Origin of the sequence: Promicromonospora sp. NPDC059942, from assembly GCF_042731755.1 — a bacterium.
GTDB lineage: Bacteria > Actinomycetota > Actinomycetes > Actinomycetales > Cellulomonadaceae > Promicromonospora.
Genome location: NZ_JBHWLR010000008.1, coordinates 6926 through 120626, shown reverse-complemented (window position 1 = coordinate 120626; position 113701 = coordinate 6926). Strand labels below are relative to the sequence as shown.

General features: G+C 73.6%; 90 protein-coding genes and 1 riboswitch. Of the genes, 52 read left to right on the top strand and 38 right to left on the bottom strand.

The features are described from left to right. Positions 1-136: 136 nt before the first annotated feature. The 9 genes from ACFV9Q_RS14845 to ACFV9Q_RS14805 form a co-directional block, all read right to left on the bottom strand. Complete coding sequence (locus tag ACFV9Q_RS14845; protein WP_377235036.1) at positions 137-691, bottom strand: methylated-DNA--[protein]-cysteine S-methyltransferase; 555 nt, start codon at positions 689-691, stop codon at positions 137-139. A gap of 69 nt (positions 692-760) precedes the next feature. Continuing rightward, positions 761-2473, bottom strand: coding sequence for a DNA-3-methyladenine glycosylase 2 family protein (locus ACFV9Q_RS14840; protein WP_377235035.1), 1713 nt, complete (start codon positions 2471-2473; stop codon positions 761-763). A gap of 34 nt (positions 2474-2507) precedes the next feature. Next, positions 2508-3101: a GNAT family N-acetyltransferase gene (locus ACFV9Q_RS14835; RefSeq protein WP_377235034.1), complete on the bottom strand. Its 594-nt coding sequence runs from the start codon at positions 3099-3101 to the stop codon at positions 2508-2510. A gap of 73 nt (positions 3102-3174) precedes the next feature. Continuing rightward, the gene (locus tag ACFV9Q_RS14830; RefSeq protein WP_377235033.1) at positions 3175-7566 is read right to left on the bottom strand and encodes an SCO7613 C-terminal domain-containing membrane protein; all 4392 of its coding nucleotides are present in this window, start codon (positions 7564-7566) and stop codon (positions 3175-3177) included. A 114-nt stretch (positions 7567-7680) separates the two neighbouring features. Next, on the bottom strand, positions 7681-8628 hold the full coding sequence (locus ACFV9Q_RS14825) for an alpha/beta hydrolase (protein ID WP_377235032.1): 948 nt from the start codon (positions 8626-8628) through the stop codon (positions 7681-7683). Continuing rightward, positions 8625-9914, bottom strand: a complete 1290-nt coding sequence (locus ACFV9Q_RS14820; protein ID WP_377235031.1) for an MFS transporter — start codon at positions 9912-9914, stop codon at positions 8625-8627. Before ACFV9Q_RS14820 ends, ACFV9Q_RS14825 begins: the two co-directional genes overlap by 4 nt. Then, on the bottom strand, positions 9911-10561 hold the full coding sequence (locus ACFV9Q_RS14815) for an ArsR/SmtB family transcription factor (protein ID WP_377235030.1): 651 nt from the start codon (positions 10559-10561) through the stop codon (positions 9911-9913). Before ACFV9Q_RS14815 ends, ACFV9Q_RS14820 begins: the two co-directional genes overlap by 4 nt. A gap of 70 nt (positions 10562-10631) precedes the next feature. Beyond that, positions 10632-11393 carry a sulfite exporter TauE/SafE family protein gene (locus tag ACFV9Q_RS14810; protein ID WP_377229924.1) on the bottom strand — a complete coding sequence of 254 codons (762 nt, stop codon included), beginning with the start codon at positions 11391-11393 and terminating at the stop codon, positions 10632-10634. After that, on the bottom strand, positions 11390-12106 hold the full coding sequence (locus ACFV9Q_RS14805) for a FadR/GntR family transcriptional regulator (RefSeq protein ID WP_377235029.1): 717 nt from the start codon (positions 12104-12106) through the stop codon (positions 11390-11392). Before ACFV9Q_RS14805 ends, ACFV9Q_RS14810 begins: the two co-directional genes overlap by 4 nt. A gap of 105 nt (positions 12107-12211) precedes the next feature. On the opposite strand from ACFV9Q_RS14805, the gene ACFV9Q_RS14800 reads away from it, so the two are divergent. From ACFV9Q_RS14800 to ACFV9Q_RS14790, 3 genes are read left to right on the top strand one after another with little or no spacing between them, the layout of a single operon-like run. Then, positions 12212-13534, top strand: a complete 1323-nt coding sequence (locus tag ACFV9Q_RS14800; protein ID WP_377235028.1) for an SLC13 family permease — start codon at positions 12212-12214, stop codon at positions 13532-13534. Positions 13535-13548: 14 nt separating this feature from the next. Next, on the top strand, positions 13549-14787 hold the full coding sequence (locus ACFV9Q_RS14795; RefSeq protein WP_377235027.1) for a CaiB/BaiF CoA transferase family protein: 1239 nt from the start codon (positions 13549-13551) through the stop codon (positions 14785-14787). Continuing rightward, the gene (locus ACFV9Q_RS14790; protein ID WP_377235026.1) at positions 14784-16211 is read left to right on the top strand and encodes a carboxyl transferase domain-containing protein; all 1428 of its coding nucleotides are present in this window, start codon (positions 14784-14786) and stop codon (positions 16209-16211) included. Before ACFV9Q_RS14795 ends, ACFV9Q_RS14790 begins: the two co-directional genes overlap by 4 nt. Here the strand turns inward: ACFV9Q_RS14790 and ACFV9Q_RS14785 are convergent. Both ACFV9Q_RS14785 and cpt read right to left on the bottom strand, forming a co-directional pair. Further along, positions 16208-17002, bottom strand: coding sequence for a sulfite exporter TauE/SafE family protein (locus ACFV9Q_RS14785; RefSeq protein ID WP_377235025.1), 795 nt, complete (start codon positions 17000-17002; stop codon positions 16208-16210). The two genes, ACFV9Q_RS14790 and ACFV9Q_RS14785, sit on opposite strands and share 4 nt — an antisense overlap. After that, the gene (cpt, locus tag ACFV9Q_RS14780; protein WP_377235024.1) at positions 16986-17543 is read right to left on the bottom strand and encodes a chloramphenicol phosphotransferase CPT; all 558 of its coding nucleotides are present in this window, start codon (positions 17541-17543) and stop codon (positions 16986-16988) included. The genes ACFV9Q_RS14785 and cpt overlap by 17 nt, the downstream gene beginning before the upstream one ends. Positions 17544-17670: 127 nt before the next feature. Between cpt and clpB the strand changes: the two genes are divergently transcribed. Next, positions 17671-20298, top strand: coding sequence for an ATP-dependent chaperone ClpB (gene clpB, locus ACFV9Q_RS14775; protein WP_377235023.1), 2628 nt, complete (start codon positions 17671-17673; stop codon positions 20296-20298). 365 nt (positions 20299-20663) lie between these two features. Continuing rightward, on the top strand, positions 20664-21563 hold the full coding sequence (locus ACFV9Q_RS14770; protein WP_377235022.1) for an ArsR/SmtB family transcription factor: 900 nt from the start codon (positions 20664-20666) through the stop codon (positions 21561-21563). On the opposite strand, the gene ACFV9Q_RS14765 is transcribed toward ACFV9Q_RS14770, so the two are convergent. Next, positions 21541-23382: a septum formation family protein gene (locus ACFV9Q_RS14765; RefSeq protein WP_377235021.1), complete on the bottom strand. Its 1842-nt coding sequence runs from the start codon at positions 23380-23382 to the stop codon at positions 21541-21543. The genes ACFV9Q_RS14770 and ACFV9Q_RS14765 overlap by 23 nt on opposite strands. 144 nt (positions 23383-23526) lie before the next feature. Further along, complete coding sequence (locus ACFV9Q_RS14760) at positions 23527-24351, bottom strand: exodeoxyribonuclease III (RefSeq protein WP_377235020.1); 825 nt, start codon at positions 24349-24351, stop codon at positions 23527-23529. Positions 24352-24511: 160 nt separating this feature from the next. Here ACFV9Q_RS14760 and ACFV9Q_RS14755 point away from each other — a divergent pair, with 160 nt between their 5' ends. From ACFV9Q_RS14755 to ACFV9Q_RS14705, 11 genes are all read left to right on the top strand, one after another. Beyond that, the gene (locus ACFV9Q_RS14755) at positions 24512-25786 is read left to right on the top strand and encodes an ATP-binding protein (RefSeq protein WP_377235019.1); all 1275 of its coding nucleotides are present in this window, start codon (positions 24512-24514) and stop codon (positions 25784-25786) included. A 35-nt stretch (positions 25787-25821) separates the two neighbouring features. Further along, positions 25822-27342: an ABC transporter substrate-binding protein gene (locus ACFV9Q_RS14750; RefSeq protein WP_377235018.1), complete on the top strand. Its 1521-nt coding sequence runs from the start codon at positions 25822-25824 to the stop codon at positions 27340-27342. Between the two features lie 24 nt (positions 27343-27366). After that, entirely contained in the window at positions 27367-28314 is a 948-nt protein-coding gene (locus tag ACFV9Q_RS14745) for an ABC transporter permease (protein WP_377235017.1), read from the top strand. Continuing rightward, entirely contained in the window at positions 28311-30980 is a 2670-nt protein-coding gene (locus tag ACFV9Q_RS14740; RefSeq protein ID WP_377235016.1) for a dipeptide ABC transporter ATP-binding protein, read from the top strand. The genes ACFV9Q_RS14745 and ACFV9Q_RS14740 overlap by 4 nt, the downstream gene beginning before the upstream one ends. An 86-nt stretch (positions 30981-31066) precedes the next feature. Further along, complete coding sequence (locus tag ACFV9Q_RS14735) at positions 31067-34444, top strand: S8 family serine peptidase (protein ID WP_377235015.1); 3378 nt, start codon at positions 31067-31069, stop codon at positions 34442-34444. Positions 34445-34540: 96 nt separating this feature from the next. Continuing rightward, positions 34541-37999: a S8 family serine peptidase gene (locus ACFV9Q_RS14730; RefSeq protein ID WP_377235014.1), complete on the top strand. Its 3459-nt coding sequence runs from the start codon at positions 34541-34543 to the stop codon at positions 37997-37999. A 149-nt stretch (positions 38000-38148) separates the two neighbouring features. After that, positions 38149-38763 carry an RNA polymerase sigma factor gene (locus tag ACFV9Q_RS14725; RefSeq protein WP_377235013.1) on the top strand — a complete coding sequence of 205 codons (615 nt, stop codon included), beginning with the start codon at positions 38149-38151 and terminating at the stop codon, positions 38761-38763. Beyond that, complete coding sequence (locus tag ACFV9Q_RS14720; protein ID WP_377235012.1) at positions 38760-39911, top strand: hypothetical protein; 1152 nt, start codon at positions 38760-38762, stop codon at positions 39909-39911. Before ACFV9Q_RS14725 ends, ACFV9Q_RS14720 begins: the two co-directional genes overlap by 4 nt. Positions 39912-40010: 99 nt before the next feature. After that, on the top strand, positions 40011-40691 hold the full coding sequence (locus ACFV9Q_RS14715; RefSeq protein ID WP_377235011.1) for a hypothetical protein: 681 nt from the start codon (positions 40011-40013) through the stop codon (positions 40689-40691). Between the two features lie 287 nt (positions 40692-40978). Further along, on the top strand, positions 40979-41998 hold the full coding sequence (locus ACFV9Q_RS14710; RefSeq protein ID WP_377235010.1) for an isopenicillin N synthase family dioxygenase: 1020 nt from the start codon (positions 40979-40981) through the stop codon (positions 41996-41998). Positions 41999-42076: 78 nt separating this feature from the next. Continuing rightward, complete coding sequence (locus tag ACFV9Q_RS14705) at positions 42077-42496, top strand: rhodanese-like domain-containing protein (RefSeq protein WP_377235009.1); 420 nt, start codon at positions 42077-42079, stop codon at positions 42494-42496. Positions 42497-42687: 191 nt separating this feature from the next. Here ACFV9Q_RS14705 and ACFV9Q_RS14700 read toward each other — a convergent pair whose 3' ends face one another. Both ACFV9Q_RS14700 and ACFV9Q_RS14695 read right to left on the bottom strand, forming a co-directional pair. Beyond that, on the bottom strand, positions 42688-43419 hold the full coding sequence (locus tag ACFV9Q_RS14700; protein ID WP_377235008.1) for a response regulator: 732 nt from the start codon (positions 43417-43419) through the stop codon (positions 42688-42690). Then, the gene (locus ACFV9Q_RS14695; protein WP_377235007.1) at positions 43416-44816 is read right to left on the bottom strand and encodes an ATP-binding protein; all 1401 of its coding nucleotides are present in this window, start codon (positions 44814-44816) and stop codon (positions 43416-43418) included. Before ACFV9Q_RS14695 ends, ACFV9Q_RS14700 begins: the two co-directional genes overlap by 4 nt. 191 nt (positions 44817-45007) lie before the next feature. Here ACFV9Q_RS14695 and ACFV9Q_RS14690 point away from each other — a divergent pair, with 191 nt between their 5' ends. The 4 genes from ACFV9Q_RS14690 to ACFV9Q_RS14675 are packed head-to-tail and all read left to right on the top strand — an operon-like array spanning position 45008 to position 48845. Further along, a complete protein-coding gene (locus ACFV9Q_RS14690; RefSeq protein ID WP_377235006.1) occupies positions 45008-46009 on the top strand; it encodes a Bug family tripartite tricarboxylate transporter substrate binding protein in 1002 nt (333 codons plus the stop codon). Further along, complete coding sequence (locus ACFV9Q_RS14685; RefSeq protein WP_377235005.1) at positions 46006-46560, top strand: tripartite tricarboxylate transporter TctB family protein; 555 nt, start codon at positions 46006-46008, stop codon at positions 46558-46560. The genes ACFV9Q_RS14690 and ACFV9Q_RS14685 overlap by 4 nt, the downstream gene beginning before the upstream one ends. Then, positions 46553-48055: a tripartite tricarboxylate transporter permease gene (locus tag ACFV9Q_RS14680; RefSeq protein WP_377230830.1), complete on the top strand. Its 1503-nt coding sequence runs from the start codon at positions 46553-46555 to the stop codon at positions 48053-48055. The genes ACFV9Q_RS14685 and ACFV9Q_RS14680 overlap by 8 nt, the downstream gene beginning before the upstream one ends. 10 nt (positions 48056-48065) lie before the next feature. Next, complete coding sequence (locus ACFV9Q_RS14675; protein ID WP_377235004.1) at positions 48066-48845, top strand: SDR family NAD(P)-dependent oxidoreductase; 780 nt, start codon at positions 48066-48068, stop codon at positions 48843-48845. 40 nt (positions 48846-48885) lie between these two features. On the opposite strand, the gene ACFV9Q_RS14670 is transcribed toward ACFV9Q_RS14675, so the two are convergent. Next, positions 48886-49983 carry a magnesium and cobalt transport protein CorA gene (locus ACFV9Q_RS14670; protein ID WP_377235003.1) on the bottom strand — a complete coding sequence of 366 codons (1098 nt, stop codon included), beginning with the start codon at positions 49981-49983 and terminating at the stop codon, positions 48886-48888. 120 nt (positions 49984-50103) lie between these two features. Between ACFV9Q_RS14670 and pyrE the strand changes: the two genes are divergently transcribed. After that, positions 50104-50679, top strand: a complete 576-nt coding sequence (pyrE, locus tag ACFV9Q_RS14665) for an orotate phosphoribosyltransferase (protein ID WP_377235002.1) — start codon at positions 50104-50106, stop codon at positions 50677-50679. A 93-nt stretch (positions 50680-50772) separates the two neighbouring features. Beyond that, the gene (locus ACFV9Q_RS14660; RefSeq protein WP_377235001.1) at positions 50773-51498 is read left to right on the top strand and encodes a hypothetical protein; all 726 of its coding nucleotides are present in this window, start codon (positions 50773-50775) and stop codon (positions 51496-51498) included. A gap of 29 nt (positions 51499-51527) precedes the next feature. On the opposite strand, the gene ACFV9Q_RS14655 is transcribed toward ACFV9Q_RS14660, so the two are convergent. Both ACFV9Q_RS14655 and ACFV9Q_RS14650 read right to left on the bottom strand, forming a co-directional pair. Then, positions 51528-52304: an HAD-IIA family hydrolase gene (locus tag ACFV9Q_RS14655; RefSeq protein WP_377235000.1), complete on the bottom strand. Its 777-nt coding sequence runs from the start codon at positions 52302-52304 to the stop codon at positions 51528-51530. A gap of 123 nt (positions 52305-52427) precedes the next feature. Continuing rightward, complete coding sequence (locus tag ACFV9Q_RS14650; RefSeq protein ID WP_377234999.1) at positions 52428-53201, bottom strand: VTT domain-containing protein; 774 nt, start codon at positions 53199-53201, stop codon at positions 52428-52430. A 98-nt stretch (positions 53202-53299) separates the two neighbouring features. Here ACFV9Q_RS14650 and ACFV9Q_RS14645 point away from each other — a divergent pair, with 98 nt between their 5' ends. The 4 genes from ACFV9Q_RS14645 (at position 53300) to fbaA (ending at position 57247) form a co-directional block, all read left to right on the top strand. Then, a complete protein-coding gene (locus ACFV9Q_RS14645; RefSeq protein ID WP_377234998.1) occupies positions 53300-53932 on the top strand; it encodes a TrmH family RNA methyltransferase in 633 nt (210 codons plus the stop codon). Positions 53933-54011: 79 nt separating this feature from the next. Next, positions 54012-54671 (top strand): hypothetical protein, encoded by a 660-nt coding sequence (locus ACFV9Q_RS14640; RefSeq protein ID WP_377234997.1) that lies wholly within the window; start codon positions 54012-54014, stop codon positions 54669-54671. Positions 54672-54741: 70 nt separating this feature from the next. Continuing rightward, positions 54742-55992, top strand: a complete 1251-nt coding sequence (locus ACFV9Q_RS14635) for an MFS transporter (RefSeq protein WP_377234996.1) — start codon at positions 54742-54744, stop codon at positions 55990-55992. Positions 55993-56227: 235 nt separating this feature from the next. Next, positions 56228-57247, top strand: coding sequence for a class II fructose-bisphosphate aldolase (gene fbaA, locus ACFV9Q_RS14630; protein WP_377230822.1), 1020 nt, complete (start codon positions 56228-56230; stop codon positions 57245-57247). 98 nt (positions 57248-57345) lie between these two features. On the opposite strand, the gene ACFV9Q_RS14625 is transcribed toward fbaA, so the two are convergent. After that, positions 57346-57825 (bottom strand): STAS domain-containing protein, encoded by a 480-nt coding sequence (locus ACFV9Q_RS14625; RefSeq protein ID WP_377234995.1) that lies wholly within the window; start codon positions 57823-57825, stop codon positions 57346-57348. Between the two features lie 384 nt (positions 57826-58209). Between ACFV9Q_RS14625 and ACFV9Q_RS14620 the strand changes: the two genes are divergently transcribed. Beyond that, entirely contained in the window at positions 58210-60519 is a 2310-nt protein-coding gene (locus ACFV9Q_RS14620; protein ID WP_377235171.1) for a SpoIIE family protein phosphatase, read from the top strand. A 94-nt stretch (positions 60520-60613) separates the two neighbouring features. Here ACFV9Q_RS14620 and ACFV9Q_RS14615 read toward each other — a convergent pair whose 3' ends face one another. Continuing rightward, positions 60614-61018, bottom strand: coding sequence for an STAS domain-containing protein (locus ACFV9Q_RS14615; RefSeq protein ID WP_285101873.1), 405 nt, complete (start codon positions 61016-61018; stop codon positions 60614-60616). Between the two features lie 161 nt (positions 61019-61179). Here ACFV9Q_RS14615 and ACFV9Q_RS14610 point away from each other — a divergent pair, with 161 nt between their 5' ends. The 3 genes from ACFV9Q_RS14610 to purD all read left to right on the top strand — a co-directional run bounded on the left by ACFV9Q_RS14610 (position 61180) and on the right by purD (position 64299). Continuing rightward, positions 61180-61623, top strand: coding sequence for a DUF3151 domain-containing protein (locus ACFV9Q_RS14610; RefSeq protein WP_377231943.1), 444 nt, complete (start codon positions 61180-61182; stop codon positions 61621-61623). A 76-nt stretch (positions 61624-61699) separates the two neighbouring features. Then, positions 61700-62992 (top strand): adenylosuccinate synthase, encoded by a 1293-nt coding sequence (locus ACFV9Q_RS14605; protein WP_377234994.1) that lies wholly within the window; start codon positions 61700-61702, stop codon positions 62990-62992. Positions 62993-63009: 17 nt separating this feature from the next. Further along, a complete protein-coding gene (purD, locus tag ACFV9Q_RS14600; RefSeq protein WP_377234993.1) occupies positions 63010-64299 on the top strand; it encodes a phosphoribosylamine--glycine ligase in 1290 nt (429 codons plus the stop codon). A gap of 18 nt (positions 64300-64317) precedes the next feature. Here purD and ACFV9Q_RS14595 read toward each other — a convergent pair whose 3' ends face one another. Next, entirely contained in the window at positions 64318-66648 is a 2331-nt protein-coding gene (locus tag ACFV9Q_RS14595; RefSeq protein ID WP_377234992.1) for a substrate-binding domain-containing protein, read from the bottom strand. Positions 66649-66744: 96 nt separating this feature from the next. Between ACFV9Q_RS14595 and ACFV9Q_RS14590 the strand changes: the two genes are divergently transcribed. The 6 genes from ACFV9Q_RS14590 to ACFV9Q_RS14565 all read left to right on the top strand — a co-directional run bounded on the left by ACFV9Q_RS14590 (position 66745) and on the right by ACFV9Q_RS14565 (position 72681). After that, entirely contained in the window at positions 66745-67836 is a 1092-nt protein-coding gene (locus tag ACFV9Q_RS14590; protein ID WP_377234991.1) for a LacI family DNA-binding transcriptional regulator, read from the top strand. Between the two features lie 196 nt (positions 67837-68032). Next, positions 68033-69385: a glycoside hydrolase family 6 protein gene (locus ACFV9Q_RS14585; protein WP_377234990.1), complete on the top strand. Its 1353-nt coding sequence runs from the start codon at positions 68033-68035 to the stop codon at positions 69383-69385. 197 nt (positions 69386-69582) lie between these two features. After that, positions 69583-70341, top strand: coding sequence for an alpha/beta hydrolase family protein (locus ACFV9Q_RS14580; RefSeq protein ID WP_377234989.1), 759 nt, complete (start codon positions 69583-69585; stop codon positions 70339-70341). Positions 70342-70456: 115 nt separating this feature from the next. Beyond that, positions 70457-70744 carry a phosphoribosylformylglycinamidine synthase subunit PurS gene (gene purS / locus ACFV9Q_RS14575; RefSeq protein ID WP_285101882.1) on the top strand — a complete coding sequence of 96 codons (288 nt, stop codon included), beginning with the start codon at positions 70457-70459 and terminating at the stop codon, positions 70742-70744. After that, positions 70744-71490 (top strand): phosphoribosylformylglycinamidine synthase subunit PurQ, encoded by a 747-nt coding sequence (gene purQ, locus ACFV9Q_RS14570; RefSeq protein WP_377231760.1) that lies wholly within the window; start codon positions 70744-70746, stop codon positions 71488-71490. The genes purS and purQ overlap by 1 nt, the downstream gene beginning before the upstream one ends. Before the next feature lie 27 nt (positions 71491-71517). Then, positions 71518-72681 carry a GNAT family N-acetyltransferase gene (locus ACFV9Q_RS14565; RefSeq protein ID WP_377234988.1) on the top strand — a complete coding sequence of 388 codons (1164 nt, stop codon included), beginning with the start codon at positions 71518-71520 and terminating at the stop codon, positions 72679-72681. A 116-nt stretch (positions 72682-72797) separates the two neighbouring features. On the opposite strand, the gene ACFV9Q_RS14560 is transcribed toward ACFV9Q_RS14565, so the two are convergent. After that, on the bottom strand, positions 72798-73592 hold the full coding sequence (locus ACFV9Q_RS14560) for an MBL fold metallo-hydrolase (RefSeq protein ID WP_377235170.1): 795 nt from the start codon (positions 73590-73592) through the stop codon (positions 72798-72800). A 124-nt stretch (positions 73593-73716) separates the two neighbouring features. Between ACFV9Q_RS14560 and ACFV9Q_RS14555 the strand changes: the two genes are divergently transcribed. Further along, on the top strand, positions 73717-76194 hold the full coding sequence (locus ACFV9Q_RS14555; protein ID WP_377234987.1) for a glycoside hydrolase family 3 N-terminal domain-containing protein: 2478 nt from the start codon (positions 73717-73719) through the stop codon (positions 76192-76194). A 48-nt stretch (positions 76195-76242) separates the two neighbouring features. On the opposite strand, the gene ACFV9Q_RS14550 is transcribed toward ACFV9Q_RS14555, so the two are convergent. Together ACFV9Q_RS14550 and ACFV9Q_RS14545 are read right to left on the bottom strand one after the other, a co-directional pair. Beyond that, positions 76243-77508: an O-succinylhomoserine sulfhydrylase gene (locus ACFV9Q_RS14550; protein ID WP_377234986.1), complete on the bottom strand. Its 1266-nt coding sequence runs from the start codon at positions 77506-77508 to the stop codon at positions 76243-76245. Next, positions 77505-77954, bottom strand: coding sequence for a rhodanese-like domain-containing protein (locus ACFV9Q_RS14545; RefSeq protein WP_377231842.1), 450 nt, complete (start codon positions 77952-77954; stop codon positions 77505-77507). Before ACFV9Q_RS14545 ends, ACFV9Q_RS14550 begins: the two co-directional genes overlap by 4 nt. A 298-nt stretch (positions 77955-78252) precedes the next feature. Next, positions 78253-78367, top strand: a riboswitch (SAM riboswitch). Between the two features lie 31 nt (positions 78368-78398). Here ACFV9Q_RS14545 and ACFV9Q_RS14540 point away from each other — a divergent pair. After that, on the top strand, positions 78399-79817 hold the full coding sequence (locus tag ACFV9Q_RS14540; protein WP_377234985.1) for an aminotransferase class V-fold PLP-dependent enzyme: 1419 nt from the start codon (positions 78399-78401) through the stop codon (positions 79815-79817). Positions 79818-79820: 3 nt separating this feature from the next. On the opposite strand, the gene ACFV9Q_RS14535 is transcribed toward ACFV9Q_RS14540, so the two are convergent. Both ACFV9Q_RS14535 and ACFV9Q_RS14530 read right to left on the bottom strand, forming a co-directional pair. Next, positions 79821-80417, bottom strand: a complete 597-nt coding sequence (locus ACFV9Q_RS14535) for a hypothetical protein (RefSeq protein ID WP_377234984.1) — start codon at positions 80415-80417, stop codon at positions 79821-79823. 113 nt (positions 80418-80530) lie between these two features. After that, positions 80531-82036, bottom strand: a complete 1506-nt coding sequence (locus ACFV9Q_RS14530) for an amidase (protein ID WP_377234983.1) — start codon at positions 82034-82036, stop codon at positions 80531-80533. Between the two features lie 212 nt (positions 82037-82248). Here ACFV9Q_RS14530 and ACFV9Q_RS14525 point away from each other — a divergent pair, with 212 nt between their 5' ends. Further along, entirely contained in the window at positions 82249-83031 is a 783-nt protein-coding gene (locus ACFV9Q_RS14525) for a hypothetical protein (protein WP_377234982.1), read from the top strand. 72 nt (positions 83032-83103) lie between these two features. On the opposite strand, the gene ACFV9Q_RS14520 is transcribed toward ACFV9Q_RS14525, so the two are convergent. The 3 genes from ACFV9Q_RS14520 to ACFV9Q_RS14510 all read right to left on the bottom strand — a co-directional run bounded on the left by ACFV9Q_RS14520 (position 83104) and on the right by ACFV9Q_RS14510 (position 85469). Beyond that, on the bottom strand, positions 83104-83406 hold the full coding sequence (locus ACFV9Q_RS14520) for a hypothetical protein (protein ID WP_377234981.1): 303 nt from the start codon (positions 83404-83406) through the stop codon (positions 83104-83106). Positions 83407-83553: 147 nt separating this feature from the next. Next, entirely contained in the window at positions 83554-84447 is an 894-nt protein-coding gene (locus tag ACFV9Q_RS14515; protein ID WP_377234980.1) for an LLM class flavin-dependent oxidoreductase, read from the bottom strand. 26 nt (positions 84448-84473) lie between these two features. Continuing rightward, positions 84474-85469, bottom strand: a complete 996-nt coding sequence (locus tag ACFV9Q_RS14510) for a helix-turn-helix domain-containing protein (RefSeq protein ID WP_377234979.1) — start codon at positions 85467-85469, stop codon at positions 84474-84476. A 133-nt stretch (positions 85470-85602) separates the two neighbouring features. Here ACFV9Q_RS14510 and ACFV9Q_RS14505 point away from each other — a divergent pair, with 133 nt between their 5' ends. After that, positions 85603-86463 carry a hypothetical protein gene (locus ACFV9Q_RS14505; RefSeq protein WP_377234978.1) on the top strand — a complete coding sequence of 287 codons (861 nt, stop codon included), beginning with the start codon at positions 85603-85605 and terminating at the stop codon, positions 86461-86463. Between the two features lie 208 nt (positions 86464-86671). Here ACFV9Q_RS14505 and ACFV9Q_RS14500 read toward each other — a convergent pair whose 3' ends face one another. The 3 genes from ACFV9Q_RS14500 to ACFV9Q_RS14490 are packed head-to-tail and all read right to left on the bottom strand — an operon-like array spanning position 86672 to position 90391. Beyond that, a complete protein-coding gene (locus ACFV9Q_RS14500; RefSeq protein WP_377234977.1) occupies positions 86672-87670 on the bottom strand; it encodes a MaoC family dehydratase in 999 nt (332 codons plus the stop codon). Then, entirely contained in the window at positions 87667-89010 is a 1344-nt protein-coding gene (locus tag ACFV9Q_RS14495; RefSeq protein ID WP_377234976.1) for a 3-oxoacyl-ACP reductase, read from the bottom strand. Before ACFV9Q_RS14495 ends, ACFV9Q_RS14500 begins: the two co-directional genes overlap by 4 nt. Positions 89011-89068: 58 nt before the next feature. Continuing rightward, positions 89069-90391, bottom strand: coding sequence for an acetyl-CoA C-acetyltransferase (locus ACFV9Q_RS14490; RefSeq protein WP_377234975.1), 1323 nt, complete (start codon positions 90389-90391; stop codon positions 89069-89071). A 183-nt stretch (positions 90392-90574) separates the two neighbouring features. Here ACFV9Q_RS14490 and ACFV9Q_RS14485 point away from each other — a divergent pair, with 183 nt between their 5' ends. Together ACFV9Q_RS14485 and ACFV9Q_RS14480 are read left to right on the top strand one after the other, a co-directional pair. Beyond that, positions 90575-91306 (top strand): TetR/AcrR family transcriptional regulator, encoded by a 732-nt coding sequence (locus ACFV9Q_RS14485; RefSeq protein ID WP_377234974.1) that lies wholly within the window; start codon positions 90575-90577, stop codon positions 91304-91306. Between the two features lie 61 nt (positions 91307-91367). Continuing rightward, positions 91368-93488, top strand: a complete 2121-nt coding sequence (locus ACFV9Q_RS14480; protein WP_377234973.1) for an acyl-CoA dehydrogenase — start codon at positions 91368-91370, stop codon at positions 93486-93488. Positions 93489-93540: 52 nt separating this feature from the next. On the opposite strand, the gene ACFV9Q_RS14475 is transcribed toward ACFV9Q_RS14480, so the two are convergent. Then, the gene (locus tag ACFV9Q_RS14475; protein WP_377234972.1) at positions 93541-93780 is read right to left on the bottom strand and encodes a hypothetical protein; all 240 of its coding nucleotides are present in this window, start codon (positions 93778-93780) and stop codon (positions 93541-93543) included. 331 nt (positions 93781-94111) lie between these two features. Next, on the bottom strand, positions 94112-94981 hold the full coding sequence (locus ACFV9Q_RS14470; RefSeq protein ID WP_377234971.1) for a DUF2599 domain-containing protein: 870 nt from the start codon (positions 94979-94981) through the stop codon (positions 94112-94114). Between the two features lie 93 nt (positions 94982-95074). Here ACFV9Q_RS14470 and ACFV9Q_RS14465 point away from each other — a divergent pair, with 93 nt between their 5' ends. Beyond that, positions 95075-95734 (top strand): hypothetical protein, encoded by a 660-nt coding sequence (locus ACFV9Q_RS14465; protein ID WP_377234970.1) that lies wholly within the window; start codon positions 95075-95077, stop codon positions 95732-95734. Here the strand turns inward: ACFV9Q_RS14465 and ACFV9Q_RS14460 are convergent. The 3 genes from ACFV9Q_RS14460 to ACFV9Q_RS14450 form a co-directional block, all read right to left on the bottom strand. Further along, positions 95700-96947 carry a T6SS immunity protein Tdi1 domain-containing protein gene (locus ACFV9Q_RS14460; protein WP_377234969.1) on the bottom strand — a complete coding sequence of 416 codons (1248 nt, stop codon included), beginning with the start codon at positions 96945-96947 and terminating at the stop codon, positions 95700-95702. The genes ACFV9Q_RS14465 and ACFV9Q_RS14460 overlap by 35 nt on opposite strands. An 86-nt stretch (positions 96948-97033) precedes the next feature. Next, a complete protein-coding gene (locus tag ACFV9Q_RS14455; protein ID WP_377229111.1) occupies positions 97034-97684 on the bottom strand; it encodes a response regulator in 651 nt (216 codons plus the stop codon). Then, complete coding sequence (locus tag ACFV9Q_RS14450) at positions 97681-98778, bottom strand: sensor histidine kinase (protein ID WP_377234968.1); 1098 nt, start codon at positions 98776-98778, stop codon at positions 97681-97683. The genes ACFV9Q_RS14455 and ACFV9Q_RS14450 overlap by 4 nt, the downstream gene beginning before the upstream one ends. Before the next feature lie 255 nt (positions 98779-99033). On the opposite strand from ACFV9Q_RS14450, the gene ACFV9Q_RS14445 reads away from it, so the two are divergent. Next, complete coding sequence (locus ACFV9Q_RS14445) at positions 99034-99597, top strand: hypothetical protein (RefSeq protein ID WP_377234967.1); 564 nt, start codon at positions 99034-99036, stop codon at positions 99595-99597. Beyond that, entirely contained in the window at positions 99594-100097 is a 504-nt protein-coding gene (locus ACFV9Q_RS14440; RefSeq protein WP_377234966.1) for a GNAT family N-acetyltransferase, read from the top strand. The genes ACFV9Q_RS14445 and ACFV9Q_RS14440 overlap by 4 nt, the downstream gene beginning before the upstream one ends. On the opposite strand, the gene ACFV9Q_RS14435 is transcribed toward ACFV9Q_RS14440, so the two are convergent. Beyond that, positions 100098-101015 (bottom strand): EamA family transporter, encoded by a 918-nt coding sequence (locus tag ACFV9Q_RS14435; RefSeq protein WP_377229107.1) that lies wholly within the window; start codon positions 101013-101015, stop codon positions 100098-100100. It lies immediately after the preceding gene. A 177-nt stretch (positions 101016-101192) separates the two neighbouring features. Between ACFV9Q_RS14435 and ACFV9Q_RS14430 the strand changes: the two genes are divergently transcribed. The 7 genes from ACFV9Q_RS14430 to ACFV9Q_RS14400 all read left to right on the top strand — a co-directional run bounded on the left by ACFV9Q_RS14430 (position 101193) and on the right by ACFV9Q_RS14400 (position 113556). Next, on the top strand, positions 101193-102074 hold the full coding sequence (locus tag ACFV9Q_RS14430) for a family 16 glycosylhydrolase (protein WP_377234965.1): 882 nt from the start codon (positions 101193-101195) through the stop codon (positions 102072-102074). A 132-nt stretch (positions 102075-102206) separates the two neighbouring features. Then, positions 102207-104546 carry a phosphoribosylformylglycinamidine synthase subunit PurL gene (gene purL / locus ACFV9Q_RS14425; RefSeq protein ID WP_377234964.1) on the top strand — a complete coding sequence of 780 codons (2340 nt, stop codon included), beginning with the start codon at positions 102207-102209 and terminating at the stop codon, positions 104544-104546. A gap of 75 nt (positions 104547-104621) precedes the next feature. Beyond that, positions 104622-105584, top strand: a complete 963-nt coding sequence (locus tag ACFV9Q_RS14420) for an endonuclease/exonuclease/phosphatase family protein (protein WP_377234963.1) — start codon at positions 104622-104624, stop codon at positions 105582-105584. A 48-nt stretch (positions 105585-105632) separates the two neighbouring features. Next, on the top strand, positions 105633-108011 hold the full coding sequence (locus ACFV9Q_RS14415) for an RNB domain-containing ribonuclease (RefSeq protein ID WP_377234962.1): 2379 nt from the start codon (positions 105633-105635) through the stop codon (positions 108009-108011). A gap of 25 nt (positions 108012-108036) precedes the next feature. Beyond that, on the top strand, positions 108037-108225 hold the full coding sequence (locus ACFV9Q_RS14410) for a hypothetical protein (protein ID WP_377229102.1): 189 nt from the start codon (positions 108037-108039) through the stop codon (positions 108223-108225). Then, positions 108225-108641, top strand: coding sequence for a sterol carrier family protein (locus ACFV9Q_RS14405; RefSeq protein WP_377234961.1), 417 nt, complete (start codon positions 108225-108227; stop codon positions 108639-108641). Before ACFV9Q_RS14410 ends, ACFV9Q_RS14405 begins: the two co-directional genes overlap by 1 nt. Before the next feature lie 358 nt (positions 108642-108999). Next, positions 109000-113556: an ExeM/NucH family extracellular endonuclease gene (locus tag ACFV9Q_RS14400; RefSeq protein ID WP_377235169.1), complete on the top strand. Its 4557-nt coding sequence runs from the start codon at positions 109000-109002 to the stop codon at positions 113554-113556. Positions 113557-113701: the final 145 nt, after the last annotated feature.

Genomic DNA, 113701 nt, shown 5'->3' with positions numbered 1-113701 from the left:
GTTTTGTGGGTGGTTTTGGGAGGGGAGGAACACCGAAGCATACGGAGCATTCTCTTTAGGGCCCTGGTTTCCTCTTTTTCGACTCCCCGAAAAGAGAAAAACCCCGGGCCTCGAACGTCACGCTGTGATCGCAACGTCACGCTGCCGGGGCCTCGCGGGCCAGCAGGCTCTCCTTGATCGGCAGCCCGTAGCGGAAACCGCCGAGCGTGCCGTCGGTGCGCAGGATCCGGTGGCACGGCACGAACAGCGCGGCCGCGTTCATGGCGCACGCCCCGGCCGCCGCCCGGACGGCCGCCGGCCGCCCGGTCCGGACGGCGTACTCGCTGTACGTCAGCCGCTCGCCGGCCTTCACCTCGCGCAGCACGTCCCACGCGTGCGTCCGGTAGGGCCCGCTCGCCTGGAGCACCGGGACACGCCCGGGCGCCCCGTGGTCGCCGTCGTAGTAGGCGCGGACGGCGTCCGCGGCCTCGGCGAGCAGCCCCGTCGGGTTCTCCGTCGGCTTCGTTTCCTGGCCGACGGCGGACGGCCGCAGCGTGGGGTGGACCAGCGCGAGCAGGGAGCCGACGTCGTCGGTCCAGCCGGCGGCGAGCACCTGCTCCCGCGGTTCGCCCGCGGGGAGTGCCCCGTCAGGCACCGCCGCGACGACGACGCTGAAGGGGCCGTCGGGGGTGATGAGGGTCGTGGTCTTCATTGTTCTTCCTTCCGAGAGTTCGGGCTGTCAGGCGCACAGGTCACCCGGGTGACCTATGGGTCCGACACGTCAGGCGGAGCGCCAGAGGTGCATCGCGGCGTACGAGCGCCAGGGCGCCCAGGCCGCGCCGCGCACGGCGAGCTCCTTGAACTGGTGGGGCCGGGACTCCTCGGCGGAGACCAGCCCGAGGTTGCGGGCCCCGGCGAGCAGCGCGACGTCGCCGTCCATGAGGACGTCCGGGTCGCCGAGCACGCGCAGCGCCACGTACCCGGCCGTCCACGGACCGATCCCCGGCCGGGCCACCAGGCGACGGCGCAGGTCGTCGGGGTCGTCGCCGACGCTCAGGGTGAGCGTCCCGTCCGCGAGGTCCCGGGCCGCGCCGAGCACGGTCGCGAGCGTCCGGGCGGGCAGCCGGAGGTAGGCGGCGCCGTCCTGGGCGGACGGGACGTCGGCGCGTGTCGGGACGCCGTTGCTCGCGACGATGTCGGCGACCGCGCCGTCCGCCCGCCCGCGCCCGTCCGCCCGTGGGGCCGGGGGACCGGCGATCTGGCGCGGCGTCGGGAACAGCAGACCGAGTCCCTCGAACGCCGAGACGTACGGGGTGCCCACGCCCTTCGCCAGGCGCGACAGGTGCGTGCGCGCCGCGGCGACGCTGATCTGCTGGCCCACGATCGCGCGCACCAGCAGCTCGGCGGGGTCCAGCGTGCCGGGCACCCGGATCCCGGGCACCGCCCCGACCGACGGCGCGAGCACGGGGTCGGCCGCGAGCGAGGAGTCGACGGCGACCGGGTCGGCGTCGAGGTCCAGCAGCCGCCGCACGCGCGCGACGGCGACCGGCGCGTCGGCGAGGTCGGCGAGCTCGAGGTCCAGGTCGACCCGGCCGCTGCCGGGCCGGGGCACCCGCACCTCGAACGCCGCCGGGCCGTGCGGCAGGAGGACGGTCCGGGCGTACCGGAGCACGCCGACCCCCAGGTCCGCCGACTCCACCCCCTCGACGGCGCGCACGGCCAGGAACTCCAGCACGCCGCGCGCGTCGAACGGCTCCCGAACGGGCAGCGTCAGCGAGATCCGCACGGGCTCGGCCGCCGTCGTCGCGACTTCGGTCGGATGACCTGAGCTCGGTCCGTCGACCGACCGATCTCGCGGCATCCGACCGATCTCACGGGCGGCGCGTGAGCCGGCCGCACCCGACCGCGCCGGGCGCCGGGCGCGGGCGCGCAGCTCCGACGGCGTCGCGCCGAAGACCTCGGCCACGGTGTCGTTGAACTGCCGGATCGAGCCGAACCCGGCGGCGAACGCGACGTCGGCCAGGCGCAGCGAGGTGCCGACCAGGAGGGTGCGCGCCGTCTGCGCGCGCTGCGCCCGCGCGAGGGCCAGCGGCCCGGCGCCCAGCTCGCCGACCAGCAGCCGGTGGAGCTGCCGCTCGGAGTACCCCAGGCGCTGTGCGAGGCCGGACACGCCCTCGCGGTCGACCACGCCGTCGGCGACCAGGCGCATGGCGCGGCCCGTGAGGTCGCGGCGCAGGTCCCACGCGGGCGTGCCCGGCGCGGCCTCGGGGAGGCACCGCTTGCACGCGCGGAAGCCGGCCTCGTGCGCGGCGGCGGACGTCAGGTAGAACGAGACGTTCTCGGTCTTCGGCGTGCGGGCCGGGCACGAGGGCCGGCAGTAGATTCCGGTGGTACGCACCGCGGTGTAGAACTGCCCGTCGAAGCGGGAGTCACGCGCGGCGATGGCGCGGTAGCGCTCGGTGAACGCGGGATCGCGGAGCTCGACGTCGGTCATGCCCACCATCCTGCGCCCCGTCCGGACGCGACGGCTAGCGGGATTCGGACACGGCAGTGAGGGCCGTCAGGCGCGCCTCCAGGCCGTCGCGGACGCCGGGCCACTCGTCCGACAGGATCGAGAAGTACAAGGTGTCGCCCTCGGAACCGTCGGGGGCCACGCGGTGCGCGCGCAGCCGGCCCTCCTCCTGCGCTCCGAGCTTGAGGATCGCCGCGCGCGAGCGCGTGTTGCGCGCGTCGCAGCGCAGCGCCACCCGGCGCAGCCCCAGCTCCTCGAAGGTGTGCCGCAGCAGCATCAGCTTGCACGCCGGGTTGGTGGCGCCCGCCCACCAGTCCCGGCCGTAGAACGTCGAGCCGATCTCGACCCGGCGCTGCCCGGTGTTGAGCTCGTAGAACCGGGTCGAGCCGCGCACCGCGCCGTCGGACCCGAGCACCACGAACGCGAGGTGGTCGGGCGCCGCGACCGCGGCGTCCACGTACGCCTCCATCGCGGGGACGGTGCCGGGAAGGGCGCTGGTCATGCCGGCCCAGAGCTGGGTGTCCACCAGCGCGGCCAGGGCCGGCGCGTGGTCGCGCGTCAGCGGTTCGAGGCGGACGCCGTGGGCGGCGAGGCGGAGATCGTGCTGCATCGCGCCATCCCACCACGCACGCGGCGCCCCGGGCTGCCGTGTCCGGAGCCCGGGACCCGCGGCCGGGACCCGCTCACCGTAGGTCCCGGAGGTACGCCGCCGCACCCCCGTAGCCCTCGGTCCGCCGCTCGTCCAGGGTGGCGATGATGAGCAGCACCCCGCCGGCCGCCGCGAGCGTGAGCATCCACGGCACCGCGGAGATCTCGGTCCCGAGCTGGCTGACGAACACGATCAGCACCTCGACGGGCAGCACCCAGACCCCCAGCAGGAACGGCGCAGCGAGCCCGCGGCGCGACCCCACCAGCACCCCGGTCAGGGCCACGGCGACGACGAGCACGGCCCGCCACGTCTGCGGGTCGGTGAAGGTCGCGAGCACCGAGGGCCCGAGCAGCGCCAGGATCCCGGGCCCCAGCAGGGCCCACGAGCCCGTCCAGCCCACGGGCCAGCCCACCAGGGTGCGCTCCGGGACCCGGGCGGAGTCGGGCCCGCCCACCTTGGTGCGCGCCTCCCACTCGCCGAGCGCGAAGCAGCCGGCCACGACGAGCCCCACGCCGAGCGGCACGGAGAACACCTCGACCCGCAGCTCCCGCGGCACCCAGGCCGCGATGCCCGCGGCCAGGGCAGCCATCCAGACGGCCCAGGACGGGACACCCGTGGTGTGCCCGCGCAGCAACCGCCGCGCGACCACCACGAGGAGCACGAGCAGCGCGACCTCCAGCGCCCAGAGCGTGATGATCGCGCCCCAGTGCGGCTCGGTGTTCGCCACGGCCCCCACGGTGAGGAAGAGCAGCGCAGGGACGCGGCCCGCGGTGTCGATCGCGCGCCGCAGGCGGCCCGACGGCGCGCCCGTCCGGGCACCGCCGACGGCCACGAGGGCGAGCGCACCCGCCGCGAGGGCCCAGCCCAGCCCCGTCGCGAACCGGACTCCCGGATCACCGACCGTGGACCCCGCCACCTGCAAGGACTCGACGGTCAGGCCCGCACCCGCGAGCAGCACGGCGCCCGCCAGCAGGGTCCGGGCCCGTGCGGACCACTCGGCCGACACGACCGACCACCGCCGGAGCGCGAGGACCGCGAGCGTCAGGACCAGGCCGGTCACCAGCAGGACCCAGGCGCGCGAGTCTCCCGGGGTCGCGCCGAGGGCCAGCGTCAGGTCGCTCGGCACCAGCGCGAGCACGAGGCCCGCGGCGACGAGCCGCCACCCGTGCGTCCCGACCCGCCGGGCGAGCAGCGCCCCGACGAGCACCGCGCCGACGGCGGGCGGCAGGGTGTAGGCCTCGACGAGCCGCACGCCGCCGTCGGCCAGCGCGGTCCAGGCCGCCGCCGTCGCGAGGGCGCCGGCGGCCCACCAGACGCGGGTGCGGTCGGGCTCGCGCGCCACGACCCCGGCGCCGACGGCGAGGAGCAGCAGCACGGCCACCGCGACGTCGGGCCCGGCGGCCGGGCGGCCGTAGGCCAGGCCGATCGTGATCGCGCCGGTGACCACCGCGCTCAGCTCGAGCATCCCGCGCACCAGCGCGCCCGCGCCGCCGGCGTCCGGCACCCGGCGGGCGAGGAAGCCGGCCACGCGCGGCGCGCCGCCCGCGACGACGGCGACCGCCGCCGCGATCACCGGCAGCAGCACGGGCGAACCGCTCAGCGGCAGCAGCATGGCGCCCGCGCTCACGATCGCCACCGCGGTGGTGGGCAGCACCAGGCCCGCGGCGAGCACCCGGACGGCGGGCGCGAGCCCGGTCCGCCGGGTGAGCAGCAGCACGAGCTCCAGGAGCAGCATCGCGGCGGCCGCCCCGGCGGACCACCAGGTGCGGTCGAGCACCACGGTGTACACCCCGAGCGCGAACGGCACGGCCGTCACGCCGAGCACCGCGAACCACTGGGTGCGGGCCACGCGCGTGCCGACGGTCACCGCGACCGCCGTCAGCGAGGCCGCCGCTGACACGGTGCACACGGCGGCGACCCAGCCGAACCCGAGCCAGCCCAGCCAGACACCGCCCACGACCAGCGCGTACGCGTAAGCGCCGCCGACCAGGGCGGGGTGCGAGACGCGCGGCAGGGCCGCGCGGGCGGCCAGCGCCAGCGGCACGACGACGGCGGTGGCGACCAGCACCGTCGGGCGGCTCTGCCACGAGCCGACCGTCAGCAGGACGAGGGCGACGCAGGCCCCGGTCAGCGCGGCCGGACGCCAGGTCGGGCCCTCCTGCGGGCTCATCGCGGAGCCGCCGAGCCGCACCGTGAGCCGCGTGGCCCGGCGCAGCCCGTCGGCCCCGGCCCGCGCGCCGGTCACGACGGCACGCAGCCCGCGCCAGGAACGCGCCGGGTCGGCCGTCGCCGCCAGCAGCACGGCGGCGAGGACCGCCAGCAATGCGAGCGACGTCACCGCGGCCAGCCGGGCGTGCAGCGTCGCGGCGACGGCGAGGCCCACCGTCGCCCACGGCGCGAGGCCCCGGGCGGTCCGCACCAGGGCCGACGGCGGCCGCGACGCGGGGCCCGCCACGACGCCCAGCCGGGACGCGGCCAGCACCAGGGCGGCCAGCACGAGCACGCCGAGCACGTTCAGACCGCGCTCGTCCGCCGGCAGGAACGGGCCGCCGAGCGGGGCATCGCCCGGCGTCCGCGCGGGGGCGGCGCCGAGGGGGCCCGTCAGGACCTCCAGCACGCGCAGCGCGGACAGCCACAGGGCCGGGACGGCCGTGAGCACCGCGACGAGCCACGCCGCGAGCAGCAGGTCGGCACGCGTGCGGGCGGCGGGCACGAGCCCGCGCGCACGCGTGGCGACCAGCACGGTCAGCGTCACGGCGAGCACCGCCCACGCGACGCCCGCCGCCGCGGGCAGCACCCACAGGAACTCGATGTCCGCCCACTCCGTGAGGAACAGGGCGGCGACCGCGCCGAGCGCCCCGGCGGCGAAGGTCCACCAGCGGCGATGCGTGCCGCGCCGCAGCACGGCGGTGACGACGGCGGTGACCGCGAGCACGGCCGCCGTCTCGGCGTCCCCGGGGAGCCCGGCGAGGATGTCGGCCGGCGGCACCAGGAACGCGGTGCAGACGGCCAGCCCCACCCCCAGCGCCTGGGCCACCTCCAGCAGCCGGAGCTCCACCCGTAGCGCCGAGCCGACGCGCGGGCCCGAGACGCGGGCGACCGGCGGCCCCGCCAGCGCGGCCAGGGCGACGAGCAGCGCGCCCGCGGTGACGGCCCACGGCAGTGTGCCGTCGTCGTCCGAGAGGGCAAGCGCCGCAGGGAACGCCGCGAACGGCGCCGCGACCAGGCCGGTCGTGACCCAGGCCCGCACCCGCAGGGCGTGCCCGATCGCGACGGCGCCGACCGCGACGGCCGCCCACCAGGCGGCGAAGGGCAGCGGGGCGACGTCGGGCAGCGTGAACGTCGTGACCAGGGCCGCGGGCAGCGCGACGGTGCGGACCACGCCCAGCACCCGCGACTCCCACCGGAGAGTGGTGTCGAGCCGTTCGCCGGCCCGGAGCAGGACGCCGCTCGCGTAGTGCGCCACCAGGCCCGTCGCGACCACGGCGAGGATCCAGACCCACCGGGGCAGGCCGACGTCGGAGAGGCCCGCCGCGAGCAGCACCGGCACCAGCGGTGCGGCGACGGCGCCGGCGGCGACCCACGACCGCACCCGGAGCCGGCTGCCGAGGAGCACGAGCGCCGGGGCGAGCAGCGCCAGCAGCGCCGCGCGCGCGAGGAACGGCGCGACGCCGCCGAGCAGCCCGGCCTCCAGGCCGAGCTCCGCGCACACCCAGCCCAGCGCGACGGCCAGGGTCGCCACGGCCTCCGCCGACGACCGCAGCCCGGCCCGGCGCATCAGCGCCGCCGCCACCACGGAGGCGACCGTGACCGCGAGCGTCGCGACGGTGCGCAGCACGAGCTGGTCGGCGAGCGTGAAGAACACGAAGACCACCGCGGAGACGGCGACCAGCGCCGCGCCGACCCCGGCGAGGATCGGCTGGAGGGCCACGGTGCTGCGCTGCCGCGCGGGACCGGCAACGGTGCCGGCCGACGGGGCGGCGCCGGCCGCGGCACCGGTTCCGGCTGCGGCCACCGCGCCGGCGGACGTCGCTCCGGCAGACGTCGCGCGGTTCGCGCCGGACGAGCCCGCCGTCCCGGCCGCTGCCGGGGCGGCCGGGGCCGCCGTCGTCGGGCGCGCGTCACCTGAACCGACCGCACCGGAGCCGACCGGGCCTGACCCGGCCAGGCCCGACCCGGCGACTGCCCGCCGCGCGTACTCAGCCGCCGCGGGCTGCTCGGCGCGCATCTCGTCGAGGACCCGCTGTCGCTCGCGGATGGCCCGCTCGACGGCGAGCGAGGCCTCGTGCACCTCGATCCCGCGCCGGCCGCCCAGGTCGAGCGCGCAGGTCCCGCAGACCGTCCCGTGGAGGGTCGCGCCGCAGGCCGGGCAGGACACGGTGTCGGGCAGCCGCCGCAGCGCGTGACGTACCCACGTCTCTTCCATGGGCGGAAGCCTGGCGGAGCCGGACCCTACGAGGACAGCCCGGCACGCCAGGGAACGGTCACAGTTTCATGCCGAATGTGCGTTTCGCGCGTCTGGACGTGGTGTGCAGAGGCGTCAGACCGTGGCGTCCAGCCAGTCCAGCACCGTGGTCAGGTACTTCTCCCGGGCCGGCTTGGGGGACAGCGCCAGGTCGTGCGCGCCGCCCTCGATGACGGCGATCTCCACGGTCTGCCCCAGCCGCGGCGCGCGGGCGTGCATGTGCGCCACGTCGAGCACCACGTCCGTGCCGAGCTGCTCCGCGACGTCCCCGGCGTCGGACCCCGTGCGGCCGCTGGTGCACACGAGCACCGGGCACTGCACGGCCAGCCCGCGCCCGACCGCGCGGTGCCCGCGGCGGATCGCCGCCAGCCACCCGGCCCGCACCGGGAACCCCGCGTACGGCTTCCACCGCAGGTCGTACTCCCACTCGCCGCCGTTGGTGGCGTGCAGGGACCGGCCGTAGCCCTCGCCGAGCCGGGACACGACCAGCCGTGGTGAGACCCGGCCCAGCACGTAGACGGCCTGGGTGACCAGGGTGCGGTCGGACCAGCTCCCCTTGAGGTCGAACCAGGGGCTGTTCAGCACCAGGGCGGTGACCCGGCCGGGCCGCGCGTTCGCGTACATCGAGGTGATGAGACCGCCCGTCGAGTGCCCCAGGAGCACCAGCCCGGTGTGGCCGTCCGCGGCGATCACGCCGGCGGCCGCGTCGAGGTCCTGCGCGTAGAGCTCCAGGCGGTTGATCATGTTGGCGTCGCCGCCCGCCGTCGTCCACGCGTCCATGGACCGGCCGTGGCCACGCAGGTCGACGGCGTAGAACGGGTAGCCCCGCCCGGCGACCGCCTCGGCCAGGTGCCGCTGGAAGAAGTAGTCGGTGAACCCGTGGACGTACAGCACGGGCGGGCGCCCGACCACCGGCCCGCCCTCGGGCGTGTAGCGGATCAGGGTGGCCTCGGCGCCGCCCGGGAGCTGGAGCGTGCGGGCCTCGAAGCCCGCACCCAGCACGTCCTCGGTCCAGTCGTTCACCCGGCCAGTGTGCCCGACATGCGCGGCGCGCGGCCAGACAACAGGCGCTCCCGGCGCAGCGCGGGCAGGAAGCAGAGGGCGCCCAGCGTGCTGAACACCCCGCCGATGACCATGGCCGCCTGGGTGGAGAGCAGACCCGCCGTCCAGCCGAGGGCCGGCGCGCCCAGCGAGTAGGCGGCGAACGAGAGCATCGACGCCATCGACAGCACTGTGGTGCGGTTCCGGGACTCGGCCTCGCGGTGCAGCAGTGCCTGATAGGCGGGCCCGCACGCGCCGTGCAGCCCGTAGGTCACGAGGTACGCGGCGATCAGGCCGACCGGACCGAGCGCGAGCCCCATCCACACCGTGCCCAGCCCGTTGAGCACGCGCGCGATGATGGCCGTCCGGGCCACGCCGAGCCGGGGCGTGGCCAGGCCCGTCAGGGCCGCGCCGCCCGCGAAGACCGCCCAGCCGGCGGCCGCGGCCGGCCCCGAGACGGCGGCCCCGGCCTGCGTGCCGCCCAGGAGCTCGGAGAGCCGGATCGGCTGGAAGGTCTCGAAGATCACCATCCCCACGCTCCAGAACACCTCGACGATCAGCAGCCAGCGCAGCACCCGGTTGTCCCGCGCCAGGCGCAGCCCGTCGCGGACCACCCCGGGCGCCTGGCGTGCCGAGTCGAGCAGCCGGCTCCCCACCCCCGTGCCGCCCGTCGTGCGCGGCACCTCCCGGACCAGCACGACGACGGCCACCAGGTGCACCACGGCGAGCACGGCGTACACCGCGTACGGCAGCACGAGCGCCGACCACGCGGCCACGGGGTGCCACCAGACGAGGGCGCCGGAGACCAGGGCGCCCGCGGCGATGACCACCCCCATCACCGTGCCCTGCGCGGCGAGCGGACGGTCGACGTCGGCCCCCGGCTCGGTGGCGTGCACGGTGTCGACGAACCAGGCCTCCAGCGGGCCGGAGTCGAGCGCCCGGAAGATGCCGGTGACCGCCGCGGCGAGGGCGAAGGCCCAGAAGGACTGCGCGGTGAGGAACACCGCGGCCGCCGCCACCTGCAGCACGGCCGCCGCGACGAGCATCGGCCGCCGGCCGAGCGAGTCGGCCAGGCCCGCGGTGGGCAGCTCCAGCGCGAACACGACGAAGCCGCCGACGGAGAGCGCCGTGAGGGCCTGCGGCACCGACAGCCCGCGCTCGATCGGCAGCAGCGTGGTGACCGTGACGACCAGCCCGACGGGGAACCAGCGGGTCAGGGTGAGCAGCAGGAACACCTGCCGGGCGCGGTGCGGGGTCAGGGGGGTCATGACCGGTCCGTCCCGTCCTCGGCATCGCCGGAGGTGCCGGCGGAGGTGCCGCCCGAGGTGCCGGCGTCGTCCGTGCCCGGCACGTCGTCCGCCTCCAGCGGGAAGGCGGCCTGCCAGATCGTGATGCGGCGGGAGCCGGGGCCACCCCCGGCCTCCCGGTACCGCTCGAACAGCAGTTCCATGTCCGCGCGGAGCGCGGTGAGCTGCTCGGCGTTCAGGTCGAGCCCGGTGTCGCCCTGGCCCGCGGCGTCCTGCCACTCGCTGGGCCAGGCCTCGGCGACGTCGAGCCAGTGGCCGAACTCGGTGCTGAAGAGCCGCAGGTAGTCGCGCTGCAGCCAGCTCAGTGCGGTGGCGGCGTCCTCGTCGACGGAGAGCTCCGAGGGCGTCCAGCTGTGGGAGCTCGTGGTGGCGCGCCACAGGCGCTGCTTGCCGGCGCCGTCGCCGGTGTCCCCGACCAGGCCCACGGACTCCAGCTTGCGCAGGTGGTAGCTGGTAGCGCCGGTGTTGGTGCTGAGCGCGGTCGCGAGCGTGGTGGCCGTCGCGGGCCCGCCGCGCCGCAGGGCGCCGAGCAGGCGCGACCGCAGCGGGTGGGCGAGCACCTTGACGGCCTCGGGGGTGAGGCGGAAGTCGTCCTGGGGATCGGTCATGTGTGCACAGTACGCGTGCACAATCTCTGTGCACAAGAGTCGTGCATAAAAATTATGCACGCGAGCCTGGTCAGAAGAGCATGACGACGGCGGTCACCACGCCGGCGACCACCACCAGCACCCGGAACACGCTCGGCGGCATCTTGCGGCCGATGCGCGCGCCCACGTACCCGCCCACCACGGAGCCCGCGGCGAGCAGCCCGATCGCCAGCCAGTCCAGGTCGGCGACGAACACGAAGATGACCGTGGCGATCACGTTGGCGGCGAGCAGCGCGACGGTGCGCAGCGCGTTGATGTTCCGCACCGCCAGGTCGGTCCCGAGCCCCAGCACGGCGGCCATCATGACGCCGGCGCCCGCGCCGAAGTAGCCGCCGTACACGCCGGTCAGCACCGAGAAGACGACGGTCGCGGGCGACATGCCGTGCCGCAGCCGGGTGGGCTCGTCGCGGGTGCGCCGCAGCCACCGGCTGATCCAGGGCTGCACGCCCACCAGCAGGCAGGAGGTCAGGATCAGCCACGGCACGATCGCCTCGAACACCCCGGGCGGAAGCGCGAGCAGCAGCACCGCCCCGCCCACGGACCCGACGGCGCAGGTGATGAGCACGATCAGCGCGACGCGCGGGTGCTCGCGCAGCTCCTGGCGGTAGCCGAACGACCCGCTCAGCCCGGCGGGCACCAGGCCCACGGTGTTCGACGCGTTCGCGACCACGGGCGGCAGGCCCACGGCCAGCAGCACGGGGAAGCTGAGGAGCGAGGCGACGCCGACGGTCGTGGACAGCACGCCCGCGCCGAAGCCGGCGCCGAGCACGGCGAGGTGCTCCCAGCCGGTCACCGCTCGTCCTCCCGCAGCAGGGCGACGTCGCTGACCATCTCGACGTGCGCGTGCATGGCCGCGGCGGCGGCCTGCGGGTCCTGGGCGCGGATGGCGTCCGCGATGGCGCGGTGCCCGGTCAGGGAGTTGCGCGGCCGGCCGGGCTGGGAGAGCGACTCGATGCGGCTCTCGCGGATCAGGCTGGCGATCTCCCGCATCGTCCGGGCCAGCAGGTCGGAGTGCGCGGCGGCGGTCACCGCCGCGTGGAACTGCTCGTCGGCGTCCACACCTCGGTCCCCGTGCTCGATGGACGCCGCCATCGCGTCCAGGGAGGCGTCGATCGCGACGAGGTCGTCCTCGGTGCGGCGCTGCGCGGCCAGGGCGGCGATCTTGGTCTCCAGCGCGTCCCGGATGTCGATGATCTCGGGCATGCGGTCGGCGTGTGCGCGGATGGCCTCGACGATGCGGCTCTCGCCGAGCTTGCCGGTGAGCACGGTGCCGTCACCGTGCCGCACCACCACGACGCCTACCACCTCGAGCGCGACCAGCGCCTGGCTGAGCGTCGCGCGGCTGACGCCGAGCCGTGCGGCGAGCTCCCGCTCCGGGGGCAGCCGGTCGCCGGCTTTCAGCCCGTTCTGGGTGATCCACGTGGTGATCTGCTCCGCGACCTGCTCGTAGAGGCGGGTGCGGGCCAGCGGGGTCGGCAGTTCGGCGGAAGCCTTCGGGGTCACCACCTGAGGATACTTGACAGAACGGACACTGGCCTATTGGCTAGGCCACTGATCCATCGTGCCTCGTCGGTCAACGGTGACCGCCGCGATGGAGACAGAGGAGTTCTCATGGGTCCTGAGTGGATCGCGATCATCGCGCTCGTCGCGTTGTTCGTCGCCGGGACAGTCCTGCCGATCAACATGGGCGCGCTCGCCTATGTCGCGGCGTGGTTTGTCGGCGTCTTCGCCCTGCACATGGACGAGAAGGAGGTGCTGGGCGGGATCAGCGCCGATCTCGTCCTGACGCTCATCGGCGTCACGTACCTGTTCTCGATCGCCAAGAACAACGGGACCGTCGATCTCATCGTCTCCCAGGCCGTCCGCGCCGTCGGCGGCCGGGTGGCGCTCATCCCCTGGGTCATGTTCGCCGTGACCGCGCTGCTCACCGCCATCGGCGCCGCCAGCCCCGCGGCCTGCGCCATCATCGGCCCGGTCGCCCTCGGGTTCGCCCGCCGCTACAAGATCAACCCGCTCATGATGGGCATGTTCGTGGTGCACGGCGCCCAGGGCGGCGGGTTCTCGCCGATCAGCATCTACGGCACCATCACCAACTCGGTCATGGCCGACGTCGGCTACGAGGGCACCGAGATGGGTGTCTTCATCGCCTCGCTCGCGATCAACACCGCGATGGCCGTGGTCCTGTTCCTCGCGCTCGGCGGCCGCCAGCTCATGCACGAGCGGGTCGACCCCGCCGACGCGTCCGGGCACCTCGTCGACGACCTGCACGCGGGCGGCGCCTCCGTCACCGTCAGCGGCCAGGGCGCGGGCATCTCGACCACCACGCGCGGGCTCGGCGTGCGCCGCGACCACGTGCTGACCCTCGTCGCCTTCGCCGCCGTCGCCACGACGGCGCTCGCGTTCGACCAGAACATCGGCTTCGTCTCCATCACCGCCGCCGTCGCGCTGGCCATGCTGTCCCCGCACCAGCACAAGGACGCCGTCAAGCAGATCGCCTGGCCCACCGTGCTGCTGGTCGCGGGCGTGAGCACCTATGCCGCGATCCTCACCGCGTCCGGCGCGCCCGAGTACATCGGCACCTGGGCCGCGGGCCTCGGTGTCGCGGCCGTCGGCGCGCTCGTCCTCTGCTACGTGGGCGGGATCGTCTCGGCCTTCGCGTCGTCGACGGCGCTGCTGCCGGTCATCATCCCCATCGCCGTGCCGCTCATCGCCGCCGGCGGCGTGAGCCCCTGGGCGATGGCCGCCGCCCTGGCCGTCTCGTCGACCATCGTCGACGTCAGCCCCTTCTCCACGAACGGAGCCCTGATGCTCGCCAACCGCCCGGACACGATCTCCGAGCAGGCCTACTACAAGCAGATCCTCGGTTACGCCGTCATCGTCACCCTCGTGGGGCCGCTGCTGGTCTGGGCCATCCTCGTCCTGCCGGGCTGGTGAGCACGGTGAGCACCATGACCGGACCCCTGACCGACGTCGTCGTCGTCGACCTGTCCCGCGCCCTCGCCGGGCCGCACGCCACCATGATGCTGGGCGACCTGGGCGCGCGCGTCGTCAAGGTGGAGGTGCCCGGGCGGGGCGACGACACGCGCGGCTGGGGCCCACCGTTCGTCGGCGAGGAGGACGCCCGCGAGTCGACGTACTTCCTCTCCGCGAACCGCAACAAGGAGTCCATCGCGCTCGACCTCAAGGCCGACGCAGACCGGACGACCCTGCTCGACCTCGTCGACCGCGCCGACGTGCTCGTGGAGAACTTCCGTCCCGGCGTCCTGGACCGCCTCGGCCTGGGCGTCGAGACGCTGCTGGAGCGCAACCCGCGCCTGGTGGTGCTCTCGATCACCGGGTTCGGGCACGACGGGCCGGAGGGCGGGCGCGCCGGGTACGACCAGATCGCCCAGGGCGAGGCCGGCCTGATGTCCCTGACGGGCTCCGGCCCCGACGACCCGCAGCGCGTGGGCGTGCCGATCGGCGACCTGCTCGCCGGGATCTACGGCGCGTACGGCGTGCTGGCGGCGCTGCACGAGCGGCACCGGACCGGCGTCGGGCAGGTCGTCCGAACGTCGCTGCTGGCCGCCGTCACCGGGGTGCACGCGTTCCAGGGCACCCGGTGGACGGTCGCCGGGGAGGTGGGGCGTGCGCAGGGCAACCACCACCCTTCCATCGCGCCGTACGGCCTGTTCCGCTGCCGTGACGGCGCCGTCCAGATCGCCGTCGGGTCGGAGGCGCTGTGGCAGAAGTTCTGCCTCGCCTTCGGGCTCGACGCCGACGCGGAGGGCCTGCGGGACAACTCCGGGCGGGTGGCCCGCCGCGACCAGGTGATCAAGCTGGTCGAGGACGCGTTCGAGCCCTACGCCGCCGACGCGCTGCTGACGAAGCTGTCCGACGCCGGGATCCCGGCGGGCCGGGTGCGTACGCTCGACGAGGTGTACGCATGGGAGCAGACCGCGAGCCAGGGGCTGCTCGTGGACGTGGAGCACACGAGCCTCGGCAGACTGACCCTGCCGGGCCCGCCGCTGCGGTTCTTCGACGCCGACGGCGCCGAGGTCACGCGGCGCGAGCACCGCGCGCCGCCGGTGCTGGACGAGCACGCGGCCCGGATCCGGGCCTGGCTCGACGCGGCCGGCGGGGCGAGCGGGCTGGGGCTGGGTGGGCCCGGTGGGCTGGGCGGACGTCGGCCGGAGGCCGGTCCGTGACCCGCCGCTGGACGGCGCGCGAGCTGCTCGACCTGGTGCTCGACGCCGGCAGCTTCGAGTCCTGGGACGAGCCGGTCGACACCTCCGGGCACCCGCCGGAGTACCGCGCCGTGCTGGCGGCCGCCGCGGAGAAGGCCGGCACCGACGAGTCCGTGCTCACGGGCCGCGGTCGCGTGCGCGGGCGGCCCGTGGTGGTCGTCGTCAACGAGTTCCGGTTCCTCGGGGGTTCCATCGGCCGGGCCGCCGCCCGGCGGATCACCGCCGCCGTCCGCCGTGCGACGGCGGAGCGCCTGCCCGTCCTGGCCACGACGGCGTCGGGCGGGACCCGGATGCAGGAGGGCACGCCCGCCTTCCTGCGGATGGTCGAGATCTCGCGCGCCGTCATGGCGCACCGCGACGCCGGCCTGCCCTACCTCGTCTACCTGCGGCACCCCACGACGGGCGGCGTCTACGCGTCCTGGGGCTCGCTCGCGCACCTCACCGTCGCCGAGCCGGGCGCCCTCATCGGGTTCCTCGGCCCGCGCGTCGTCGAGGCCCTGACCGGCAGGGCACTGCCCGACGGCGTGCAGTCCGCCGAGAACCTCGCCGCCAAGGGCGTGCTCGACGGCGTCGTCACGCCCGAGAGCCTGCCCGCGCTGGTCGAACGGGCGCTCGCGGTGCTGGTCGACCCGCCGTCGTCGTCCGCGCTGCCACGTCGGACGGGCGAGCCCTCCGGGACGACGTCCGCCTGGGACTCCGTGCTGCGGACCCGCGCCGCGGGCCGGGTGGGCGTGCGCGACCTGTTGCGCCACGGGGCCTCGGGGACCGTGCGGCTGTCCGGCACGGACGAGGGTGAGCGGGACGAGTCGATGCTGGTCGCGCTGACGCGGCTGGACGGCCGGCCGTGCCTGGTCGTCGGGCAGGACCGGAGCCGGCAGACCGAGAGCACCCCGATGGGTCCTGCCGCGCTGCGCGTGGCCCGGCGCGCGATGGGTCTGGCGGAGGAGCTGCGGCTGCCCCTGGTCGCGGTGATCGACACCCCCGGGGCCGAGCTCTCGCAGGCCGCCGAGGAGGGCGCGCTCGCCGGCGAGATCGCGCGCTGCATGGCCGCGCTCACCCGCATGACCGTGCCGACGCTGTCGGTGATCCTCGGCCAGGGCTGCGGCGGCGGGGCGCTCGCGCTGCTGCCCGCGCAGGCGGTGATCGCGGCGGAGCACGCCTGGCTGTCGCCGCTGCCGCCCGAGGGGGCGAGCGTCATCGTGCACGGGGACACCACGCACGCGGCCGAGCTGGCGGAGGCGCAGCACGTGCGCGCCGTCGACCTGCTCGCCGAGGGCGCGGTGCAGCAGGTGGTCCCGGAGCACGACGACGACACCGTGCCGGACATCGCCCGGGCCGTCGCCGCGGAGTGCGCGGCGGTGCTGGCGCGGCTGGCCGGGGCCTAGCGCTTCTCGACCGCCTTGCGGACCTGCTGGACCAGCGCGAACACCAGCAGCGCCGCGAACGCGATCGAGGCGACGTTGTCGGGCAGCACGACCGACAGGCTCGCGCCGCCGAACGAGAAGACCGACGCCACGAGGCCGATGATGGCCGCGGTCTTGAGGTGCACCAGGCCGTTGCGGGCGTTGACCCACGTGCCGGAGATCGCGGTGGGGATCATCGCGACCAGCGACGTGCCCTTGGCGAGCGCGGGCGCGAAGTCGAACAGGGCGGACAGCCCCGGCACGGCGATCTGGCCGCCGCCGATGCCGAGCAGGCCCGACGCGATGCCCATGACCAGGCCGAGCCCCACCATGCCCGCGCCGTCGAGCAGGCTGGGGACGCCCTGCGCGGTGTCGACCAGCGGCGGGTCGGCGAACGCGTCGAGCAGGGAGCGCACGATGCCCGCCACGAGCACGCCGACGAACAGCCAGCGCAGGAGGGTCTCCGGCACGCGCGCGAGCAGCCGGGCCCCGTACGCGGCGCCGACCACGGAACCCACCACGAGCAGCCCGGCCGAGATCAGGTCGACCGCCTGGTGGGTCAGGTACGGGATGGAGCCGACGATCGCCGCCGGCAGGATCGCCGCGAGCGAGTAGGCGCTGGCCCGGCGCTGCGTGAGGCCACCGAGCGAGGTCAGGAGCGGCACCATCACGATGCCGCCGCCCAGGCCGAACAGCCCCGAGAAGGACCCGCCGACGATTCCCACGAGGGCGGCGCGGGGTGGGGTCAGGGAGTCGTCAGTCTGCTCGGTCACCCCGTGATGATCTCAGGTGAGCGGCGATGGTCCGCGCACAGTCCAGGGACCCGGTGCTCGTGGTGTCGATCTCCAGGTCGTACCGGACGCCCCGGTGGACCATGTCGGCCTGCTGCGCGGCCATGCCCGTGACCCGGTCGCCGCGGGCGGCCTCGCGCCGCGCGGCGACCGCCGGGTCGCACCGCACGCCCACCCAGAGCGCCGGCACGTCGCCCAGCGCGTCGAGCCAGCGGCGCTGGGACCCGGCGCCGCCGAGGAAGACGTCGTCGACCACGAGGTGCGCGCCGGCCCGTGCCATGGCGACCAGCCCGGTGATCCAGGCGTCCTGCAGCGTCATGAAGTCCTGCCCGACGGCGACGCCGCCGTCGTCGGCGAACCCGATCCCGTCGCCGCCGGTCGTCAGCCGGGCGGGCATCGCGTCGACGAGGGTGTCGACGCTGAGCGAGAGCCAGGGCTCGGGCAGCACGACCTGGAGGTCGCGGGCGATCGCCGACTTGCCGGAGCTCGATCCGCCGTTGAGGACGATGACCTGGGTGCTCATGCGGTCACCGTACGAGTGTCGGTGAGGCGCGCTACAGTGATTATCAAGTTGAGCGGAATAGACTCAACTTTGAGACGGTTTCATCGAGGTAGAACTCCGCCCACGTTCACCAGCCCCGGGAGGCTTCATGGACACCAAGTTCACGACCATGTCGCAGCAGGCGATCGGCGACGCCATCCAGTCGGCGTCGGCCGCCGGCAACCCGCAGCTCGAGCCGGTCCACCTGCTCGCCTCGCTGCTCCAGCAGGAGCGCGGCGTGGCCGTCGGCCTGCTCGACGCCGTCGGGGCGAACGCGCAGGCCATCGGCCAGCAGGTGCGCGCCGCCCTCGTCGCGCTGCCCCAGGCCAGCGGGTCCAGCACGGCCCAGCCGAGCGCGAGCCGCGCCCTGGCGACGGTGCTCGACCTGGCGGGCAAGGAGGCCCAGGGGCTGGGTGACGAGTACGTCTCCACCGAGCACCTGCTCATCGCGCTCGCCGCCGGGCAGTCGTCCGCGGCGCAGATCCTGTCCGACGCCGGGGCGACCGCCGACGCGCTGCGCGCGGCCCTGCCGGCCGTCCGCGGTTCCGGCCGTGTCACGAGCCCCAACCCGGAGGGCACCTACAAGGCGCTGGAGCAGTACGGCACCGACCTCACGCAGCAGGCTCGCGACGGCAAGCTCGACCCGGTGATCGGCCGCGACTCGGAGATCCGCCGCGTGATCCAGGTGCTGAGCCGCCGCACCAAGAACAACCCGGTGCTCATCGGCGAGCCCGGCGTCGGCAAGACCGCCGTCGTCGAGGGGCTGGCGCAGCGAGTCGTCGCGGGCGACGTGCCCGAGTCCCTCAAGGGCAAGCGGCTGATCTCCCTCGACCTGGCCTCGATGGTGGCCGGCGCCAAGTACCGCGGCGAGTTCGAGGAGCGCCTCAAGGCGGTCCTGGAGGAGATCACGGCGTCGGACGGCGAGGTGGTCACCTTCATCGACGAGCTGCACACCGTGGTCGGCGCGGGCGCCGGCGGCGACGGCGCGATGGACGCCGGCAACATGCTCAAGCCCATGCTCGCGCGCGGCGAGCTCCGCATGGTCGGCGCCACCACGCTCGACGAGTACCGCGAGCACATCGAGAAGGACCCCGCGCTGGAGCGCCGGTTCCAGCAGGTCTTCGTCGGTGAGCCCTCCGTCGAGGACACCGTGGCGATCCTGCGCGGCCTCAAGGAGCGCTACGAGGCGCACCACAAGGTGACGATCGCCGACTCGGCGCTCGTGGCCGCCGCGTCGCTGTCCGACCGGTACATCTCCGGGCGGCAGCTCCCCGACAAGGCGATCGACCTGGTCGACGAGGCCGCGTCCCGCCTGCGCATGGAGCTCGACTCCTCGCCGATCGAGATCGACGAGCTGCAGCGCGCCGTCACGCGCCTCGAGATGGAGGAGGTCGTGCTGTCCGAGTCGGCCGACGCCGCGTCCAAGGACCGGCTCGAACGGCTCCGCGCCGACCTGGCCGACCGCCGGGAGGCGCTGGCCGCGCTCACCGCGCGCTGGGAGTCCGAGAAGGCCGGGCACAACCGCGTCGGTGACCTGCGCGCCCGCCTCGACGAGCTGCGCACGGACGCCGAGCGCAAGCTCCGCGAGGGCGACCTGGAGGGTGCGGCGCGCATCCAGTACGGCGAGATCCCCGTCGTCGAGAAGGAGCTCGCGGCCGCCGAGGAGGAGGAAGCCGGCGCGGAGGACCTGCCGGACGGCCTCGGCCCGGAGACCACCGAGCCGCCGATGATCGCCGACAAGGTGGGCGCCGACGAGATCGCCGAGGTGGTCGCGGCGTGGACCGGCATCCCCGCCGGACGGCTGCTCCAGGGCGAGTCCGAGAAGCTCCTGCACATGGAGGACGTGCTCGGCGAGCGCCTGATCGGTCAGCGGGCCGCGGTCGCCGCGGTGTCCGACGCCGTGCGGCGCACCCGGGCGGGCGTCTCCGACCCGGACCGGCCCACCGGCTCGTTCCTGTTCCTCGGGCCAACGGGCGTGGGCAAGACCGAGCTCGCCAAGGCGCTCGCGGACTTCCTGTTCGACGACGAGCGCGCCATGGTGCGCATCGACATGTCCGAGTACGGGGAGAAGCACTCCGTGGCCCGGCTCGTCGGCGCGCCTCCGGGCTACGTCGGGTACGAGGAGGGCGGTCAGCTCACCGAGGCCGTGCGGCGCAGGCCGTACTCGGTGGTGCTGCTGGACGAGGTGGAGAAGGCGCACCCCGAGGTCTTCGACATCCTGCTCCAGGTGCTCGACGACGGCCGCCTGACCGACGGACAGGGTCGCACCGTGGACTTCCGCAACGCGATCCTGGTGCTGACCTCGAACCTCGGCTCGCAGTTCCTCGTGGAACCGATGCTGTCGGACGAGGAGCGGCGCGAGTCCGTGATGACCGCCGTCCGCGCGGCGTTCAAGCCGGAGTTCCTCAACCGGCTCGACGACGTGGTGGTCTTCGACGCGCTGTCGCTCGACGAGCTCGGCCGCATCGTCGACCTGCAGGTCGACGCCTTCTCGAAGCGGCTCGCCGACCGGCGCATCACCCTGGAGGTCACCGCGGCTGCCCGCGAGTGGCTCGCCCTGGAGGGCTTCGACCCGGCCTACGGTGCCCGGCCGCTGCGCCGCCTCGTGCAGCGCGAGATCGGCGACCGCCTGGCGCGGCTGCTGCTCGCGGGCGAGGTGTCCGACGGCGACACGGTGGTCGTGGACCGCGGTGCCGGGGAGGGCCTGGCCCTCGAACGGCGGGTGCTCACCGCGTAGCCGGAGCACCGGGTGCGCACCGCGTGGCGGGCGCACCCGGATGTGACGGTGTTGTGAAGGTGGCCCCCCGATCGCCCAGAACCGGAAATCCCGTACGTCCCTCTGTATGTGCGGGGTGAATCCGTGCGCGGCCGGCCGCGCACGGCCCGGCACGGTCCAGGGCGCGCGGGGGGCGAGCCGGCGGGAGCCATCAGGAGAGGCAGACGGTCGAGGAGGCCCGGTGCTGCGGTTCCACTTCACTTCGGACGACCTGGCCCGGGTCCGGATCGCCCCGGGCCCGGACCCCCTGTGGGAGACGCTGCTCAGCGCCCACGTGGTGAACCAGCGCGGGGGGGACGACGCTGTTCGACCCCTGGCGCGAGCGCGTGCTGTCCGGGATGCCGCCCGCGGCGCGGATGCTGCTGCGCCTCGCGCCGCCGCGCGGGTACTCGCCGGACTTCCTCACGCCCGCCACCGGGGCGGAGCCGCTCCTGCCCGGCGCCGACGCGTTCGAGACCGGCCTCGACGCGGTGCTGTCCACACCGCGCGACCAGCTCCGGCGCGACATGTCGCGGCTCGCGCACGGGCGCAGGCCGCACCTGTGGATGCGGGACCTCGCCGACGGGTCCGCGCCCGCCCTGCGCGGGCTCGGCGTGGCGATGCGCTCGTACCACGAGCAGGCGGTCGGGCCGTACTGGAGCGGCATCCTCGCCGCAGTCGACGTCGACCGCGCGGCGCGCACCCGGGCCTGGGTGGAGGGCGGTACCGAGCACGCGCTGCGCACCCTGCACCCCGCGATCCGCTGGGAGCACCCCGTGCTCTCCGTGGCGACCGCCGCCGAGCGGGACGTGCACCTGGCGGGGCGCGGCCTGCTGATCGTCCCGTCGTACTTCTGCCACCGGGCCCCGATCTCGCTGGCCGACCCCGAGCTCCCGCCCCTGCTGCTCTACCCCATCACCCACGAGCAGGTCTGGACCGGCACCCGGCCCGAGGCGCAGGCCGACGGCGGGCGGCAGCTCACCGCGCTGCTCGGGCGCACCCGGGCCGCGGTGCTCCGGGCCCTCGGCACGGGGGCGACGACGAGCGAGCTCGCGCAGCGCCTGGCGATCTCCCCGGCGTCGGCCTCGGAGCACGCCACCGTGCTGCGCAACGCCGGGCTCGTCTCCAGCGGGCGCGAGCGCAACACGGTGCTCCACGCGCTCACCCCGCTGGGCCGCACGCTGCTGGACGGCGGCGACGGCCGGGTGCCGACGGCCTCGACCGCTACTGCAGCAGATCCTGCGTGATCGGCTCCGCGGTGGTCGCCAGGCACAGGCCGACCCGGTCGCCGTCGGCCCACGAGTCCTCGCTGGGGCCCCAGACCACGTAGCTCACCGAGTCCGCGACCGGGCTCGTGCGCGCGTTCGGGCCGAGCTGCTTGGTGCCGCAGACCTGCGCGATGCGCGTGTCGACGGCGTCCCGGCCCGGCCAGACGGCGGCGTCGGCGAAGTCGGTGCGGCCCACCACCTGGGCGGTGTGCGAGGCGTCGCACGGGACCGCGAGCACCTCCGAGACCTCGCCGTCCGGCGGGACGCTCTCCACGCAGGAGCCGAGCACGAGCTGCAGCGGGTGCACCTCCTGGGGCTCCGCGATCATCGCCTCGATGGGCTCCCACTGCTGCCTGCCGACCATGTTCACGATGAGGGCGATCACCGCGACGACTGCCACCACGGCCAGCGTCGCCCCGGCGATCAGGGCGTACCGCCGCCGCTTCGCCGACTCGTCGGCCTCGGTGGGCGGACGCCAGCCCGCGTAGGACGCCTCGGGCGCGTAGTCGTGGACGGCCGGGAACGAGTGCGGCGAAGCCCCGGGCGTCACCGGGAACGGCGACGGCGGCTGCTGCGGGGCCGACGGCGCCTGCGGCGACCCGCCCTGCGGGTGCTGCTGCGGCGCGGCGGGCGTCGGGAAGGGGCTGGGCGGCGTGGTGGCCGGCGGGGTGCGGGTCGCGGGGGAGGCGAAGAGCTCCGAGGCGGCGGCGAAGTCGTCCTCCGTAGCCGGGGTGCTCGTCCCGGGCTCGTCCGGGTCGTCGTCCGCCGCGGCGGGCTCGGCGGGAGTGTCCTCCCGCTCGGCTGCCTGGGCCGCGGGGGCGGGCGCGTCCGGGGTGTCCGGCGCGTCCGCGGGGGAGCCGGCGGAAGCCTGGGCGTCGGGGCTCTGGGTGTCGGGGCTCTGGCCGGCGTCGTCCCCCGACGCCTCGTCCTCGGCCGCGACGGTGCGGGGCCCCAGCGCCTTCTTGTGCGCCGCGGCGATCGCCGCGAAGGAGAGGGCCTTGAAGTCGAACGTCTCGTCGACGGCCGGCGCGGTGGTCGACGGTGCCTTGGTGTCTGCGGCCTCGTCGATGGACTCGGCGTCGGCCTTGTCGTCGGTCCTGTCGGCGGGCGCCGTGTTTGTGGCCTCGGTCGGAGCGTCCTGGGCGTCGGCGGGCAGTGCTTCCTCGGGTTCCGGCGTCGCCTCGGGCTCGGACGCCGCCGGGGTCGCCGGCTGCGCCGCCGGTCGCGCGGAGGCGGGGACGACGCGGATCTCCTCGGTGGGCGCCTCGTACCGGCGCACCCGGTCCGCCGCCGCGGGGGACGGCTCGGGTGCGGGCTCCGCGGGCTGCACGTCCTCGGGCTCCGGCACGGTGGTCGGCTCGGGTGCGGTGGTGGCCGCGGGCTCGGTGACCGGCTCCGGCTCGGCCGGGCTCGCGGCGGACGGCTCGTCGTCCGCCGCCGTGGCGTCACCGGCGTCGTCGTCCTCGACGGCGTCGTCCGCGGCCGAACCCGTCGAGCCGTCGGCAGGCGCGTCCGCAGTGGCGTCGTCCGCGCCCGAAGCCGCCTCGGCGACCTCGTCGCCGGCGTCGTCCAAAGCCTCCGTGGGCACGGGCTCGGCGCCCTCGGGTTCCGCGGTCTCAGAAGCCTCGCCGGACGGTTCCGCGGCCTCCGCGTCGCCCTCGCCGTCGTCCTTGCCGCCGAGGCCGCCGGGCGCGCGATCCGGCTCCGACTCGACCGTGGACGCCTTCGCTACAGGATCCGAGACGGGGATCTCGGCGACTTCAGTGGCGGCCGGGGTCTGGTCGGGCGTCGACGTCATGCAGGTTAACTTACCGACATTCTGTAACGACCCCGCTACCGGAACGGCAACCGTTTCGACCGCACTCGATTTGGGGACAACTTCACCCGAGGATTTCCCCATCGGGGGTGGAACCTGCCCACATCACGGCCGTCACAGGACGGATCAATCGGTCAGGTCGACAATCACCGGGACGTGGTCCGACGCGCCCTTCCCCTTGCGCTCGTCGCGGTCGATCGCGGCGCCGGACGCGCGTCCGGCGAGCGCGGGCGAGGCCCAGCAGAAGTCGATCCGCAGCCCCTTGTTCCGCGGGAACGCGAGCTGCTGGTAGTCCCAGTAGGTGTAGGTGTGCTCCTCCGGGAGGAACTTGCGGGTCAGCTCCGTGTACCCGGCGTCGCCGAAGGCCTCGAACGCGGCCCGCTCCGGCGGGGACACGTGGGTCTTGCCGGCGAAGTCGGCGGCGTCGTAGACGTCGGTGTCCAGCGGGATCACGTTCCAGTCCCCCGTGAGCGCGACGGCGTCGCCGGCGTCCGCCCAGGTCCTCGCGGCGGTCCGCAGGGACTCCAGCCAGGCCAGCTTGTAGGCGTAGTGCGGGTCGTCGAGCGCCCGGCCGTGCGGCACGTACAGGCTCCACAGGCGGACGCCGCCGCAGGTCGCGCCGATCGCCCGCGCCTCGACCGGTGGGGCGACGTCGAGCAGGGCATCGGGACCGTCGTCGGCGACCGCCTTGGCGAAGCCGGGCTGCCCGGGGAACTGGGTGGCGACGTCGTCCAGGCCGACGCGCGACGCGATGGCGACGCCGTTCCACTGCGACAGCCCGAAGTGCGCCACCTCGTACCCGGCGGCCTGGAACGCCGCGGTGGGGAACTGGTCGTCCCGGCACTTGGTCTCCTGGATCGCCAGGACGTCGGTCTGCGACCGGTCGAGAAAGGCGAGCACACGGTCGACCCGCGTGCGGATCGAGTTGACGTTCCAGGTAGCGAGGCGCACGCCGACAGCCTATTGGTGGCCGTCCTCGGCGCCAACGTACACGCTGACCGATGGCACGTGGAGTAGAAGACCGATAGGCGGTGGATTCAGCGACCGGTAGCGGGCGGAGTGTTGGCGTGATAGAAGTTGGAGTCAACGACTGTTAGCGAACGGAGCGGGTGTGACCGACTACGAACGGCGGGTGATGGACGACCGTCTCGATGAACTCCAACCGCACTTGCGCGCGACCTCGATCTACGGGCCGAAGGGCGTCGGTAAGACGGAGACGGCACGCCGCCGCGCGACGACGGTTCTGCGCCTTGACCAGGAGAATGAACGCCAGCGCCTCATGGCTGATCCAGATCTCCTCCGGACCCTGCCTGGTCCAGTCCTGGTCGACGAGTGGCAGCGGTGGCCGGAGTCATGGGACAGGGTTCGTCGAGCCGTGGATGACGATGCCCAACGAGGTCGGTTCCTGATCACGGGTAGCTCCGCGCCTCGGGGCGCGACCGTGCATTCTGGCGCGGGGCGCATCATCGGCATGCGTATGCGGCCGATGAGCCTGCTCGAACGTGGCGTTGCTTCGCCGGTCGTCAGCTTGACCGAGCTTCTGCGCGGCGACGCAGCGGGCATCCGTGGTGAGACGGGCGTCGTACTGGGCGACTACGTCGAGGAAATCGTCGCCTCAGGCTTTCCGGGGATTCGTGCGGAACCGACCCCAGGGCTCCGTCGGGAAGCAATCGAGGGGTACATCGCGCACATCGTGGATCGGGAGTTCGCCGAGCAGGGATACCCGGTCCGCCGTCCCGAGAACCTGCGCGCGTGGCTCGCTGCCTACGGCGCAGCGTCGTCCTCGACTGCGAAGTACGTCGAGATCCTCGACGCGGCGACACCGAACCAAGGTGAGAAGCCTGGGAAGTCCGCCACGATGGTCTACCGGGACGCGCTGTCCGGCCTTTGGCTGCTCGACCCGACCCCGGCGTGGATGCCGGTCGTCAACCCCCTGTCCCAGCTCGGGCAGGCGAGCAAGCACCAGCTGGCAGATCCTGCGCTTGCCGCGCACCTGCTCAAGCTGGACGTCGATGCGCTCATGACTGGGCGGGGCGACTTCGCGGCGCTGGGGGGTGGTTCGATGTTGGGAGCATTGTTCGAGTCACTGGTCACCCTGGACGTTCAGGTCTATGCACAGGCCGCTGAGGCGTCCGTGTCGCACTTTCGCGACGCAAAGGGCCGGCACGAGGTTGATCTGATCGTCGAGGGCCAGGGCCGACGGCTGGTCGCGCTCGAAGTGAAGCTCACGGCGTCTCCGGGGGACAAGGACGTCAGGCACCTTCTCTGGTTGAAGGAGAAGCTGGGCGACGCATTGACCGACATGGCTGTCATCACCACCGGCAAGTACGCCTACCGCCGCCAGGACGGCGTCGCTGTGATTCCCGCCGCACTTCTCGGACCCTGATTATCGAGCCGTTTCACCCCGACTACCCTGGTCGTGTGCAGATCCTCACCGGGCGTCGTGCCCTCGGCGCCGTCGTCGTCCTCACGTCAGCGGCCCTGGTCACGGCATGCAGCGCCGGGAGCTCGTCCGGTGGTGCCTCGGCGGGGCGCACCGACGTCGTCGTCGGGCTGACCGGGGAGCCGACCAACCTCGACTTCACCACGACGTCCGGCTCCGCGATCCCCCAGCTGCTGATGAACAACGTGTACGAGGGCCTGGTGACCATCGACCAGGAGGGCGAGGTGCAGCCGCAGCTCGCCGAGTCCTGGAAGATCAACGGGGACCGCACGGAGTACACCTTCACGCTGCACGACGGCGTGACGTTCTCCGACGGCTCCGCCTTCACCGCGGACGACGTGGTGTCGTCGGTCGGGCGGGTCCAGGACGACTGGACGCTGAGCCTGAAGTCGAAGATGGACGTGGTCGAGAGCGTCGAGGCGGTCAGCGACACCGAGGTCGTCGTGACGCTGGCGCACCCCAGCAACGCGTGGCTGTTCGACATGGGCACGTCCGTGGGCGCCATGTTCCCCGACGACCTGTCCGTCGACCTGGCCACCGAGGCGGTCGGCACCGGTCCCTACACGGTCGAGGAGGTCGCGACCGGCGAGCACGTCACGCTCGCAGCCCGCGACGACTACTGGGGCGAGGCGCCCGCGCTCACCGAGGTCACCGTGCGCTACTTCGCCGACGCCAACGCGCAGGCCAACGCGGTCCGCGCCGGCGACGTCGACATGGCGTACAACATGCAGGCCCCGGACCTGATCTCCGGCCTGGAGCAGGACGAGGACCTCCAGGTGATCGACGGCACCTCGACGGGCGAGGTGCTGCTCTCGCTGAACAACGCCAAGCCGCCCTTTGACGACGTCCGCGTGCGCCAGGCGGTCATGTACGCGATCGACCGCAAGGCCGTCCTGGACACGGCGTGGGCCGGGCACGGCCAGCTCATCGGCTCGATGGTGCCGCCCACCGACCCCTACTACCAGGACCTCACGGGCTCCTACCCGTACGACCCGGACCGGGCGCGCGAGCTGCTGGCCGAGGCCGGCGCCGAGAACCTGAGCATCACGTTCGACGTCCCGACCCGCCCCTACGCGGAGGCCGTCGCCCAGGTGGTCGTCTCGCAGCTCAAGGACGTCGGCATCGACGCGAAGATCGTCCCGGCCGAGTTCCCCGCCGTCTGGCTCGACAAGGTGTTCACCGAGCACGACTACGAGATGTCCGTGATCCTCCACACCGAGGCCCGGGACATGCTCACGATCTTCGGCGATCCCGACTACTACATCGGCTACGACAACCCGGAGCTCGCGCAGGTGGCCGAGCGGGCGGACGAGGGCAGCCCCGACCAGTACGTCGCGGGCATGCAGGAGGTCGCCCGGATGATCGTGGACGACGCCGCGAGCGACCCCCTGTTCCTCTTCCCCAACACGGTCGTGGCCGACGCCGCCCTGACGGGTATCGCGGCGAACGCGACCACGGAGTCCATGGACCTGACCGGCCTGCGCTGGTCGGACAGCTGATCCGGCGCCCCGCCGGACAACGCCGTGGCCAGACACCTCGCGTCGCACGTCGCCCAGCTTGCCACCACGCTGCTCGTGGCGACGGCGGCAATCTTCGTGCTGCTGCGGGTGCTGCCCGGCGACCCCGCCGTCGTCGCCCTCGGGATCGACGCGACCCCGGAGGCGCTCGCGGCCTGGCGCGCCGAGCACGGCACGGACGGCCCCCTGGTGGTCCAGTACCTGAGCTGGGTCGGCGGGCTGCTCACCGGTGACCTCGGCACGAGCTACGTCACGTCGCAGGACCTGACGCCGCTGGTCGCGGACCGGGTGCAGGTCACGGGCATCCTGGTGCTGCTCGGCATGCTGATCGCCCTGGTGGTGGCGGTGCCGCTGGGCACGCTGGCCGCCGTCTGGCACCGGAACGCGGGCGGCGTGACGCTCTCCGCGGTGAGTCAGGTCGGGGTGGCCGTGCCGAACTTCCTGGTGGGCGTGCTGCTGGTGTCCCTGTTCGCGGTACGGCTCGGCTGGCTGCCGTCGGGCGGGTGGACGGCGCCCGTCGACGGGCTCGGCGAGTTCTGGCGGCACGTGCTGCTGCCCGCGGTCGCACTGGGCTCCGTGCAGGCCGCGATCATCACGCGGTACGTGCGCAGCGCCGTGCTGGAGATCATGCGCGAGGACTTCCTGCGCACCGCCCGCGCCAAGGGCCTCACGTTCACCGGCGCGCTGGTGCGGCACGGGCTGCGGAACGCGGGCGTGCCGATCGTGACGGTCGTCGGGGTGCAGATCGCGTCCATGCTGATCGGCGCCGTGGTGATCGAGCGGGTCTTCGCCGTGCCCGGTCTCGGCAGCCTCCTGCTGGACTCCGTGGGCAACCGCGACCTGCTGGCCGTGCAGTCCATAGTGGCAGTGCTCGTGGTGCTGGTGGTGCTGCTCAACTTCCTGGTCGACCTGGCCTACACCCTGCTGGACCCCCGGCTGAGGAGGGCGGCATGAGCGGCGCGGCCCGACGGCCCGGCCCGGCCCGACGCCGGGGCCGCGTGCACCCGCAGCTCGTCATCGGCGCGGTGCTGGTCGGGCTCGTGCTGGTCACGGCGCTCGTGTCCCTGGTCTGTACCCCGTACGACCCCGAGCACGCCGGCACGGACCGGCTGCTGCCGCCGGGCGCCGAGCACTGGTTCGGCACCGACCGGTTCGGCCGCGACGTGTTCTCCCAGGTCATGGCCGGTGCGCAGATCACGCTGCTCGTCGGGCTCGTGGCGGTCGGGATCGCCGCCGTGGTCGGCGTGCCGGTCGGCGTGCTCGCGGGGATGCTCCAAGGGTCGGGCCGCGGGCGGCCCGCCGCGGTGCTCATGCGGGGCAGCGACATCCTGCTCGCGTTCCCCGGCCTGCTGCTCGCGATCGTGCTGGGCGCGGTCTACGGCGCGGGCACGGTGACGGCGATGGTCGCGCTCGGCATCGGCTCGATCCCCGCCTTCGCGCGCGTCGCCCGCGGCGGCACCCTGCAGGTGATGCGCTCCGACTACGTGCTCGCCGCCCGCGCGGCGAACCGGGGGAACCTCGCGATCGCAGCACGGCACGTGCTGCCCAACATCGCCGGCACGGTGCTGGTGCAGTGCTCCGTGAACTTCGCGATCGCAGTGCTCGCCGAGGCCGGGCTGTCGTTCCTGGGCCTCGGCACGCCCCCGCCCACGCCGTCGTGGGGCCGCATGCTGCAGGAGTCGCAGCAGTTCCTGGGCGTGGCCGACCACCTCGCGATCGTGCCGGGCGTGGCCATCGCGGTGGCAGTGCTGGGCTTCAACCTCCTGGGCGACGGCCTCCGCGACGTCCTGGACCCGCGGCTGGCGAACACCGGGCCCGCGGCCGAGCACGTCGCCGCCGGCCCGGACGTGGGCCCCGACGCCGCCTCCGGCGTCGGCCCCGAGCCGGACGAGGCCGCCGCGCGGCCCGCCCTCGACCTGCGCGGGCTGACCGTCCGCACCCGGAGCGGGCGGGCGCTCCTGTCCGACGTCTCGCTGCGCGTCGCCGCGGGCGAGCGCGTCGGGCTGATCGGCGAGTCCGGGTCGGGCAAGACCATGACGGCACTCGCGGCGCTGGGCCTGCTGCCCGACGGCGTCTCGGCGACCGGGCACGTCGGCCTCGCCGGGGTGGACGGGAACCTCCTGGACCGGGGCGAGCGCGCGCTGGCGCGGCTGCGCGGCAGGGAGATCTCGATGGTCTTCCAGGAGCCGATGACGGCCCTCAACCCGCTGATGCGCGTGGGCCGCCAGGTCGCGGAGGCGATGACGGTGCACGGCGTCCCGCACGGGACGGCGTCGCGCAGGGCGGCGGACCTGCTGGCCGAGGTGGGCCTGCCCGACGGCGCGGCCCGGCGGTACCCGCACGAGCTGTCCGGCGGGCAGCGGCAGCGGGTGGTGCTGGCGATGGCGCTGGCGAACGACCCGGCGGTGCTCGTGGCCGACGAGCCGACCACGGCCCTCGACGTCACCGTCCAGCGCCAGGTGCTCGACCTCATGACGCGGCTGGTCAGCGACCGGGGCGCCGGGCTGCTGTTCATCACGCACGACCTGGCCGTGGTGTCCCAGGTGTGCGAGCGGGTGGTGGTGCTGCTCGACGGCGTCGTGGTCGAGGAGGGGCCGGTCGCCGAGGTGTTCGCGCACCCCCGGCACGAGTACACGCGGCGGCTGCTCGCGGCGTCCGCCCTCGAACCGCTGGCGGCGGAGACCACCGGGCCGGCGGAGGCCGCCGCGGAGCCAGGAGCCGGCGCGGCGCCGAGCGCGACCACGCCACCGTCGTCGGGCCCCGGCCCCCTCATCCGCGTCGAGGACGTGACCCGTACCTACGCGAGCCGCGGCGAGACCGTGCACGCCCTGCGGGGAGTGTCGCTGGAGGTCCGCGCGGGGCAGCGGTTCGGCATCGTGGGCGAGTCCGGGTCGGGCAAGTCGACGCTGCTGCGCATCATCTCCGGGCTGGACCGGGCGACGTCGGGCCGCGTCATCAGCGCGGGCGTCGACCTGAGCCCTGCGGACACCGGCGCTGCGGACACCGGCTCGGTGGGGTCCGCTGCGTCGGGCCGCGCGCGCTTCGGCGGCGGGCCGACGACGGCGCCCGACCTCGGCGACCTGCGCGCCGCCCTGCAGCTCGTGTTCCAGGACCCGTACGGCTCCCTGGACCCCCGCATGACCGTGGGTGACATCGTGGCGGAGCCGCTGCTCAACCCGGCGAACGTCCGGGAGGGCGGCCCCCGGACCCCGGCCGCCCGGCGGGAGGCGGTGCGCGAGATGCTGGACGCCGTCGGCCTGCCGCTCGACGCGGCCGAGCGGTACCCGCACCAGTTCTCGGGCGGGCAGCGGCAGCGCATCGCGATCGCGCGGGCCCTGGTGTGCCGGCCGCGCATCCTCGTGGCGGACGAGCCGGTCAGCGCGCTCGACGTCTCCGTGCGGCGGCAGGTGCTGGACCTGCTCGCGCGGCTCGCCGACGAGTACGCGCTGACGCTGCTGCTGGTGTCGCACGACCTCGGCGTCGTACGGCACGTCTGTGACCACGTCGCCGTGATGCACGACGGGCTGATCGTGGAGCAGGGGCCCACCGCCCAGGTCTACGACGACCCGGCGCACGAGTACACGCGGCGCCTGCGCGCGGCGACCCCGCTGCTCCGCTGAGCTCGTCCACAACCTCCTGACCTCCCTGTTCGTCTGCCCTGCTGCGGGCGGCACCTGCCGCCCATCCCTGGCGAAGGAGACAGCAGATGCGTGTCAGAACAGGTGCGGCAGTGGTGCTCGCCGCAGTCCTGGCGGGCGGGGGCGCGGCGGCTTCCGCCGCGGTCCCGGCGAACCCACCGGGAGCCCCGACGTCCGCGGCGACCCCACGGCCGGCCACGAGCGGGTCCACCCCGGCGACCGTCACGCTGATCACGGGTGACCGGGTCACCCTGACCCGGTCCGCCGGTCACCCCCGGCTGGTCGGCATCGAGCACGGGGCGGGGCGCGAGGGCGTCGTATTCCTCCAGCGGCTGGTGGACGACCGGCTGTACGTCATCCCGACGGACGTGGCCGGGCTGGTCCCGGACCGTCTGGACCGGGCGCTGTTCGACGTCACCGGCCTGGCCGACGCCGAGCGGGACCAGTCCTCGGGCACCGTCCCCGTCATCGTCCAGGCGGCGCCCGGCTCCGGCGGGGCGGCGAAGGGCGCGCGGGCGGCGTCGGCCGAACCCGACTGGGCGGACCTGGGCATCGAGCCCGAGCGCGAGCTGGAGTCCGTGGACGCTGTGGCGGCGGACCTCGACCGGGCAGCGGCGTCCACCCTGCTGTCCGCCCTCCAGGAGCCGCCGGCGGACGCCCGGACGTCGTCCGCCCCGGCATCCGACCTGAAGGTCTGGCTCGACGCGCCGGTCGAGGCGCTCGACGCGGACTCGACGCCCCAGATCGGCGCGCCCGAGGCCTGGGCCGCCGGGTACACGGGCGAGGGCGTGACCGTGGCGGTCCTCGACACGGGCGTGGACACCACCCATCCCGACCTGGACGACGTGCAGGTCGGCGCGCGCGACTTCACCGGATCGGGCAGCACCGCCGACCGCGTCGGGCACGGCACGCACGTCGCCTCAATCGCACTCGGTTCCGGAGACGCGTCCGGGGGCGTGAACCGCGGCGTGGCATCCGACGCCGACCTGCTGGTCGGCAAGGTCCTGGACGACGACGGTTACGGCCAGACGTCCTGGATGATCGACGGGATGGAGTGGGCCGCCGGCGAGGGAGCCGACGTCGTCAACCTCAGCCTCGGCCAGCCCGGGAACTACAGCGACGGGACGGACCCCGGGTCCCTGGCCCTGGACGCGCTGAGCGCCGAGCACGGCACCCTCTTCGTCGTCGCCGCGGGCAACGAGGGGGAGTACGGCAACGGGACGGTGACCGCGCCCGGGTCCGCCGCGTCCGCCCTCACGGTGGGGGCTGTCGACGACTCCGACGAGGTCACCTGGTTCTCCAGCCGCGGGCCGCGCGCCGGGGACGACGGCCTCAAGCCGGACGTGACTGCCCCGGGCGCCGCCGTCGTCGCGGCCCGGGCGGCGGGCACGGCGATGGGCACGGTCGTGGACGACGACCACGTCTCCGCCTCGGGGACGTCGATGGCCGCCCCGCACGTCGCGGGCGCTGCCGCGGTGCTCAAGCAGGCCCGGCCGGAGCTCACGGGCCAGGAGATCAAGGCGATCCTCATGGGCTCGGCCGAGCCCACCTCCGGGACGGTCTGGGAGGAGGGCGCCGGCCGGATCTACCTGCCGACCGCCCTGGCCCAGCGGGTCGAGGCTTCGCCCGCGTCGCTCTCCTTCGGCACCCTCAGGTTCCCGCAGACGGGGTTCGAGACGCGGACCCTCACGTACGAGAACCCGACGGGCGCCGAGGTCACCCTCGATCTCGAGGTCGACGCGACCGGCCCGGACGGCGTGCCCGTGCCGACCGGTGCGCTCACCCTCTCGGCGGCCTCGTTGACCGTGCCCGCGCAGGGCACCGCCACCGTGGACGTCACCGTGGACCGCACCACCGGCGGGGCCGGGCGGTCCTCGGGGGCGGTCGTCGCTGCCGCTGTCGGCGGCGGCGAGATCCGCACCGCCCTCGGCTGGTCCAAGGAGTCCGAGCGCTACGACCTGACGATCGAGGCGGTCGGCAGGGACGGCGAGGCGCACGACGGCGAGGCGGGCGTGCTGAACGTCGACGACGGCACCGTGCTCAACGACTCCGTCCAGCTCGACGGCGGCCGGAAGACCCTGCGGGTCCCGACCGGGACGTACTCGATCCTCGGTGACCTGTACGAGCAGGACGCGGACGGCGAGATCACCGAGCTGACGACGGCCGTCGAGCCCGAGATCGAAGTGACGGCGGACACCACCGTGCTCCTCGACGCGCGCCGGGCAGAGCCGGTCACCGTCACCACCGAGCGGCCGGCGGACCGGCAGTCGGTCACCGTCGGCGTCTTCCGGACCGACGTGCCCGACGGCCACCTCAACGGGCGCCGCAACACCGTTCCCGGTGACACCGACGTCTACCTGACGCCGACCGGTCCGGCGTCCGAGGGCGGCCTGGACCTGAGCGTGGGGTTCGCCCTGGCCGCACCGACCACCGGCGAGCAGGCTCCCGCGTACGTGTACGACCTGATGTACGTCCAGGACTCCGTGAAGACGCCCGCGTTCGCGGCGACGTCGGAGAACACCGCGGCGGTCCAGGTCGGTCACGCCGATCTCGGTCCTGGCGCCCAGGTGCGGGGCTCACGGTTCGCCGAGGCCCCCGGGAGGTGGTGGATCAATCGTCCCGAGTACCGTCGGGCGGTCGACCCGGGCAGTGTCCGCACCGAGTACGTCAGCCCGGACGTGAGCTGGTTCGGTGGCTCCAGCATCGTGCCGGATGACGGCTCCGAGGCGGTGTACTTCTACGACGAGGGCCGCGTGTACGCGCCGGGCGAGGAGGTCACGGAGACCATCGGCCGTGCGGTGATCAACGCCCGGCTCCGCGCGGACGGCCTGTTCCAGACCCAGGGCGACTCGCTCGCCCTGGTCGTCCCGGGGTGGACCGACGCCGACGGGCACACGTCCTCGGGGTACGAGCTGTCCGACCACCTGGCGGTGTGGCAGGACGGCGCCCAGGTGGTCGACGTCGACGGCTACCGGGCGGACGTCCCCGTCCCCGCCGGAGGAGCCGACTACCGCGTCGTCCTGGACGGTGAGCGGGACCTGAGCTGGTGGAACCGGTCCACGAGGGTGAGCACCGAGTGGACCTTCCACGCGGAGCCCGCGGGTCTCGGTGCCGATCCGGTCGACCTGCCCGTGCTGGACGTCGCGCTCGACGTCGACGGCATGGACCTGGCGAACACGGCACCCGCGCGGACCAGGGCCACCGTGACCGTCGGGCACCAGGCCGGCAGCTCGGGCGGCAAGGTCACCGAGGCCCGGCTGTGGTGGTCGCCGGACGACGGTGCCACCTGGCGCAAGGCGGCGCTGCACCGGACCGGCGCGGGCGTCTACGCCGCTGACCTACGGGTCCCGGCGGGTACGGAGCACGTCTCGCTCCGTGTCGGGGCCAAGGACCGGGCGGGTACGACGATCCGGCAGACGGTGGTCCGCGCCTACGGCGTCCGCTGACCCGCCGCCGCAACCCCAACGAACTGGGCGCACGCGGCGTCTGCCCTCGTGAAGGCGGTGTTCGACCGCCGGCGTCCTCACGAAGGAGACAGGCAGATGCGCGCCAGAACGGGTGCAGCGGCAGCGGCGATCGCGGTGGCGGTCGCGCTGGGTACGGGGGTACCGGCGTGGTCGTCCGGGGGGACGGGGTCCGGCGGGGCGGACGCCGGTGCGGCGGGCGGGACGGCGGCCGCACCGGCGTCGTCCGCGACCGTCACCCTGATCACGGGGGACCAGGTCGACGTCGGGCGGTACCCCGACGGCCGCAGGTCCGTCACGGTGCGGCCCGCCGCGGGCCGCGAGGGGATCGCCTTCCAGAAGCTGGTCCAGGGCGACCGCGTGCAGGTGATCCCCGGCGACGTCGCCCGCCTCGTGCCCGACCGCCTGGACCCGGCGCTGTTCGACGTCACGGGCCTCGTCGCCGCCGGGTACGACGACGGGCACCGGGACACGGTCCCCGTCATCGTGCAGGACGCCGCGGTGGCGGACGCGGCGGCCACCGCGTCCGCCACCCCGGACGGGACCGGCGCCGCGGCCTCGGCCCGCCTCGCGCAGCGCGACGAGCTCGACTGGGCGGCGCTCGGCCTCGAACCCGAGCGGAGCCTGCCGTCGGTCGGCGCGGTCTCGGCCGACCTGGACCGGGCCGCGGCCGCCGACCTGCTCGCGACGCTGGACCTGGCTCCCGCGGCCCGCTCGGCGGCGCCGTCCGCGCCTGGTGCGCCGGCCACGCCGGCCGTGAAGGTCTGGCTGGACGGCCACGTCGAGGCGCTCGACGTGGACTCGATGCCGCAGATCGGCGCGCCGACCGCCTGGGACGCCGGGTACACCGGCGACGGGGTGACCGTCGGCGTGCTCGACTCCGGCATCGACGCGACCCACCCCGACCTCGACGACGTGCTCGTCGGGGCGCGCGACTTCACCGGCTCCGGCGACACCGTGGACCGGTACGGCCACGGCACGCACGTGGCCTCGATCGCCCTGGGCTCGGGCGAGGCGTCGGACGGCGACAACCGCGGCGTGGCGCCGGGCGCCGACCTCCTGGTCGGCAAGGTGCTCGACGACTTCGGCGGCGGTGAGGCGTCGTCGATCATCGACGGCATGGAGTGGATCGCGGAGGCCGGCGCGCAGGTGGTGAACATGAGCCTCGGCGAGTCCGAGCGCTACACCGACGGCACGGACCCGTTCTCGATGGCCGTCGACACGCTGAGCGACCGGTACGGCACGCTGTTCGTCGTGGCTGTGGGCAACGAGGGCCTGTACGGCGCCGTCGTCCCGCCGGGGGCCGCCGACTCGGCCCTGACGGTGGGCGCCGTGGACGACGACGACCAGGTCGCGTACTTCTCCAGCCGCGGGCCGCGGCTGAGGGACTACGCCATCAAGCCGGACATCACGGCGCCGGGCGTCGAGATCGTCGCGGCCCGTGCCGCCGGCACCAACGAGGGGGAGGACACCGGCCCCTATACGGCCTGGAGCGGCACCTCCATGGCCACGCCGCACGTGGCCGGCGCGGCCGCCGTGCTCAAGCAGGCGCGCCCCGAGCTGACGGGGCCGCAGCTCAAGGCGGTCCTCATGGGCTCGGCCCGGCACACCAGCGGCGGTGCGTTCGACGAGGGCGCCGGCCGCGTCCTCGTGCCCGCCGCCCTCGCCCTGCCCGTCGTGCCGACGCCCGCGTCGCTGTCGTTCGGCGGCTTCGAGTACCCGCAGGAGGGCACCTCGACGAGGACGCTCACCTACGAGAACCCCGGCGCGGCCGAGGTCACGCTGGACCTCGCGGTCGAGGCGTCGGACCAGGACGGCGAGCCGCTGCCCGCCGGCGCCGTCACGCTCGGCGCCGCGTCCCTGACGGTGCCCGCCGGGGGCACGGCGACGGTCGACGTCGGCGTCGACCCCACGGTCGGCGCCGTCGAGCGCCGCTACTCGGGCGCGATCACGGCCACGGACGCCGAGGGTCGCGAGATCCGTACGCCCCTCGGCTGGTACAAGGAGCCCGACCTCGCGGACCTGGACGTCCGGACGCTCGGGCGTGACGGCGAGCCGCACACCGGGTCGTCGAGCGTGCGCATCGTGAACGTGGACGACCCGACGCTGTTCGACGAGCACCAGGAGATCGGCCCCGAGGGCCTGGACCTGCGGGTGCCGCCGGGCCGGTACTCGGTCACGGGCTTCCTGTGGACCACCGACGAGGAGTACGTCGTCTCCGAGGTGTCCGCCGTGCTCCGGCCGGAGGTGACCGTCGCCGACGACACCACGGTCGTGCTCGACGCCCGCGAGGCGCGCGAGCTCACCGTGTCCACCCACCGGCCCGCCGAGGTCCGGTGGATCGCGCTGGAGGACACCCGGACCACGGCGGCGGGCGACGACCCGTACGGGTTCGGCACCGTGGTGGGGGACGAGGCGAAGGCGTACGCGACGCCGACGGACGCGCCGGTCACGGTCGGCACGTACGACCTGCAGACCCACTTCGTCCTGGAGCAGCCGGTGGCGGCGGGCCGGGCGCCGTCGTACACCTACGACCTGCTGTACACGCAGGACGTGGTGGACACGTTCCGCTTCCGGGCGACAGCCCGCGACACGGCCGCGGTCACGACCACCTACGCGTCCCTCGGCGCCGACCACCACGCCGAGAGCGCCCGGGTCAGCACCGCGCCGGGTCACCAGTGGGGCTCGGCCGTGGGCAGCCCGGTCACGATCCCGGGCCGGCGCACCGAGTACCTGAGCGCGAACGGCGTCGCCTGGGGCCACCAGGTGTACACGGGCTCGGCGGACGACACGCAGCAGGGCTACTTCGACGCCGTGGCGCGCACCTATGCGCCCCGGGAGAAGGCCCGGACCACGGTGGGCGGCGCCGTCCTGAGCACGCGGGCGGGGTCGGGCGCGTTCACGATCACCGACGACACGCTCGGCCTCCGCCTCGTGCCCTGGAGCGACGCCGAGGGGCACCCGTTCGAGTCCTTCGGCGGGCAGAGCATGCGTCTGCGGGTCTGGCAGGACGGCGAGGCCGTGCTCGACCAGAAGCGGCCCTCGGCCGAGGTAGCGATCCCCGCGGGCGGTGCCGCGCACCGCGTGGTCCTCGACGCGAGCCAGGACGCGCCATGGTGGGGTCTGTCCACGCGGACGCGCACCGAGTGGCGGTTCCGCGCGGCGCCGGATGCCGGCCCGGCCGTGCTCGACGTCGGCTACGTGGTCAAGGGCCTCGACGTGCGCAACGCGGCACCCCGCAGCACGCGGGTCACGCTCACGGCGGGGCACCAGGCCGGCGCCCCGGACGGCGTCACGGCCGGCACCCCGGACGGCCGGTCCGCCAAGCACCGGGTCACGTCCGCCCGTCTGTGGTGGTCCGCGGACGACGGCGCGACCTGGCACGCCGTGCCCCTCGCCGACCGGCGGCCGGGGACGTTCACCGGGACGGTACGGGTGCCGCGCGGCACCGAGCACGTGTCGCTCCGGGTCGAGGCGCGGGACGCGTCGGGCGGCACGGTGAAGCAGACGGTGACGCGCGCGTACGCCGTCCGCTGACCCGCCGCCCCACCGCCGCCCATGGCAGACGTACAGGTCCCCCGGTGACCTGTACGTCTGCCACGGGCGCGGGCGTCTGACGCGTCCGCGGTCTCGCGGTGGGATCGTCGAGACCTGTTACCCCGGCGCGCGAGCGGACATTCCAGTACGTGACGACCTTACGAAGTCTTCCCGACGGCGATCCTCCGTCGGACGAGGACCGGATCACCGAGCTCTGGCGCGCGTACGCCTGGCGCGTCCAGGCCTATGCCCTGCGCCACGTGGAGCCGCACGACGCGCAGGAGGTGGTCTCGGAGACCTTCCTCGTCGCGTGGCGGCGCCTGGCGACCCTGCCCGGCGACCCGCTGCCCTGGCTCTTGGTAGCCGCGCGCAACGTGGTGCGCAACCAGCGCCGCGCCGCCCGACGGCGCAGCGCGGCCGAGGGGGAGCTGGTCCGCCTGGCGCGTGTCGCCCGTGCGGTGGAGGACACGGTGGTGACCGTGAGCCGCCGCGACTCGATGATCGCGGCGCTCCTCCGGCTCGCGCCGAAGGAGCGCGAGGCCCTGCTGCTCACCGGGTGGGACGGGCTCGCGCCGGCCGACGCCGCGCGGGTGGCCGGATGCTCGGTCGCGGCGTTCAAGATGCGGTTGTCGCGGGCGCGCCGCCGGCTGGAGTCCGAGAGCGTGGAGCCGTCGACGTCGTCCGCGTCCGACGCAGGACGCCGGGCACCTGAGGCCGGTCCCGCCGGCACCGTGGCCGACCCGGCCGTGAGGAGGGCACGATGAACCGCACGCGGTACGACGACCTGTTGGAGCTCGCACCGGACGGAGCCGTGGACGACACCGGCCTGGAGGTCGCGCGCGCGACCTTCGAGCGGGGGCGGCGGCACGAGCAGGCGGACGGGGTGATCACCGTGGGCGGCCGGGAACGTCTCGTCGCGGCGGACTCGCGCCGCACCTGGGGCGTGGGACGGGTCCTGGTCCTGCTGACCGCCACCGGGCTGCTGCTCGGGATCGGTGTGGGGGCGGTCCTGGTCAACGACAGGGCGCAGCCGGCGGACGTCGGCCCGCAGATGGTGAAGCCGGATCCCCGCACGGGTTCCACCGCCTCGCCGTCGGCCACCCCGGAGGAGGACTCGTCCGCACAGTGCGACGGACCCAGCTCCAGCCTCGACGGTTCCCCGGTGATCCCGCCGTCCGAGTGGTCCGGTGTGCTCGACCACGGCTGGACGCTGCCGGACGTCCCGGTGACGGCCGCGCCGAGGGTGCACAGCGCGTCGGTGGAGTGCGCGGGGCGCGTCGCCGCCGTGGTGTTCGCCGACGCGGCAGATGGGCGGGCCGTGGCCGTGTACGCGGGCAAGATGGGGGTGGACGTCCCTCTTCCGCGCGCCTCGCTGGACCAGGCGGAGGTGGGGACACTCCCGTCGGGGGACCACTACGTGCAGTGGATCGACGAGCTCGGAGATCCCTGGACCGCCCAGGCCGGTGGCATCTCGACCGAGGAGTTCCGAGCGATCCTGCAGTCCCTCACCTACGGCCCGGACGGTTCCGCGACGGGTCCCGTGCCGGACGGCTTCGAGCAGGTCGAGGCACCGGAGGTGGAACCCGGCACCACGCTCTACCTCTGGCGGATGTACCACGACGACGTCAACTCGTACCTCTGGGTGACGTGGCCGGTCACGACGCCGATCGAGGCCGGCATCGCCGACGGGAGCGACTACGAGGCGGTCGATTTCGACGGTCGCACCGCTCTCTACGGCAAGGGTCTGCAGGGCACGGGGTCCAACCCGCCGAGCCTCAAGTGGGACAGGGACGGTGCCCGCTTCTGGCTCCTGGACGCCGGCGCGGACCTGGAGACGCTCAAGGCGCGTGCGCGTTCCGTCCAGCCCCTCGAGCTCGACGATCCACGACTGGTGCCCTTCCTGGACCGCTGACGCAGCTTCCGGCGCACGTGTCAGACGTACAGGTCACCCCGGGTGACCTGTACGTCTGACACGTGCCGAGCCCCGCGCCGGTGTAGCCTCCTGCGCGAGATGAGCGAGCACGTGACCAGCGGCGACGGCGACCTGCCCGCGCCCGACGACGGCCTCCCCGACGCCCGGGCGACGCACCACGGCAAGCCCCCGATCCGCCTGATCTACGTCCCCGGGCTCGGCGATCGCATGCCGCCGCTGGTGCACCTCCAGCGCGAGGCGCTGCGCACCTGGCGCGCCCTGGGCGTGCGCACGACGATGTTCCGCGTGCGCTGGTCGTCGGACGCCTCGTTCGAGGAGCGGCTGGACCGCCTCGACGCCCTGGTCGAGCAGTTCGAGCAGCGGGGCGAGCGGGTTGCCCTCATGGGCGCGTCCGCCGGCGCGGGCGCGGTGCTCGCGGAGTACGCCCGACGCCGCTCGATCGTCGCCGTCGTGATCATCGCCGGCAAGTTCCTCGAACCCGAGGACATCATCAAGCCCGTGCTCGAACGCAACGCGCCGTTCGCGCAGTCGCTCTCCGCGGTGCCGAAGCTGCTGGAGGAGCTGGGCCCCGACGACCGGGCCAAGATCCTGAGCCTGCGCTCGGCGCGGGACGGCGTGGTCGACGACGAGGACACCCTGCTCGAGGGCGCCGTGAACGAGACGATGCGCGTGGTGGGCCACGTGATCGCGATCGGGTACGCGCTGATGTTCCGGGCCCGCCGGGTCGTCCGGTTCCTGCGCGAGGTCGTGACCGACTGAGGCGGACCCCTGCCGTTCCGCGGGTCCGGGTGCTACCGTGTCTCACATCGTGAGCACCTTCCTCTGTACCTGCTGTCGCCGCTGAGCGGTCGCCCACCGGGCGACCCCCTGGCGCGTCTCCTCGCGCCGCCGACAGCAGCTCCTGCTCACATCGCATCCCCGTGCGCACGCGCCGGGCTCCCGCACTCCTCCGTCCGGAGGCCGGGAGCACCTGGCGGAGGTGTCTGTGGATGTCGGGGCGGCCGCCGTCGGCGCACCCACCCGGCACCCTCGAAAGGACCCTCACCATGCCCGGCATCCCCGTACTGGACCTCTCGCTGCTCGACGGCGACCGCGACGACCAGGCCCGTTTCCGTGACGAGCTGCGGCGCGCCACCCACGAGGTCGGCTTCTTCTCCCTGGTCGGCCACGGCGTCCCGCGCGACCTGATCGACCGCGCGTACGCCACCGCCCGCGAGTTCTTCGCGCTCCCCGAGGAGCAGAAGCGCGCGATCGAGAACGTCCACAGCCCCCACTTCCGCGGCTGGACGCGGATGGGCGGCGAACGCACGCTCGGCCGCGTGGACCAGCGCGAGCAGATCGACATCGGCGCCGAGCGGCCGGCGGTGCCCGCCGGACCCGGCGTTCCCGACTACTGGGTCCTGGAGGGACCGAACCTCTGGCCGGAGGCGCTCCCGGCCCTGCGCGAGGTCGCCGAGGAGTGGCTGAGCCGGCTCGACGGCGTCGCGACCCGCCTGCTGCGGGCCTGGGCCGAGTCGCTCGGCGCGCCGTCGGAGACGTTCGACGCCGTGTTCGAGCGGCCCTCGCCCCACCTGAAGATCGCCCGCTACCCGGGGGTCGAGGCGGCCGCGCCCGCGCAGGGCGTCGGCGCGCACAAGGACCTCGGGGTGCTCACGCTCCTCTCCGTCGAGGACGGCAAGGCGGGCCTCCAGGTCGAGAAGGACGGCGAGTGGCTCGACGTCGTCCCGCCCGCCGGGGCGTTCGTCGTGAACATCGGCGAGCTGCTGGAGATCGCGACGGACGGCTACCTCAAGGCGACCCTGCACCGCGTCGTGTCCCCGCCGGCGGGCACCGAGCGCATCTCGATCCCGTACTTCCACGGGCCCGCGCTCGACGCGACGATCCCGGACGTCGAGCTGCCGGAGTCGCTCCGCGCCGCCGCGCCCGGCGTCACGCTGGACCCCGCGAACCCGCTGCACGCGGTGTTCGGCGACAACTGGCTCAAGAGCCGGGTGCGGGCGCACCCCAACGTGGTGGAGGCGCAGCACCCGCACCTGCTCCAGGCGGCGGCCGGGCGCTCGGAGTAGCCGGCCTTACGGATGCTTCAGAAACCCTGCGCATCCGGACTCTTGTCTCCGGTAGCCGGGCGTCCGCAGACTCGGGCCATGACGATCTCCCAGGACACCTCCGCCGCCGTCACCCACTTCGCGGGGCGCCTCGCCTTCGAGACCGACGTCAGCGACGTCCACGCGGCGCTGGCCGCGAACAGCCCGTTCACGCTGGTCGACGTCCGCTCGCCGACGTGCTGGGACCAGGGCCACATCCCCGGCGCCGTGCACCTGCCCGGCGGCAAGGTGCGCCTGCGGGCCGAGCAGACCGTCGACCGGGAGAAGCCCGTGGTCGTGTACTGCTGGGGTCCGGCCTGCAACGGCGCGACCAAGGCCGCCCTGGAGTTCGCGAAGCTCGGCTACGACGTCAAGGAGATGATCGGCGGGTTCGAGTACTGGGTGCGGGAGGGCTTCGCCTACGAGACGGCGACCGGCCCGGTCCAGCCGGAGACGGACCCGCTGACGGCCCCGGTCTGACGCCGGGGCTGCCGGTGTCACGTGCGAAGTGCGCTTCTACCCCGTCATTGGGCCCGTATCCGCCCCGATTCCGGGCCTGATGACGGGGCAGAAGCGCACTTCGCGCGTCGCGCGTTGCGCGTTGCGCGTTGCGCGTTGCGCGTTGCGCGTCGGACGGCGGACGGCGGACGCCGACGGCGGCGGCGGCGGGCTCACGCCGGGCGGTAGCGGTTCTCCGGGCGGCCCGTCGCGCCGTAGCGGGGCGCGACCTGGGCGTACCCCTCCGTGACCAGGTGCTCCAGGTAGCGGCGGGCGCTGACGCGCGACATCCCGACCGCCTCGGCGACCTCGGCCGCCGAGGCGTCGCGGGGCGCCGTCGCCCCTGCCCCGGGCCCTGCCCCCGCGCCGTCCGCGGCCCCGGCGCACAACCGCGCCAGCGCCGCCCGGACCAGGTCGCGGCTGCGGCCGGAGAGGCCCTTGGGCAGCCGGTCGGCGGAGCGCGGCCCGGCCAGGAGCTGGTCCACCTCGTCCTGGTCGAGGGTGTCCTGGGCCCGGCGCACGTCCTCGCGCCGCTGCCACACCTCGTCGAGCCGCTCCCGCAGCGCGGCGGACGTGAAGGGCTTGACCAGGTACGCGAGCACTCCGCCGGCCATCGCCTGGCGCACGCTGTCCAGCTCGCGGACGGCGGTCGTGGCGACGACGTCGACCGGCGGCCCCGGCAGCATCCGCAGGCGTTGCAGCACGTCGAGCCCGCCGATGTCCGGCAGGTGCAGGTCGAGCAGCACCAGGTCGGGGCGCAGCGCGGACACGAGGCGCAGCGCGTCCGCGCCGGTCCGCGCCTCGCCCACGACGACGAACCGGGGGTGGCTCTCCACGAAGCCCCGGTGCACGGTCGCGACCACAGGGTCGTCCTCGACGACGAGCGTCCGTGCCTGCCCGGTCACGGCCGGGCCTCCCGAGCCTCGGCACCCGAACGAACGCCGGCACCAACACCGGCACCAACACCGCCGGCACCAACACCGGCAGCAGCACCGGCCCCTGCCCGAGCCCGCCCGGCGGCGACGACCACCGGCACCGGCAGCTCGACCCGCACGCACGCCCCGCCGAGGTCGCCGGTCCCGAGCACCACCTCGCCGTCGCGCCGGTCCACCACGCGCCGCACCAGGGCCAGGCCGATGCCCCGGCTGTGCTCCCGGTCGCCGGGCACCTTCGTCGAGAACCCCGCCTTGAACACCTGGTGGTGCAGCGCCGCGGGGATGCCCGGGCCGTCGTCGTCGACCTGTAGGCACAGCCGCGCGCCCTCGGTCCCGAGCAGCACGCGGACCCGGCCGTCCGGCCCTGCGGCGTCCACCGCGTTGTCGATCAGGTTGCCCAGCACGATGAGGGCGTCGGTGTGCAGCGCCGAGCCGTCCGGCGTCGTCGGCGCGTCGAGCGCGGACTCGTCCGCGACGTCGAGCGTGACGCCCCGCTCCCGCGCGGTGATCGCCTTGACCAGCAGCAGCGCGGCGATCTCGGGGGACCGGACGCCCGGCGCGACGGCGGACGCGGTGAGCAGCCCGCCGTGGCCGGAGCGCTCGATGAACGCGACCGCCTCCTCCGTGCGGCCCAGCTCCAGCAGCCCCGAGATGACGTGCACGGTGTTGGCGAACTCGTGCGACTGGGAGCGCAGGGCGTCCGTGAGCCCGCGGGTCTCCAGCAGGGTCGCGATGTCCTCGGGTTCGAGCAGGTAGATCCTGCGGCGCACCAGGCGTGTCACCCAGGCCGCGCAGAGCACCCCGACGACGGCGGCCGCGGCGAGCGCGGCGAGCAGCCAGCCCCGGTCGTCGGTCAGGTCGGCGCGCAGCTCGGACTCCAGGATGCCCACGCTGGCGGTGCCGATGACGGGAGCGGGCGTTGAGTCGTCGGCCGCGTCGCCGAAGACGGGCACCTTGACGCGCCACGACGTGCCCAGGGTGCCGGTCTGCGTGCCCGTCCACACCTTGCCGGACAGCGGCACGGACGGGTCGGTCGAGACCCGCTGCCCGATCTGCTCCGGGTCGGGGTGGGAGTAGCGCACGCCGTGCTCGTCGGTGACGACCACGTAGGTGACCTCGGAGGCCTCGCGGATCACCTCGGCGATCGGCTGGATCGTCGCGGCCGGGTCCTCGTCGTCGAACGCGTCGTGGATCGCGGGCAGGCGCGCGACCGACTGGGCCACGCCGGACATGCGGTCGACGTAGGCCTCGCGGAGCTGTCGTTCCTGCAGGGTGGAGGCCACGAGCCCGGTCGTGCACACGAGCACGAGCACGATGACGACCTGCAGCGCCAGCAGCTGCACCCGGAGCGTCATCGCTCTTCTCACGGGGGCCAGTGTGCACCGGTTCGTCGTCGGCGCGGTAGCCGCACGGCGTGACCGAAACGACCACAACCTTCGTTGCGACCAGAACCGGGGCGATACGGACGCCGCTCCCTACGCTCTCGCCCGGACGGACAGAGGACCGGCGGCGTAGCCGGCCCCGACCGTCCGCACACGCATCCGCTCGAGGAGGAGACATGCGCATCATCCGGTCCGGGGCTGCCCCCGTCGGAATCGTCCTGGCACTGGCGCTCGCCGGCTGTTCGGTCCTGGAGTCGAACGGCGGTGGCGGCGACGCCGCGATCGACGAGCTCAGCATCGTCGTGCCCGCCGGGCCCGGCGGCGGCTGGGACCAGACCGGCCGCGCCATGCAGGCCGACCTGCAGGAGGAGGGCCTGGTCGGCTCGGCCACGGTCACCAACGTGGACGGCGCGGGCGGCACGGTGGGCCTGGCGAACATCGCCAACGCCACCGACCCGAACACCCTGCTCGTGATGGGCCTGGTCATGGTGGGGGCCGTCGAGACCAACCAGTCGCAGGCCCGGATCGAGCACACCACCCCGATCGCCCGCCTCACCGAGGAGCAGGAGGTCATCGTGGTGCCGAAGGAGTCGCCGTACAAGAGCGTCGACGACCTCGTGGCCGACATCAAGGAGAACGGCAAGAAGGTCTCGATCACCGGCGGTTCCGCCGGCGGTACCGACCACATCCTCGCCGGGATGCTGATGCAGGCCGGCGGCATCCCGTCGGAGAACATCGGCACCAAGCTCAACTACATCGCCTACTCCGGCGGCGGCGAGTCGCTGGCGGCGCTGCTCGGCAACAACGTGAGCGCGGGCATCTCGGGGGTCAGCGAGTACGCGGAGCAGGTCGCCGCGGGCGAGCTGCGGGCGCTCGCCGTCTCCGGTGAGGAGCGCGTCGAGGCCCTGCCCGACACGCCGACCCTCACCGAGGCCGGGTACGACGTGGTGCTCACCAACTGGCGCGGCGTGGTCGCCCCGGGCACGATCGACGACGCCCAGCGGGAGGCGCTGACCAGCACGGTCACCGAGCTCGCCGAGTCCGAGTCCTGGCAGGCCACGCTGGAGGAGAAGGGCTGGGACGACGCCTTCCTCGCCGGCGACGAGTTCGACACGTACCTCGAGGGCAACATCGCGGAGTCCCTGGCCGTGCTCAAGGACATCGGGCTCGTCCGGTGACCTCGGACGGCACGGCGCCCGAGGCGCCCGAGGTGGCCGAGGTGGCTGAACGGCCCCGCCGCAGGTGGGGCGAGCTCGTGCTCGCCCTGGCCACGACCGCCCTCGGGGCCTACGTGCTGGTGGCGGCCGGGAGCATCACGGTCCCGGGCTCGACCAACACGCTCGGCCCGCGGGCGTTCCCGTACCTGGTGGGCGGCATGCTCGTCGCCGCCGGCGTCGTGCTGACCGTCCTGGTCCTGAGCGGCCGGGCCGGCGAGGAGGAGGGCGGCGAGGACGTCGACCCCACCGTCCGGACCGACTGGCTCACCGTGGTGCTGCTCGTGGTCACCCTGGTGGTCCACGTGTTCGCGATCAACGTCGTGGGCTGGCCGTTCGCCGCCGCGCTCCTGTTCGCGGGCGCGGCGGTCATCCTCGGCGCCCGCCCCTGGTGGCGCGCCGCACTGGTCGGGCTCGTGCTGGGCCTGGTCATCCAAGTGATCTTCGGCGGGCTGCTGGGGCTGTCGCTCCCGGCCGGCCCGCTGCTGGAAGGGGTGCCGTTCCTCCGTGGATAACTTCTCGGCCCTGATCGACGGGTTCGCCACCGTGCTGCACCCGATGTACCTGCTGTACGCGCTGTTCGGCGTGTTCATCGGTACGGCGGTGGGCGTGCTGCCGGGCATCGGTCCGGCCATGGCCATCGCCCTGCTCCTGCCCCTGACGTACACGCTGGAGCCGACGGCGGCGATCATCCTCTTCGCCGGCATCTACTACGGCGGCATGTACGGCGGGTCGACCACGTCGATCCTGCTCAACACCCCCGGCGAGTCCGCGTCGATCGTCACGGCGATCGAGGGCAACAAGATGGCGCGCGCCGGGCGCGGTGCCGCCGCGCTCGCCACCGCCGCCATCGGCTCGTTCGTCGCCGGCTCGCTCGCCACGGTGGCGCTCACGTTCCTGGCGCCCGTGATCGCCCGCTGGGCGGTGCAGCTCGGCGAGCCCGACTACTTCGCCCTCATGGTGGTCGCCTTCGTCACCGTGGGCGCGCTGCTCGGGTCCTCGGTGCCGCGCGGCCTCGCCGCGCTCGCCCTCGGCCTGTTCCTCGGTCTGGTCGGCACCGACACGCTGACCGGCCAGCAGCGCTTCACGTTCGGCGTGCTCAACCTGGCCGACGGGATCGACGTCGTGATCGTCGCCGTCGGGCTGTTCGCCGTCGGAGAGGCTCTGTACGTGGGTTCGCGGATGCGGCACGGCCCGGTCCGGATCATCCCGGTCGAGAAGGGCTGGCGCACCTGGATGAAGCGCGACGACTGGCGCCGGTCCTGGAAGCCGTGGCTGCGCGGCGCGGCCATCGGCTTCCCCGTGGGCACCATCCCCGCGGGCGGGGCCGACGTCGCGACCTTCCTGTCCTACGCCGCCGAACGCCGGCTCGCCGGCCCGCGGCGCAAGCAGTTCGGCAAGGGCGCGATCGAGGGCGTGGCCGGTCCCGAGGCCGCGAACAACGCGGCGGCGTCGGGCGTGCTCGTCCCGCTGCTCACCCTGGGCCTGCCCACGACGGCGACGGCGGCGATCATCATCGTCGCCTTCCAGTCCTACGGCATCCAGCCCGGCCCGCTGCTGCTGCAGAGCGAGTCCGCCCTGGTGTGGGCGCTGATCGCCAGCCTCTACATCGGCAACCTCATGCTGGTGGTGCTGAACCTGCCGCTGGTGGGCATGTGGGTCAAGGTGCTGCACATCCCGCGGCACTACCTGTACGCGGGCATCCTCCTGTTCGGCGCGCTGGGCTCCTACGCGCTGAACTTCTCGCCCGTGGACGTGCTGCTCCTGGTGCTCATCGGCCTGGCCGGGTTCTTCATGCGCCGGTACGGGTACCCCGTGGCGCCCCTGGTGGTCGGCATGATCCTCGGCCCGATGGCGGAGGACCGGCTGCGCCGCTCCCTCGCGATCAGCCAGGGCGACCTGACCTACCTCGTCAGCAGCCCGTTCGCCGCGACCGCGTACGTCGCGATCGTGGTGCTCCTGGTCGTCGGCCTCTGGCTCAAGCGCCGGGAGCGGGCCGAGGAGGCCTAGGGTGCCCCCCATGGGTACAGCACTGATCACGGGCGGGTCCGCCGGCCTGGGCCTCGAGTTCGCACGGCAGCTCGCAGGGAGCGGGCACGACCTGGTGCTGGTGGCGCGCGACGACCGGCGCCTGGCCGACGTCGCCGCCCAGCTCCGGGACGCCACGGGCGTGGCCGTCGAGGTCCTGCCGGCGGACCTCTCCGTGCCCGACGACGTCGCGCGGGTCGCCCGGCGGCTCGCCGTCGTCGGCGGCCGGCCCGAGGACGGCGACCTGCGGCCCGTCGGGCTGCTCGTGAACAACGCGGGGTTCGCCACGAGCTCACCGTTCGCGACGGGCCGGATCACCACCGAGCGCCGGGGCATCGATGTCATGGTCAAGGCCGTCGTCGAGCTCAGCCACGCCGCCGTCGGGCAGATGCTCGAACGGGAGCGCGGCGCGATCCTGAACGTCGGGTCCGTCGCCGCCCTCACCGCGGGCGGCTCCTACGCCGCCGCCAAGGCGTACGTGCGCACCTTCACCGAGTCGCTGGCCGCCGAGCTCAAGGGCACCGGCGTCACGGCCACCGTGGTGGCCCCCGGGTTCACGCACACCGAGTTCCATGCGCGCGCGGGCATCGGCGAGTCCTCGATCATCCCGGAGTGGGGCTGGCTGGAGGCCGAGGACGTGGTCCGGACGGCGCTCGCGGACGTGCGCCGCGGCGTCGTCCTCTCCACGCCGTCGGTGCGCTACAAGGTCGCCTCGGCGGCCCTGCGGATCATGCCGCGCTGGGCAGTGCGGGCGGTCGGCAGCTACCGCTGACGGGGCGGCGCGGGCGGCCGGCCGGGGAGCGGCCCCGCCGTCAGAGCCAGCCGGCCCGCTTGAAGATCCCGTAGAAGATCCCGCCCAGGCCGATCATCCCGCCGATCGCCAGTGGGTAGCCGAAGGTCCAGTGCAGCTCGGGCATGTGCGTGAAGTTCATGCCGTAGATCGTGCCGATCAGCGTGGGCGCGAAGAGGATGGCCGCCCACGCGGAGATCTTCTTCATCTGCTCGTTCTGCTTGAGACTGCTCTCCGTCATGCGGCGCGACTCCTCGTTCTGCTCCTGCGTCACCAGCGTCGAGTGCACGTCGAGCGCGTTGGTCAGCAGCGACCGGAACGTGTCCGAGGTCCCCGAGAGCTTGATCGCGTGGTCGAGCACGTTGCGCAGGCTCCGCAGCAGCTCGACCCAGCGCTGGTCCTGGACGTCGCCGTCCGGGTGCGCGGCGTCGTCCGGGTGCGCGGCGGCGGACTGCTGGCCGGCGAACTTGCGCTTGCCGTCGTACAGGTCCTGGAGCATCTCGACCAGCGGGCCGGTGGCACGCTGGAGCCCGATCACCTCGCGGGTCGCCTCGTAGATGCGGAACGACACCTCCGGGTCGCGGGAGAAGAGCTGGTCCTCGATCTGGTCGATGTCGCCGCGCAGCCGCGTGACGACGGGCCGGTAGGTGTCCACGACCTCGTCCAGCAGTGCCGCCAGGATCGCGACCGGCCCCAGGCGCAGCAGGTCCGGTTCCCGCTCCAGCCGGCCGCGCATCGCGTCGAGGTCGGGGGTGACGGACCGCCGGACCGTGACGACGAAGTCCGGGCCCACCCACGCGTGCACCTCGCCGAACTCGACGCGGTCCACGTGCCCGTCGCCGTCGTCGTCCACGCTGCGCGCGGGGTGCAGCACCACGAACAGGACGTCGCCGTAGTGTTCGGCCTTGGGGCGCTGGTGCGCGTGGATCGCGTCCTCGACGGCCAGCGGGTGCAGGTCGAACTCCGCGGCGACGGCCTCGATCTCGGCCGGCTCGGGCCACGACAGGTCGACCCAGGCGATGCCGCCGCGCTCGCGGGTCGTCTCGCAGGTCTCCTCGATGCTGGTCGGGTTGGCCGTGCGCCTGCCGTCCACGTACACCGCGTTGTCCATGATGCTCACAGCAGAACCTTCCCAGAGTCGGACGGCAACCCGGACCGTGGTCCGGATGCAGGTCCGGGGCCGGGTCCCGGTCCCGGTGGCGCGGGGCTGCGGCCGGGACGCGCGACGTACCCTTGCACCGTGAACGTTGACTTCTCCCCGACCCCGCGCGAGCAGCTCGCCGAGCTCATCAAGGAGCTCGCCGTGGTGCACGGCAAGGTGACCCTCTCCTCCGGCAAGGAGGCCGACTACTACGTCGACCTGCGCCGCATCACGCTGCACCACCGGGCCGCCCCGCTGGTGGGGCACGTGCTGCTGGACCACCTCGAGGAGGTCGGGCTCGGCACCGCCGAGATCGACGCCGTCGGCGGGCTGACGCTGGGTGCCGACCCGATCGCGGACGCGCTGCTGCACGCGGCGGCCTCGCGCGGGCAGGACCTCGACGCGTTCGTGGTGCGCAAGGCGGCGAAGGCGCACGGCATGCAGCGCCAGATCGAGGGTCCGGACATCGCGGGCCGCAAGGTGGTCGTCGTGGAGGACACGACGACGACGGGTGGATCGCCGATCGCGGCGATCGAGGCCGCCCGGGCCGCCGGCGCCGAGGTGCTGGGTGTGGCCACGATCGTCGACCGGGCCACCGGTGCGGGCGAGAAGATCGAGGCGCTCGGGGTGCCGTACCACTACCTCTACGGCCTCGAGGATCTCGGGCTCGCCTGAGCCGGAGGTGGGGCGCTCCTAGCACAAAACAGGCCGTCCCCATATCGCTCCCTCGTGGAGACTTTTGCCTAGCCCTACTGTATCTTTAAGTTCATGGGGCCATTTGTCGCATTAGTCCTGCTCGTGGTCGGCGTCGTCGTCTTCACCATCGCTGCGGTACGTGTCATGGGGCGCGGCCGCGCGCAGGACGTCGAGCGCTGGGCCGAGGCGAACGGCTGGGAGTACGTCGGCACCGACCCGGTGCTCGCCCAGCGGTGGAGCGGGCGGCCCTTCGGGGTCGGCCTGGACCGGACGGCGCGCGACGTGGTCCGCGGGAACGTCGACGGCTTCGACATGGTCTCGTTCACCTACACCTGGCGGTCCGGCACGGAGGGCGACACGCGTCGTATCGGCCTGCGCCGTACGGCGCACGTCGTGGCGCTCGACGCGCTCCCGGGTGAGCCCGTGGTCGACCTGTCGCCCGAGGGGCTCCGCGAGAAGTGGCAGAAGCTCTTCGGGGCGCAGGACGTCCAGATCGACAACCCCGCGTTCGACGGCCAGTGGCTCGTGCGCACCTCCGACGAGTTCTTCGCGCGCCGCGCCCTGGACGCCCGCCTCGCGAACATCGTGATGCTGCCGGACTTCCACGGTTCCCGGCTGCGTATCGAGGGGCCGTCGGTGCTGCTGTGGCGTCCGGGCCGCACGGACGCGACGTCGCTGACCGAGCGCGCCAAGCGGGTCGCCGACGTCGCGCGCATCGTGCTGCCCATGGAGAAGGGCGGCCCGCGCTTCGAGTCGGGCGGGACGATCGACGGGTTCGGGATCCCCGGCCTGACCTGACGGCTCCCGCCGGGCCGGGCCCGGCCGGATCAGACCAGGTCGACGATGTCCGCGATCGAGTTCACCACGTGGCTCGGACGGAACGGGTACTTCTCGACCTCCTCCATCGACGTCGACCCCGTGAGCACCAGGAACGTCTGCAGGCCGGCCTCCATGCCGCCCAGGATGTCGGTGTCCATGCGGTCGCCCACCATGGTGGTCGACTCCGAGTGCGCGCCGATCAGGTTGAGCGCGGACCGGAACAGCACCGGGTTGGGCTTGCCCACGTAGTAGGGCTGCCGGCCCGTCGCCGCCGTGATCATGGCGGCCACCGACCCCGCCGCGGGCAGCAGCCCCTCCTGCGACGGCCCGGTGACGTCCGGGTTGGTGCAGATGAACCGGGCGCCGTCGACGATCAGGCGGATCGCCTTGGTGATCGCCTCGAACGAGTACGTGCGGGTCTCGCCGAGCACCACGTAGTCGGGGTCGGACTCGGTGAGCGTGTAGCCCGCCTGGTGCAGCGCCGTCGTCAGGCCGGCCTCGCCGATGGCGTACGCGCTGCCGTTCGGGATCTGGTCGGCGACGAACTGCGCCGTGGCCAACGCCGACGTCCAGATGTTCTCCTCCGGCACGTCGATCCCGCTGTAGGCGAGCCGGGCACGCAGGTCGCGCGGCGTGAAGATCGAGTTGTTGGTCAGGACCAGGAACGGCAGCTCCCTGTCCCGCAGTGCCTTGATGAACTCAGGTCCGCCGGGGAGGGCCGTGCCCTCGTGCACCAGCACGCCGTCCATGTCCGTGAGCCAGGCTTCGGTGGTCCGCTCGATCATGGGCGCCAGCCTAATGTCTTGCCGGGGCAACGGTTGCTGCCCGGGGAGGGTTACGGAGACGTAGCACTGCTACCGCTCCGTAACCCTCTTCGAGGAGTGGTGCTTGCCCCGGAGGGGCCGTGGTTACGCGCGCGGGTCGCGCGGTGCGCCAGTCAGGGCGGCGGCGTCCGACGGCGCGGGCTCCTCGGGGGCCGTCGTCGCGGCCGCCTTCTCCGCACGCCGGGCCCGCCAGATCTCGACGACCATCGGGATCACGGAGACCAGCACGATGAGGACGAGCAGCGCCTCGATGTTCTCCTTGACGAACGTGAAGTTGCCGAGCACGAAGCCCAGCAGGGTCACGCCGACCGCCCACAGCAGGGCGCCGATCGCGTTGTACGTGGCGAAGTGCCGGTACGACATCTTGCCGACGCCGGCCGCGACCGGGGCGTAGGTGCGCACGATCGGCACGAACCGCGCGACGATGATCGTGCGGCCGCCGTACCTGTCGAAGTAGGCGTTGGTCTGGTCGATGTAGGACCGCTTGAAGAGCTTCGAGTCCGGCTTGTCGAAGATCTTGGGGCCGGCCTTGCGGCCGATCAGGTACCCGGTCTGGTCGCCGAGGAACGCGGCGGCGAACAGCATGAGGCAGAGCACCGCGAGGTTGATCTGCAGCGTGCCCTGCGCCACGAGCGCACCCGCGGTGAACAGCAGCGAGTCGCCGGGCAGGATCGGGAACAGCAGCCCGGTCTCGATGAAGATGACGAGCGCGATGCCCACCAGCGCGGCGTCCCCGAACCGCTCGATGAGGTAGTTCGGGTCCATCCAGTCGATGCCCAGGAGCTGCGGCACGGGCGCGGCGTGGACGGAGGTGGCGGCCAGTCCGGACACGACTTCCGGGAGTGCGGTCGTCAGCATGCATCGAGCGTAGCGGGGCACAATGACCGGCATGACCAGCACGTCTTCCGCCCCGGGAACCGTCACAGCACCCGCACACGGATCGGCCCGGGTGGACCGTGTCTGAGCACCCGCCGACGCCGGGCGCCGAGCCCGCAGCCGAGCCCGAGGTCGGCGTCGGACCCTGGCCCGGCACCCTCCCCGACGACCCCCGCTACGACCCCGAGCTGCTCGCCGCCGGCGACCGCCGGAACGTGGCCGACCAGTACCGGTACTGGTCCGTGGAGGCTATCGTCGCGGACCTGGACACCCGACGGCACCCCTTCCACGTGGCGATCGAGAACTGGGCGCACGACCTCAACATCGGCTCGGTGGTCCGCACCGCCAACGCCTTCAACGCGGCGGGCGTACACATCGTGGGCCGACGCCGCTGGAACCGCCGGGGCGCGATGGTCACCGACCGGTACCTGCACGTGACGCACCACCCGGACGCGGAGGCGCTGGCCGAGTGGGCCGGCGGCCTGCCGATCGTCGGCATCGACAACGTGCCCGGGTCGGTGCCCATCGAGGGGCACGCGCTGCCGCGCGAGTGCGTGCTGCTGTTCGGCCAGGAGTCGACGGGCCTGACGGCGGAGGCGCAGGCCGCGTGCGACGTCGTGCTGCACATCACCCAGTACGGCTCGACCCGCTCGATCAACGCGGGCGCGGCCGCCGCGATCGCCATGCACACCTGGATGCGGCAGCACGCCTGAGGCGGGCGCTCGCAGGCCTCGCCGAGCCGCTACTGTCCTGCCTGCACGGCCACGCGGCCGCCGAGCAGGAGGAGCGCGCATGGTCACGGAGTACCCGGTCGGCCGGATCCCGGTGCGGGGTGCCGGTCGCCGCGGTGCCCGCCCCGTGCGCGACGGTGGGGTGCGTCTGCCGTACGTCTGGCCCTCCCGCATCTCCGTCTGGGTGTCGCGCGCCGTCCTGCTGCCGATCCTCGTGGGGGTCCCCTACGTCTTCGCGCACTACCCCGTGGACAAGCTGTTCCTGCACACGGAGGGCCGGGTGGTCGACGGATGGGTGGCCGCGGCACTCACCGTCGGACTCTGCTTCGTCATCCTCGTCGGTGACGGGAACAGGGTCCGGGCGGACGGTGTCAGGCTCTCGATCCGCTCGGAGGGGAGGCGGCACGACTACTCCTGGGGTGACGTCGCGGAGGTCCGGCCCGACGACACCGGGCTGGTGGTGACGGACCGGGAGGGCGGGTCCACGACGGTCGGGCTCATCGAGCGCCCTTGGCAGGTCAGGTTGGTGCAGCAGACGAGCCCGATGGTCAGGCTCGCGGAGGACCTCGAACGGATCCGCCGGCAGGTCCGTGCGCCCGAGAACCTGACCCGCCAGGTCGAGGTTGGCAAGGCCCGGCTGACCCCGGCCGAATGGACGTTCGCGGTCCTGGTCACGCTGGGCTCGGTCACCGTGGCGACGCTGCGAACGTTCGGCCTCTGAGCCGGCCGCGGTCGACGGACACCAGAGAAACTCCGTTGCCCGGGGCTCGTGGCTCGGACAGGATCGTCGGGTGAACCGGCGAACCCTCACGCGCGACCGGAACTTCCTCGTCTTCTGGGGTACCCAGACGTTCTCGGTGCTGGGGGACTCGTTCTCGGTGATCGCGTTCCCGCTGCTGATGCTGGAGGCGACCGGCTCGCTGGTGCAGATGGGCCTGCTGACCGCCGTCATGGCGGCCGGGTCGCTCCTGATGGGGCTCGTGGGCGGGGCGATCGTCGACCGGTTCGACCGCCGTCGGCTCCTCATCGCGTGCGACGTGGCGCGCCTGCTCCTGTTCGCGGCCGTGCCCGTGTGCTGGGCGATCGAGCCGCAGGTGTGGCTGCTCTTCGTCGTCGCGGCCGTGGCGTCCGTGTTCGGGCAGCTCTTCCAGATCACGTACATCACGGCCGTGCCGAACATCGTGGGCCGGGACCGGGTCGCCGAGGCCAACAGCAGGCTCCAGGCCACGGCCTCGCTGGCCAGCATCGGCGGGCCGGCGCTCGCCGGGCTGGTCGCGGCGGCGTACGGGGTCACGGCGGCCATCGCCATCGACGCGGCGACCTTCGGCATCTCGGCGCTCGGGCTCCTCGCCGTCCGCCTCTCGCGGGTGGCGCCCACCGCCACGCCGGCGGACCGGCCGGGCCTCGGCCGCGACCTGCGGACCGGGTTCGTGACGGGAGCCCGGTTCCTGTGGGGACATCCGGTGCTCCGGGCGCTGACCGTCTTCCTGACGATCACCACCTTCTTCACCCTCGGCATGACCGACGTGATCATCTACCAGGTGCGGTACGGCCTGGGGCAGGGCGAGAACGTGGTCGGGTACGTCATGGCCGCGGCCGGTGTGGGGACGTGCGTCGCGGCGGTCCTGTCCGCGTGGCTGCGCCGCACGCTCGGTTTCGGCACCCTCTGGCTCGCCGCCATGACGCTGTGCGGTGTGGCGGCGGCCGTCCTCGCGCTGAGCCAGGACGTGCTGGTCATCGGCACCGCCGTGCTCGGGTTCTGGTTCGGGCTGATGCTCGCGGCCGTCTCCTCGATGTCCCTGCGGCAGATGATCACGCCGGACGCGCTGCTCGGGCGTGTCACCGCCGCGTTCTGGACCATCCACCACAGCCTCGCGCCACTGGGCGCCGCCGCGCTCACGGCCGCGGCGGACCGGTTCGGCGCCTCGGGCCCGCTGCTCGCCGTCGCGGTCGTCTACCTCGGTGTGGTCGGCGTCGCCTTCTTCACCCCGATCCGCAGCCGCAACCCCGAGGACGGGCCGGTCGACGACCCGGCGACCTGACCTCGCGCGGAGCCTGACCGGAGCCCGACCGGAGCTCGATCGGAGCTCGACCGGGGCCCGCACGCAGCCCGTCCGGACTCCTCCAAAAGTCGAGAACCACAGTGTTTCGGCCGTTCGACTGTCGAACGACCGCACACGACTGCCTGTGGATCATGGCAAGATCGATGGTGCATCCCCGGGCGGCCTTGGACACGCTTGCGACCGCCCACCTCATCATTCGTTTGGAGTTTCGCAGATGCCCATCGCAACCCCTGAGGTCTACGCCGAGATGATCGACCGGGCGAAGGCCGGCAAGTTCGCCTACCCCGCGGTCAACATCACCTCGTCGCAGACCGTTACTGCCGCACTTCAGGGCTTTGCCGAGGCGGAGTCGGACGGCATCATCCAGGTTTCCGTGGGCGGCGCCGAGTACGCGTCGGGCTCGACGGTGAAGGACCGGGTCTCGGGTTCCCTCGCGCTGGCGGCATACGCCACCGAGGTCGCCAAGGGCTACGGCGTCAACATCGCCATCCACACGGACCACTGCACGGCCGACAAGCTCGACTCCTGGGTCAAGCCGCTGCTGGCCATCGAGGCGGAGCAGGTCAAGAACGGCGGCCTCCCGACGTTCCAGTCGCACATGTTCGACGGCTCCACCGTGCCGATCGAGGAGAACCTCGTGATCGCCGCCGAGCTGCTCGAGCTGTCGCAGGCCGCGCGCACGATCCTCGAGATCGAGATCGGCGTCGTGGGTGGCGAGGAGGACGGCCACACCGCCGAGATCAACGACAAGCTGTACACGACCCCCGAGGACGGCCTGGCCACGATCAAGGCCCTCGGCGCCGGCGAGAAGGGCCGCTACCTGACGGCGCTCACCTTCGGCAACGTGCACGGCGTGTACAAGCCGGGCGCCGTGAAGCTCCGCCCGGAGATCCTGCTCGACATCCAGAAGGCCGTCGGCGCCGAGATCGGCAAGGAGATGCCGTTCGACCTGGTGTTCCACGGTGGTTCGGGCTCGACGGCGGAGGAGATCGCCGCCGCCGTCGACAACGGCGTCATCAAGATGAACATCGACACCGACACCCAGTACGCGTTCTCGCGTCCGGTGGCCGACCACTTCTTCAAGAACTACGACGGCGTGCTCAAGGTGGACGGCGAGGTCGGCAACAAGAAGGCCTACGACCCGCGCGCCTGGGGCAAGACGGCGGAGGCCGGCATGGCCGCCCGCATCGTCGAGGCCTGCCAGCAGCTGCGCTCGGCCGGCCACAAGATGTGAGCACCCCGCTCATGTGATCGGCAAAAGGTCAGGTGATCGGCAGCCCGCGCTGCCGATCACCCGACCTTTTACCGATCACGCCGCTTGACCGACGCTCCTCAGGAAGTCGGCGGGCCGCCCACGTTCGCCGGGGCCGGGGTGGTACCCGAGGGCGGGCCCGACGGACCGTCGTCGTCGAGCTCGAAGCCCGGGTCCTCGTCCACGATGTCGAGGAGGTCGCCGATCCGGGTGACCTCCAGCAGGAAGCGCACCGTCGGGGGCGCCCGCAGCACACGCACGCGGTGCGGGCTGCGGCTCGCGAGCCGGGCGAGGAACGCGACGCCGGACGAGTCCATGAAGGTCACGTGGTGGGCGTCGATCTCGACGGGAAGACGAGACTCCTCGGCCGCGGCCGTCGCCTCGTGCAGGTCGCCGCCGATGTCGGCGTCGATCTCCCCGGAGAGGACGATCCGTGCGCGCGAGCGGCCCACGATGACGTGGATGCTCGCAGGATCGCCGATCTCGGGGGTCTGATGTCCGGGGTCCTGGGGGCTCCCGCCCTGCGGACCGCGCGGCGGGTCATAGGTTCCGTCCTGCACGGTTCTCCTTCCGGGAGCAGTGGTCGTGACGCTGTATCGGTCCGATGATAGAGGTTGAGGTTCAGATCTCGGACTGTCCCAATCTACGGTTGAATGTCCTGCTGGAACAGCACCTCGAGCATTAGATACCGTAGGGAGGGCATTTTGACCGATTCATCCGGTCCGACACCGTCCTCTCCGGCGCCCCGGCACCCCGGCCTTTCCAATTTCGGCCTCGGTCCGACCCAGGACGGAATGTCGAACGGCATCATCGGCGGAACTTCCGGCGACACGCCGAACGCAACCCCGAACGCATCATCGAACGCACGATCCGGCGCACCCGTGAACGCCTCGTCGGACGACTCGGCGAACCGGAACGGGAGCGGGCACGCCAACGGCCGTGCGGTGCCGCCGCCGGCCGCCAGCGTGCCGCCGAGCATCCCGTCGGGCACGCCGTCGGGCGGCAGCCACCGGGTGTCGGGCGCGGACCCCCGCTCGCGGCTCTCGGGGACGGGCATCCCGCGCACCCTTCCGCCGTCGGTCGGCGACGTGGTGCTGCGCGCCGCGGTGTCCGTCGGCCTCCCGGTCTTCCTGACGGGTCCCACCGAGGACGGCATGCCCATGCTCTGGGCCAACCAGGCGTTCGAGCGCTACGCGGGCGTGCGCTTCAGCGACTTCGCCGGGTACACCGTGCGCAGGCTCGGCGAGATGCTCGTCGAGCCGCAGGACCTGGAGCGGATGACCGAGCTGGTGAACGCGGGCCAGGAGGTGCACGCGACGGTGCGGTCGCACCTGCGGGGCGGCACGACCGGCTGGGCGCAGCTCACGCTCACCCCGGCCCGGGCCGGCCACGACGACCGCATCACCCACTGGGTCGGGTTCAGCGTGGACGTCTCCGAGCACATGGAGCGGCACGCCGCCCAGCTCGCCAGCCTGGAGATCGAGCGGCAGCAGCGCGAGGACCTCGACCTCATCGCGCAGACCACCGAGATCCTGACGGACCTCGAGTACCCGTACGCCCTGCGCGACATCGCGGAGCTGCTCCAGTCGATGGTGCGCTGGGCGGGCTTCTACGTGAACGACGACGGCCTCAAGCACGCCGCCGGCGTCGACGTCGCCGCGCCGCCGAGCGGCCGGGGCCGCCGGCACGCGCGGTACATCGAGGGCGACAACATCGCGGACAAGACGCAGCGCCGCCGTCCGCAGACCGACGCCCTCGGCGACTCCGTGACGACGGGCCCCATGCCGATCCTCGAGGTCGTGGACTCGGTCCAGGACGTGCTCGACGGCGTGCTGGACGGCCCCGTCACGCTGCACCTCGACATCCCGCACGCGCCGCACTCGGCGTCGGGCTGGCTGCAGCGCGACCTGACGCTCCGGCTCGCCGACGAGCTGGGCAAGGCGCCGGACTCCGTGGTGGTGCACCCCGTCGCCGGGCGGCGGGACGTGCTCGGCCTCGTGGTGATCGTGCCGGACGAGGACGAGCCGGGCGACTACGTCGAGGCCGACGAGCCCGACACGCTGCGCACCGTGATCGAGGTCGTGGCGCGCCGCGCGGGCAGCGCCATCGACAACGCGCGGATGTACGCCCGCGAGCACCGCCTCGCCGAGACCCTGCAGCGCGCCATGCTCCCCGAGCAGGCCGACGTCGCGGGTCTCGACGTGTGGACCTACTACGCCCCGAACGCCGAGCACGCCCAGGTGGGCGGCGACTGGTACGACGTGCTGCAGATCTCGCCGGAGCTGGTCGGGCTGGTGATCGGCGACGTCGTCGGGCACGACGTCGAGGCCGCCGCGACCATGGGCCAGCTGCGCTCGGTGGTGCGCTCCTACGCGTTCGAGCTGTCCACGCCGAGCCGGGTGCTCGAACGCGTGGACCAGCTCGTCGCCGGCATGGGCATCCCGCGCTCGGCGAGCATGGTGTACGCCTCCCTGCAGCGCGAGGAGGAGCCGGACACCTGGACGATCGGCTACTCGCGCGCGGGCCACCTGCCGCCGCTCCTGCTGCGCGCCGGCGAGGTGATCAAGCTGGACGACGGCGGCGGCGCGCTCGTCGGCTTCGGCTCCCGGGAACGGACCACGGGCGAGGCCAAGCTGCACCCCGGCGACACGCTCCTCTTCTACACGGACGGCCTCATCGAACGCCGCGACCGGTCCCTGCGGCTGGGCCTGGAGGCCCTGCTGGAGACCGCGTCGGCGATCACGGCCCGCGACGCGGCGGGCGTGGGCGAGGAGCTGCTCTCACGCCTGGCGGACGCGCCCGAGGACGACGTGGCCATCGTCGTCGTCCGGATCCCCGACCCGGCGGGCGACGCCGCGGAGACGGCCCTGTCGCCGCGCTGGCGGCGCTGGATGCTGCCGAGCGAGCCGTCCTCGATCGGCCGGGCCCGGCACGCCGTGCTGCGCACCTGCCAGGCGTGGGGCATCGAGGAGTCGGCGCAGGCCGAGCTGGTGGTCTCCGAGCTGGTGGCGAACGGCGTGCTGCACGGCTGGGGGCACATCGCGCTGCGCCTGTACGACACGGGCGACGGGCTGCGCATCGAGGTCGAGGACAACAACCCGGCGCCGCCGGTCGCGACCGACGGGCACCCGAACCGCCTGGGCGGGTTCGGCATGCAGATCGTGGACCGGCTGGCCGAGTGGGGCTGGCGGCCGTCGGGCTCGGGCAAGCTGGTCTGGGCCAAGCTGCGCCGTCAGCCGACACCGCCGAAGTAGCGGACCGGCGGGGTGGACCCCTGGTCACCCCGCCAGGGTCTCCCGAGACCTTCGGGCACCGTGCGCCGCGTCCGCGAGACGTTTGGGAAACGTTTTACGCAGTGGACGCGTCGCGGTGGGACAACGGCGACGTGTCGTCGTCCCGCGACGTCATCACCGCGAACCCCGAGTCGGGGGCGGCCGGCTCGCACGAGTGCTCGTCGTCCACGCGGAAGAGCTCCATGGCCCCGCACACCTCGAGCACGAACAGGTCCCGCTCGTCGGCCCCGCGGATCACGGTGGCGCCGCCGCGCTTGCGCCCGGCGTCGGCCAGCGAGATCAGGAACGCGGCCCCGGTGGAGTCCATGAAGGTCACCCGGCACATGTCGATGACGAGCAGCTGCCGGCGCAGGCCGACCACGCGCGCTGCGATCTCCGGGAACTGGTCTCGTTCGGCGAGGTCAAGGTCGCCGGCGATCACGAGCGTCGTCGTCGTGGGAGACGTCGCGATCTCGATCATGTGTCGAGCGTAACGACTGTTGCTCGATCGCACCGGATGAAAGGCAAAATTCACCGTTGTGGTTGGCATCAAGGGCAATCCTGTGCGACCTCTTTGTCCCGTGTTGTCCCAAGTGCGCGCCAGGTCCGCCCGAGGTGTCGTCGGGGTGTGACAATTCGAGCATGAGCTCCCACGAGAACCTGCTCCAGGGCCCTGCCCCCACGCTGCTGTCCGACGACCACCCGACCGCGCGCGAGCAGCTGGCCGACGGCGGCGACCCGGTCGCGGTGGCGGCCCAGGCCCCGGCGTCGTCCCTCGTGTGGGCAGTCCTCGCCGAGCGCGCGCTGACGGCGGGCACTGCCGCGGGCGACGTGGAGGCGTACGCCTACGCGCGCACCGGCTACCACCGCGGGCTCGACGCGCTGCGCCGGTCGGGCTGGCGCGGGCAGGGCCCGATCCCGGCCGGCCACGTGCCCAACCAGGGTTTCCTCCGCGCGCTGCTGGCCCTCTCGGAGGCCGCGCACCGCATCGGCGAGGAGGCCGAGGCCGAGCGCTGCGCCACGTTCCTGGGCGACTCCGGCACGTCCGTGGACGAGGTTCGCGCCCTGGTGCCCACCACGAAGTAGACTCGGGCGCGGCCCGCGGGCGCCAACGGAGCGCACTCTGCGGGGCAACCCTAGGAATTCGAGAAGGTGGAGATCCATGCCAGGCGTCGTGCTCGTCGGGGCCCAGTGGGGCGATGAGGGCAAGGGAAAGGCGACGGACCTCCTGGGCTCCCGCGTCGACTACGTGGTCAAGTTCAACGGTGGTAACAACGCGGGGCACACGGTCGTCATCGACGACGAGAAGTACGCCCTGCACCTGCTGCCGTCGGGCATCCTGTCGCCCGGCGTCGTGCCGGTCATCGCCAACGGCGTGGTGGTCGACATCGAGGTCCTGTTCGAGGAGCTGGACGCGCTGATCGCGCGCGGCGTGGACGTGTCCCGCCTGCTCGTCTCGGGCAGCGCCCACATCATCGCCCCGTACCACCGCACCATCGACAAGGTGACGGAGCGGTTCCTCGGCAAGCGCCGGATCGGCACCACGGGCCGTGGCATCGGCCCGTCGTACGCCGACAAGATCAACCGCGTCGGCATCCGCATGTGGGACCTGTTCGACGAGAAGATCCTGCGCGCCAAGATCGAGGGCTCGCTGGACCAGAAGAACCACCTGCTGGTGAAGGTCTACAACCGGCGCGCCATCACGGTCGACGAGACGCTCGACGAGCTGCTCCAGCACGCCGACCGCCTGCGGCCCATGGTCACGGACACCGCCGTCGAGCTGAACAAGGCGCTCGACGTGGGCAAGAACGTGCTGTTCGAGGCCGGCCAGGCCACGATGCTCGACATCGACCACGGCACCTACCCGTTCGTCACGTCGTCCAGCGCGACGGCGGGCGGCGCGGTCACCGGGTCCGGCGTCGGGCCCACCCGGATCGACTCCGTGATCGGCGTCATCAAGGCGTACACGACGCGCGTGGGCGAGGGGCCGTTCCCCACGGAGCTGTTCGACGACAAGGGCGAGTTCCTCCGCAAGACCGGCGGCGAGTACGGCGTCACCACGGGCCGCGCCCGGCGCACCGGCTGGTACGACGCCGTGATCGCGCGCTACGCGACCCGGATCAACGGCCTCACCGACATCGTGCTCACCAAGCTCGACGTGCTCACCGGCATGGAGAAGGTCCCGGTCTGCGTGGCCTACGACGTCGACGGCGTCCGCCACGACGAGATGCCCACCGACCAGACGGCGTTCCACCACGCGAAGCCGATCTACGAGGAGCTCGACGGGTGGTGGGAGGACATCTCCCGCGCGCGGTCCTTCGACGACCTGCCGAAGAACGCCCAGGCCTACGTGAAGGCGCTCGAAGAGATGTCGGGCACCCGGATCTCCGCCATCGGCGTGGGGCCCAAGCGCGACGAGATCATCCCCGTCCACGACCTCATCCACCAGCGCTGAGAAGGACCTCTGCCACCGTGAAGATCCTCGTCATCGGGACAGGTGCCCGCGAGCACGCCATCGTCCACTCGCTCGACCGGGAGAACGTCTCCGGCACCGCCTCCCACGAGCTGCACGCCGCGCCGGGCAACCCGGGCATCGCCGGGGCGGCCACGCTGCACGAGGTCGACCCGCTCGACGGGGCCGCCGTGGCGGCCCTCGCCGAGCGGCTCGGCGCGGAGCTGGTCGTCGTCGGCCCGGAGGCGCCGCTCGTGGCGGGTGTCGCGGACGCCGTCCGCGCGGCCGGCATCCTGGTCTTCGGCCCGTCCGGCGAGGCTGCCCGGCTGGAGGGCTCCAAGTCGTTCGCCAAGGAGGTCATGGCCGCCGCCGGCGTGCCGACCGCGATGGCGCACGTGTGCACCGACGTCGCCGAGCTGGAGGCCGCGCTCGACGCCTTCGGCGCCCCGTACGTGGTGAAGGACGACGGCCTCGCGGCCGGCAAGGGCGTGGTCGTCACGGACGACCGCGCCGCGGCGCTCGCCCACGGCGCGGCCTGCCTGTCCCACGAGAACGGCCGGGTGGTCGTCGAGGAGTACCTCGACGGCCCCGAGGTCTCCCTGTTCTGCGTGTGCGACGGCACCACGGTGGTCCCCCTGGTCCCCGCGCAGGACTTCAAGCGCGTCGGGAACGACGACGAGGGCCCCAACACGGGCGGCATGGGCGCGTACACCCCGCTCGACTGGGCGCCGTCCGGCCTCGTGGACGAGGTGCTGAGCCGCGTGGCCCAGCCCACCGTCGACGAGATGGCCCGCCGCGGCACGCCGTTCTCCGGCGTGCTCTACGTGGGGCTCGCGCTCACCAGCCGCGGCACCCGCGTGGTGGAGTTCAACGCTCGCTTCGGCGACCCGGAGACCCAGTCCGTGCTGGCCCGGCTCGCGACGCCGCTCTCCGAGGTGCTGCTCGCCTCGGCCCGCGGCGGGCTCGCCGACCTGGAGCCCCTGCGCTGGCGCCCCGAGGCGTCCGTCACCGTGGTCGTCGCCTCCGAGGGCTACCCGGCGTCGGCCCGGTCGGGCGACCCGATCACCGGCATCGAGGACGCGGAGGCGCTCCCCGGGGTGCACGTGCTGCACGCCGGCACCGGGCTCTCCGAGACCGGCGAGCTGGTCAGCGCGGGCGGCCGCGTGCTGTCCGTCGTGGCGCTCGGCACCGACCTGGCGGACGCCCGCCGTCGGGCCTACGAGGGCGTGGCGCGGATCGAGCTCAAGGGCTCGCACCACCGCACGGACATCGCGCTGAAGGCGGAGCGCGGCGAGGTCACCGTCCCGTAGGACGGCGCCTGCCGCACCTCACCGCGCCACGCCCCGCCGTTCCCGCGCCGGCATGCCGGTGACGTCGATCAGCACGCCGATCATCCGGGCGCGCACGCCGGCGTCGTCGGTCACGGTGGTGGCGCGGCAGCGCACCCACATCTCGCGGCCGTCCGCGGCGAGCAGGCGGTGCTCCAGGTCGAGCGGCTCCGCCGCGCCCGCGAGCTGCCGGGCGATCGCGATCTGCACGGTGCGGACGTCCTCGGGGTGCACCCGCCCGGTCCACTCCTCGATGCCGGTGCACGCGGCGTCGTCGGGCAGGCCGACCAGGGCGCGCCAGGTGCGCGAGTAGAAGACCTGCCCGGTCGCGATGTCCCAGTCCCAGGTGCCCTCCAGGGCGACGTCCTGGACCAGCGCGTTGCGCTCGACCTCGGTGCGCAGGTCCAGCACGAGCGCCCGCTCCCGGTCCGCGGCCTCCGCGAGCGCGGCCCGCTGCCGCTGGAGCGACGTCAGCCGGTCCTCCCGGTCCAGCGCGACGGCGACCATGGCCGCCCAGTGGTCGTACTTGTCGCGCGAGCTCGTGGCGCGCGTGTCCACGCCCCCGCCGATCGCCAGCATGCCCCAGTCGCTCTGCCCGAACGTCACCGGGACCACGAACACGACCCCATCGCCCGAGAGCGCGGGCGGCGGGAACGTGCCCACCGGCATGCGCCTGCCCACCAGCGCCGTCGCCTGGCGGGACGTGGCGGTGGTGCCCACGATCTCCAGGGTCCGCGCCGCGTCCACCGGGCCGGACGGCGGTCCGGACGCCGCGCCGGCCGACCCGGCTGACCCGGGCGCACCCTCGGTGTCCGTCCACAGGGCGAGCGTGGCCGGGCTGCGGTGCCCCCGCGGGAGCCAGGTCAGCGCCCGGATCGCGCGCCCGTCGGCGTGCAGCAGGTCGAGGTCGAGCTCGTACTGGTCGGTGATCGTCCGTTCGAGCTGTCCCGACCGGGCCAGGAGGGTCTGGGTGCACCCGGCGCTGAGAGCGACCAGCACGTCGGTCGCGGTCCGCGTGACGGCGCGGGCACGGGCGGCCCGGCTCGGGGCGCGGGGCGCGCCCGCGGGGGCGGCCCCGGCCCCGGTCCCGCCCCCGGCCCCGCCCTTGGCCGACGGCGCCTGCTCCCCGCCGGGGCCGGCCGTCCCCTGGCCGGTGCGCACCTCCTCCCGGAACTCCTCCTCCACCGACCGCAGCGCCGGGATGAGCTGCTCCAGCGCCTCGGGGTGGGGGCGCAGCACGCGCGTGCTCTCGGCGAGGCTCGTGAGCGTCGCCTGCGTGGGCGGCTGGCCCAGCGCCGCCGCGCCCCGGAAGAGTCGCTGCACGCCGCGCATCCACGAGTCCAGGTCGGCACCCGGCCCGAGGCGCGCCTCGGCGCCGTCGAACGTCGCCCGCGCCACCTCGCCGAAGCGGCGCCACGCCGTCGAGCCCTCCTGTGCGGGCAGGCCCTCGAGGAGTGCGCCCGCCCGCGCGTCGACGCAGCCGCAGGACTCGCGGGTCACCAGCGTGGAGCGCGACAGGTGCTGGCCCGCCACGCGCTCGCCCCGGATCCGGGCGAGGAGCAGGGAGACGGCCAGCTCGCCCACCTGGTCGTGGTGCGGGTCCACGGACGCGAGCCGCGGTCGCACGCGGGCGCCCGCCTCGGAGTGGTCGAAGCCGACGATCGCCTGGTCACCGGGCAGGGACAGCCCCTGGGCCCGCAGCACGCGGGAGAACCCGATCGCGTTGCGGTCGGTGGCGGCGACGGTCGCCGTCGTCGGCAGGCCCGGACCGCCCACGACGGCCTGCGCCACGGTCGCCGCGCTCGCCTCCTGGTTGTCGGCCGTGCGGTAGAGCCACTCGGGCCGGGGCGTGATGCCGTGGGCGGCGAGCGTCGCGACGTACGCGGCATGCCGTTCGACGATGTCGGCCTGGCGCAGGCTGCCGAGGAACCCGATCTCCCGGTGCCCGTGCGCGATGAGGTGCTCCACCGCGGCCCGCGTGCCGCCCTCGTTGTCGGGCGTCACCACCGGGGCGTCGATGCTGGTGGTGCGCTCGCTGACCAGCACCACCGGCGTGCCGTCCGCCTCGATCCGCAGCAGCGTCGCCTCGTTGACGGCCGACGTGATGACGATGACGCCGTCGAGCTGGCCGAGGCTCACGGCCGCGGTGCCGGGCGGGCGGTCCGGGAACTGCTCGCGCTCCAGGTCCGCCGGATAGGTCTGCACCGCGACCACGCGGTGCCCCTCCGGGCGGACGGTGCGCGCGATCCCGGCGAGCAGCCGTCCGAAGTAGTAACCACCGACGACCGGGGACAGCACCCCGATCACATACCTGCGCTTTCCGTTAAGCATGCTTATACACCCGTCTTCGTTGACGCTGTGCAAAATTCACCCAAGGGTGCATGCTACGTGGTTATGGTCCCAACGTCGCGACCGAACCATCCTGAAGTGTCCGATTACTCGACCCCTGCGCGACGGCCGACCATCGTCGACGTCGCCCGGGCCGCCGGCGTCTCGACAGCCGTCGTGTCGTACACGCTCAACGGGCGCCGCGGGGTCTCCGCCGCGACCCGGGAGCGCGTGCTCCGCGCGGCGGACGAGCTCGGCTGGCGGCCCGCCACGGCCGCCCGTTCGCTGCGCAGCGGCCCGGCCGCCGCGGCGCTGGTCGTGGTGCACGACCAGCCGTTCGGCACGCGGGCCGCGTTCCCGCTCGACCTCGTGACCGGCGCGCTCCAGACCCTTGGCCCGGACACCCTCACGCTCGCCGTGCACGTGGCCGGCTCCACGGCCGAGGCCGCGCAGCTCATGGACCGCTGGTGGACCGAGCGGCGCTACGCCGCGTTCGTGGTCACGGGCGTCCGGGCGGACGACGAGCGCCTCGCCGCCCTGCGCTCCCTGCCCGCGCCGGCCGTCGTGGTGGGCACCGCGCCGGACGCCGCGCCCGCCACCTGGCAGCACGTGGTGCTCGACGACGGCGACGCGTTCGAGCAGGTGGGCGGCTTCCTGGCCGAGCTGGGGCACCGGCGGGTCGCGATGGTGGCGGGGTCCGAGCGCCTCGTCTCGCCCGCGCGCCGGGCCGCCGCCCTGGAGGCGGCGCTGGCGCGGCGCGGCCTCGACCTGCGCACCGTCGCGGGCGACGGGCCCGAGCGCGCGGCGGCGGCGCTGCGCCCGCTGCTCGCCGCCGCGGACCGCCCCACGGCGGTGGTGACCGACGACGACGCCACCGCCGGGCTCGTGCTCGACGTCGCCCGGCGGCTGGGCCTCGGCGTGCCGTGGGACCTGTCGGTGGTCGCCGGGACCGACTCGCCGGCGTGCTACCTGACGACGCCGTCGCTCACCGCCGTGCCGTACCCCGTGGAGGAGCTCGGCCGGGCCACCGGCCGGGCGCTGCGCACCGCGCTCGGCACCGGTCCGGGCCGGCGCGCCGTCGGGTCCGGGCCGGGTGCGGACCGGGCCCCGGGCGCGGAGCCGCCGTCGGGCACCGTGGCGGTGGGGCGGCTCGTGGTGCGCGGTTCGACGGCGCCGCCGCCCGGCGGCTAATCGTTTAAGACGGTTCTGCCGCAGCCAAACGGTAGGCAAAGTTGCGCCATGCCGCGGCGGAACGAGCCGCCGTGGTGCGCGGACCGTCGTCCGGCCCAGGGGCCGGCGCGGCGCGCGCTCGGTCCGGCCAACGGAGGTCACCGTGTCATCAGCACCTCGCCGCACACGCGGCACGTCCCCACGCAGGTCCCGCACCGTGGCGGCAGCGGCAGCGGGCGTCCTGCTCGCGGTTCCCGCGCTCGTCGCCGTCGGGAGCGCTCCCGCCGTCGCGCTCGAGGACAACCCGTTCGTCGGGGCCGCGCAGTACGTCAACCCGGACTGGTCGGCGCTGGTCGAGACGGCCGCCGACGAGGTGGGCGACGCCGCCCTCGCGGCGGACATGCGCGCCATCGCCGACGAGCCGACGTCGGTCTGGATGGACCGCATCGCCGCGATCGAGGGCACCGAGCGGCAGCACGGCCTCGAGTGGCACCTCGACCAGGCGGTGGCGCAGTCCGGCGGCTCGCCCCTGGTGTTCAACGTGGTCATCTACGACCTGCCCGGCCGCGACTGCCATGCCCTCGCATCGAACGGCGAGCTGCCCGCCACCGCGGCAGGCATGACCCGGTACAAGACCGAGTACATCGACCCGATCGTCGCGCTGCTGAACCAGCCCGAGTACGAGAACCTGCGGATCGTCGCGACGATCGAGCCGGACTCGCTGCCCAACCTCGTGACCAACCAGTCCGACGCCGACTGCGTCGCGGCGGCCCCGTACTACCGCGAGGGCGTGCAGTACGCGATCTCCGAGCTGTACGAGGTCGGCAACGTGTACTCCTACATCGACGCGGCCCACTCGGGCTGGCTCGGCTGGCCGAACAACTCCAGCGGCGCGGCGCAGGAGTTCGCCAACGTGATCGAGGGCAGCACCTACGGGTGGAACGCCGTGTCCGGGTTCGTCACCAACACGGCGAACACCACGCCGCTGGAGGAGACGTACCTGACCAACCCCGACCTCCAGGTCGGCGGCGGCCAGGTGAAGTCCGCCGGCTGGTTCGAGTGGAACCCCGACTTCGACGAGATCGACTGGACCGCGAACCTCTACGACCTGATGGTCGCGCAGGGCGCTCCGACGAGCATCGGCATGCTTGTCGACACCGGCCGCAACGGCTGGGGCGGGTCCGCGCGTCCGACGGCGGTCAGCACCTCCGCCGACCTGAACACCTACGTCAACGAGTCCAAGGTGGATCGCCGCAACCACCGCGGCGCCTGGTGCAACCCGTCGGGCGCCGGCATCGGTGAGCGGCCGACGGTCGCGCCGTCCGGCCACGCCGAGTCGCACCTCGACGCCTACGTCTGGGTCAAGCCCCCGGGCGAGTCGGACGGCTCGTCCACGGAGATCCCGAACGACGAGGGCAAGCGCCTGGACCGGATGTGCGACCCGACGTACCAGTCCAGCGAGCTGGGCGGCCGGCTGACGGGCGCCCTCGCGGACGCCCCGCTGTCGGGCCACTGGTTCCAGGCCCAGTTCGAGATGCTGGTCGCCAACGCCTACCCGGCGATCGGCTAGGCCCGGCCGCACCCACCCGGCTGACTCACCGCCCCCGGACGCGTGAATCAGCCGGGTGGTCCGACCAACCCCCTGACTCGGCGCACGCGGTGCGCCGAGTCAGGGGGTTGGTCGGCCCGTCTCGCTGCGCGTCGGCGTCATCTCCGCGAAACTCGGGTGGCGTTAACATCGCCGCTTCGTCGAGAAGGGGAGTGGTCGTGGCTGAGCGCGTCACGTTCGAGAGCACCACGGGGCCGCGCCTCGCGGGCATCATCGACCGGCCGGACGGCGAGGTGCGGGGCTGGGGGGTGTTCTCCCACGGGTTCACGCTGGGCAAGGACTCGCCGGCCGCCGCGCGGATCTGCAAGCAGCTCGCGACCGAGGGCATCGGGATGCTGCGCTTCGACAACCTGGGCCTGGGTGACTCCGAGGGCGACTGGGGCGACGGCTCGTTCACGCACAAGGTGGCCGACACCGTGCGGGCCGCCGAGTTCATGGCCGACCACGACATGCCGGTGCACCTCCTGGTGGGGCACTCCTTCGGCGGCGCCGCGGTGATCGCTGCCGCCGCCGACGTCCCGGGCGTGCAGGCGGTCGCGACGATCGGCGCCCCCGTGCAGCCGCGGCACGCGGAGCACAACTACGACGCCGTCCTGGGCCGGGTGTTCGACGAGGGCCACGCCCAGTGGATGGTGGGCGGCCGCGCGCTCACGCTGAAGCGGCACTTCGTCGAGGACGTCCGGCGGGCCGAGCTGCGCTCGAAGATCCGCGAGCTGGGCTCGCCGCTGCTGGTGATGCACTCGCCGACGGACAGCACCGTGGACATCTCGAACGCGGGGGAGATCTTCCGGGAGGCTCGGCACCCCCGGTCGTTCGTGTCCCTGGAGGGCGCCGACCACCTGCTCACGGCGCCGGGCCAGGCCAAGCGCGCCGCCCGCATCATCAGCGCCTGGGCGGACCAGTACCTGACGGCGTGACCCGCAGGACGCCGCCGGACGGGCGGCGCGGCGCAGGTCACTGTCCACGGACGGCGAGGCACCCCGCCGCGCAAGTAGACTCGTCCCGGAATTCCCTCACCTTCAAGGAGCCTTCGTGGGACGCGTCGTCGTCGAGGTCATGCCCAAGCCCGAGATCCTGGACCCCCAGGGCAAGGCTGTCGTCGGAGCGCTGCCGCGCCTCGGCTTCACCCAGTTCTCCGGTGTGCGTCAGGGCAAGCGGTTCGAGCTCGAGGTGGACGGTGAGGTCACGCCTGAGATCCTCGCCGCCGCTCGGGAGGCCGCGGCCACCCTGCTGTCCAACCCGGTGATCGAGGACGTGGTCTCGGTCTCCGACGCCGCCGCGGTCCCGGGTGAGGCGACCGGCACCCCGGTGAGCGCCTGATGTCGGCCACCGAGCCGACGGCGGCCGTCGCCGCCCCCGGGATCGCCGGCGCCCGGATCGGCGTCATCACGTTCCCCGGGACGCTCGACGACCGCGACGCCGTGCGCGCCGTGCGCCTGGCCGGCGCCGAGGCGGTCTCGCTCTGGCACGCCGACGAGTCGCTCCAGGACGTCGACGCCGTGGTGCTGCCCGGCGGGTTCTCCTACGGTGACTACCTGCGCGCGGGCGCTATCAGCCGGTTCGCGCCGGCGATGTCCGCCGTGGTCGACGCCGCCAACGGCGGCATGCCGGTGCTCGGCATCTGCAACGGCTTCCAGGTCCTCACCGAGGCACACCTGCTGCCGGGCTCGATGGTCAAGAACGACCACCTGCACTTCGTGTGCCGGGAGCAGTCGCTGATCGTCGAGAACGCGCGCACCGCCTGGACCAACGAGTTCCGCCGCGGGCAGCAGATCACGATCCCGCTGAAGAACCAGGACGGCCAGTTCGTCGCCGACGAGCGCACCCTCGACGAGCTCGAGGGCGAGGGCCGCGTCGTCTTCCGGTACGACGGCTGGAACCCGAACGGGTCGCGCCGCGACATCGCGGGCATCACCAACGACCGCGGCAACGTGGTGGGGCTCATGCCACACCCGGAGCACGCGGTCGAGGCAGGTTTCGGCCCGGCGTCGGCCGAGGGGCCGCGCGCCGGTGTGGACGGGCTGACGTTCTTCACGTCGGTGCTGTCCTCCCTGGTCCACGCGTGACCACCGGACAGGTCCGGGCAGGCGGCCATGGTCGCTGAGGTTCTCGCGGGTCTCACGATCGAGACGGTCGGCTGGGACCACGCGGACGCCGTCCGCCTGCGCGCCGAGCAGCAGCACGAGATCGACCTGCGGTACACGCAGCCCGGCCGGCCGGCGACGACGGACGCCGACGGCGCACCCGTGCCCGACGCGCGCGACCAGGTGGACCCGTCGAACGTGTTCGCGACCCTGCTGCTGCGGGTCGACGGCGAGCCGGCCGGCCATGCCGCGCTGCGCGACCTGTCGGGCCGTGACGACTACCAGGGCGGCCTGCACCCGGACGGCACCGCCGAGGTCAAGCGCGTGTACGTGGCGCCGGGCTTCCGCGGGCGCGGGCTCTCCCGCACGGTGATGAAGGCCGCGGAGGACGTCGCCCGCGACGCCGGCGTGCGGCACCTGGTCCTGGAGACCGGGCTCATGCAGCCCGAGTCGCTCGGGCTGTACCTGCGGCTGGGCTACGACCCCGTCGAGTCGTTCGGCGTGTTCTCGGACGAGCCTGGTTCGCGGTGCTTCGGCAAGTGGCTGGTCCCCGACAGCGCGGCACCGCTGGCCGAGTCCCCGCTCGTCGGGCCCGTCGAGACCCCGTCGGCCCCGGCCTCCGCCCCGGTGCTCCGCGAGGTCCCCTGGGACGACCCCGACGCCGCCGCCCTGCGGCGCGCGATGTGGGTGTACCTTCAGCCGCTCTACCCGGAGCTGGCGCGGGTCGTCGAGGCGCGCGGCGGCCACGACGTCGTCGACGTCGAGCGGGGGCGCACCACGCTGGTGACAGTCCTGGCCGTGCTGGACGGCCGGCCCGTCGGCTGCGCCACCCTCGCGCCGTCGCCGGTGGGCCCGAAGCATCTCACGGCCGACCCGATGCGCGGTGTCGGCGGCATCGCCGCTGCCGCGGAGGCGGGTGAGTCCCGTGGGTTCGAGCTGCAGAGCGTGTTCGTGGACCCGTCGGTGCGCCGCGCGGGCGTCGCCTCGGCCCTGGTCGGGTACCTCGAGGAGGAGGCCCGACGGCGCGGAGGCCTGGCGTCCTACCTCAACACCGGTATCCGGCAGCCCACGGCGCTGCGCCTGTACGGGAAGCTCGGCTACCGGCCGGTGCTGCCGTACCCGCCGTACGGCTCGGACGACGCCCAGCTGCTCTTCCTGGGCAAGGCGCTCTGAGCGCACCTCCGGGACGGCGCCGGGAAGACGGTACGCAGCCGAGGACGTAACGCTGAGCTAGCACTGCTACCTCTGCGTTACGTCCTCGGCTGCGTGACGTCTTCCCCGGAGGCCGTTCAGCGCTCGGTCCCGCGCAGGTACTCGAGCTGCGCCCGCACCGACGACCGGGCGGCCGGCAGCACCGACGCGTCGACGTCGGCGTACACCGCGCCGGTCACGGCGTCCAGCAGCGGGTCTGGGAGCGGGGCGGCGGCGTCCGGCAGCGTGACTCCGAGGGCGGTGAGCGCGGAGCGCACCTGGTCCAGCCGCTCCGTGCGGTGCTCGCGGTACGCGTGCACCACCGCGCGCAGGTCCGGGATCACCGGTCCGTGCCCGGGCAGCCCCGGCACGGGGTCGGGCAGGTCCAGCGCGCTCAGCCGGTCCAGCGACGCCAGGTAGTCGCGCAGCGAACCGTCCGGCTCGGCGAGCACGGTGGTGCCGCGGCCCAGCACCGTGTCCCCGGTGAGCACCACGGTGGACGTACCGTCCGACACGACGAGGCACACCGAGTCGGCCGTGTGGCCCGGCGTGGCCAGCACCTCGATGCGCAGGCCCGCCACCTCCAGGACCTCGCCGTCGGCCAGCGGGCCCGTGCCCGCCCCGCCGTCCCGACCGGCGCAGAACTCCGCCGAGATCCCGCGCGACGGGGCGCCGGTGAGCTCCCGGAACCGGGCCAGCCCGCCGGTGTGGTCGGCGTGCCGGTGGGTGACGAGCACCAGGTCGACGGGGCCGGCGTCGGCCAGCGCGGCGAGGTGCGGCGCGAGGTCCGGGCCGGGGTCCACGACCACGCGACCCGTCGCACCGGGGGCACCCAGCACGTACGACCGGGTGCCGTCGAGCGTCATCGGGCCGGGGTTGTCAGCCCGGAGCATCCTCGCAAAGGGGGTAATGAGGTCCACTGAATCACCCTATCCAGCGGTCAGCAGCGCTTGTGCCTCGCCGGAGGGCGGTGTGTGATCGGTAAATCACCTCCCAAAGAAGAGAGGAATACCTCAGATGTCCGCCATCTCAGGCGCGGCGCAGCACTACCGCGTCCGCAGAACACCGGCACTCATCTCCGTGGCGGCTCTCGCCACCACGACACTGTTCGTACCCCCTCTGGCCACCCGCGCCGCCCCGGCCGCCGAGGCCGTCGTGAGCGCGGACTCCGTCACCTTCGTCGACGACGGCGCCACCGCGACGGTCACCGTCACGGTCGAGGCCGCCGACGGCGCCGCGCTCGCCGCCCCCGTCACCGTCAGCTGGCGCACCGGCTCCGGCACGGCCACCGCCGACGCCGACTACGCGACCGGCTCCGGCACGCTCGAGTTCCCCGCCGGCGCACCGTCCGGCACCGAGCGGACCGTCCGGATCACCACCCGCGCCTCGGGCTCCGGCGAGACCGCGGAGACCGTGCCCGTGACCCTGGAGTCGCGGGACGCGCAGGTCTCCCGCCAGCCCGCCGTCGTCGTGCGGGCGCACGGCCTGCCCTACCTGGACCCGCGCCTGTCCACCAAGAAGCGGGTCGCCGACCTCCTGAAGCGCATGACGCTCGCGGAGAAGGTCGGGCAGATGACGCAGGCGGAGCGCGGGAACGTCACCAGCGACCCGACGGTCATCGCGGAGCTCGGCCTCGGCTCGGTGCTCAGCGGCGGCGGTTCGACGCCCGCCGAGAACACCCCCGACGCCTGGGCGGACGCGATCGACGGCTTCCAGACGCAGGCCCTCGCGACGCGGCTGCAGATCCCGCTGATCTACGGCGTCGACTCCGTGCACGGGCACGGCAACCTGAACGGCGCGACGATCCTGCCGCACAACATCGGGCTCGGCGCCACGCGCGACCCGCTGCTGGTCGCGCGCGCCGAGCGCATGGTCGCGTCCGAGACGCGGGCGACCGGCATCCCGTGGACGTTCGCGCCGTGCGTGTGCGTGGTGCGCGACGACCGCTGGGGCCGCACGTACGAGTCCTTCGGGGAGCATCCCGCGCTCGCGAGCGTGCTCGGCGCGGCCGCCGTGACCGGCTTCCAGGGCAGAGACCTGGACAGCAGCACGTCGGTGCTCGCGACCGCCAAGCACTTCGTCGGCGACGGCGACACCACGTTCGGCACCGGCGAGGGCGACTACACGATCGACCAGGGCATCACCGAGCAGAGCCGGCGGCACGTCGAGCAGGTGGACCTGCCGCCGTACGTGGCGGCGCTCAAGGCCGGTGTCGGGTCCGTCATGCCGAGCTTCTCCAGCATCGACTGGACCGACGACGGCCTCGGCAACCCCGTGAAGATGCACGCGAACCGCGAGCTGGTCACCGGGTGGCTCAAGCAGAAGCAGGGGTTCGACGGCTTCGTGATCAGCGACTGGCAGGGGATCCACCAGATCCCGCCGCTCGCGGACGACTCCCCGACCACCGACCAGATCGTCACCGGCGTGAACGCGGGCATCGACATGTTCATGGAGCCGTCGCAGTTCGAGCGGTTCCACACGCGGCTGCTCGCGGCGGTGCAGGACGGGCGTGTCAGCGAGCAGCGCATCAACGACGCCGTGTCCCGGATCCTCGTCGCCAAGTTCGAGCTGGGGCTGTTCGAGGAGCCGTTCGCGGACCGGTCGAACGCCGACGACATCGGTTCGGCGGAGCACCGGGCGATCGCCCGCAAGGCCGTCGCCGAGTCGCAGGTGCTGCTCAAGAACAGCCACCGCGCCCTGCCCCTGGACGACGACGAGAGCATCTACGTCGCGGGCCGCAACGCCGACGACCTGGGCAACCAGGCCGGCGGCTGGACCGGCACGTGGCAGGGGTTCTCGGGCGACGTCACCGCGGGCACGACGATCCTGGAGGGCATCCAGGCCGCGGCCGACGACGTCACGTTCAGCGAGGACGCCTCCGCGCCGACGGACGGCGCCGACGTCGGCATCGTCGTCGTCGGCGAGACGCCGTACGCCGAGGGGTTCGGCGACGTCGGCGGGCCCGAGTGGGCCTGGGACCCGGCCGACGGCGGGGTGCCCCGCGAGGAGAAGTCGATGTCGCTGCAGCCCGGCGACGCCGCGGTCGTGGAGAAGGTCTGCGCCGAGATCAGGACCTGCGTGGTCCTGGTGGTCTCGGGGCGGCCGCAGGTGCTCACCGACCAGCTCCGGTCGATCGACGCGCTGGTCGCGTCGTGGCTGCCGGGCACGGAGGGCGCCGGCATCGCGGACGTGCTGTTCGGCGACCGGAAGTTCACGGGCAAGCTCCCGGTGTCGTGGCCGCGGTCGGCCGACGACCCGGTGGTGAACGTCGGGGACAAGCACTACGACCCGCTGTTCCCGTTCGGCTGGGGCCTGTCCACGGGCGGCCGCACGTCGCACCACGACGAGCAGCGGCTCGCGCTGCAGAACGAGGTGCTCGACCCCGCCACAGGCGTCCCGCCGGCGGCGGCCAAGGCGATCGCGACCTCGGACGTGGCGCTCCTGGAGGGCCACGAGACCCAGGCGACGCGGATCCTCAGCCGGGCCGGGAGCTGACGAGGCGTCGAGGTCCGGCGGTCGCGTCGACCGCCGGACCCCGACGGCCTACCCCGCCGAGGACAGCGCCTGCTGGACGTCCTCGATGATGTCCTGGACGTCCTCCAGGCCCACCGAGAGGCGGACCGTCGTCTCCGCGATGCCGACGGCGGCCCGCCCCGGCGCCCCCAGCTTGCGGTGCGTGGTCGTCGCGGGGTGGGTGATCAGGGACTTCGCGTCGCCGAGGTTGTTCGAGATGTCGACCAGCCGCAGGGCGTCGAGGAACGCGAACGTGTGCCGCTTCGCGGCGTCGTCGTCCGTGCCCGCGGGGACCGCCAGGTCGAACGTCACGACGGTGCCGCCCCCGCTCATCTGCGACCGCGCCAGGTCCGCCTGCGGGTGGGAGTCGAGGAACGGGTAGCGCACGGTGCCCACGGCGGGCAGCTCCTCCAGGGCCTGCGCGACGGCGAGGGCGCTCGCGCTCTGGGCCGCGACCCGCACCGGCATCGTCTCCAGGCCCTTGAGCAGGGTCCACGCGTTGAACGGCGCCAGCGACGGCCCGGTGTTGCGGATGAACGTCTGCACGGGGCCGGTGATGTACTCCGTGGAGCCGAGGATCGCGCCGCCCAGCACACGCCCCTGCCCGTCGATGTGCTTGGTCGCCGAGTAGACGACCACGTCGGCGCCCAGCTCCAGCGGCTTCTGCAGCAGCGGGGTGGCGAACACGTTGTCGAGCACCACCGTCGCCCCGGCGGCGTGCGCCAGGTCCACCACGGCGCGCACGTCCACGATGTCCTGCATCGGGTTCGACGGCGTCTCGAAGAACACCACGTCGGCGGGCGTCGAGAGCGCGTCCTCCCACTGGGACAGCACGTGCCCGTCCACGTAGTCGGTGCGCACGCCCCACTTCTTGAAGATCTCCTCGAAGATCACCACGCTGGACCCGAACAGCGCCCGGGCGGCCACGATCCGCGAGCCGGAGCTCACGAGCGCGGCCAGCGACGTGAACACCGCGGACATGCCGGTCGCGGTCGCGTAGCAGGCGTCGGCGCCCTCGAGCTGGCGCAGGCGCTCCTCGAAGGTGTGCACCGTCGGGTTGCCGTAGCGCGAGTAGACGAACCGGTCGACGTCGCCCTTGAACGCGGCCTCGGCCTCCGCGGCGTTGTCGTAGACGTAGCCCTGCGTGAGGAACAGCGCCTCGCTCGTCTCCTGGAACTCGCTGCGCTGGTGGCCGCCGCGCACGGCGAGCGTCGCCGGGCGGACGCCGTCAGGGAGCGGCTTGCGGCCGGAACCGCCGGGGTTCGCGCCGGGCGGGTAAGCGCCGGTGACGGTCACGCGGGGCCCGCCGTCCACGGCAGGCCGGCGACCTTCCAGCCCTGCTGGTCCCGGACGCCGTCGGCCCCGGGCGCACCCTCGAAGCCCTCCAGCACGTTGTACGACGGCGCGATGCCCGACGCCGTGGCGAGCCGCGCCGCCGCGATCGAGCGCTGGCCGGACCGGCACAGGAAGACGACGGGCCCGCCGGAGACGCCAGCCGCCTTGAGCTCCTCCAGGAACCGGGGGTTGGGGCGGCCGCCGGCCTGCACCCACTCGGCGAACACGGGCTGCTTCTCCAGCGAGGCCGTGTCCGGGATGCCGATCGTGCGCCACTCGCCGTCGGTGCGGACGTCCACCAGCGTGGCGTCCGGGTCGCCGGCGAGCAGGTCCCAGGCCTGCTGGGGCGTGATGTCGCCGGCGTAGCCGTCGGCCGGTCGTGCTTCGACGCGCGCGGGGTCGCTCATGATGCTCCTCCATCGGTCGTGGCGGTAGCACCCTCGTCCGTCCTCCGCTGCTGCGGGGAACGCTGGGTTGCTGCGGCGTCGTCGTGCCACGTCACTCGGCCGCTCGGGATGGTCGTTGCCAACCCTACGACATGGTGTCCGGTGGGTGGAACAGTGTCTCGACAGGCAACCCGACCAATTCAGTAGGAAAGCCGGTTCTCGCTACCGTGACGACGATGCCGCGGCCCGCCCAGAACGTGGGACCAGCATCTGAGACATGCGTTGACAGGAGTTTTGCCCGCAGCACAGGATGGCCGCAGGTCATGAGCGCCAGCGTCAAGCCCCGGCTCGCTGGCCGGCAACCCTCCCTCCGCGGTGGGGTGCCCCGGGTGACGACCAGGCCGCGCGCAGCCCGCGTGCGGCAAGCGCGGGGGAACCTCCCCCAGGACTGTGCTGGAGGACGCCATGTCTGCTCCCACTCTCAGCCGTGCCACCGCGGTGACCGACCTCGCCCCGCTGCGCCCCGTCGTGGGCGGCGGGACGCTCGTCCCGCTCGTGGACGGCACGCAGGTCTCGTACGCGAACCTCGACGTCGCCGCGTCGGCCCCGGCCCTGCAGGCCGTCGCCGACCGCGTCACCCAGGTGCTGCCGCTGTACGCCAGCGTGCACCGCGGCGCGGGCTACCTCTCCCAGGTGAGCACGGCGCTCTACGAGACCGCGCGCCGCACCATCGGCGCGTTCGTCGGCGCCCGCGAGGACGACCTGACGATCATCACGCGGAACACCACCGACTCCCTCAACCTCCTCGCCGGCTGCGTCCCCGCGCAGGCCGACGGCGAGCCCGGCCGCGTGCTGGTGCTCGACGTCGAGCACCACGCGAACCTGCTGCCCTGGCAGCGCACCACCGGCGCGACCGTGCTGACCGGCGGTGCCACCGTGGCCGAGACCGTCGCCCAGATCCGGGAGGAGCTGGCCGACGCCGCCGAGGACCGCCCGTACGCCCTCCTCGCCCTGACCGGCGCCTCGAACGTGACCGGCGAGTCCCTCCCGATCGCCGAGATCGTCGCCGTCGCCCACGAGTTCGGGACGCGCGTGGCGCTCGACGGCGCCCAGCTCGTGCCGCACCGCCGCATCTCGCTGGAGTCGACCGGCGTGGACTACCTCGCGTTCTCCGGGCACAAGACCTACGCCCCGTTCGGCGCCGGCGTGCTGGTGGGCCACCGCGACTGGCTCGACGCGGGCACGCCGTACCTCGCCGGCGGCGGCGCCGTCCGCCGCGTGCGCGTGGGCGGCACCGACTGGCACGAGGGACCTGCCCGCCACGAGGCCGGCTCGCCCAACGTCATCGGCGCGGTGGCGCTCGCGGCGGCCTGCGAGGAGCTGGCCGCGCTCGACCCGGCCGAGGTCGTGGCGCACGAGAACACCCTGCGCCGCCGGCTCGTGTCCGGGCTCGAGGCGATCGACCGCGTCGAGGTCGTGCGGGTCTGGGCCGACGCCGTCGACCCGGTCGGCGTCGTCACCTTCACCGTGACCGGGTACGACCCGGGCCTCGTCGCCGCCTACCTGTCCGCGGAGCACGGCATCGGCGTCCGGGACGGCCGCTTCTGCGCGCACCCGCTGCTCGGCCGGCTCGGGTTCGACGCCGGGGCCGTGCGCGCCTCGGTCGGCGTCGGCACCGCGGGCGAGGAGATCGAGCGCCTGATCGCCGCCGTCGGCAGCCTGGTCGAGGACGGCCCGCAGGCTGGGTACGACGTCGTCGACGGGCTGTGGGTCGTGACCGACGACCCGCGCCCCGTGCCCGAGGGCTCCGGCCTCGCGGGCCTGCTGGCGACGGCAGCCCTGGGCTTCGACGAGGCCTTCGGCTGCCTCCCGGACGAGGACTGACGGCTACAGCGCCAGCGCCACGCAGATGCCGCCCATGGTGAGGTCCAGCCCGATGCACCACAGCGCGAGCGAACGGTTCACCACGACGTCACGGCGGTAGTGCACCACGTCCCACCCGGCGTGCGCGGCGAGGGCGAGGCCCGCGAGGGCCAGCCCGAGCCGCGGCTCCAGGAACAGGGCCGCCGTCGCGACCCCGAAGAAACCGGCCATGGCGGCGGCCTGCGGCCACGTCGCGCGGCGTCCGCGGGCCAGCCCGATGCCGGCCAGGACCAGCCCCACCAGGACGAACGCGATCCAGCGCGGCGTGTCCAGCAGCTCGGACGCGACGGGGATCGCGGACGCCAGGAGGGCGACGAGCCAGGCCGTCCAGCGGACGCCGGTCACGGCGGCGGCCAGGTAGCGCAGCGTCGCGACGCCGATCGCGGTGGTCGGGTCCTCGGCGACGGCGTCCTGCCAGGTGCCGCCCACGATCGCCGTCCCGCCCACCAGCAGGGCGAAGCCCGTCAGAATGCCGAGCACGATCCAGGCGGTGTTGGTGGGCCAGGTCCCGGTCCACCGGCTCGGCCGCGCGGGCGCGGTCGTCTCGAACGTCTCGGCCATGGTTCCGTTCTCCCTGTCCCGGCGCTGCGGCGCCGTCGCGGTTGGATACCCACTAGGGGTACCCAACCACGCGTCGCCGGGCCGCGGAACCATATTCGGCCACCACCGAAGTGTCAGACCGGGAACGCCTGCGGGCGGGGGAGCGCCGCCTCGATCTGGGCCGCCAGCGCCAGCAGCGTGAGCTCGCCGCCCGGCCGGCCGATGATCTGCACCCCCATCGGCAGCCCGGCCGGCGCCTCGGCGGTGGGCGCGGTCCAGTGGGTCGGCACGGTGATCGCGGGCAGCCCGGCGACGTTGAGCATCGACGTGAAGGGCGTGTACTGGCACTGCTGCTCGAAGTTCCGCTCCGGATCCTCGGCGTCGTACCAGCCGATCGGCCGTGGGGTGAGCGCGAGCGCGGGGGTCACGACGGCGTCGTAGGCGCTGACCTGCGCCACGAGCGAGCGCTCGAAGCCGGTGAGCGTCCGCACCGCCTCGGCGAGCTGCCGGGCGGGGACCGTGCGGCCGGTACGGATGAGCCACTGCGTCAGCGGCTCCAGCTTGTCCAGGGTCTCCGGGTCGTCGATCGGCACCGCCGAGGCGCCGCCCATCCACAGGGTCCGGAACGCCGGGGCGTACTCGGGGGCCGCGGCCAGCGCGAACTCCTCGACCTCGTGCCCCCGGCCGGCCAGGGCGCCCACCCCGGCGTCCAGCGCGGCGTGGGCCTCGGGGGAGACGACGATGTCGTAGAAGCCGTCCCACGCCGACGACGTGGTCACGCCGATCCGGGCGAGGCGACCGGGGTCGCCGGCCTCCTCGGCAGGCAGCTCGGCCCGCTGCGCGGCCGCGAGGTAGGCACCTGCGGCGTACGACGGCGCCCGCAGCGTGTACGGGTGCGCGACGCCGCCCCCGGCGCGCCGCGGGAGCATCGCCTCCAGCAGCAGGGCGGTGTCGGCGACGGTGCGCGAGATCGGCCCGTTCACGACCAGCCCGCCCAGGGAGTCGACGCCGCTGCCCGCGGGCAGCAGCCCGCGCGTTGGCTTGAGGCCGACGACGCCGCAGGCCGCCGCGGGGATGCGGATCGACCCGCCGCCGTCGGACCCGGGCGCGAACGGCAGCAGGCCCGCCGCCACTGCGGCGGCCGCCCCGCCGCTGGAGCCGCCCGCGCCGCGGCCCAGGTCCCAGGGGGTACGCGCAGGGGCGGCGCCGACCGGCTCGGTGTAGGCCGGGAAGCCCAGCTCGGGCGCGGCGGTCTTGCCGAGGCTGACGATCCCGGCGTCGTCGAGCACCCGCACGATCTCGTCGCTCTCCTCGGCCGGCGGCAGCCCCGCGAAGGCGCGCGACCCGAAGCCGGTGGGCACGCCCGCCCGGTTCCACAGGTCCTTGTCCCCGGTGGGCAGGCCCCACAGGCTGCCCGACGGCGGCGGCGTGCCCTCGCCGGAACCCGTCCCGCGGTTCTCCTGGAGCTCGGCCGCCCGTTTCCGGGCTTGCTCGGGGGTGACCGTGGCGAAGGCGCCGACAACGGGGTTCAGCCGCTCGATCCGGTCGAGGTAGTGCTCGGTCACCTCGGTGGGGGTGAGCTCTCCGGCGGCCAGAAGGTTGCGTAGCTCGACGGCGGTCCGCTCGTGCAGGGCATCCATCCCGTCAGGCTAGACGCTTTCTGACGAATCGCATTCAACGATGTGACCTGCGTTGATGCCCGGCGCTAGGGGCGAATTGAACTCCGCGCCGTGTAATTCTGCCGCGCAGAATGCGCTTCTGCGGCATATGTTCGTGCGGAGCTGTCACCTTTGCGCCGCGCCGTCACGGTGCGCCCGAGGTGCACAGAAATATCTCGAAGGGGGAGAACACCATGACATTCTTCAATACGGCACTCGTCGTGCCGAACGCAGTCGACTGGCTGGCACCGATCACGGACGCGCTCGGTGCGGTCGCGAGCTTCATCCCGAAGCTCCTCGTGTTCCTGGTGGTATTCCTCATCGGGTACTTCATCGCCAAGGCGATCGCCCGGTTCGTGGGCATGATCCTCACGCGGATCGGCTTCAACAAGGTGCTCGAGCGCGCGGGGGCGAACCGGCTCCTCGCCGGGTCGGGCATCGAGCCGATCGCGCTGCTCACGAAGATCATCTACTACTTCATCCTGCTCATCACGCTCCAGCTCGCGCTGAGCGCCTTCGGGCCCACCAACCCGGTGAGCGCGATCGTCAACCAGATCGTGGCGTGGCTCCCGAGCCTGGTCGTCGCGATCATCATCGTGGTGATCGCCGGCGCCATCGCGAATGTGGTGAAGGACCTTCTCATGAACACCATGAGCCGCGTTTCCTACGGCCCGCTCGTGGCGAAGACGGTGGCCTTCTTCATCATCGCGCTGGGTGTTATCGCCGCCGTGAACCAGATCGGCATCGGAACCACCGTCACAATGCCCGTTCTCATCGCATTCCTGGCCACGGTCGCCGGCATTCTCATCGTCGGCGTCGGCGGTGCGCTGATCGGCCCCATGCGGTCGCGCGTCGAGGGTTTCCTGGGCAATCTGTCGGACGGCGCCGCTGCCGCCAGGCCCGTCGCGGAGCCGAACAACACGCCCGCCGTCGCCCCCGGCACCACGGGCTCGTTCGCCCCGCCGCGCGACATCTGATCGTCCGGCCCGCATGACGCCGGGGTCGCACCGCCACGTGACGGTGCGACCCCGGCGTCGTGCCGTGCGGACTCAGTACTCGCGGTCGTCGGCCGGGACCGACGTCACGCGCGTCCCGGACGTGCCCGCCGGCCAGTCCTGGGTGACCGTCACGCGCGTCCCGTCGGTCCCGGCCGACCAGTCCTTGTTGTCGGACGTCACCCTGGTGCCGTCCGTGCTGAAGTCGCGGTCGTCGGTCGGGACGGATGTGACCCGCGTCCCGTCCGTGCCGTACTCCCGGTCGGCGGCCGCGGCCGCCCCGGCGCCGAGCACGCCCGCGGCCGTCGTGAGGAGGGCCGCGGTACCAGCGGCGGCCACCCGTACGAGCTTGTTCATCGTGAACCTCCTTCGTGGCCGGAGGGACCGTCCCGCCCGGCCCGGTCCACGCTGCGGCACGTGCGGGCGGGGCTCAACGTCCTTTGGGTGAGGCCGAATGTCCGGTCGCCGGGCCGCGCCGTCGGCCCCCGGCGTCGGCTCGCGCCGTCAGTCCCGGCTCAACAGCTCGCGCGCCTCGCCCAGCACCTCGGCGAGCCGTTCCAGGTCCGGGTCGTCCTCCGTCGGCTGGATCGCCACGGTGTCCGCGCCGGCCGCGCCGAACCGGCGCACGCCCTCGGCCAGCGCCAGGGCGTCGCCCCAGATCGCGTAGCCCGCCAGCCGCTCGTCGTCGGCCACGTCCTGGCCCCACGTGGTGAGCTCGGCGCGCAGCCGCTCGGCGGCGCCGGGTCCGGTGCCCCCGGACACGAACTGGACCACCGAGAAGGCGTCCGCCTCGCGCCCGGCGGCAGCCCGGCCCTCGGCGATCCGCTCCAGCGCGGCAGGCAGCCCGACCAGGCCCACGGAACCCTCCAGCACCACGCCGTCGCCCACCTCGCCCGCGAGGTGCAGCGACTTGGGCCCCGTCGCGGCGACCGGCACCCGCACGGGCCGGGCGGGCGGCCAGTCCAGCTTCACGTCGTCCAGGTTCACGTACCGGCCCGACACCGTCACATCCTCCCCCGCGAGCAGGGCGCGCAGCGTCGTCGCGTACTCCCGCATCAGGGTCAGGGGCGACGCCGCCTTCGCCCCCACCTGTGTCATCCAGGACTGCACGCCGTGCCCGATCCCCGGGATGAGCCGGCCCGGGAACATCCCGTCGACCGTGGCGACCTCCATCGCGGTCAGGGCGACGGTCCGCAGGGGCGTGGGCATCACGCCGATCCCCACGCGGACGTGGTCGGTCGCGGCCAGGATCGCGCTGGCGGCGGAGATCCCGCCGGTCTGGAAGCAGTCCTCCCAGAGCCAGATCTCCTCGATCCCCGCGGCCTCGACGGCGCGGGCGAGGGGGATGACGCGGGAGGGCGGGGTCGAGGGGCGGATGATGCACGCCAGTGTGGTCATGGCCACACGCTGTCACGGCGCTGCTGTCAGATCCAGCCCTTGCGCGCGGCGTGCCAGCCGAGCTGGATGCGCGTCGAGACGCCGGCGATGTCCATGAGCACCTTGACGCGGCGCTGCACCGTCCGCAGCGAGAGGCCGAGCTGGTTGGCCACCGACTGGTCCGTGAGGCCCACGAGCATCAGCCCGAGGATGCGGGCGTCCTGGTACTCGAGCTCGCCGCCGGCGTCCGGCTCGCCGGGCCGCGCGAACGGCGTGGCGTCCCGCCACACCGCCTCGAACAGCGCGATGAGGGCGTCGAGCAGCCCGGAGGGATGGATGATCAGCGCGCCCACCAGGTCGGGGGCGAGGTCGGAGTCCTCGGCGTCCACCACGGTCTGGATCGGTACGAACGCGAGCCGCCGGTCGATGATGAACAGCTTGATCGGCACCCGCTCGGAGAACCGCACCTCCTCGCCGTTGTCGATGGCCGCGGCGACGTCGTCCACCCGCATCATGCCCGTGTCCAGGAACACACGGTCGACCACCACCCGGTACCGGACGCCGCGGGCCACGGCCTGGTCCTCGGCCGTGTTGTCCTCGGCGGACATCACGAAGACCGGCGGCTTGGTGAACGACTCGACCGTCTCGCGCGCGCCGAGCTGGAGCTGCATGATGCGGTGCTTCACGGCGTCCGCCCCGCGCACCACGTCGACGACGTCGGTCGCCGGCCGCAGCGCCGACGAGCGCCGGAAGTCCTCCTCCAGCTCGATCAGCTCGACCTGCGCCGCGCGGATCTCGTCCTTGCGCCGGGCGAGCAGTGCGCCCAGCGCGATCTCGGGGGGAGCGGCCTGGAACCGGGAGTCGTCCGCGCTCTGCCGGGCTGCGAGGCCGTGGTTCTCCAGCGTGCGGAGCACGTCCAGGGCGTCGCCCGGGTCGCACCCGAGCCGGTGTGCCAGCTCCGCGGCGTCAAGCGATGGTGAGGCCACGAGCTCGCGGTACGCGAGCGACTGCGACTTGGTCAGGCCGAGCACGTCACTGAGCATGTCATCCTCCCGCCGGATGAATTTCACCGTGCCGTGGCGAGGATACGCCAGGGGGGCACTTCGATGCTTTTGTACGTTCTGTGGGCGTGTGCGCTCTTCGGCGGGAGCCGGGCCGGTTGGTAGCCTCCCGGACGTGAGCACCGAAGACGTGAGCTTCCTCGCCGACGGCGGCGAGCGGGTCGCGGGCCGCTGGTTCCTGCCGGACGGCGCCCCCGTCGGCGTCGTGGCGATCGCACCGGCCATGGCCATGCCGATGCGGTTCTACCGGCACACCGCCGCGTGGCTCGCCGAGCGCGGCTTCGCGGTGCTCACGTTCTCCTACCGCGGCTCGGAGCCGGAGCTCTACGGCCCCCTGCGGGACTCGACGGTCACCGCCCTCGACTGGTACCACGACGCCGAGGCCGCCGCGCTCCACGCGCGCGCCCGGGCCGACGCCGACGGCGTCCCGCTCACCTGGGTCGGGCACTCGTTCGGCGGCCAGAGCCTGGGCTTCCTGGCCGACGTCGGCGTCGACCGCTGCGTGATGGTGACCTCGGGAACCGGCTGGCGGGGCAAGGCGGCGCCGGCCATCCGGACCTGGTCGCCCCTGCTCTGGCGCGTCATCGCACCGACCGCGACGGCGCTGGCGGGCTACTACCCCGGCCGGCGGCTCCGGATCCTGGACGACCTGCCCGCCGGCGTCATGCGCCAGTGGGGCCGCTGGTGCCTGCACCCGGACTACCTGTTCAGCGAGCTCCCCGAGCTGCGGGACCGGTTCGCGAAGGTCGAGACGCCGGTCACCGCCCTGTGGACCGCGGACGACGAGCTGATCTCCCCGGAGTCGATCCGGTACTGGAGCCGCGAGTTCCCGGGCGCCGAGGTGGAGCTCGTGGAGATGCGCGCCGCCGACCACGGCCTGACCCGGATCGGGCACTCGGGCTTCTTCCGCCCGAAGCGCGCGGTCCTCTGGGAGCAGATCCTGCTCCCGCGCCTGGCCCTCCGCGCCCCGGCCTGACCGCTGCTCCGCCCGCCGGCCTGACCGCTCCGCCGTCGAGGCCCGGGTCGATCTGGCCCCCACGAACTCACCTTTGAGGCCCGGCTTTCTTCGCTTTGGCGCCGTCCAAAGCGAAGAAACCCGGGCCTCAAAGGGGAGTCCGTTGAGCCGCACGACGTCGGAGCGACCTCGCGACGTCGGGCAGCCGTGGCCGCCCGCGTGCCGTCCGTCAGAGGGGCCGGATCGTGCCCCTGAAGTGGCGGGTGCCCTTGCCGGACCGCCAGCCGTCGTACACGAAGCCGTCGGCGAGCTCGGTCCCGCCCGCAGAGCCCGCAGAGCCCGGAGAGCCCGCAGAGCCCGCCGGGGCGACGTCGGCCGCGTTCCGGATCGCGACGTCGACCGTGCTCGGCAGCAGGACCGGCCGGAAGAACTCGACCGTCCACTCGTACGCCTCGCCGCGCCGGGCGGGCCCGACCTCGGCCAGCGCCCGCGCCGCCGTGTACATCCCGTGCGCGATCGCCCGGGGGAAGCCGAACGCCTTGGCGCCCAGGCTCGACGTGTGGATCGGGTTCTGATCGCCCGACACCGCGCCGTAGGCCCGCCCGGTCCCGGAGCCGAGCTTCCAGCGCGCGGTCGGCAGGGGCGCCGTCCACTCCTCGCGCGGGGACTCGTCGGCCGGGGCCGCGCCGTCGGGGGCCGTGAAGCCCTTGGCGAGGTAGGTCGAGACGCCCTGGTAGGCGAGGACGCCGTCCACCAGCACCTCCGCGACCAGGTCCACCTGGACGCCCCGGCGGTGCGCCCGGGCGTCCTGCGCCCACGCCCGCACCTTGACCGTCTCGCCCAGCCGCACCGGGCGGAGCACCAGCGCCACGTTCCGCAGGTGCACCATGCCGAGCAGTGGCAGCGGGAAGTCTCCGCGCACCATCACGGCCGTGGCCAGCGGGAACGCCAGCACGTGCAGGAACCCGGCGGGCAGCACGTCCGACGACGGCTCCCCCAGCAGCTCCTGGTACGCCGCCAGGTGCGCCGCCTCGCCCGCCGTGTCCACCCGCGCCACGCGGTACGCCACCTCGGGCAGCCGGACCTCACCCCTGGGGCGCTTGCCGGGCGACCCGGCGACGCCCTTCGTGAAGAGCCCGCCCAGCCGGGGCAGCGCGGGCAGCTCGGTCACGCCGTACGGCGCACCCTGCCGCGCCACCACTCCGCCGGCATTCTCCGTGGAGGTCACTTGCCCACCATGTGCTGACCGCACACCCGGAGGGTCTGCCCGTTGATGCCGGACGCCGGCTCGGACGCGAGGAAGGAGATCGCCTCGGCGATGTCGACCGGCAGGCCGCCCTGGCCCAGCGACGGCATCCGGCGCGCCACGGTGCGGGTGAGCGCGGGCACCTTCGCGGTCATCTCGGTCTCGATCCAGCCCGGCGCGACGGCGTTCGTCGTGCCGCCGGTGGCCGCGAGCACCGGAGCGCCCGCGGCGGCGTTCGCGATGACCCCGGCCTTCGTGTAGCCGTAGTTGGTCTGCCCCCGGTTGCCGGCCAGGCCGGTGGTCGAGGCCAGCGAGACGATCCGCAGACCCTCGACGCCGGCCGCGAGCAGGCGCTCGTTGATCTGGAGCTGCGCCGTGAGGTTCACCGCGATGACCGGGTCCCACTTGTCGGCCGTCATGTTGGCGAGCAGCTTGTCGCGGGTGATGCCGGCGTTGTGGACCAGGATGTCCAGTCCGCCGAGCGGCTTGGTGGCGGCCAGGATCTTGTCGGCCGCGTCGTCGGCGGTGATGTCGAGCTGGAGCGCGACGCCGCCGATCTCGTTCGCGACGGTCGCGAGCGACTCGCCGGCCGGCGGCACGTCGATGACGACCACCTTGGCACCGTCCCGGGCCATCGTCCGGGCGATCGCCGCGCCGATGCCGCGCGCGGCGCCGGTGACGACGGCCACCTTCCCGGCCAGCGGCTGCTCCCAGTCGACCGGGCCGGCGGCGTCGGACGGCCCGACGGGCAGGAGCTGCCCGTCCACGTAGGCCGACCTGGCGGACAGGAAGAAGCGCAGCGTGGCCACGGCCGACGCGGAGTCGACGCCCGCACCGCCCGTGAGCTGGATGCCGTTGGCCGTGGACCCGCCGCGCAGCTCCTTGCCGAGCGAACGGACCAGGCCCTCGACGCCGCCACGGGTCGCGGCCAGGACCGGCGCGTCGCCCTCGGCGACGGCGCGGGAGATGCTCACGACCCGGCCGTTGCCCGCCAGGCGCCGCAGCGTGCCGGCGACGGTGAGCACCGGAGTGGACACGGCCGCCGGGGTCTCGGCCCCGGTCAGCACCAGCACGACGGCGCCGAACCGCTCGCCGTCGGCGGTCTCCGGGCTGCGGCGCACGTCGACGTCCCAGCCGGACAGGACCTTGGCCACGGCGTCGGCGTCGGCGGCCGAGGCGTCGTCGGACACCACCAGGACCGGGCCCACGGTGAGCGGGCTACCGGGCCGGTAGCGCCGGAGGATGGCCGGCTGGGGCAGGCCCAGCTTCTTGAAGACGGGCTTGAGCGTCCCGTTGGCCAGGTTGAGATAGCTGTCGGTCACGATGTCCTCTTCGTTGCGGGGCGGTACGGGCGGGCTCGGGCGTGCGCTGCCGCCCGGTTCAGACGGACTCGACCAGGGCGACCGCGCCCAGACCGCCGGCGGCGCAGACCGAGATCAGCGCCCGTGCGGGCTGCCCGGTCTCCTTGGCCTTCGCGGAGACCAGCTTGGCGGCGGTCGCGATGATGCGGCCACCGGTCGCGGCGAACGGGTGACCCGCCGCGAGCGAGGAGCCGTTCACGTTGAGCCTGCTGCGGTCCACCTTGCCGAACGCGCCGTCGAGCCCGAGCTCCATACGGCAGTATTCCTCGTCCTCCCACGCGGCCAGCGTGGTCAGCACCGTGGAGGCGAACGCCTCGTGGATCTCGAAGAAGTCGATGTCGTCCAGGGTGAGGCCGTTCCGGGCCAGCAGGCGCGGGACCGCCGCCACCGGGGCCATGAGCAGACCCTCGTGGCCGTGCACGAAGTCGACGGCCGCCGTCTCGGCGTCCACGAACTTGGCGAGGATCGGCAGCTCTCGCTCTTCCGCCCACTCGCGGGACGCGAAGAGGACGGCGGAGGCGCCGTCGGTCAGCGGCGTGGAGTTGCCCGCGGTCATGGTGGCCGCGTCCTCGAGCTTCGCGCCGAACACGGGCTTGAGCTTGGCGAGCTTCTCGAGCGACGTGTCGGGGCGCAGGTTGTCGTCCCGGGTCAGGCCCTTGTACGGCGTGACCAGGTCGTCGAAGAAGCCGGACTCCCAGGCGCGGGCGAGGTTCTGGTGCGAGTTGAACGCGATCTCGTCCTGCGCCTCGCGGGAGATGCCCCACTTCGCCGTGGTGATCGCCTGGTGCTCGCCCATCGAGAGGTGGGTGCGCGGCTCGCCGGTGCTCGGGGTGGCGGGGGCCAGGTCCTTGGGGCGGATCTGGAGCAGCGCCTTGACCTTGGCCCCGGTGGTCTTGGCGTGGTTCGCGTCCAGGAGCGCGGCGCGCAGCCGGTCGCTGACCACGATCGGCGCGTCCGAGACGGTGTCGGTGCCGCCGGCGATCGCGGACTCGATCTGGCCGAGCTTGATCTTGTTCGTCACCGCGATGGCGGCCTCGAGGCCGGTGGCGCACGCCTGCTGCACGTCGTAGGCGGGGGTGGTGGGCGACAGGGAGGAGCCCAGCACGCTCTCGCGGATGAGGTTGAAGTTCTTGCTGTGCTTCAGCACGGCGCCGCCGACGACCTCGCCCAGGCGCTCGCCCTGCAGGCCGAAGCGGGCGACGAGCCCCTCCAGCGCCGCGGTGAACATGTCCTGGTTGCTGGTCCGCACGTACTTCTTGCCGGCGCGGGAGAACGGGATGCGGTTGCCGCCGATGATCACGGCTTCGCGCGTGGACGGGACGGGGGCGGGGGTAGTGGACACGTCGCTGTTCCTTCTCACTTCATCGTCGGGCAGAGGCTTCGTTGGGTCGAGCCTTGTCGAGACCAGGCCGGGCCGCGACCCGGTTCGCCCCGGGTGGTGCCCAGGACTCACAGTACCTGATACTCTCAGTCTCGTGAGACGAATCACAAGACCTCTAGCGAGTCAAGGTGGGGAGGCGGACCGATGAGCATCGGAGTCGACGGTCGTTCGACCCGCTGGGACGACCACCGCACGGCCCGTCGGGCAGAGCTCGTCCGCGCCGCGCGCAAGGCCGTGCACCGCCTGGGGCCCGCGGTCTCGATGGACGAGATCGCCGCCGCCGCGGGGACGTCCAAGTCGATCGTCTACCGGTACTTCGACGACAAGGCGGGCCTGCGGCTCGCCGTCGCCGAGACGGTGGTCATGCAGATGCACGACGCGCTGCGCGCCGCCGCGCAGCAGGCCGACAACCCGGAGATGGCGCTGCGCGAGATGGTGCGCGTCTACCTCGAGATGATCGAGAGCTCCCCCAACGTCTACTGGTTCGTCACCCGGACCGCCATCGGCGGCAACGAGCCCGCGCCCGTCGAGAGCGGCCGCCGCGGCCGTCGCGCCCCGGCGCCCGCCGACGACGCGGGCGTGCCGGGCACCCCCGCCGACCTGCACCCGCTCGGCGCCTACCTCGACTCGGTGATCGAGCTCGTCGCGGAGCCGTTCGCGCGGGCCACCGACGTACCTCCGGCGGACGCCGCGGCCTGGGCCGCCGGCGCCGTCGGCTTCGTGCGCGGCTCCGGCGAGTGGTGGCTCGGCCACCGCACCGTCGAGTCGACGCCGCTGACCCGTGAGCAGCTCACCGAACGGGTGACCCTCTGGCTCTGGACCGGGCCCGTGGGCGTGCTGCACAACCGCCCCGGCGCCGCACCGGCGACCGCCTGACCCCGACCCACCCTCCCGACATCCAGAACCTGGCCCCCTGGCCGAACACCGAGGAGAACCGATGACGACCACCTCCGAGCCCGTGACCACCACCGCGGCGGGGCCACAGGCCGTGGCGCCCCAGCCCGAGGCGGCCCGTCCGGCGTCGGGCACCCGTGTGGACGTACCTGCCCTGGAGCAGATGCTGCTGGGCCGCTGGCCCGAGGAACGGTCCGAGGCCCGGCGGATGGTGGCCGCGCACCCCGAGCTCTGGAAGCAGGAGGGGATCACCAAGGAGGAGCACCGGGAGATCACGCTCGCCCAGATGAAGCAGATGGTGCCGTACGGCCAGGTGCTGCGGGCCTTCCCGGAGCGCCTCGGCGGCCGTGAGCAGGCCGGCGGCAACCTCGTGGGCTTCGAGGAGCTCGTCGCGGCCGACCCGTCGCTGCAGATCAAGGCGGGCGTGCAGTGGGGCCTCTTCGCCTCTGCGATCAACCACCTCGGCACCGAGGAGCAGAAGGACCGCCTGCTCCCCGGGGCGATGGACCTGAGCGTCCCGGGTGCGTTCGCGATGACCGAGACGGGCCACGGCTCCGACGTCGCCGCCATCGGCACCACCGCGACGTACGACCCGGAGACCGAGGAGTTCGTGATCAACACCCCGTTCCGCGGGGCGTGGAAGCAGTACCTCGGCAACGCGGCGAAGCACGGCGTGGCCGCGACGGTGTTCGCGCAGCTGATCACCAACGGCGTGGACCACGGCGTGCACTGCTTCTATGTGCCGATCCGGGACCCGCAGACCATGGAGTTCCTGCCCGGCGTCGGCGGCGAGGACGACGGCCAGAAGGGCGGCCTCAACGGCATCGACAACGGCAAGCTGCACTTCACGGACGTGCGGGTGCCGCGCCGCGACCTCCTGGCCCGGTACGGCCAGGTCGCCGCGGACGGCACCTACACCTCCTCGATCGACAGCCCCGGCCGCCGCTTCTTCACGATGCTCGGCGCCCTCGTGCAGGGTCGCGTCTCGCTCGACGGCGCGGCGATCACCGCGGCGAAGATCGGTCTCGCGATCGCCACGAAGTACGCCGAGCAGCGCCGCCAGTTCTCGCCCGCGACCGGCGCCGACGAGCTGACGCTGCTGGACTACGCGACGCACCGGCGCCGGCTCTTCCCCCGCATCGCCGAGGCGTACGCCATGCACTTCGCGCACGACGAGCTGCTGGACCTGTTCGACGACGTGTTCTCGGGACGCGAGGACACCCCCGCCAAGCGCGAGGACCTGGAGACGACGGCGGCGGCGCTCAAGGCGACGTCCACCTGGTACTCCCTCGACACCCTGCAGGAGTGCCGCGAGGCCTGCGGCGGCGCCGGCTTCCTCTCCGAGAACCGGTTCACCGGGCTGCGCGCGGACCTCGACATCTACGCCACCTTCGAGGGCGACAACCACGTGCTGCTGCAGCTCGCGGCCAAGCGCCTCGTGGGGGACTACGGCAAGAAGATGGCCCGGGCCGCGAAGTCCCCGGCGGGCATGGCGGGCATCGTCGCCGGGCAGGCCCGGGACGCGGTGCTGCACAAGACCCCGCTGCGCCGGCTGGGCCAGTCGGTGGCCGACGGCGGCGGCGCGCGCTCCGCGGGCCGCGTGCTCGACGCCGAGGTGCAGCGCGGCCTGATCGCCGGCCGCTACGAGGGCATGGTCGCGGCCACCGCGATGGGCATGCGCCCCGCGCTCAAGGCCGACCCGGTCAGGGCGCAGGAGATCTTCGACGACAACCAGGTCGGCCTCATCGGGTCCGCCGCCGCGTGGGCCGAGCTCGTCCGCTGGGACGCGTTCACGAAGGCCATCGGCACGGTGTCCGACCCCGGTAACCGCAAGGTGCTGACCCTGCTGCGCGACATCTACGGTCTCACCACGATCGAGCGGCACCTCGACTGGCACCTGACCAACGGCCGCATCTCGACGGGGCGCGCCAAGGCTGTCACGGCGACGATCGACCGCCTGCTCAAGGCGCTGCGCCCGCACGTGCTCGACGTCATCGACGCCTGGGGCTTCTCGCAGGAGCACCTGCGCGCGCCGATCGCCGACGGCTCCGAGAAGGTGCGCCAGGACGAGGCCCGCGCGTACTACCGCGAGCTGCGCGCGAGCGGCACGGCGCCGATCAGCGAGAAGGAGCTGCGCAAGCAGCAGGCCAAGCAGGCACGCTAGGGCCGGGACCGCCTCGCCGAGCTACGCCGGCGAGGCGGTCACGACCAGCGGGTCACGCGGCGTCCGGCACCGCGGCCACGACCGGCACCGGGAGCTGCTGCACCGGGACCGGCTCGGCCTCGGCGTCGGGCTCCTCGGTGTCGACGGGACGCGCGAGCGGGCCGCCGAGGGTGATCGGGGCGTCCGTCGCGGGCGCCGGTTCGGGTATCGCGCGTACCACGACGAAAGTGCCCGCCAGCCCCAGGAGGGCGGCGAGCACCGCGAGCGGTACGAGCTGATATGCGAGTGTCATTCCGAGCAGCGTGCCGACGCCTACCGCGACGGACGATCCGAGAACGAGTACGCGGGTCATCTGGAGCCTCCCTGCCAAGGTGTCTCCGAGGAGAAATTGCCTGACCCCAGGGGGGAACTCTGCGGTGCCGCACTCCGGAAGATGCCCCTCGGGCGTCTGGGGGCGCACGAAGAGCATGAACTGGGGCCCGGCCGAGCTGGGGCTCATCAGATTGTTTGTGGCGACCTGCCTCGCCGCCTTTTCCAGGAAACCCCAACCTGCGCGGCTCCGCACCCCGAACAGCCCCGCTCCTGGTCACGACTGGGTCACGGCCGCGTACGGGCCGCTCCGCTCACACCGGGTTGCAGTGCGCGGTGGCGGTGAGGATCAGGCCGACGTCGGGCCGCCACGGCTCCAGGTTCCACGTCTCCTTGTCCATGGCGCCCACGGCGTGGCACACGAGCTGGTGCTCCATCGTGTCGCTGTCCGCCTCCGGCTCGGCGGCCACGAGCTGGGTGCGGATCAGGTCCAGGCCTGCCTCTCCCGCGCGCCGGGCCCAGTCCGCCGGGTCGACGGCGAGGGACCGCCCGCCTTCGTTCTCGCCCCAGGTGGTGCTCTCGATCGACTCGGTGCCGACCACGAACGTGACCGTCACCGGCTCGGTGCGCGCCGGCCGCTCGTCGCTCCCGGAGGTCGCCGAACGGTCGTCGATCCGCAGCCTGGCCTGGGTCGCGTCGATGTCGGTGACCTCGATGCGCGGTGCGTCCTCGGCGTCGGACGGCGGTTCCGGCGGGGCGATCGCCGCGACGGGCGTGCCGTTGCCGTCGAGCACGGAGATGCTCCCGTCGGTGTCGACGTCGAGCGCGCCGGGCGAGGTCAGGGAGAGCCGGGCGGAGCCCTCGGGGCCGAGGGAGAGCGTGACCGTCCGCGTGCCCGGCCCGAGCTCGTCCTCCCGCACGTCGGCCGCCTTGCGCGAGCTGACCTCCAGGACGACGTCGCCGACGGTGACGGTGCTGGTCTGCGCCTTCGGCTCCGTGCTGCCCTGCTCGGACGACGGTGTCGACGTCGATGTCGGTGTCGGCTGCGATGCTGTCGCGGTCGGGTCACCGGCTCCGTCCGATCCCTGGGCGCGCTCGATCAGGCTGCACCCGCCCATGGCGAGGACGGCCGCGAGCGCGGCGCACGCGGCAAGGGGGGAGGCGACGGCCCGGCGGATCTGCACATCCCCATTGTGCGGGGTGCCGGCTGTGCGCGAGGTGGGCCCGGGTCGGCGTGCCGGGTGGCGCGCCTCGACCTCACCCCCTACAGTTAGAACATGCGTTCGAACAATGTGCTGGTGGCTCGCGGTCCGGCCGACGTGCCGGACCAGTCTCCGCGTGGTGCGTCCGCACCGCGCGAGTCGGGGTTCGCGAGCGGTTTCGCGAACCTTTCGGAGGCGGTCGACGCCGTGGCGGCGATCGACTCCCTGCTCTCCTCGCTCGCGGCCTCGCGCGCCGTGCTGATGGAGTCGGTCCGGGAGTGGGTGGCCGACCGGCCCGACCTGTTCGACGCCCCCGAGGTCGAGGCGGACGATCTCGCGGGCCTGGCGCCCGAGCTCGTCGAGCGGCTGGCCGCGGCGCTCCGGGTGCCGGAGAGCTCGGCGGTCGCGCTCATCGAGGAGTCCCGGGCGCTGGTGCACGAGCACCCGCGGACGCTCGCCGCGCTGCGCGGGGGGCACATCACGCACGCGCACGCGCAGACGATCCTCGGGTACACGGACGGGCTGCGGCGGGGCAACCGGGTGGCGCTGGAGACCCGCCTGCTCAAGCACGCGCGCACCACGACACCCGGTGAGCTGAGCCTGGTGGCGCGTGCCGAGCGTGAGCGGCGGCTGCGTCCGGTGCGGAGGGCCGAGCCACAGGTCGTGGCACCCGCCGAGCACCGGTCCCGGCGTCAGCGGGTCAGCGCCGTCCCCACAGGTCGTCCCACGCCGTGAAGGCCTCGTCGGTGTGCCGGTTCTGCTGCTGGCCACCGGCGGGTGCCTGGCCACCCCAGGCCGGCGTGTCCCATACCGGCGCAGCCTGCCCCGGCTGTTCCGGACCGCTGCCCTGGACACCGCCCTGAGCATCGGCCTGTCCGGCGCCCTGCGCGGTGTCGTACTGGGCCCAGTGCTGCTGCTGGTCGTACGGCGCGCCCGGCTGCTCGCCGGACGTGCTCGTGCCGTACCCGGCGGCGGCCGGGTAGCCCTGGTCGTACGGGGCGTCGTAGCCGCCGGGCGGCGTCGCCGGCTGCGCGGGCTGGTGCGGTTCCGCCCAGGGCTGTGCCGACTCCGTCTGCCCGGTCCACAGGGGCGCGGCCTGGTACTCCTGCGACCACGGCCGGTCCAGGGCGCTGGGCGTCTGGTACGGCTGGGCGCCGTCGTCCCGGGGGCTGCCGTGGCGGCCGCCGTAGGTGGGCTCGCCGCGGTCCGGGGAGTCGTAGGCCCGGTCGCCGAAACCCTGGTTGCCAAAACTTTGGTCACCGAAGCCCTGGTTGCCGAGGCCCTGCGCGGCAGAGGGCGTCTGGCCGAACGTGTCCTCCCGCCCGGACGACGGCGGGAGCGACGGGTAGCCGTCGTCGTTCCGTCGCGGCGCCGAGACCGCGGCGAAGGTGGTGGTGGCCAGGTACTGCTCGAACGGGACGTCGAAGGTCTCGTCGTGCGACCAGGACGAGTCCCACGGTTCGGCGGCCGGGGCCGGGGCGGCCCGCCGGCCGTCGTCGGGCATCGGGGGCAGGCGGATCTCGCCCGAGCTGTGCCGTACGCGGTCGTGCATCTGCCCCACCCAGTTCAGGGCGAGCTCGAAGCGCATGGTGCCGAGGCCGTCCACGCCCAGCTCACCGCCGAGCGCAGGGTGCGGGTTGAACGTGTACACGTCCTCCTCGCCCAGCCGGATGCCGCGGCTGCGGGCGTCACGGACCAGGTCGTCCATGAGGTACGTGGCGCGCCCGTCGGCCGACTCCAGCTCCGCGTACATGGTCACGGCGGAGTTCCAGCGCAGCTCGAGCGTGCCCTCGACCGTGTCCAGGAACCACCACCCGTCGAGCGACTCCAGGAAGATGTCGCCGAAGCAGGTGGCGAAGCGCGGGGTCTGTTCGCGGATCCCCATCCAGTGCCACGAGGCCAGCCCGAACTCGAAGGCAACCTTCGGGAAAGTCCGGAGCAGCTTCATGTCCGAATGAAACCACTTTCGGGTAAACGTCGGGAACCCCTACGTGACATCTTTGTTTCACCCTTAACGGGACGGGTCCGAGCCGGTCACGCCAGGCCCGACTGATAGGCGAACACCACGAGCTGGGCCCGGTCGCGCGCCGAGAGCTTGATCATCGCGCGCGACACGTGCGTGCGGGCGGTGGCAGGGCTGAGCACCAGCTCCTCGGCGATCTCGTGGTTGCTCATCCCCTGCGCCACGAGGCCCACCACCTCACGCTCGCGTTCCGTGAGGTCACCGATCCGCGGGTGCGGTTCCAGGGCGCGCGGCGACGCCGCGGTGAACTCCCGGATGAGGGTCCGGGTGGCCGACGGCGCGAGGAGCGCCCCGCCGTCGTGCACCGTGCGGATCGCGGTGACGAGCTCCGCCGGGGGCGTGTTCTTGAGCAGGAACCCGCTCGCCCCGGCACGCAGCCCGTCGACGACGTACTGGTCGTGCTCGAACGTCGTCAGCACCACGACGCGCGTCGCGGCCAGGTCGGGGTCCTCGGCGATGCGCCGCGTCGCCTCGATGCCGTCGATGCCGGGCATCCGGATGTCCATCAGCACCACGTCCGGCCGCAGGCGCCGGGCCTCGGCCACGGCGGCGATGCCGTCGGCGGCCTCGCCCGCGACCGTCGTGTCCGCCTCGCCCGCGATGAGCGCGCGCAGGCCCATCCGGACCAGGTCCTGGTCGTCCACGAGCAGCACCGAGATCATGCGACACCTCCCGCGGGCAGCGCCGCCCGCACCTCGAACGACTCGTCGACGGGCCCGGCATCGAGCCGTCCGCCCAGGGACTCGACCCGGTGCCGCATCCCGGTGATGCCGAACCCGGCGACGAACGCGGCGCCGGACGGGCGCGGGTTGCGCACCGCCAGCCGGACGGCGTCCGGCTCGTACGCGACCTCGACCCGCGCGGCCGCGCCGGCCCCGTGCTTGACCACGTTGGTCAGCGACTCCTGGAGCACCCGGTAGGCGGCGAGGTCCACGGCGTCGGGCAGGGTCCTGGGCGTGCCGGTGACCGCGAGGTCCACCGCGACCCCCGCGGACCGGACCCGCTGCGCGAGCACCTCCAGGTTGGCGAGCCCCGCGGTCGGCGCGCGCTCGGGGCCGGAGCCGGGCCGGATGTCCGCCAGCGTGGTCCGCAGCTCGGTCAGCGCCTCGTTCGCGGCCCGCGAGATCGCCCCCAGGGCGGCGGTCGCGTCGTCCGGCCGCCCCAGGTGGAGCGCGATGTCCGCCTGCATCTGGATGGCGGCCAGCCCGTGCCCCACCACGTCGTGCACCTCGTGCGCGAGCCGCAGCCGCTCGTCGTCACGGGCCTGCTGCTCCTCGGCCGCGCGCTGCGTCGACCGGGCCTCGTCCCACGTGCGCCGCGCGACGCCGATGCTGAACGGCACCGCGACGAAGGCGCTCGCGGGCACGAGCCCGGCGGGGGCGCCCAGCCCGGCGGGGTGCGTGAAGACGGGGATCACGAGGAGCGCGAGCGTCCCCGCCGCCCAGACCAGGGCGGGGCGGAGCGGGCGCCGTCGGGCCAGGGAGTAGACCGCCACCGCCAGGCACACCATCACCGGGCCGTACGGGAAGGCGAGCAGCAGGTAGCCGACGGTCGCCGCCGTGACGACGCCCAGCGTGGGCACGGGCCAGCGCGTGCGGAACAGCGTCCCGGCCGCCGCGGCCACCGCCAGGGTGTAGCCGAGCGCGTCGACGGGCCGGTCCACCGCGGACGAGCCGTCCAGGAACGGCAGGCTCACGAGCACGAGCGCCGTCAGCGCCGCGCTCACGCCCACGTCCTCCAGGCGCAGCTTTCCCATGCCCACCTCCGGCCCTTCTGTGTCCGACAGCCCCACTGTGTCCGACGCCGGACGCCGCGTCACCCCCTGCGGGTCGTAGCCCGGCGTACGTCGCGGGGCGTAGGCCGGGCGGTCCGACGACGCCGCAGGGCGCAGCCCGGGTGCCGCCCCACGGCCGATCCGTCGTTCGCCGCGGCCCGGGACGCTGGGCACGTGGGCGCCGACCGGGTGCCCAGGGAAAGGGACGGGATCATGAGTCGCAGGGGATCGGCACGCATGACGCTGCCGCCGCGCGTGCGCAAGGCCGTGCTCACCGTGCACATCGTGTCCGCGGGCGCGTGGATCGGCGTCGACGTGCTCGTCGCGGTGCTCGCGGGGATCGGGCTCGGCGGCGGCTCGGCCGCCGTCCGCGGGCTGGCCCTGCGCGCCCTCGCGGAGTTCGTGGTGACGCCCATGCTGGTCTCGGCCCTGGTCTGCCTCGCCTCCGGGGTGGTCCTCGGTCTCGCGACCAAGTGGGGGCTGGTGCGCTACTGGTGGGTGGCCGTCAAGCTCGTGACGAACCTGGTGCTGTGCACCCTGATCCTCGTGGTCCTGTGGCCCGGCATGCCCGACGTCGGCGCTGCCGGCGGCGCCATCGAGGCCGGCGGGGTCCCGGCCACGGACATCTCGTTCCTCGTCTTCCCGCCCACGGTGTCGCTCACGGCGCTCGCGGTGGCCACCGTGCTGTCCGTGTACAAGCCCTGGGGCCGGGTGGGCGGGCGCGGGCGCCGTCCGGCAGGCGGGCGCGCACGGCGCGTGCCTACCGGAGTGTCAGAGGGACGGCCTACCGTTTCCGCATGAGCATCGAGGTACGGGACGCGGATCCCGCGGAGTACGAGGCCGTCGGGAAGATCGTCGCGGCGGCGTTCGCCGCGGACGGGCAGCTCGAGGCCCCGGACTCCGTCTTCTACCGGAACGTCCTGCACGACGTCGCCGGGCGGGCGGCGGCGTCCGACGTCATCGTCGCCCTCGACGACGGCGTGGTGGTCGGCGCGGTGACGTACGTGCCGCGTGGTGGCCCCATGGCCGACATCGCGCGGGACGGCGAGGCGGAGATCCGCATGCTCGGCGTCGCGCCCGACGCGCAGGGCCGGGGCGCCGGGACCGCGCTGATGGGGGAGTGTCTCGCCCGGGCCGCGGGCGGCCGCGACACCGGGACGCGGCGCGTCGTGCTCTCCACCAACACCGTCGCCCACGGCTCGCACCGGCTCTACGAGCGCCTCGGCTTCGTGCGCGACCCCGAGCGGGACTGGACGCCCGTGCCCGGCGTGGACCTGCTCTGCTACACGCTCGACCTGTAGCTAGGCCGCGCCGGGCCGCCACCGGTCCGGCCACCGCAGCAGCCCCGACGTGATCGCCACGCCGAGCAGGAGCAGCACCCCGCCGCCGACCTCGGCCGTGTTCGGCACCTCGCCCTGCGCCAGCCAGGCCGCGGTCATGCCGAACACCGGCACGAGCATGGTGAACGGCACCACGGCGCTCGCCCGGTGCCGCGCGAGCAGCGTGTTCCAGACGCCGTAGCCCACCAGGCTCGCGAGCCACGCCGTGTAGAGGGTGGACAGCACGGCGGCCCACGTCGGGTGCGTCAGCGAGTACCCGACGGCGGCCGGCCCGTCCAGCACCAGCGAGAGCGCGAACATCGGCACGGGGACCACCAGCGCCGACCAGACCGTCATGGACAGGCCGGCCAGCGGCGTCGGCCGGGCGCCGGTCGCCTGTGTCACCGATCCCAGCCGCCGGACGATCACGTTGCCCGTGGCCCACGACGCCGCGGCCGCGAGCGTGAGCAGGAACGCGACACCCGGCGTCGCGGCCGACCGGCCGAGTCCCACGATGACCAGCCCCACCGCGCCGAGCAGCACGCCCACGAGCTGCGGCGGCGTCGGGCGCTCGCGGAGGGCGACGCTCGCGAACAGGACCGTGAGGACCACCTGCGCCTGGAGCACGAGCGAGGCGAGGCCGGGCGGCATGCCGAGCCAGATCGCGGTGTACATGAGCGCGAACTGGCCGAGGCTGAGGAAGAGCCCCACCACCAGCACGTCCTTCAGGGGCACCGCGGGCCGGGGGACCAGGAAGATCGCGGGGACCAGCACCACCACGAAGCGGATCGCGAGGAAGAGCACGGGCGGCACGTCGTCGACGCCGATGTCGATCGCGAGGAAGTTGGTGCCCCAGATGATCATGACGAGCACGGCGAGGAGCGAGTGGCGCAGGGGCATGGCGTCATCGTCGGCCGCCCCGACCGGGCGCGTCCATCGCGTATCACTGGCCGACTGTTCAGCGGTGCTGAACGGTGGGCGGGCCGTGACTACGTACTTTCACGATCTTGTTCCACCGAGCGGGTGAAAAGTAGCGTCGCGGGCAACGGGAGACACATGTTCGCGAAGGAGCGACCGATGCGTACCACCAGACACCGCACCATCCGCAGCACGGTCACGGCGACCGCCGCCCTGACCCTGGTCCTGTCCGCCTCGCTCGTCGCCTCCGCGGCGACGCAGAAGGTGCCCGACGGGGGATCCGCCCCGTCCGCACACGGCGTTGCGCCCGCCGCCGCGGGCGCCCTGACCTGGTCGGACGAGTTCGACGGCGCCGCGGGCAGCGCCCCGAACCCGGCCAGCTGGAACCAGGAGACGGGCGGAGGTGGCTGGGGCAACAACGAGCTGCAGACGTACACGAGCTCGCGCGACAACTCGGCCCTGGACGGCAACGGGAACCTCGTCATCACGGCCCGCCAGGACGGGAACGGCGGGTACACGTCGGCGCGCCTGACCACCGCGGGCAAGGTGGAGCCCACCTACGGCCGCGTCGAGGCCCGGATCAAGATCCCCCGGGGCCAGGGCATCTGGCCCGCCTTCTGGATGCTCGGCGGCCAGATCGACTCCGGGGTGCCGTGGCCGAGCTCCGGCGAGATCGACATCATGGAGAACGTCGGCTACGAGCCGCACATGGTGCACGGCACCATCCACGGACCGGGCTACTCCGGCGGCGCCGGGATCGGCGCCGCGTACACGCACCCGCAGGGCTGGTCCTTCGCCGACGACTTCCACACCTTCGCGGTGGACCGCGCGCCCGGCCGCATCACCTGGTCGGTCGACGGAAACGTCTACCAGACCCGCACCACGGCGGACACGGGCGGCAACCAGTGGGTCTTCGACCAGCCGTTCTTCATGCTGCTGAACGTCGCGGTGGGTGGCAACTGGCCCGGCTACCCCGACGGCACCACGCAGTTCCCGCAGCAGATGGTCGTCGACTACGTCCGGGTCTACGACCAGGGCTGACCCGCCCGTCACGGGTCAGACGTACAGGGTCACAGGAGGGACCTGTACGTCTGACACGTGATGGCGGGCCCACGTCGTAGACTGGCGGGGCGCTCCGGCGCCCAGAAACCTACCCCGCACGCGAGGAACTACATGACCGCGCCCGCGTCCCAGGCACCCTCCCGCCCGACTCCCGCCGTTCCGTCACTGGACACGGTCGAGGCCGCCGCAGCCACACCCGACGAGGTGCAGCCGTACGGCGAGCTCGGACTCAAGGAGGACGAGTACCAGCGCATCAAGGACATCCTGGGCCGCCGCCCCACCGCGGCCGAGCTCGCGATGTACTCCGTGATGTGGAGCGAGCACTGCTCGTACAAGTCGTCGAAGGTGCACCTGAGCAAGTTCGGCGAGAAGGTGACCGACGAGATGAAGGAGCACCTCCTCGTCGGCATCGGTGAGAACGCCGGCGTCGTCGACATCGGCGACGGCTGGGCCGTCACCTTCAAGGTCGAGTCGCACAACCACCCGTCGTTCGTCGAGCCCTACCAGGGCGCCGCGACCGGTGTGGGCGGCATCGTCCGCGACATCATCTCGATGGGCGCGCGCCCCGTGGCGGTCATGGACCAGCTGCGCTTCGGCGCCGTCGACCACCCCGACACCGCGCGCGTCGTGCACGGCGTCGTCTCGGGCGTCGGCGGCTACGGCAACTCCCTCGGCCTGCCGAACATCGGCGGCGAGCTCGTCTTCGACGGCTCCTACCAGGGCAACCCGCTGGTCAACGCGCTCTGCCTCGGCGTGCTGCGGCACGAGGACATCCACCTCGCCAACGCGACCGGCCTCGGCAACAAGGTCGTGCTGTTCGGCGCCCGCACGGGCGGCGACGGCATCGGCGGCGCCTCGATCCTCGCGTCCGAGACGTTCGAGGACGGCGTCCCCGCCAAGCGCCCCAGTGTCCAGGTGGGCGACCCCTTCATGGAGAAGGTGCTCATCGAGTGCTGCCTGGAGCTGTTCTCAGCCAGGGTCGTCGAGGGCATCCAGGACCTCGGCGCGGCCGGCATCTCCTGCGCCACCTCGGAGCTCGCCTCCAACGGTGACGGCGGCATGCACGTGGACCTCGACGACGTGCTGCTGCGCGACCCCACGCTGAACGCCGGCGAGATCCTCATGTCGGAGTCGCAGGAGCGCATGATGGCCGTCGTGCGGCCCGACCAGCTCGACGCGTTCCTCGCGATCACGGGCAAGTGGGAGGTCGAGACCGCCGTCATCGGCGAGGTCAACGGCTCCGGCCGCCTCACGATCGACCACCACGGCCAGCGGATCGTGGACGTCGACCCGAAGACCGTGGCGCACGAGGGGCCCGTCTACGAGCGCCCCTACGCCCGTCCCGCCTGGCAGGACGGCCTCCAGGCCGACACGACGACGGCCGCGGGCCTCGCCCGCCCGGCGTCCGGCGAGGAGCTGCGGGAGACGGCGCTGCGGCTGCTGGCCTCGCCCAACCTCGCATCCAAGGCGTGGGTCACCAACCAGTACGACCGCTTCGTCCAGGGCAACACGGCGCTCGCCCAGCCCGACGACGGCGGCGTCGTGCGCGTCGACGAGACCACGGGCCTCGGCGTCGCGCTCGCGACCGACGCGAACGGCCGGTACGGCAAGCTCGACCCGCGTGCGGGCGCCGCGCTGGCGCTCGCCGAGGCCTACCGGAACGTCGCCACGGCCGGCGCCGCGCCGCTGGCCGTGACGGACTGCCTGAACTTCGGCTCGCCGGAGCACCCGGACTCGATGTGGCAGCTCGTCGAGGCGATCGAGGGCCTCGCGGACGCCTGCCAGGAGCTCGGGGTCCCGGTCACCGGCGGCAACGTCTCCCTCTACAACGGCACGGGCGAGCCGGGCCAGATCGACTCCTCGATCCACCCGACCCCCGTGGTCGGCGTGCTCGGCGTGCTCGACGACGTGAGCACCGCGCTCTCGTCCGGCTGGCAGACCGAGGGGCTGTCGCTCCTCCTGCTCGGCACCACGCGGGACGAGCTCGACGGCTCGGCCTGGGCCGACGTCGTGCACTCGCACCTCGGTGGCGTGCCGCCGCGGGTGGACCTGGCCGCCGAGAAGGCGCTGGCCTCCGCGCTCGTCGAGGCGCGCAGGACCGGCCTCGCCGCCGCCGCGCACGACCTGTCCGAGGGCGGCCTCGTCCAGACGCTGATCGAGGCCTCGCTGCGGTTCGGCGTCGGCGCCTCGGTGGCGCTGGAGGGCGTGACGGGCCGCGACAAGGTGGACCCGTTCGTGGCGCTGTTCTCGGAGTCGACCGGCCGCGTGGTCGTCGCCGTCGACCCGGAGCACGAGGGCGAGCTGACCCACCTGGCCGAGGACGCCGGCGTGCCGGTGCTCCGCCTGGGCACCACCGGCGGCGACGCCCTGGTGGTCGAGGGCCACTTCGAGCTCCCGCTCGACGAGGCCCGCACGGCCCACGAGGAAACCCTCCCGCGTATCTTCGGCTGATCCGAGGAGCCTTGACCAGCCGCTGAGACCTGGCGGCTGGTCAAGGCCGTTCCGGGCAGCCGATAGGGTCCGGGGGTGCGATTTGTCCGCGGCCTCATCTCCCTCGTGCTCTGGATCATCGCGATCCCCCTGCTCCTCGTGGCGATCGCCAGGGTGCTCCCGTTCGACAACGTGGTGCCCCTGCCCCAGCTCGTCGCGTTCACGCCGTGGGCCACGCTCGCGACCCTGCCGCTGCTGATCGTCGCGCTGTTCTCGCGCCGCTGGGTGCTGACCTCGCTGCTCGGGCTCTCGTTCGCGGGCTTCCTGTTCTGGATGGTGCCCTTCTTCCTGCCGCCGGAGTCGTCCACGGCGGCCGACCCGGACGACGCGGGCACGCTGCGGGTCATGACGGTGAACGCGCTGTACGGCCGGGCCGACGCCGAGACCGTGGTGGGGCTCGTGAAGTCGCAGAACGTCGAGGTGCTCTCGGTCCAGGAGCTCACGCCCGACTTCGAGCAGGCCCTCGCCGACGCCGGCCTCGACGAGCTGCTGGCGCACAGCTTCACCGTCCCCGCCGAGGACACCCCTGCGGGCAGCGGGCTCTGGTCGACCACCGAGCTGACCGAGGTGCAGCAGATGAGCGGCACCACCTTCGCGATGCCGTCGGCCCTGGTCGACGTGGGCGGGACCGACGTCCGCGTCACGGTCGTGCACCCGTACCCGCCCATGCCGGAGGACGTCACCACCTGGCGCACCGAGCTCGTCGAGCTCACGGAGAAGGTCCACGAGGACGAGGCGCCGCAGATCCTGGCGGGCGACTTCAACGCCGGCTACGACCACGCGACCTTCCGCGACCTGCTCGGCTCGCGCTTCCTGGACGCGACCCGCGAGTGGGGTGCGGGCCCGACCGTGACCTGGCCGGAGGGCAGCCGGGTTCCGGCGCTCTTCGCGCTGGACCACGTGGTGGTGGAGAAGGACATGCTCGTCTCCGACGTGGTGTCCATGCAGGTCCCCGGGACCGACCACCGGGCGCTGGTGGCGACCGTCGTCGTCGAATAGCACAGCGACACCGCGCGGGGAGCGCGGAACCGGCTTATGTTCGCAGTTGTGCCCACCCGTCAGATGCGCCTCGCGCCCGCCGCCACCGACGACGTGAGCGGTGCCCTCGCGGCTCTTCGCGCCGAGGTCGGCCTGCCCGCGATGTTCCCGCAGGACGTGCTCGAGGAGGCTCTCGCGGCCGCCGGGCACGACGTCTCCGCCGGCCGGACCGACCGCCGCGACATCGCGTTCGTCACCATCGACCCGCCCGGTTCCAAGGACCTGGACCAGGCGGTCCACGTGGAACAGTCCGGCGAGGGCTACGTGGTGCACTACGCCATCGCGGACCTGGGCGCGTTCGTGGCCCCGGGCGGCGCGATCGACGCGGAGGTGCACCGGCGCGGCATGACCGTCTACGGGCCGGACGCCCGCACGCCGCTCCACCCGAAGGTGCTGTCCGAGGGCGCGGCGAGCCTGCTGCCCGAGGAGGACCGCCCGGCCGTCCTGTGGACGGTGACCCTCGACGCGCGCGGCATCATCAAGGGCGCCGCGCTGGAGCGCGCGTACGTGCGCAGCCGCGAGCGGCTCACGTACGCCGAGGTGCAGTCGACCCTCGACGCGGGCACGGCGAGCGAGTCGCTGCAGCTCCTGGCCGACGTCGGCCGCCTGCGCCAGTCGCTGGAGCTCGCGCGCGGCGGCGTCTCGCTGTCGGTTCCCGAGCAGGAGGTGGAGCGGCGCGAGGACGGCACCTACACGCTGTCGTTCCGGCGCAACCTCCCGGTCGAGGAGTGGAACGCGCAGATCTCGCTGCTCACGGGCATCGCCGCCGCGCACCTCATGCGGGAGGCGGGCGTGGGCATCCTGCGCACCCTCCCCGAGGCCGACCCGCGCGACCTGGCCCGGCTGCACCGCACCGCGCGTGCGCTCGGCATCGACTGGCCGGACGACCTCCCGTACGCGCGCCTCGTCCCCACGCTCGTCTCGCGCATCCCCGAGCACGCGGCGTTCCTCAACGAGGCGACCACGCTCTTCCGCGGCGCCGGGTACGTCGCCTTCGGCATGCCGGGGCCCGACGGCGCAGTCGTGCCGACGCCCGAGAACACCCGGCACGCCGCCATCGCCGCCGACTACGCGCACGTCACTGCGCCGCTGCGCCGCCTCGTGGACCGGTACGCGACCGAGGTCTGCCTTGCCGTCTCCGCGGGCACCCCTGTGCCCCCGTGGGTGCTGGAGGCGCTGCCCGCCCTGCCCGCCGTCATGGCCGAGACCGGCCGCCGCGCCTCGTCGTTCGAGCGCGAGTGCGTGGACATCGTCGAGGCGTCGCTCCTCGCGGACCGCCTGGGCGAGGAGTTCGACGGCGTGGTGGTCGACGTCGACGACCAGGACAAGGAGCTGCAGCGGGGCGAGGTCGTGCTGCGCGACCCTGCGGTGCGGGCGCGCGTGGTGGGTCCCGCGCTGCCCCTGGGCGACGAGGTGCGGGTCCAGCTCGCCGAGGCCGACGTCGCCGAGCGGCGCGTGACGTTCACCCTTGGCGGTCCGCTGGCCGGCCGGGCGGCGGACGTCGCCGGTCGGGCCGAGCACCGAGCAGCCGGCGCGGCCGGCGTCCCGGAGCCCGGCGGACGGCGCGCGGCGCGGCGCGCCTCGGGCACGAGCGGCCGCGCCGCTACCCCGACGCCGGCCGACGGTCCGGTCTCCGCGCCCGAGGCCGTCGTGGAGCCGCGGGCACCGGAGCCGCACACGCAGGCGGAGCCGCGCCCGGCGCCGGGGCAGCACGCGGGCCCGGGGCTGCGCTCGCAGCACCAGGCCGAGCCGTGGAGCCGGCCCGAGCCCTTGCTCGCGCCCGAGCCGCTGCCGGTGTCCGAGCCGCTGCACGCGCGCCAGCCGTTCTCCGATTCGCAGCCAATGCCCCGATCGCAGCCGTTCCCCGCATCGCAGCCGCTGCCCGAACCGCAGCCCCGCCCTGAACCGCAGCTCCGGTCGCGGGCGGAGCGCCGGCGCTGGTCCGAGCCGGTGGTGGCCGCCGACCCGTGGCAGCGGCCGGAGCCGAGCCCCAGCCCGCAGCCTCGCCCGGTCCCGCGGCCGCGTCCGACACCGCAGCCGCGCCCCGAGCCCGCACCGCCGCAGCCGCAGCCGCAGCCACAGCCGCCCGCCTTCCGGCCGACGGTGTCCGAGGTCCCCCGTCGCGTGCGGCGCGCCGACTACCCGCCGATCAGCCGGCCGGTCCGGCCCCAGGTCCGGGACGAGATGCCGCTGTCGGAACCCTGGCCGCGACACGCGCCGGGCGCCGGGCCGCTGTCCCAGCCCGTGCCGGCGGTGCGGACGGGTGGCCTGCCGCGCGTCGTGCAGGTCGCGAGCTTTCCCTCCGTGGCCTCGCGCGAGCTGCCGATGGTCGTGGCGGCGGACCTGCTCGCGGTCGAGGGCCCGACGCCCGACGTGTACCGGTACTGAGGCGACGGTCGGCCATACTGACCCCATGACCAATGCTGTTCCTGGTGCCGCCTGGCGCGCGGGCGCCGTCGCCGTGCTCGGCGCGGCCCTGCTGACCGGCTGCACGTCGTCGGACGGCACGAGCAAGGCCATGTTCGTCGTGCCCGGCACCGACTTCACGAGCCTTGAGCAGTCCGGCTGGACGCGGCTCGGCGACTTCCTGGCGGTGCGGTAGTGCCCCCGCGGCGCCGGACCGACCCGGCAGTCGGACGCGCCGCCGTCGCCGTCTGGGCCCGGGGCGAGGCGGAGCGCCGGGACGTCACCACGGCCGTGCGGTTCACGCTGGAGGAGCTCGCCTCGGTCGCGCCGGGCAACTCCGTCGAGGTGCGCGTGCCGCCCGCGGGCGCTGTGCAGGCCGTGCCCGGGCCGCGGCACACGCGCGGCACCCCGCCGAACGTGGTCGAGACGGACCCGGAGACCTGGCTCGGCCTGGCCACGGGCACTCTCACCTGGGCGGACGTCGTCGCGGACGGGCGGGTGCGCGCCTCGGGCGACCGCTCCGACATCTCGCACCTGCTGCCGCTGACCGCCGGACGCCGGGCGGCGTCGGGGGCGGGCGGCGAGCCGGGCTCTCCGGTCCCACCCGGGTGAACCCTGCGCCGGCGGCGTGTACCGGGCGGTGATGTCGGTGACACCCGCTAGCCTCGGCGTCGATCTCGTGGCTCGGCCGCGGGCTGGTTCACCCGGCGCCGGGACCTCAGTTTTCCCGGCGGGTGCCCGACCGTAACCGCCGGTTCACGAGGCAGTGATTGGTTGGTGCCGCTCGTGCCGGACCGCCTGCGCAACTGATGCGCGCCCGGCCGCGGCGATGCCGCCGAGCACGTCGTCCAGCAGCAGTGCACTCCACCCCGACCCTCGGTCGGCTATTGCAGAAGGAGTCAGCGTGAGACCCAGCACGCTCCGGTCCCCGCGACCGCACCCCCGACCCCGTGGGAGAGCCGCCGTCGCCGTGGCCCTCTCCGCGGCGCTCACCGTGCCCGCGACGGCGGCCGTCGCCGCGCCCGCGGCCACCGCTGACGGCCCGGACTCCGGGCACGTCGTCATCAGCGAGGCCTACCTCGTGGGCGGCAGCTCCGGCCAGCCGTACCGCAACAAGTTCGTGGAGCTGTACAACCCGACGGACGAGCCGGTCAGCGTCGACGGCTGGTCGGTCCAGTACAAGTCCGCGACGGGCGCCTCGTTCTCCGGCATCACCGCGCTGAGCGGCACCATCGCCGCCGGCGGCCACTACCTGGTGCAGGGCGCCTCGAACGCCGCCAACGGCGAGCCCCTCCCCACGCCGGACGCCGTCGGCAGCCTCAACCTGAGCGGCACGGCGGGCGTCATCGCGCTCGCGTCGCAGGCCACCGCCGTCACGCCCGCCAAGGGCGCCGTGCCGGCCGCGGGCGCCGCGGGCGTCGTCGACCTGCTCGGCTACGGCACCGCCGACACGTTCGAGACCGCCCAGGGCCCGGCCGGCCAGGGCACCGGCGTGGTCGGATCGCTGGAGCGCACGGGCGACGCGGGCGACAACTCGGCGGACTTCGTGTTCGGCACCGAGGTCACCCCCACCAACGGCCAGGGCTCCGAGCCAGAGCCCAGCCCCAGCCCGTCCGTACCGACCGAGCCCGGCGAGGTCACCCCGATCGCGGAGATCCAGGGCACGGGCGACACCAGCCCGCTGGTCGGCGACACGGTCACGACGCAGGGCGTCGTCACCGCCGTCTACCCGACCGGTGGCTTCAACGGCCTCTACCTGCAGACCGCCGGCACCGGCGGCGGCGCGGACCCGACGCCCGGCGCGTCGGACGCCGTCTTCGTGTTCTCCGCGGCGGCCGCCGCCGACCTCTCGGCGGGCGACCACGTGGAGGTCACCGGCGTCGTGTCGGAGTTCAACGGCCTCACGGAGCTCACGCCGTCGGCGGGCGGCTGGACCGTCCTGGACGAGCCCGCGACGGTCGAGCCGACCGTGACCGCCTGGCCCGCCACCGCGGCCGGCCGCGAGGCGCTCGAGGGCATGCTGCTCGCGCCGCAGGGCGAGTTCACGGTGACGGACAACTACGACACCAACTACTACGGCACGGTCGGGCTGGCTGCGGGCGACAGCCCGCTGGTGCAGCCCACCACGGCGGGGCGTCCCGGTTCGGCGGAGTACGGCGCGCAGGTCGCGGACAACGCGGCGCGCGCCGTGCTGCTCGACGACGGCTCGTCCACGAACTACAACTCGACCGCGAACAAGTCGAAGCCGCTGCCCTACCTGACCGGCGGCGCGCCGCTGCGGGTGGGTGCGGCCGTCACGTTCACGCGCCCGGTCGTCCTGGACTACCGGTTCGACGCGTGGGGCTTCCAGCCGACGTCGGCCCTGACGCCGGACGTCGCCGACGCCGTGCAGCCCGCGACCTTCGAGAACACCCGCGAGGACGCGCCTGCCGAGGTGGGCGGCGACCTGGAGGTCGCGACGTTCAACGTGCTGAACTACTTCACCACCACGGGCGACGAGCTCACGGGCTGCACGTACTACACCGACCGCGCGGGTGACCCCGTCACCGTCTCGGGCGGCTGCGACGCCCGCGGCGCGGCCGAGGAGGAGGACCTGCAGCGGCAGCAGACCAAGATCGTCGCGGCGATCTCGGCGCTCGGCGCGGACGTCGTCGCGCTGCTGGAGATCGAGAACACCGCCTCGCTGGGTGGCCCCCGCGACCAGGCCCTGGGCGACCTGGTGGACGCGCTGAACGCCGCCGAGGGCGCCGGCACGTGGGCCTACGTGGCCTCCCCGACCGAGGTGCCCGACGCCGAGGACGTCATCCGCAACGCCTTCATCTACCGGACCGCCACCGCGGAGCCGGTCGGTGGCTCGACGATCCTCGTCGGCGACGAGGCGTTCCAGAACGCCCGTCAGCCGCTGGCCCAGACGTTCCAGCCCGCGGACGGCGCCGCCGGCGCCGGTGACGACGTCGTGGTCATCGCGAACCACTTCAAGTCGAAGGGCTCGGCCGGACCGTGGCCCGGCGACGCCGACCAGGGCGACGGCCAGGGCGCGTCGAACGAGTCCCGCACCCGCCAGGCGACGTCCCTCGCGGCGTTCGCCGAGGACCGGGCCGCTGCGGCCGGGACCGACAAGGTGCTGCTCGTCGGTGACTTCAACTCGTACGAGCAGGAGGACCCGATCGAGGTCCTCACCGAGGCCGGGTACACCGACCTCGGCCCCACCACGGGCGAGTACTCGTACAACTTCGACGGCATGGTCGGCTCGCTCGACCACGTGCTGGCCTCCCCGGCCGCGGCCGAGGCCGTGTCCGGTACGGACATCTGGAACATCAACGCGTACGAGCCGGTGGCGAACGAGTACAGCCGCTACAACTACAACGCGACGATCCTCTACGACGAGACGCCCTTCCGGTCGTCCGACCACGACCCGGTCCTGGTGGGCCTGGACCTGGGCGACACCACCACCGAGCCCGGCTCGGTGGACCTGGACCTCGTGGCGATCAACGACTTCCACGGCCGCATCGACGGCAACACCGTGAACTTCGCGGGCACCGTGGAGCAGCTGCGGGCGCAGAACCCCGAGGGCACCGCGTTCGTCTCGGCCGGTGACAACATCGGCGCCTCGCTGTTCGCCTCCGCGCTGCAGCAGGACCAGCCGACGATCGACGTGCTGAACGCGCTGGGCCTGAAGACCTCCGCGGTCGGCAACCACGAGTTCGACCAGGGCATGTCCGACCTGACCGGCCGCGTCACCGACGCCGCCGACTGGGACTACCTCGGCGCCAACGTCTACGACGAGGCGACCGGGGAGCCGGCCCTGCCCGAGTACCAGGTGGTCCCGGTGAACGGTGTCGACGTCGGCTTCGTCGGCGTGGTCACCGAGGAGACGCCCACGCTGGTCACGCCCTCGGGCATCGAGGGCCTGGAGTTCGGCGACCCGGTCGAGGCGCTGAACCGTGTCACCGACGAGCTGCTCGACGGCGACGCCGCGAACGGCGAGGCGGACGTGGTCGTGGCTCTCGCGCACGACGGCGCGAGCGCGGGCACGCCCGACGGCGCCACCCTGGAGGAGGAGATCGCCGCCGGCGGCCCCTTCGCCGACCTCGTGCAGAACACCGACCCGCGCGTCGCGGCCATCTTCACCGGCCACACGCACAAGCAGTACGCGTGGGACGCCCCGGTCCCGGGTGCGGCGGGGGAGACCCGGCCGATCATCCAGACCGGCAACTACGGCGAGTTCCTGGGCCACGTCTCCCTCACCGTGGACACGGAGACGTTCGACGTCACCGACTACACGGTCGAGAACGTGGCGCGCACGACGACCCCGGCCGCGGAGCTGATCGCGACGTACCCGGCAGTCGCCGAGGTCGACTCGATCGTGGACGCCGCGCTGGCCGAGGCCGAGCAGATCGGCGCGCAGCCGATCGGCAAGGTCACGGCCGACGTGACCACGGCGTTCGCGGGCGGCTCGTACACCGACGGCGGCTACGCCGGCGGCAACCGGGACGACCGCGCGTCGGAGTCGGCGCTCGGCAACCTCGTGGCGAACTCGCTGCGCGACTCGCTCTCCGCGGACGAGCGGGGCGGCGCCGACATCGGCGTCGTCAACCCGGGCGGCCTGCGCAACGAGCTCTACTTCGGCGAGGACGGGATCATCACCTACGCCGAGGCCAACGCCGTGCTGCCGTTCGTCAACAACCTGTGGACGATCACGCTCACGGGTGCGCAGCTCGACACCCTGCTCGAGGAGCAGTGGCAGACGGACGCGAACGGCAACCGCCCGTCGCGCCCGTACCTGGCGCTGGGGCTGTCCGACAACGTGTCGTACACCACGACCACGGCCGACCCGAACGCGACGCCGGGCGACAACGTCTCGTCGATCACGATCGACGGCGTGCCCGTGGACCCCGCCGCGGAGTACCGGATCGCGACGTTCTCGTTCCTGATCTCGGGCGGCGACAACTTCCGGGCCTTCACCGAGGGCACGGACGGTCGCGACTCGGGTCTGGTGGACCGTGACGCCTGGATCACGTACCTCAAGGACTCGGCCCCGGTCACGCCGAGCTTCGCCCGCACCCGCACGGTGGCCTCGGCGCTGCCGGGCACGGTCCAGGCCGGCACGGCGACGACGGTCGGCCTGTCCGGCCTGAACCTGACCTCGCTCGGGGCACCGCAGAACACGGGCGTCGAGACGTTCCTGGTCCCGTCGGGCGGCGCCCCGTCGGACGGCGTCCCGCTCGGCACCGGCACGGTGACGAACGGCGCGACGTCGACGTCGGTCACCATCCCGGCGAACACCGCCGCCGGCCAGTACCAGCTCGTGGTGCAGGCGTCGCCGTCGGGCACCACGGCCCGGCTGCCGATCACCGTCGAGGCCGCGGAGCCCGAGGAGCCGCAGGCTCCCGCGTGGGTGCCGTGGAAGCTCTACTGGTGGGGTGACACCGTGTCCTACAAGGGCAAGGTCTACGAGGCGACCCGGCCGACGATCCTCCAGATCCCGGGCTTCAAGAAGCACGGTCCCTGGAAGCTGATCGGCTGACCTGAGATGGGCCGCTCCGCCGGCCGGGGGGTGTCTGGGCCCGAGGCCCCCTACCCCCCCCCACTCTTTTTCCCCCCCCCCCCCCCCCCTCTCTTCTCCGTCTTGCCTCGAACACGTCCCCCCCTCATTTACGACAAACACCCCC

Excerpts from the sequence above, each read along its gene's own strand:
- ACFV9Q_RS14835 (WP_377235034.1), bottom strand. The coding sequence starts at position 3,101 with ATGCAGCACGATCTCCGCCTCGCCGCCCACGGCGTCCGCCTCGAACCG.
- fbaA (WP_377230822.1), top strand. The coding sequence starts at position 56,228 with ATGCCCATCGCAACCCCTGAGGTCTACGCCGAGATGATCGACCGGGCG.
- ACFV9Q_RS14480 (WP_377234973.1), top strand. The coding sequence starts at position 91,368 with ATGACGACCACCTCCGAGCCCGTGACCACCACCGCGGCGGGGCCACAG.
- ACFV9Q_RS14510 (WP_377234979.1), bottom strand. The coding sequence starts at position 85,469 with ATGCTCAGTGACGTGCTCGGCCTGACCAAGTCGCAGTCGCTCGCGTAC.
- cpt (WP_377235024.1), bottom strand. The coding sequence starts at position 17,543 with ATGAGCACCCAGGTCATCGTCCTCAACGGCGGATCGAGCTCCGGCAAG.
- ACFV9Q_RS14800 (WP_377235028.1), top strand. The coding sequence starts at position 12,212 with ATGGGTCCTGAGTGGATCGCGATCATCGCGCTCGTCGCGTTGTTCGTC.
- ACFV9Q_RS14615 (WP_285101873.1), bottom strand. The coding sequence starts at position 61,018 with ATGATCGAGATCGCGACGTCTCCCACGACGACGACGCTCGTGATCGCC.
- ACFV9Q_RS14560 (WP_377235170.1), bottom strand. The coding sequence starts at position 73,592 with ATGCTCCGGGCTGACAACCCCGGCCCGATGACGCTCGACGGCACCCGG.
- purQ (WP_377231760.1), top strand. The coding sequence starts at position 70,744 with ATGTCGGCCACCGAGCCGACGGCGGCCGTCGCCGCCCCCGGGATCGCC.
- ACFV9Q_RS14450 (WP_377234968.1), bottom strand. The coding sequence starts at position 98,778 with ATGGGAAAGCTGCGCCTGGAGGACGTGGGCGTGAGCGCGGCGCTGACG.
- ACFV9Q_RS14650 (WP_377234999.1), bottom strand. The coding sequence starts at position 53,201 with ATGCTGACGACCGCACTCCCGGAAGTCGTGTCCGGACTGGCCGCCACC.
- ACFV9Q_RS14795 (WP_377235027.1), top strand. The coding sequence starts at position 13,549 with ATGACCGGACCCCTGACCGACGTCGTCGTCGTCGACCTGTCCCGCGCC.
- ACFV9Q_RS14530 (WP_377234983.1), bottom strand. The coding sequence starts at position 82,036 with ATGGATGCCCTGCACGAGCGGACCGCCGTCGAGCTACGCAACCTTCTG.
- ACFV9Q_RS14410 (WP_377229102.1), top strand. The coding sequence starts at position 108,037 with ATGACCAATGCTGTTCCTGGTGCCGCCTGGCGCGCGGGCGCCGTCGCC.
- ACFV9Q_RS14720 (WP_377235012.1), top strand. The coding sequence starts at position 38,760 with ATGAACCGCACGCGGTACGACGACCTGTTGGAGCTCGCACCGGACGGA.
- ACFV9Q_RS14485 (WP_377234974.1), top strand. The coding sequence starts at position 90,575 with ATGAGCATCGGAGTCGACGGTCGTTCGACCCGCTGGGACGACCACCGC.
- ACFV9Q_RS14430 (WP_377234965.1), top strand. The coding sequence starts at position 101,193 with ATGCGTACCACCAGACACCGCACCATCCGCAGCACGGTCACGGCGACC.
- ACFV9Q_RS14435 (WP_377229107.1), bottom strand. The coding sequence starts at position 101,015 with ATGCCCCTGCGCCACTCGCTCCTCGCCGTGCTCGTCATGATCATCTGG.
- ACFV9Q_RS14765 (WP_377235021.1), bottom strand. The coding sequence starts at position 23,382 with ATGACGTCGACGCCCGACCAGACCCCGGCCGCCACTGAAGTCGCCGAG.
- ACFV9Q_RS14830 (WP_377235033.1), bottom strand. The coding sequence starts at position 7,566 with ATGGAAGAGACGTGGGTACGTCACGCGCTGCGGCGGCTGCCCGACACC.
- clpB (WP_377235023.1), top strand. The coding sequence starts at position 17,671 with ATGGACACCAAGTTCACGACCATGTCGCAGCAGGCGATCGGCGACGCC.
- ACFV9Q_RS14660 (WP_377235001.1), top strand. The coding sequence starts at position 50,773 with ATGGGGCCATTTGTCGCATTAGTCCTGCTCGTGGTCGGCGTCGTCGTC.
- ACFV9Q_RS14605 (WP_377234994.1), top strand. The coding sequence starts at position 61,700 with ATGCCAGGCGTCGTGCTCGTCGGGGCCCAGTGGGGCGATGAGGGCAAG.
- ACFV9Q_RS14520 (WP_377234981.1), bottom strand. The coding sequence starts at position 83,406 with ATGAACAAGCTCGTACGGGTGGCCGCCGCTGGTACCGCGGCCCTCCTC.
- ACFV9Q_RS14815 (WP_377235030.1), bottom strand. The coding sequence starts at position 10,561 with ATGACCGATCCCCAGGACGACTTCCGCCTCACCCCCGAGGCCGTCAAG.
- ACFV9Q_RS14515 (WP_377234980.1), bottom strand. The coding sequence starts at position 84,447 with ATGACCACACTGGCGTGCATCATCCGCCCCTCGACCCCGCCCTCCCGC.
- ACFV9Q_RS14445 (WP_377234967.1), top strand. The coding sequence starts at position 99,034 with ATGACGCTGCCGCCGCGCGTGCGCAAGGCCGTGCTCACCGTGCACATC.
- ACFV9Q_RS14820 (WP_377235031.1), bottom strand. The coding sequence starts at position 9,914 with ATGACCCCCCTGACCCCGCACCGCGCCCGGCAGGTGTTCCTGCTGCTC.
- ACFV9Q_RS14710 (WP_377235010.1), top strand. The coding sequence starts at position 40,979 with ATGCCCGGCATCCCCGTACTGGACCTCTCGCTGCTCGACGGCGACCGC.
- ACFV9Q_RS14675 (WP_377235004.1), top strand. The coding sequence starts at position 48,066 with ATGGGTACAGCACTGATCACGGGCGGGTCCGCCGGCCTGGGCCTCGAG.
- ACFV9Q_RS14555 (WP_377234987.1), top strand. The coding sequence starts at position 73,717 with ATGTCCGCCATCTCAGGCGCGGCGCAGCACTACCGCGTCCGCAGAACA.
- purL (WP_377234964.1), top strand. The coding sequence starts at position 102,207 with ATGACCGCGCCCGCGTCCCAGGCACCCTCCCGCCCGACTCCCGCCGTT.
- ACFV9Q_RS14735 (WP_377235015.1), top strand. The coding sequence starts at position 31,067 with ATGCGTGTCAGAACAGGTGCGGCAGTGGTGCTCGCCGCAGTCCTGGCG.
- ACFV9Q_RS14460 (WP_377234969.1), bottom strand. The coding sequence starts at position 96,947 with ATGAAGCTGCTCCGGACTTTCCCGAAGGTTGCCTTCGAGTTCGGGCTG.
- ACFV9Q_RS14705 (WP_377235009.1), top strand. The coding sequence starts at position 42,077 with ATGACGATCTCCCAGGACACCTCCGCCGCCGTCACCCACTTCGCGGGG.
- ACFV9Q_RS14740 (WP_377235016.1), top strand. The coding sequence starts at position 28,311 with ATGAGCGGCGCGGCCCGACGGCCCGGCCCGGCCCGACGCCGGGGCCGC.
- ACFV9Q_RS14535 (WP_377234984.1), bottom strand. The coding sequence starts at position 80,417 with ATGGCCGAGACGTTCGAGACGACCGCGCCCGCGCGGCCGAGCCGGTGG.
- ACFV9Q_RS14525 (WP_377234982.1), top strand. The coding sequence starts at position 82,249 with ATGACATTCTTCAATACGGCACTCGTCGTGCCGAACGCAGTCGACTGG.
- ACFV9Q_RS14440 (WP_377234966.1), top strand. The coding sequence starts at position 99,594 with ATGAGCATCGAGGTACGGGACGCGGATCCCGCGGAGTACGAGGCCGTC.
- ACFV9Q_RS14455 (WP_377229111.1), bottom strand. The coding sequence starts at position 97,684 with ATGATCTCGGTGCTGCTCGTGGACGACCAGGACCTGGTCCGGATGGGC.
- ACFV9Q_RS14610 (WP_377231943.1), top strand. The coding sequence starts at position 61,180 with ATGAGCTCCCACGAGAACCTGCTCCAGGGCCCTGCCCCCACGCTGCTG.
- ACFV9Q_RS14730 (WP_377235014.1), top strand. The coding sequence starts at position 34,541 with ATGCGCGCCAGAACGGGTGCAGCGGCAGCGGCGATCGCGGTGGCGGTC.
- ACFV9Q_RS14640 (WP_377234997.1), top strand. The coding sequence starts at position 54,012 with ATGGTCACGGAGTACCCGGTCGGCCGGATCCCGGTGCGGGGTGCCGGT.
- ACFV9Q_RS14595 (WP_377234992.1), bottom strand. The coding sequence starts at position 66,648 with ATGCTTAACGGAAAGCGCAGGTATGTGATCGGGGTGCTGTCCCCGGTC.
- ACFV9Q_RS14465 (WP_377234970.1), top strand. The coding sequence starts at position 95,075 with ATGCGTTCGAACAATGTGCTGGTGGCTCGCGGTCCGGCCGACGTGCCG.
- ACFV9Q_RS14545 (WP_377231842.1), bottom strand. The coding sequence starts at position 77,954 with ATGAGCGACCCCGCGCGCGTCGAAGCACGACCGGCCGACGGCTACGCC.
- ACFV9Q_RS14840 (WP_377235035.1), bottom strand. The coding sequence starts at position 2,473 with ATGACCGACGTCGAGCTCCGCGATCCCGCGTTCACCGAGCGCTACCGC.
- ACFV9Q_RS14690 (WP_377235006.1), top strand. The coding sequence starts at position 45,008 with ATGCGCATCATCCGGTCCGGGGCTGCCCCCGTCGGAATCGTCCTGGCA.
- ACFV9Q_RS14540 (WP_377234985.1), top strand. The coding sequence starts at position 78,399 with ATGTCTGCTCCCACTCTCAGCCGTGCCACCGCGGTGACCGACCTCGCC.
- ACFV9Q_RS14475 (WP_377234972.1), bottom strand. The coding sequence starts at position 93,780 with ATGACACTCGCATATCAGCTCGTACCGCTCGCGGTGCTCGCCGCCCTC.
- ACFV9Q_RS14565 (WP_377234988.1), top strand. The coding sequence starts at position 71,518 with ATGGTCGCTGAGGTTCTCGCGGGTCTCACGATCGAGACGGTCGGCTGG.
- ACFV9Q_RS14715 (WP_377235011.1), top strand. The coding sequence starts at position 40,011 with ATGAGCGAGCACGTGACCAGCGGCGACGGCGACCTGCCCGCGCCCGAC.
- ACFV9Q_RS14845 (WP_377235036.1), bottom strand. The coding sequence starts at position 691 with ATGAAGACCACGACCCTCATCACCCCCGACGGCCCCTTCAGCGTCGTC.
- ACFV9Q_RS14655 (WP_377235000.1), bottom strand. The coding sequence starts at position 52,304 with ATGATCGAGCGGACCACCGAAGCCTGGCTCACGGACATGGACGGCGTG.